At 65.4% G+C, this 112701-nt stretch carries 103 protein-coding genes, 5 tRNA genes, 1 pseudogene and 1 riboswitch (2 of these 110 cut by a window edge); of the genes and pseudogenes, 53 read left to right on the top strand and 56 right to left on the bottom strand.

Annotation, left to right across the window (positions count from 1 at the left end):
* Positions 1–72: the 5' end (the start) of a TetR/AcrR family transcriptional regulator gene (locus PHA8399_RS01700; RefSeq protein ID WP_058284463.1), read on the bottom strand. It extends 510 nt beyond the left edge of the window; only the first 72 of its 582 coding nucleotides appear in the window; the start codon lies at positions 70–72; the stop codon falls past the left edge of the window.
* Positions 73–166: 94 nt separating this feature from the next.
* On the opposite strand from PHA8399_RS01700, the gene PHA8399_RS01695 reads away from it, so the two are divergent.
* Both PHA8399_RS01695 and PHA8399_RS01690 read left to right on the top strand, forming a co-directional pair.
* Positions 167–631 (top strand): (2Fe-2S)-binding protein, encoded by a 465-nt coding sequence (locus tag PHA8399_RS01695; RefSeq protein WP_058284462.1) that lies wholly within the window; start codon positions 167–169, stop codon positions 629–631.
* A 3-nt stretch (positions 632–634) separates the two neighbouring features.
* Positions 635–2875, top strand: coding sequence for a xanthine dehydrogenase family protein molybdopterin-binding subunit (locus PHA8399_RS01690; protein WP_058284461.1), 2241 nt, complete (start codon positions 635–637; stop codon positions 2873–2875).
* 39 nt (positions 2876–2914) lie between these two features.
* On the opposite strand, the gene PHA8399_RS01685 is transcribed toward PHA8399_RS01690, so the two are convergent.
* The 3 genes from PHA8399_RS01685 to PHA8399_RS01675 all read right to left on the bottom strand — a co-directional run bounded on the left by PHA8399_RS01685 (position 2915) and on the right by PHA8399_RS01675 (position 4987).
* Positions 2915–3430: a GNAT family N-acetyltransferase gene (locus PHA8399_RS01685; RefSeq protein WP_058284460.1), complete on the bottom strand. Its 516-nt coding sequence runs from the start codon at positions 3428–3430 to the stop codon at positions 2915–2917.
* Between the two features lie 25 nt (positions 3431–3455).
* A complete protein-coding gene (locus PHA8399_RS01680) occupies positions 3456–4235 on the bottom strand; it encodes a gamma-glutamyl-gamma-aminobutyrate hydrolase family protein (protein WP_058284459.1) in 780 nt (259 codons plus the stop codon).
* 131 nt (positions 4236–4366) lie between these two features.
* Positions 4367–4987, bottom strand: a complete 621-nt coding sequence (locus PHA8399_RS01675; RefSeq protein WP_244270129.1) for a helix-turn-helix domain-containing protein — start codon at positions 4985–4987, stop codon at positions 4367–4369.
* Positions 4988–5150: 163 nt separating this feature from the next.
* Between PHA8399_RS01675 and PHA8399_RS01670 the strand changes: the two genes are divergently transcribed.
* The gene (locus PHA8399_RS01670; RefSeq protein WP_058284458.1) at positions 5151–5633 is read left to right on the top strand and encodes a fasciclin domain-containing protein; all 483 of its coding nucleotides are present in this window, start codon (positions 5151–5153) and stop codon (positions 5631–5633) included.
* A 110-nt stretch (positions 5634–5743) separates the two neighbouring features.
* Here PHA8399_RS01670 and PHA8399_RS01665 read toward each other — a convergent pair whose 3' ends face one another.
* The 3 genes from PHA8399_RS01665 to PHA8399_RS01655 all read right to left on the bottom strand — a co-directional run bounded on the left by PHA8399_RS01665 (position 5744) and on the right by PHA8399_RS01655 (position 8871).
* The gene (locus tag PHA8399_RS01665) at positions 5744–6172 is read right to left on the bottom strand and encodes a GlcG/HbpS family heme-binding protein (RefSeq protein ID WP_058284457.1); all 429 of its coding nucleotides are present in this window, start codon (positions 6170–6172) and stop codon (positions 5744–5746) included.
* Between the two features lie 114 nt (positions 6173–6286).
* On the bottom strand, positions 6287–8434 hold the full coding sequence (locus PHA8399_RS01660) for a malate synthase G (RefSeq protein WP_058284456.1): 2148 nt from the start codon (positions 8432–8434) through the stop codon (positions 6287–6289).
* A gap of 230 nt (positions 8435–8664) precedes the next feature.
* Positions 8665–8871 (bottom strand): hypothetical protein, encoded by a 207-nt coding sequence (locus PHA8399_RS01655; protein ID WP_058284455.1) that lies wholly within the window; start codon positions 8869–8871, stop codon positions 8665–8667.
* Positions 8872–8996: 125 nt separating this feature from the next.
* Between PHA8399_RS01655 and pepN the strand changes: the two genes are divergently transcribed.
* From pepN to PHA8399_RS01640, 3 genes are all read left to right on the top strand, one after another.
* Entirely contained in the window at positions 8997–11561 is a 2565-nt protein-coding gene (gene pepN, locus PHA8399_RS01650) for an aminopeptidase N (protein WP_058284454.1), read from the top strand.
* The gene (locus PHA8399_RS01645) at positions 11554–12012 is read left to right on the top strand and encodes a hypothetical protein (protein WP_058284453.1); all 459 of its coding nucleotides are present in this window, start codon (positions 11554–11556) and stop codon (positions 12010–12012) included. The genes pepN and PHA8399_RS01645 overlap by 8 nt, the downstream gene beginning before the upstream one ends.
* Positions 12013–12173: 161 nt before the next feature.
* Complete coding sequence (locus tag PHA8399_RS01640; RefSeq protein WP_058284452.1) at positions 12174–13460, top strand: hypothetical protein; 1287 nt, start codon at positions 12174–12176, stop codon at positions 13458–13460.
* Between the two features lie 205 nt (positions 13461–13665).
* Here the strand turns inward: PHA8399_RS01640 and PHA8399_RS01635 are convergent, their stop codons facing one another.
* Positions 13666–16032, bottom strand: coding sequence for a Tex family protein (locus PHA8399_RS01635; RefSeq protein ID WP_058284451.1), 2367 nt, complete (start codon positions 16030–16032; stop codon positions 13666–13668).
* A gap of 336 nt (positions 16033–16368) precedes the next feature.
* Between PHA8399_RS01635 and gatB the strand changes: the two genes are divergently transcribed.
* The 3 genes from gatB (at position 16369) to PHA8399_RS01620 (ending at position 19997) form a co-directional block, all read left to right on the top strand.
* On the top strand, positions 16369–17880 hold the full coding sequence (gatB, locus tag PHA8399_RS01630) for an Asp-tRNA(Asn)/Glu-tRNA(Gln) amidotransferase subunit GatB (RefSeq protein WP_058284450.1): 1512 nt from the start codon (positions 16369–16371) through the stop codon (positions 17878–17880).
* 229 nt (positions 17881–18109) lie between these two features.
* A complete protein-coding gene (gene pepT / locus PHA8399_RS01625; RefSeq protein WP_058284449.1) occupies positions 18110–19351 on the top strand; it encodes a peptidase T in 1242 nt (413 codons plus the stop codon).
* Between the two features lie 169 nt (positions 19352–19520).
* Positions 19521–19997, top strand: a complete 477-nt coding sequence (locus PHA8399_RS01620) for a DUF4177 domain-containing protein (protein WP_058284448.1) — start codon at positions 19521–19523, stop codon at positions 19995–19997.
* Positions 19998–20013: 16 nt separating this feature from the next.
* On the opposite strand, the gene PHA8399_RS01615 is transcribed toward PHA8399_RS01620, so the two are convergent.
* Positions 20014–20268 carry a BolA family protein gene (locus PHA8399_RS01615; RefSeq protein WP_008555905.1) on the bottom strand — a complete coding sequence of 85 codons (255 nt, stop codon included), beginning with the start codon at positions 20266–20268 and terminating at the stop codon, positions 20014–20016.
* Positions 20269–20375: 107 nt separating this feature from the next.
* Here PHA8399_RS01615 and PHA8399_RS01610 point away from each other — a divergent pair, with 107 nt between their 5' ends.
* The 7 genes from PHA8399_RS01610 to PHA8399_RS01580 all read left to right on the top strand — a co-directional run bounded on the left by PHA8399_RS01610 (position 20376) and on the right by PHA8399_RS01580 (position 28191).
* The gene (locus PHA8399_RS01610) at positions 20376–20999 is read left to right on the top strand and encodes a DnaJ domain-containing protein (RefSeq protein ID WP_058284447.1); all 624 of its coding nucleotides are present in this window, start codon (positions 20376–20378) and stop codon (positions 20997–20999) included.
* Between the two features lie 304 nt (positions 21000–21303).
* Positions 21304–21672: a hypothetical protein gene (locus PHA8399_RS01605; protein ID WP_058284446.1), complete on the top strand. Its 369-nt coding sequence runs from the start codon at positions 21304–21306 to the stop codon at positions 21670–21672.
* Between the two features lie 379 nt (positions 21673–22051).
* Positions 22052–23038, top strand: coding sequence for a cobaltochelatase subunit CobS (gene cobS / locus PHA8399_RS01600; RefSeq protein WP_058284445.1), 987 nt, complete (start codon positions 22052–22054; stop codon positions 23036–23038).
* An 18-nt stretch (positions 23039–23056) separates the two neighbouring features.
* Positions 23057–23758 (top strand): aspartate/glutamate racemase family protein, encoded by a 702-nt coding sequence (locus tag PHA8399_RS01595; protein ID WP_058284444.1) that lies wholly within the window; start codon positions 23057–23059, stop codon positions 23756–23758.
* Positions 23755–25632 (top strand): cobaltochelatase subunit CobT, encoded by a 1878-nt coding sequence (cobT, locus tag PHA8399_RS01590; protein ID WP_058284443.1) that lies wholly within the window; start codon positions 23755–23757, stop codon positions 25630–25632. Before PHA8399_RS01595 ends, cobT begins: the two co-directional genes overlap by 4 nt.
* 353 nt (positions 25633–25985) lie before the next feature.
* Positions 25986–27776 carry an aminopeptidase P family protein gene (locus PHA8399_RS01585; RefSeq protein WP_058284442.1) on the top strand — a complete coding sequence of 597 codons (1791 nt, stop codon included), beginning with the start codon at positions 25986–25988 and terminating at the stop codon, positions 27774–27776.
* Between the two features lie 73 nt (positions 27777–27849).
* On the top strand, positions 27850–28191 hold the full coding sequence (locus PHA8399_RS01580) for a DUF427 domain-containing protein (protein ID WP_058284441.1): 342 nt from the start codon (positions 27850–27852) through the stop codon (positions 28189–28191).
* A gap of 315 nt (positions 28192–28506) precedes the next feature.
* On the opposite strand, the gene PHA8399_RS01575 is transcribed toward PHA8399_RS01580, so the two are convergent.
* From PHA8399_RS01575 to ftsW, 15 genes are all read right to left on the bottom strand, one after another.
* On the bottom strand, positions 28507–28698 hold the full coding sequence (locus tag PHA8399_RS01575; RefSeq protein WP_008554548.1) for a hypothetical protein: 192 nt from the start codon (positions 28696–28698) through the stop codon (positions 28507–28509).
* A gap of 234 nt (positions 28699–28932) precedes the next feature.
* Positions 28933–30615, bottom strand: a complete 1683-nt coding sequence (locus PHA8399_RS01570) for a chloride channel protein (RefSeq protein ID WP_058284440.1) — start codon at positions 30613–30615, stop codon at positions 28933–28935.
* Positions 30616–30706: 91 nt separating this feature from the next.
* Positions 30707–32356: a DNA repair protein RecN gene (gene recN / locus PHA8399_RS01565; protein ID WP_058284439.1), complete on the bottom strand. Its 1650-nt coding sequence runs from the start codon at positions 32354–32356 to the stop codon at positions 30707–30709.
* Between the two features lie 27 nt (positions 32357–32383).
* Positions 32384–33232, bottom strand: a complete 849-nt coding sequence (locus PHA8399_RS01560; protein WP_058284438.1) for an outer membrane protein assembly factor BamD — start codon at positions 33230–33232, stop codon at positions 32384–32386.
* Positions 33233–33471: 239 nt separating this feature from the next.
* On the bottom strand, positions 33472–34407 hold the full coding sequence (gene lpxC / locus PHA8399_RS01555) for a UDP-3-O-acyl-N-acetylglucosamine deacetylase (RefSeq protein ID WP_058284437.1): 936 nt from the start codon (positions 34405–34407) through the stop codon (positions 33472–33474).
* Positions 34408–34618: 211 nt separating this feature from the next.
* A complete protein-coding gene (ftsZ, locus tag PHA8399_RS01550; RefSeq protein ID WP_058284436.1) occupies positions 34619–36322 on the bottom strand; it encodes a cell division protein FtsZ in 1704 nt (567 codons plus the stop codon).
* Positions 36323–36693: 371 nt separating this feature from the next.
* Positions 36694–38028: a cell division protein FtsA gene (gene ftsA, locus PHA8399_RS01545; RefSeq protein WP_058284496.1), complete on the bottom strand. Its 1335-nt coding sequence runs from the start codon at positions 38026–38028 to the stop codon at positions 36694–36696.
* Between the two features lies 1 nt (position 38029).
* The gene (locus PHA8399_RS01540; RefSeq protein ID WP_058284435.1) at positions 38030–38923 is read right to left on the bottom strand and encodes a cell division protein FtsQ/DivIB; all 894 of its coding nucleotides are present in this window, start codon (positions 38921–38923) and stop codon (positions 38030–38032) included.
* Positions 38911–39831 (bottom strand): D-alanine--D-alanine ligase, encoded by a 921-nt coding sequence (locus PHA8399_RS01535; RefSeq protein WP_082649416.1) that lies wholly within the window; start codon positions 39829–39831, stop codon positions 38911–38913. Before PHA8399_RS01535 ends, PHA8399_RS01540 begins: the two co-directional genes overlap by 13 nt.
* A gap of 317 nt (positions 39832–40148) precedes the next feature.
* The gene (gene murB, locus PHA8399_RS01530) at positions 40149–41090 is read right to left on the bottom strand and encodes a UDP-N-acetylmuramate dehydrogenase (protein WP_058284433.1); all 942 of its coding nucleotides are present in this window, start codon (positions 41088–41090) and stop codon (positions 40149–40151) included.
* Positions 41042–41353 carry a hypothetical protein gene (locus tag PHA8399_RS01525; protein WP_058284432.1) on the bottom strand — a complete coding sequence of 104 codons (312 nt, stop codon included), beginning with the start codon at positions 41351–41353 and terminating at the stop codon, positions 41042–41044. The genes murB and PHA8399_RS01525 overlap by 49 nt, the downstream gene beginning before the upstream one ends.
* A 137-nt stretch (positions 41354–41490) precedes the next feature.
* Complete coding sequence (locus tag PHA8399_RS01520) at positions 41491–41739, bottom strand: DUF2484 family protein (protein WP_058284431.1); 249 nt, start codon at positions 41737–41739, stop codon at positions 41491–41493.
* 100 nt (positions 41740–41839) lie between these two features.
* A complete protein-coding gene (gene murC, locus PHA8399_RS01515) occupies positions 41840–43237 on the bottom strand; it encodes a UDP-N-acetylmuramate--L-alanine ligase (protein ID WP_058284430.1) in 1398 nt (465 codons plus the stop codon).
* Positions 43238–43242: 5 nt separating this feature from the next.
* Positions 43243–44334 (bottom strand): UDP-N-acetylglucosamine--N-acetylmuramyl-(pentapeptide) pyrophosphoryl-undecaprenol N-acetylglucosamine transferase, encoded by a 1092-nt coding sequence (locus PHA8399_RS01510; protein WP_058284429.1) that lies wholly within the window; start codon positions 44332–44334, stop codon positions 43243–43245.
* Positions 44335–44360: 26 nt separating this feature from the next.
* The gene (gene ftsW, locus PHA8399_RS01505; RefSeq protein ID WP_058284428.1) at positions 44361–45527 is read right to left on the bottom strand and encodes a putative lipid II flippase FtsW; all 1167 of its coding nucleotides are present in this window, start codon (positions 45525–45527) and stop codon (positions 44361–44363) included.
* A gap of 236 nt (positions 45528–45763) precedes the next feature.
* Between ftsW and PHA8399_RS01500 the strand changes: the two genes are divergently transcribed.
* The 3 genes from PHA8399_RS01500 (at position 45764) to PHA8399_RS01490 (ending at position 47755) form a co-directional block, all read left to right on the top strand.
* Positions 45764–46945, top strand: coding sequence for a BaiN/RdsA family NAD(P)/FAD-dependent oxidoreductase (locus PHA8399_RS01500; RefSeq protein WP_058284495.1), 1182 nt, complete (start codon positions 45764–45766; stop codon positions 46943–46945).
* A 66-nt stretch (positions 46946–47011) separates the two neighbouring features.
* On the top strand, positions 47012–47305 hold the full coding sequence (locus PHA8399_RS01495; protein WP_058284494.1) for a putative quinol monooxygenase: 294 nt from the start codon (positions 47012–47014) through the stop codon (positions 47303–47305).
* A gap of 6 nt (positions 47306–47311) precedes the next feature.
* Complete coding sequence (locus tag PHA8399_RS01490; protein ID WP_058284427.1) at positions 47312–47755, top strand: MarR family winged helix-turn-helix transcriptional regulator; 444 nt, start codon at positions 47312–47314, stop codon at positions 47753–47755.
* Between the two features lie 254 nt (positions 47756–48009).
* Here the strand turns inward: PHA8399_RS01490 and murD are convergent, their stop codons facing one another.
* The gene (murD, locus tag PHA8399_RS01485; protein ID WP_058284426.1) at positions 48010–49407 is read right to left on the bottom strand and encodes a UDP-N-acetylmuramoyl-L-alanine--D-glutamate ligase; all 1398 of its coding nucleotides are present in this window, start codon (positions 49405–49407) and stop codon (positions 48010–48012) included.
* A gap of 154 nt (positions 49408–49561) precedes the next feature.
* Here murD and PHA8399_RS01480 point away from each other — a divergent pair, with 154 nt between their 5' ends.
* A complete protein-coding gene (locus tag PHA8399_RS01480) occupies positions 49562–50464 on the top strand; it encodes a glutaminase (protein WP_058284425.1) in 903 nt (300 codons plus the stop codon).
* A gap of 847 nt (positions 50465–51311) precedes the next feature.
* Here PHA8399_RS01480 and mraY read toward each other — a convergent pair.
* The 8 genes from mraY to PHA8399_RS01440 all read right to left on the bottom strand — a co-directional run bounded on the left by mraY (position 51312) and on the right by PHA8399_RS01440 (position 60867).
* Complete coding sequence (mraY, locus tag PHA8399_RS01475; RefSeq protein WP_058284424.1) at positions 51312–52394, bottom strand: phospho-N-acetylmuramoyl-pentapeptide-transferase; 1083 nt, start codon at positions 52392–52394, stop codon at positions 51312–51314.
* A 22-nt stretch (positions 52395–52416) separates the two neighbouring features.
* Entirely contained in the window at positions 52417–53817 is a 1401-nt protein-coding gene (locus tag PHA8399_RS01470; RefSeq protein ID WP_058284423.1) for a UDP-N-acetylmuramoyl-tripeptide--D-alanyl-D-alanine ligase, read from the bottom strand.
* Positions 53814–55301: a UDP-N-acetylmuramoyl-L-alanyl-D-glutamate--2,6-diaminopimelate ligase gene (locus PHA8399_RS01465; protein WP_058284422.1), complete on the bottom strand. Its 1488-nt coding sequence runs from the start codon at positions 55299–55301 to the stop codon at positions 53814–53816. Before PHA8399_RS01465 ends, PHA8399_RS01470 begins: the two co-directional genes overlap by 4 nt.
* A gap of 19 nt (positions 55302–55320) precedes the next feature.
* A complete protein-coding gene (locus tag PHA8399_RS01460; protein ID WP_058284421.1) occupies positions 55321–57105 on the bottom strand; it encodes a peptidoglycan D,D-transpeptidase FtsI family protein in 1785 nt (594 codons plus the stop codon).
* Positions 57102–57452 (bottom strand): cell division protein FtsL, encoded by a 351-nt coding sequence (gene ftsL, locus PHA8399_RS01455; RefSeq protein WP_058284420.1) that lies wholly within the window; start codon positions 57450–57452, stop codon positions 57102–57104. Before ftsL ends, PHA8399_RS01460 begins: the two co-directional genes overlap by 4 nt.
* Positions 57449–58441: a 16S rRNA (cytosine(1402)-N(4))-methyltransferase RsmH gene (rsmH, locus tag PHA8399_RS01450; RefSeq protein ID WP_058284419.1), complete on the bottom strand. Its 993-nt coding sequence runs from the start codon at positions 58439–58441 to the stop codon at positions 57449–57451. Before rsmH ends, ftsL begins: the two co-directional genes overlap by 4 nt.
* Before the next feature lie 3 nt (positions 58442–58444).
* Positions 58445–58948, bottom strand: a complete 504-nt coding sequence (gene mraZ, locus PHA8399_RS01445; RefSeq protein WP_082649414.1) for a division/cell wall cluster transcriptional repressor MraZ — start codon at positions 58946–58948, stop codon at positions 58445–58447.
* An 854-nt stretch (positions 58949–59802) separates the two neighbouring features.
* The gene (locus tag PHA8399_RS01440) at positions 59803–60867 is read right to left on the bottom strand and encodes an Mrp/NBP35 family ATP-binding protein (RefSeq protein ID WP_058284418.1); all 1065 of its coding nucleotides are present in this window, start codon (positions 60865–60867) and stop codon (positions 59803–59805) included.
* Positions 60868–61231: 364 nt separating this feature from the next.
* On the opposite strand from PHA8399_RS01440, the gene PHA8399_RS01435 reads away from it, so the two are divergent.
* The gene (locus tag PHA8399_RS01435) at positions 61232–61441 is read left to right on the top strand and encodes a DUF1127 domain-containing protein (protein WP_058284417.1); all 210 of its coding nucleotides are present in this window, start codon (positions 61232–61234) and stop codon (positions 61439–61441) included.
* Positions 61442–61873: 432 nt separating this feature from the next.
* On the opposite strand, the gene PHA8399_RS01430 is transcribed toward PHA8399_RS01435, so the two are convergent.
* Positions 61874–64243: an ATP-dependent helicase gene (locus tag PHA8399_RS01430; protein WP_058284416.1), complete on the bottom strand. Its 2370-nt coding sequence runs from the start codon at positions 64241–64243 to the stop codon at positions 61874–61876.
* Positions 64244–64468: 225 nt separating this feature from the next.
* Between PHA8399_RS01430 and PHA8399_RS01425 the strand changes: the two genes are divergently transcribed.
* Positions 64469–66259, top strand: coding sequence for a sensor domain-containing diguanylate cyclase (locus tag PHA8399_RS01425; RefSeq protein WP_058284415.1), 1791 nt, complete (start codon positions 64469–64471; stop codon positions 66257–66259).
* Between the two features lie 83 nt (positions 66260–66342).
* Positions 66343–67494 carry an alpha-hydroxy acid oxidase gene (locus PHA8399_RS01420; RefSeq protein WP_058284414.1) on the top strand — a complete coding sequence of 384 codons (1152 nt, stop codon included), beginning with the start codon at positions 66343–66345 and terminating at the stop codon, positions 67492–67494.
* 240 nt (positions 67495–67734) lie between these two features.
* Here PHA8399_RS01420 and PHA8399_RS22925 read toward each other — a convergent pair.
* Positions 67735–67911, bottom strand: a pseudogene (locus tag PHA8399_RS22925) (BLUF domain-containing protein); the annotation flags it as partial.
* 447 nt (positions 67912–68358) lie between these two features.
* On the opposite strand from PHA8399_RS22925, the gene PHA8399_RS01415 reads away from it, so the two are divergent.
* Positions 68359–71802, top strand: coding sequence for a pyruvate carboxylase (locus PHA8399_RS01415; RefSeq protein ID WP_058284413.1), 3444 nt, complete (start codon positions 68359–68361; stop codon positions 71800–71802).
* 208 nt (positions 71803–72010) lie between these two features.
* Here PHA8399_RS01415 and PHA8399_RS01410 read toward each other — a convergent pair whose 3' ends face one another.
* The gene (locus PHA8399_RS01410) at positions 72011–72202 is read right to left on the bottom strand and encodes a hypothetical protein (RefSeq protein WP_058284492.1); all 192 of its coding nucleotides are present in this window, start codon (positions 72200–72202) and stop codon (positions 72011–72013) included.
* Positions 72203–72360: 158 nt separating this feature from the next.
* Here PHA8399_RS01410 and PHA8399_RS01405 point away from each other — a divergent pair.
* The 7 genes from PHA8399_RS01405 (at position 72361) to PHA8399_RS01375 (ending at position 76821) form a co-directional block, all read left to right on the top strand.
* Positions 72361–72435, top strand: a tRNA-Gly gene (locus tag PHA8399_RS01405).
* Positions 72436–72579: 144 nt separating this feature from the next.
* A complete protein-coding gene (locus tag PHA8399_RS01400; protein WP_058284412.1) occupies positions 72580–73539 on the top strand; it encodes a DNA cytosine methyltransferase in 960 nt (319 codons plus the stop codon).
* Positions 73540–73631: 92 nt separating this feature from the next.
* Positions 73632–74534 carry a NaeI family type II restriction endonuclease gene (locus PHA8399_RS01395; protein WP_058284411.1) on the top strand — a complete coding sequence of 301 codons (903 nt, stop codon included), beginning with the start codon at positions 73632–73634 and terminating at the stop codon, positions 74532–74534.
* Positions 74519–74932, top strand: coding sequence for a very short patch repair endonuclease (locus tag PHA8399_RS01390; RefSeq protein ID WP_058284410.1), 414 nt, complete (start codon positions 74519–74521; stop codon positions 74930–74932). Before PHA8399_RS01395 ends, PHA8399_RS01390 begins: the two co-directional genes overlap by 16 nt.
* Before the next feature lie 90 nt (positions 74933–75022).
* Positions 75023–75097: transfer RNA gene (locus PHA8399_RS01385), tRNA-Gly, on the top strand.
* Between the two features lie 144 nt (positions 75098–75241).
* A tRNA-Gly gene (locus PHA8399_RS01380) sits at positions 75242–75316 on the top strand.
* Positions 75317–75462: 146 nt separating this feature from the next.
* Entirely contained in the window at positions 75463–76821 is a 1359-nt protein-coding gene (locus PHA8399_RS01375) for an aminotransferase (RefSeq protein ID WP_280137375.1), read from the top strand.
* 75 nt (positions 76822–76896) lie between these two features.
* Here the strand turns inward: PHA8399_RS01375 and PHA8399_RS01370 are convergent, their stop codons facing one another.
* On the bottom strand, positions 76897–77136 hold the full coding sequence (locus PHA8399_RS01370) for an Lrp/AsnC family transcriptional regulator (protein WP_058284408.1): 240 nt from the start codon (positions 77134–77136) through the stop codon (positions 76897–76899).
* A gap of 203 nt (positions 77137–77339) precedes the next feature.
* Here PHA8399_RS01370 and hisB point away from each other — a divergent pair, with 203 nt between their 5' ends.
* Both hisB and hisH read left to right on the top strand, forming a co-directional pair.
* Positions 77340–77927: an imidazoleglycerol-phosphate dehydratase HisB gene (gene hisB / locus PHA8399_RS01365; protein WP_058284491.1), complete on the top strand. Its 588-nt coding sequence runs from the start codon at positions 77340–77342 to the stop codon at positions 77925–77927.
* A gap of 1 nt (position 77928) precedes the next feature.
* On the top strand, positions 77929–78567 hold the full coding sequence (hisH, locus tag PHA8399_RS01360) for an imidazole glycerol phosphate synthase subunit HisH (protein WP_058284407.1): 639 nt from the start codon (positions 77929–77931) through the stop codon (positions 78565–78567).
* A gap of 65 nt (positions 78568–78632) precedes the next feature.
* Here hisH and PHA8399_RS01355 read toward each other — a convergent pair whose 3' ends face one another.
* Positions 78633–79364, bottom strand: coding sequence for an AraC family transcriptional regulator (locus PHA8399_RS01355; protein WP_058284406.1), 732 nt, complete (start codon positions 79362–79364; stop codon positions 78633–78635).
* Positions 79365–79470: 106 nt separating this feature from the next.
* Here PHA8399_RS01355 and PHA8399_RS01350 point away from each other — a divergent pair, with 106 nt between their 5' ends.
* Together PHA8399_RS01350 and PHA8399_RS01345 are read left to right on the top strand one after the other, a co-directional pair.
* Entirely contained in the window at positions 79471–80007 is a 537-nt protein-coding gene (locus tag PHA8399_RS01350) for a peroxiredoxin-like family protein (protein WP_058284405.1), read from the top strand.
* A 108-nt stretch (positions 80008–80115) separates the two neighbouring features.
* Positions 80116–80367 (top strand): WGR domain-containing protein, encoded by a 252-nt coding sequence (locus PHA8399_RS01345; RefSeq protein WP_058284404.1) that lies wholly within the window; start codon positions 80116–80118, stop codon positions 80365–80367.
* A gap of 18 nt (positions 80368–80385) precedes the next feature.
* Here PHA8399_RS01345 and PHA8399_RS01340 read toward each other — a convergent pair whose 3' ends face one another.
* On the bottom strand, positions 80386–80772 hold the full coding sequence (locus PHA8399_RS01340) for a DUF2147 domain-containing protein (RefSeq protein WP_058284403.1): 387 nt from the start codon (positions 80770–80772) through the stop codon (positions 80386–80388).
* A gap of 135 nt (positions 80773–80907) precedes the next feature.
* Between PHA8399_RS01340 and hisA the strand changes: the two genes are divergently transcribed.
* Both hisA and PHA8399_RS01330 read left to right on the top strand, forming a co-directional pair.
* Positions 80908–81630 carry a 1-(5-phosphoribosyl)-5-[(5-phosphoribosylamino)methylideneamino]imidazole-4-carboxamide isomerase gene (gene hisA / locus PHA8399_RS01335; protein ID WP_058284402.1) on the top strand — a complete coding sequence of 241 codons (723 nt, stop codon included), beginning with the start codon at positions 80908–80910 and terminating at the stop codon, positions 81628–81630.
* A gap of 35 nt (positions 81631–81665) precedes the next feature.
* Entirely contained in the window at positions 81666–81953 is a 288-nt protein-coding gene (locus PHA8399_RS01330; protein ID WP_244270127.1) for a hypothetical protein, read from the top strand.
* A 2-nt stretch (positions 81954–81955) separates the two neighbouring features.
* Here the strand turns inward: PHA8399_RS01330 and PHA8399_RS01325 are convergent, their stop codons facing one another.
* On the bottom strand, positions 81956–82402 hold the full coding sequence (locus tag PHA8399_RS01325) for a DUF302 domain-containing protein (RefSeq protein WP_058284401.1): 447 nt from the start codon (positions 82400–82402) through the stop codon (positions 81956–81958).
* A gap of 211 nt (positions 82403–82613) precedes the next feature.
* Between PHA8399_RS01325 and hisF the strand changes: the two genes are divergently transcribed.
* Both hisF and PHA8399_RS01315 read left to right on the top strand, forming a co-directional pair.
* Complete coding sequence (gene hisF / locus PHA8399_RS01320; protein WP_058284400.1) at positions 82614–83375, top strand: imidazole glycerol phosphate synthase subunit HisF; 762 nt, start codon at positions 82614–82616, stop codon at positions 83373–83375.
* Positions 83376–83386: 11 nt separating this feature from the next.
* Positions 83387–83704, top strand: a complete 318-nt coding sequence (locus PHA8399_RS01315; RefSeq protein ID WP_058284399.1) for a phosphoribosyl-ATP diphosphatase — start codon at positions 83387–83389, stop codon at positions 83702–83704.
* Positions 83705–83936: 232 nt separating this feature from the next.
* On the opposite strand, the gene PHA8399_RS01310 is transcribed toward PHA8399_RS01315, so the two are convergent.
* The 3 genes from PHA8399_RS01310 to rlmB form a co-directional block, all read right to left on the bottom strand.
* Positions 83937–84407, bottom strand: a complete 471-nt coding sequence (locus PHA8399_RS01310) for a CoA-binding protein (protein ID WP_058284398.1) — start codon at positions 84405–84407, stop codon at positions 83937–83939.
* A gap of 205 nt (positions 84408–84612) precedes the next feature.
* The gene (locus PHA8399_RS01305; RefSeq protein WP_058284397.1) at positions 84613–85083 is read right to left on the bottom strand and encodes a YHS domain-containing (seleno)protein; all 471 of its coding nucleotides are present in this window, start codon (positions 85081–85083) and stop codon (positions 84613–84615) included.
* 98 nt (positions 85084–85181) lie between these two features.
* The gene (rlmB, locus tag PHA8399_RS01300; protein ID WP_058284396.1) at positions 85182–85958 is read right to left on the bottom strand and encodes a 23S rRNA (guanosine(2251)-2'-O)-methyltransferase RlmB; all 777 of its coding nucleotides are present in this window, start codon (positions 85956–85958) and stop codon (positions 85182–85184) included.
* A gap of 120 nt (positions 85959–86078) precedes the next feature.
* Here rlmB and PHA8399_RS22515 point away from each other — a divergent pair.
* Positions 86079–86162: transfer RNA gene (locus tag PHA8399_RS22515), tRNA-Tyr, on the top strand.
* 133 nt (positions 86163–86295) lie between these two features.
* Here the strand turns inward: PHA8399_RS22515 and PHA8399_RS01295 are convergent.
* The 12 genes from PHA8399_RS01295 to bioB form a co-directional block, all read right to left on the bottom strand.
* Positions 86296–86814, bottom strand: coding sequence for a DUF2478 domain-containing protein (locus PHA8399_RS01295; RefSeq protein ID WP_058284395.1), 519 nt, complete (start codon positions 86812–86814; stop codon positions 86296–86298).
* Positions 86815–86876: 62 nt separating this feature from the next.
* Positions 86877–87539 (bottom strand): NnrU family protein, encoded by a 663-nt coding sequence (locus PHA8399_RS01290; protein WP_058284394.1) that lies wholly within the window; start codon positions 87537–87539, stop codon positions 86877–86879.
* Between the two features lie 123 nt (positions 87540–87662).
* Positions 87663–89699, bottom strand: a complete 2037-nt coding sequence (locus PHA8399_RS01285; protein ID WP_058284393.1) for an ABC transporter permease — start codon at positions 89697–89699, stop codon at positions 87663–87665.
* Entirely contained in the window at positions 89699–90751 is a 1053-nt protein-coding gene (locus PHA8399_RS01280; RefSeq protein ID WP_058284392.1) for a quaternary amine ABC transporter ATP-binding protein, read from the bottom strand. The genes PHA8399_RS01285 and PHA8399_RS01280 overlap by 1 nt, the downstream gene beginning before the upstream one ends.
* Before the next feature lie 10 nt (positions 90752–90761).
* Positions 90762–91727 (bottom strand): ABC transporter substrate-binding protein, encoded by a 966-nt coding sequence (locus PHA8399_RS01275; RefSeq protein ID WP_058284391.1) that lies wholly within the window; start codon positions 91725–91727, stop codon positions 90762–90764.
* Between the two features lie 400 nt (positions 91728–92127).
* Positions 92128–93096 (bottom strand): ABC transporter substrate-binding protein, encoded by a 969-nt coding sequence (locus PHA8399_RS01270; protein WP_058284390.1) that lies wholly within the window; start codon positions 93094–93096, stop codon positions 92128–92130.
* A gap of 182 nt (positions 93097–93278) precedes the next feature.
* The gene (locus tag PHA8399_RS01265; protein ID WP_244270126.1) at positions 93279–94061 is read right to left on the bottom strand and encodes a methyltransferase domain-containing protein; all 783 of its coding nucleotides are present in this window, start codon (positions 94059–94061) and stop codon (positions 93279–93281) included.
* A 5-nt stretch (positions 94062–94066) separates the two neighbouring features.
* Entirely contained in the window at positions 94067–94684 is a 618-nt protein-coding gene (locus PHA8399_RS01260) for a pimeloyl-ACP methyl esterase BioG family protein (protein ID WP_058284388.1), read from the bottom strand.
* A 3-nt stretch (positions 94685–94687) separates the two neighbouring features.
* Positions 94688–95986 (bottom strand): adenosylmethionine--8-amino-7-oxononanoate transaminase, encoded by a 1299-nt coding sequence (gene bioA / locus PHA8399_RS01255; RefSeq protein WP_058284387.1) that lies wholly within the window; start codon positions 95984–95986, stop codon positions 94688–94690.
* Positions 95983–96609, bottom strand: coding sequence for a dethiobiotin synthase (gene bioD / locus PHA8399_RS01250; RefSeq protein WP_058284386.1), 627 nt, complete (start codon positions 96607–96609; stop codon positions 95983–95985). The genes bioA and bioD overlap by 4 nt, the downstream gene beginning before the upstream one ends.
* Complete coding sequence (locus PHA8399_RS01245; RefSeq protein ID WP_058284385.1) at positions 96606–97745, bottom strand: 8-amino-7-oxononanoate synthase; 1140 nt, start codon at positions 97743–97745, stop codon at positions 96606–96608. Before PHA8399_RS01245 ends, bioD begins: the two co-directional genes overlap by 4 nt.
* On the bottom strand, positions 97745–98722 hold the full coding sequence (gene bioB / locus PHA8399_RS01240; protein ID WP_058284384.1) for a biotin synthase BioB: 978 nt from the start codon (positions 98720–98722) through the stop codon (positions 97745–97747). The genes PHA8399_RS01245 and bioB overlap by 1 nt, the downstream gene beginning before the upstream one ends.
* Before the next feature lie 213 nt (positions 98723–98935).
* Positions 98936–99064: riboswitch (TPP riboswitch) on the top strand.
* Between the two features lie 137 nt (positions 99065–99201).
* Between bioB and thiC the strand changes: the two genes are divergently transcribed.
* Genes thiC through thiD form a run of 7 tightly spaced genes read left to right on the top strand, consistent with a single transcriptional unit; the run spans position 99202 to position 105175 of the window.
* A complete protein-coding gene (gene thiC, locus PHA8399_RS01235) occupies positions 99202–101016 on the top strand; it encodes a phosphomethylpyrimidine synthase ThiC (protein ID WP_058284383.1) in 1815 nt (604 codons plus the stop codon).
* A complete protein-coding gene (locus tag PHA8399_RS01230; RefSeq protein ID WP_058284382.1) occupies positions 101013–101981 on the top strand; it encodes an FAD-dependent oxidoreductase in 969 nt (322 codons plus the stop codon). Before thiC ends, PHA8399_RS01230 begins: the two co-directional genes overlap by 4 nt.
* Positions 101950–102147 (top strand): sulfur carrier protein ThiS, encoded by a 198-nt coding sequence (gene thiS / locus PHA8399_RS01225; RefSeq protein ID WP_058284381.1) that lies wholly within the window; start codon positions 101950–101952, stop codon positions 102145–102147. The genes PHA8399_RS01230 and thiS overlap by 32 nt, the downstream gene beginning before the upstream one ends.
* 1 nt (position 102148) lies before the next feature.
* Positions 102149–102916: a thiazole synthase gene (locus PHA8399_RS01220; RefSeq protein WP_058284380.1), complete on the top strand. Its 768-nt coding sequence runs from the start codon at positions 102149–102151 to the stop codon at positions 102914–102916.
* Entirely contained in the window at positions 102916–103509 is a 594-nt protein-coding gene (locus PHA8399_RS01215; RefSeq protein WP_058284489.1) for a thiamine phosphate synthase, read from the top strand. Before PHA8399_RS01220 ends, PHA8399_RS01215 begins: the two co-directional genes overlap by 1 nt.
* Positions 103506–104474, top strand: a complete 969-nt coding sequence (locus PHA8399_RS01210; protein ID WP_058284379.1) for a HesA/MoeB/ThiF family protein — start codon at positions 103506–103508, stop codon at positions 104472–104474. Before PHA8399_RS01215 ends, PHA8399_RS01210 begins: the two co-directional genes overlap by 4 nt.
* Entirely contained in the window at positions 104471–105175 is a 705-nt protein-coding gene (gene thiD, locus PHA8399_RS01205) for a bifunctional hydroxymethylpyrimidine kinase/phosphomethylpyrimidine kinase (RefSeq protein WP_058284378.1), read from the top strand. Before PHA8399_RS01210 ends, thiD begins: the two co-directional genes overlap by 4 nt.
* Before the next feature lie 148 nt (positions 105176–105323).
* Here thiD and PHA8399_RS01200 read toward each other — a convergent pair whose 3' ends face one another.
* Positions 105324–106313: a GT-B fold glycosyltransferase domain-containing protein gene (locus tag PHA8399_RS01200; RefSeq protein ID WP_058284377.1), complete on the bottom strand. Its 990-nt coding sequence runs from the start codon at positions 106311–106313 to the stop codon at positions 105324–105326.
* 168 nt (positions 106314–106481) lie between these two features.
* Here PHA8399_RS01200 and PHA8399_RS01195 point away from each other — a divergent pair, with 168 nt between their 5' ends.
* The 6 genes from PHA8399_RS01195 to PHA8399_RS01170 all read left to right on the top strand — a co-directional run.
* Positions 106482–107000, top strand: a complete 519-nt coding sequence (locus tag PHA8399_RS01195) for a hypothetical protein (protein ID WP_058284376.1) — start codon at positions 106482–106484, stop codon at positions 106998–107000.
* A gap of 210 nt (positions 107001–107210) precedes the next feature.
* Positions 107211–107286: transfer RNA gene (locus PHA8399_RS01190), tRNA-Thr, on the top strand.
* 61 nt (positions 107287–107347) lie between these two features.
* Positions 107348–108526, top strand: a complete 1179-nt coding sequence (locus PHA8399_RS01185; RefSeq protein WP_058284375.1) for a DUF6538 domain-containing protein — start codon at positions 107348–107350, stop codon at positions 108524–108526.
* Between the two features lie 275 nt (positions 108527–108801).
* On the top strand, positions 108802–108951 hold the full coding sequence (locus PHA8399_RS21755; protein WP_280137376.1) for a M48 metallopeptidase family protein: 150 nt from the start codon (positions 108802–108804) through the stop codon (positions 108949–108951).
* Positions 108952–109104: 153 nt separating this feature from the next.
* On the top strand, positions 109105–111018 hold the full coding sequence (locus PHA8399_RS01175) for a hypothetical protein (RefSeq protein ID WP_058284373.1): 1914 nt from the start codon (positions 109105–109107) through the stop codon (positions 111016–111018).
* Positions 111019–111648: 630 nt separating this feature from the next.
* A protein-coding gene (locus tag PHA8399_RS01170) for an O-acetylhomoserine aminocarboxypropyltransferase/cysteine synthase family protein (RefSeq protein ID WP_058284372.1) crosses the window boundary here: on the top strand, positions 111649–112701 show its 5' portion. It continues 240 nt past the right edge of the window; only the first 1053 of its 1293 coding nucleotides appear in the window; it begins with the start codon at positions 111649–111651; its stop codon lies off the right edge, out of view.

The raw sequence follows: 112701 nt of genomic DNA, 5'->3' as shown, positions 1-112701 counted from the left end.
ATAGGTGGAGAACGCCGCCCAGGCGGCCTCAAGGATTGCCTGCTGTTTTGGATCAATGCCTGCCATGTTCATGGTTCAGCCTCTGACAGAAATTGCAAAAAATGTCAATTGACATACTGACACTTTCGATTACATTTGTCAGCACCCCAGCAGAGGAAGACAGGCCATGTCCACCACGCTTCGCATCAACGGAAAATCCCATCAGGTGGACCTGCCCGAGGATGTCCCCCTGCTGTGGGTGCTGCGCGATGAGATCGGCCTCACCGGCACCAAGTTCGGCTGCGGCGTGGCCGCCTGCGGCGCCTGCACCGTGCATATTGACGGCGCGGCGGCGCGCTCCTGCCAGGTGGCGCTGTCGGATGTCTGGGGCGAGGTGACCACGATCGAGGGCCTTGGCACCCCGGATGCGATGGCCGCGATCCAGCAGGCCTGGGTGGAGCATCAGGTGGCGCAATGCGGTTATTGCCAGTCCGGCCAGATCATGCAGGCGGCCAGCCTCTTGGCGGAAAACCCGGCCCCCTCGGATGCGGAAATTGACGAGGCGATGCAAGGCAACCTGTGCCGCTGCGGCACCTACCCGCGGATCCGCGCCGCCATTCACGCCGCCGCCCAAAAGATGCAGGAGGCGTAAATCATGGCCAGTTTCAAGAAAATCGCCCGCCGCAGCTTCCTGATCGGCTCTGCCGCCATCGTCGGCGGGGTGGCATTTGGCGCCTATTACGTGAGCCGCCCCGCCCCGAACCCGCTGAAGCCCGGCGACGGGGAAGTGGCGTTCAACCCCTTCGTGATGATCTCGGACCGGAAGATCACCCTGATCGCCCCGCGCGCCGAGATGGGCCAGGGTGTGCACACCACCTGGGCCGCGCTGATCGCCGAGGAACTGGACGTGACGCTGGAGCAGGTGGAGGTGCTGCACGGGCCCGCCGCCAAGGCCTATTACAACTCTGCCCTGATGAGCGAGGCGCTGCCGAGCACCGGCTATGACAAGTCCAGGTTCATGCACTCGCTGGGCGAACTGCTGGGCCAGGCGGGCAAGCTGCTGGATCTGCAGGTGACCGGCGGCTCGACCTCGATGAAAGACGGGTTTGAGCGGATGCGGCTGGCCGGTGCCTCTGCCCGGGAAACGCTGAAGGAGGCCGCAGCCCAGCGCCTGGGCGTCAGCCGCGGCCAGCTTAGCACCAAGGACGGCACCGTGGTCGCGCCGGATGGCGCGGAGATCGCCTATACCGAGCTGGCAGCAGATGCGGCCCGGCTGGAGCCGGTCGACGCCCCTCTGCGCCCGCGCAGCGAATGGCGGCTGCTGGGCAAGTCCCAGCCGCGGGTGGACATGGCGGACAAGGCCACGGGCACCGCGCAGTTCGGCATTGATGTGCGCCTGCCTGGCATGAAGTTCGCGGCGCTGAAGGCAAACCCTCATCTGGGCGGCGCGATGAAGGGCTTTGACGCCGCCGCTGCCCTGCAGATGCCGGGCATCGAACGGGTCGCGGATCTTGGCGATGCGGTTGCCGCTGTCGGCCGCAACACCTGGCTGGCGATCCAGGCGCTGGAAGCGATCGAATTCGACTGGGGCGCAGCCCCCATCCCGGCCAGCCAGGAAGACATCTCCGCCGCAATCCGCGCGGCGTTTGAGGCCAAGCCGAACTCCACCCTGCGCGATGACGGCGACGCCGAAACCCTGCCGGACGGCGCGCAGGAGGTAACGGCGGACTACGAGGTGCCCTATCTGGCGCATGCAACCATGGAGCCGCTCAACGCCACTGCGCTGTTCGATGGCTCCCGCCTGCAGATCTGGTGTGGCAGCCAGGGGCCGATGCTGGTGCGGGATCACTGCGCCAAGGCACTGGGGATCGCACCGGAGCAGGTGGAGGTGAACACCACCCTGATGGGCGGCGGCTTCGGGCGCCGGGGCGAGACCGACTTTGCCGTCTATGCCGCGCGCCTGGCCGGGCAGATGCCGGGCACCCCGGTGCAACTGACCTGGAGCCGGGAGGAGGACATGACCCATGATTTCTACCGCCCGGCCTCGGTGGCGCGGTTCCGCGGTGCGGTGAAGGACGGCAAGGCGCTGCTGCTGGACGGGCAAATTGCCGGCCAGTCGCCGACCGCGCAGGCGATGAAGCGCTGGATCGGCCTGCCGCCGAGCGGCCCGGACGCCGCCTTGACCGACGGCGCCTTCAACCAGCCCTACGCAATCCCGAATTACCGCATCCGCGGCTATGCAGCGGACCTGCAAATCCCGGTGGGCTTCTGGCGCTCTGTCGGCGCGTCGATCAACGGCTTTTTCATGGAATGCTTTGTGGACGAGCTGGCCCATGCTGCGGGCGCCGACCCGCTGGCGTTCCGCCTTGAGCTGGCGCGCCAGGAATGGGCCCCCGCCGCCAAGGTGCTGGAGGCGGTCCGGGAGATGTCCGGCTGGACCGGCACGACGCCGGAGGGCGTGGGCCGCGGTGTTGCCATGACCTACAGCTTCGGCACTCCGGTGGCGCAGGTTATCGAAGTCGCAGAGGAAGACGGGCTGATCCGGCTCCGCAAAGCCTGGATCGCCGCTGACCTGGGCGTTGGGCTGGACCCGCGGAACCTGGAGGCGCAGATGTTTGGCGGCATGGCCTATGGGCTGTCGGCAGCGATGTTCGGAGAAATCACCTTTGCCGATGGCGCTGCGGAGCAGGTGAATTTCCCCGATTACGACGCCATCCGCATGCATACGATGCCGCAGGTGGAGGTGCGCATTCTGGAGGAGCAGCCGCATATCGGCGGCGCAGGCGAGCCCGGAACCCCGCCCGCGGCCCCGGCCCTGGCAAACGCGCTGTTCGACCTCACCGGCAAGCGGGCGCGGCGGCTGCCGCTGGCGCGGGACTTCGATCTGCTGGCCTGAACGCAGCCGCAGCCAGCCCCCTCTGGCCGCGCGGCCAGCTCAGCCCAGAATCTTGACCATCCGGTAGTTGTGGAGTTTCACACCGCTGCGCTCAAACTCGCGGCGGCGGTCCACGGCAAAGCCCTGCCGCTCGAAAAAACCGCGCGCGGCTTCGCTGGCCTCGACATAAAGCAGCTTGAGCCCCTGGCGCAGCGCCGCCGTCTCCAGCCGCCCGTAAAGCGCCGCTGCGGCGCCCTGCCCGGCCGCGCGGGGGTGGCAGAACAGCATGTCGATATGGCCATCGGATTCCAGGTCGATGAAGGCCGCCGGCGCGCCCTTCTCATCCACCGCCACCCAGGCCGCCCGCCCGTCCGACAGCTTCTGCCCGATAGCCGCGGCCGGCGGTGCGCCGGGGCACCAGGCGTTGATCTGCTCCGGCGTATAGAAGCGGCTTGCGATGCCGTGCACCGCAGAGCGGAACACTTCCGCCAGGTCCTCCGCATCGTCTGCCCTGAACTGCCGGATTTTGTAACGGCCCCCGCTGCGGGGCGCGCCCTCTTCCGCATCACCTTTCATACTCAAACCTTTTAACCAAACGCATCTATGCAGATTTCTGAAAACCGGTCTGTGCCCCGCCGTCCGCCCAGGTCCGCACTGCGGCCCCGAACGCCTCAAACAGCGGGCGCGACACCGGATCGCTCGCTGCATCCCATTCCGGATGCCATTGCACCGACAGGGTAAAACCTGGCGCGTCCTTGATAAAGATCGCCTCGGGGGTGCCGTCGGGGGCCTGCCCGTCCACCACCACCCGCGCGCCCGGGCGCTTGATGCCCTGGCCGTGCAGGGTGTTGGTCATCACTTCCTCGGCGCCGAACAGACGGTGGAACACACCGCCCGCGCTGAACCGGACGCTGTGGCGCAGGGCAAATTTCTCTTCCAGCGTGCCGTCCGGCGGCATCCGGTGGTTCAGCCGGCCCGGTAGATCGCGGATCTCGGGGTGCAGCGAGCCGCCCATCGCCACGTTAACCTCCTGAAAGCCGCGGCAGATGCCCAGGAACGGCTGGCCGCGCTCCACGCAGGCGCGGACCAGCGGCAGGGTGATGGCATCGCGCGCCCGGTCAAAGGCGCCATGCGCCTCGGTCTCTGCTTCGCCGTATTCGTGCGGGTGCACATTCGGCCGCCCGCCCGTCAGCAGGAAGCCGTCGAACGTGTGCAGCAGCTCCTCAACGGTGACAAAGCGCGGGTCGGAGGGGATCATCAGCGGCATACAACCCGCGACCTCGGCAATTGCTTCGGAATTCATCGTGCCGCCCGCATGCACGGGGTACTGATCGTTAAGCAGATAGGAGTTGCCGATAATGCCAACCTTGGGTCGCGTCATGATCCACTCGTAATTTCATTTCCTGAAGAAAAACGTAGCCCTGACACTGCACGGGTTCAACAGGCGGCGCAGAGCAACACAGTGTTCACACCTGCACAACCCTGCGTCAGCAGGCGGCTTGCCGCCCCGGTTCAGCCCGCCGGGCTGTCCGGCGCGCCGTCCCGCGAGACCACCACCACGGCGCGGCACCGCTGCCCCGGCACCGCACGGTAGCTGTGGGCGAAGCCTGCGTCGAAATAGACCGCGTCGCCCTTGTCCAGAACCTCAGTGCGGCCGTGAATGCCCAGCTCCAGCCGTCCTTCGATCACATAGATCATTTCCGCGCCCGGATGCGCGTGGGGGGCGCTTTCGGCGCCGTTGCCGGAAAACTCCGCAAGATAGGACTGGAACCGGCTTTTGGTCACCGGGAAATCCAGGCTTTCGAACAGGTAGGACAGCGGCCCGCTGGTCTTGTCGCCCAGTTTCAGCCGGTCCTGCGCACGTACCACCTCCAGCACCGGCGCGTCCTCACCCGGGCCGAAGAAGTGATCCAGCCCGACCCCGAACACCATCGCGACGCGCAGCAAGGTCGCCAAAGTCGGAAACACCTGCCCGCGTTCGATCCGCGACAGCATCGCCGCCGACAGGCCGGTGTGTTCGCCCAGCTGCGCCAGCCCCATGTCCTTACCCTGGCGCAGACTGCGCAGCTTGGGGCCGATTCTGTAGGCTTCCAAACCTTCCTGCAGCGTCTCGGACAGCATGGGCTTGCTCATGGTTTTGACCTCCGGGGCAATACCTCTGCGGAACATTTTACCCAGGTGCAAAAATAATGCACCTCACACAAACGTGTATCTCATGCAAATTTTTTGCATGTCAAGCTATCCCTGCCAGCCCGCCCTGCCCTCTTCCTCTGGCACCTGACAGAAAGGAAACCCCATGTTCTTTGACCGCCTCCCCCTGACTGCGCTTGCCATCGCCGTCGGACTGTCGGTGCCCTCGGACGCTGCCGCCGGATCCAAGGATATCGTCGCGACCGCAACCGCCGCCGGCCAGTTCGAAACCCTGACCGCCGCACTGACCGCCGCCGATCTGGTAGGCACCCTGCAAGGCGAGGGACCTTTCACGGTGTTTGCACCAACCGATGAGGCCTTTGCGGCGTTGCCGGAGGGCACGGTCGAAACCCTGCTGAAGCCGGAAAACCGCGCGCAGCTGACAGAGATCCTCACCTACCACGTGGTGCCGGGCAAGGTGATGTCGTCGGACCTGAGCGACGGCATGACCGCGGAAACCGTGATGGGCAAAGAGATCACCGTGTCGATGGGCGGCGGGGTCAAGATCAATGACGCCACGGTCACATCTGCGGACATCGAAGCGTCCAATGGCGTCATTCATGTGATTGACGCCGTCATGCTGCCCTAAGCGCGCGCGCCGTCTGCCCTGAAGCCGGACCCCCCTCCCGCTTCAGGAGCAGGGCTCCCTCCCGCCTCCTGAGCGAGCTTCCCTCCAGCCCCGGCGGGAGGGAGCTGATTTCAGATTTCGCCGTGCAGCCCCGCGGCTCCGATCCCGGCAATTGCAGCGGCCGCGTCATTGTCAGAGGTGTCGCCGGTCACGCCAACCGCCCCGATCACGTTACCTGAGCCATCCCTGACCAGCACGCCGCCGGGCACTGGCACCACCTGACCGCCATAGACCCCATTCACCGCTGCCATGAAATAGGCCTGGCTTTCGGCCCGCGCCATCTGCGCCGTGCCCGCCATGCCCAGCATCACCGCGCCGTAGGCCTTGCCGTGGGCAATCGCAAACCGGCCCGGCGCGGCACCGTCCTCGCGCTCGAACGCCTGCATGTGGCCGCCGGCATCCAGCACCACCACCGACAGCGGTTTCAAGTTGCGCCCGTGCCCGCTGTCCAGCGCCGCCCGGATGATGGTGCGTGCCTGATCCAATGAAATCCCTGCCATGTGTGGCCTTCCTCCCGCTGACGTTACGTTACGAAAGGAAAAAGGAGGCCAAAAGTCCCCCTTTGACTACCCGTTGTTTCCGGGAAACTGTTTCCCGGGGTCAGTTTGACGCAATCAGGCCGAAGCTTCCTGGGCCTTCAGCTCCAGACGGCGGGCGTGCAGCACCGGCTCGGTATAGCCCGAGGGCTGCACCCGCCCTTTGAACACCAGATCGCAGGCCGCTTGGAAGGCGATGGTGTCAAAGCCCGGCGCCATCGGGCGGTAACTGTTGTCGCCGCGGTTCTGCTCGTCCACCACCTTGGCCATCTTGCGCAAGCTGCCCATCACCTCGTCCTCGCTGACCACGCCGTGATGCAGCCAGTTGGCGATATGCTGGGCGGAAATCCGGCAGGTGGCGCGGTCCTCCATCAGGCCGACGTTGTTGATATCCGGCACTTTGGAGCAGCCGACGCCCTGGTCGATCCAGCGCACCACATAGCCCAGGATCCCTTGCGCATTGTTGTCCACCTCGCGGGCGATCTGCTCAGGCGTCCACTTGCGGTAGGTGGCCAGCGGGATTTCCAGGATGCCGTCCACATGGGCGCGGCGGCCGCCGGCCTTCAGCTTTTCCTGCACGGCGAACACATCGACCTTGTGGTAATGCAGCGCGTGCAGGGTGGCGGCGGTCGGGCTCGGCACCCAGGCGCAGTTGGCGCCGGATTTCGGATGCTCGATCTTCTGCTCCAGCATCGCTGCCATCATGTCGGGCATCGCCCACATGCCCTTGCCGATCTGCGCCTTTCCGGACAGCCCGCATTCCAGGCCGATATCCACGTTCAGGTTCTCATAGGCCCCGATCCAGCCCTTGCGCTTGATGAAATCCTTGCGGGAGAACGGCCCCGCCTCCATCGAGGTGTGGATCTCATCGCCGGTGCGGTCTAGAAAACCGGTGTTGATGAAAGCCACCCGGTGCCTGGCGGCGCGGATACATTCCTTGAGGTTCACCGAGGTGCGGCGCTCCTCATCCATGATACCGATTTTCACGGTGTGGCGTGGCAGGCCGAGAATATCCTCGACCTTGTCAAAGATCCGGTTGGTGAAACCCGCTTCCTCCGGCCCGTGCATCTTCGGCTTCACCACATAGACCGAGCCCAGAGCGGAGTTGCCGCCCTCTCGTTTCAGGTCGTGCTTGGCGATCAGCACGGTGATCAGCGCATCCAGCAGCCCCTCGAAGGCCTCGTTGCCGTCCTTATCCAGAACTGCCGGGTTGGTCATCAGATGGCCGACGTTGCGCACCCACAGCAGAGCGCGGCCCTTCACGGTTTTGGCAGTGCCATCCGGCGCGGTGAAGCCGAAATCCGGGTTCAGGCGGCGGGTGATGATCTTGCCGCCCTTTTCCAGGTTGGTCTCCAGATCGCCCTTCATCAGGCCCAGCCAGTTTGAATAGGCCAGCACCTTGTCCTCGGCATCGACACAGGCAACCGAGTCCTCGCAGTCCATGATCGCCGACATCGCGCTTTCCAGCCGCACATCTGCAAGGCCCGCCTGATCGCGCGCGCCAATCGCATGGGCGCGGTCAAAGACCAGCTCCACATGAAGCCCATTATTGCGCAGCAGCACGGATTCCGGCGCCTTGGGGTTGCCGCGGTAGCCTGCGAATTTCTCCGGCTGCGACAACGGCAGATCATCAATCAGCAGCTGGCCGTCCTGCACATGATAGCGCCGCGCATCGGCATGGCTGGCGCCATCAACCGGGAAGGCTTCGTCCAGGAACACCCGCGCGCGTGCCACAACCCGGGCGCCGCGGCCCTTGTCGTAGCCGCCCGCGGGGGCGGGCGTGCCCATCGCATCGGTGCCATAGAACGCATCATACAGGCTGCCCCAGCGCGCGTTTGCCGCGTTCAGCGCATAGCGCGCGTTGGTGATCGGCACCACCAGCTGCGGACCGGGCACCGATGCGATCTCAGGGTCGACATTCTGCGTTTCGATCTCGAAATCGCCGCCCTCCGGCAGCAGGTAGCCGATCTCCGCCAGGAACGCCTTGTAGGCTTCGTGGTCATGCGGCTTGTCCCGGTTGGCGATGTGCCAGGCGTCGATCCTGGCCTGGATGTCCTCGCGCTTGGCCAGCAGCGCGCGGTTTTCCGGCCCGAAGCCGTTGACCAGCTCCGCCAGGCCTTTCCAGAACGCCTCGGCCTCGACACCGGTACCGGGCAGCGCCTGTTTCTCAATGAAATCCGCCAGTTCCGGCGCAACCTGAATTCCCTGTTTCTCGACCCGGCTCATGACTTGCTCCTTCCGGCGGTACACCACTGTATGCTGTTACCTAGTTAGGGCAGAAGTTTCCGATCAGCAACAAAACAGCCTCCCGGTGAAACCAAACGCAATTTCTTGATTTTCAAGAAAGTGCCAAAAAGATTTCCGGATACGCAGCCGCTGCCGCAGGCGCCCCAAACGGCACAAGGGCGCACAGGTTGCCCTGCACGCCCCGGAAACATGCTTTGCCGGTCCGCCGGTCAGTCGGCGGTCCCGTCGATCACGGCCTGAACCTCGGCGGCGGAAGCCGGCGCTTCCACCTTGTCCTGCTCGCCGCCGCGGTCAAAGACCATCAGCAGGAACAGCCCCAGCGCAACCAGCGCAAACACCACCACGGCGCCGATCCCCAGCAGCGACGGTTTGTGCTTTTCTGTCTGACGGTCGACGTTGGTATCCGGTGCGGACATGGCTGAACTCCTCTCCAATACAAATTGAGGCGCAGGACGGCTTGCCGCTCCGCCCGGTGTTGCCTACGACTATGGTAACTACGTGCCGGCCCCCGCTCCGGTTCCATAAAACACGAGGTTCCGCCGTGAAAGATGCAAGCCCCGCCACCGCCCCCAAGACCTTTTACCTGAAGGATTACACGCCCTTCGGGTATGACGCCGAAAGCGTTCACCTGACTTTCCGCCTGGCGCCGGAAACCACCCGCGTTATCAGCCGGATCCGCTTCACGCCCAAACCGGATGCGGCGGACAGGACGTTTTTCCTGCACGGTGAGGAGCTTAAGCTGATCTCAGCCAAGATCGACTGCCAGGCGGTGACGCCGGAGCTGGTTGAGGGCGGCCTCAAGTGCGAGGTGCCCGGCGCCCCCTTCACCTGGGAGGCCGAAGTGGAGATCAACCCGGCCGACAACACCGCGCTGGAGGGGCTCTACATGTCGAACCACATGTATTGCACCCAGTGCGAGGCCGAGGGCTTCCGCAAGATCACCTATTACCCGGACCGCCCCGACGTGATGTCCACCTTCACCGTCCGGATCGAAGGCGACGAGCCGGTGATGCTGTCGAACGGCAACCCCATGGGCCAGGGCGAGGGCTGGGCCGAATGGCATGACCCCTGGCCGAAACCGGCCTATCTGTTTGCGCTGGTGGCGGGCGATCTGGTGAACCACCCCGGCAGCTTCACCACAAAATCGGGCAAGGAGGTGGAGCTGAATATCTGGGTCCGCCCGGGCGACGAGCACAAATGCGCCTTCGGCATGGAGGCGCTGAAGAAGTCGATGAAATGGGACGAGGACGTCTATGGCCTCGAATATGACCTCGACCTGTTCAACATTGTCGCGGTTGACGATTTCAACATGGGCGCGATGGAGAACAAGGGGCTGAACATCTTCAACTCCTCCTGCGTTCTGGCCTCGCCCGAGACGTCCACGGATGCCAATTTCGAACGGATCGAGGCGATCATCGCCCATGAGTATTTCCACAATTGGACCGGCAACCGCATCACCTGCCGCGACTGGTTCCAGCTGTGCCTGAAGGAAGGTCTCACCGTTTTCCGCGATGCCCAGTTCACCGCCGACATGCGCTCGGAGCCGGTGAAGCGGATCGAGGATGTGATTGCCCTGCGCGCCCGCCAGTTTCCGGAGGACAACGGCCCCCTCGCCCATCCGCCGCGGCCCGAACAGTTCCAGGAAATCAACAACTTCTACACCGCCACCGTCTATGAAAAGGGCGCTGAGGTAATCGGTATGCTGAAGCGGCTGGTGGGCGATGAGAACTATTACAAGGCGCTGAAGCTCTATTTCGAGCGCCACGACGGCCAGGCCTGCACCATCGAGGACTGGCTGAAGGTGTTCGAGGATGCCACCGGGCGCGGCCTCAGCCAGTTCAAGCTGTGGTACAGCCAGGCGGGCACCCCGCGCCTGAAAGTCTCCGAGGATTACGCCGATGGCACCTACACCCTGACGTTCGAGCAATCGACCCCGCCCACCCCGGGCCAGCCGGACAAGGCGCCGCGGGTGATCCCGGTGGCGGTGGGCCTGTTGTCGCCCAACGGCGACGAAGTGCGCGGCACCGAAGTGCTGGAGCTGACGGAAGCCAGGCAAAGCTTCACCTATCAAGGCCTCGCCTCCAAACCTGTGCCGTCGATCCTGCGGGAATTCTCCGCCCCGGTGATCCTGGAGCGCGAAAGCACCAACGCCGAGCGCGCCTTTTTACTGGCCCATGATACCGATCCCTTCAACCGGTGGGAGGCCGGCAACGCGCTGGCCAAGGAGGTCCGCGTCGCGATGGTGCTGGACGGCGCCGCCCCCGATGCGGCCTATCTGGATGCGCTGGAGAAACTGGTGCGCGACGACGCACAGGACCCGGCCTTCCGCGCCCTGGTGCTGACGCCGCCCAGCCAGTCGGATATTGCGCAGACCCTCTTTGACCGCGGCCACACCCCGGACCCGCAGAAGATCTATGACGCGGCAGAAACCTTTACCCAGACCCTGGCGCAGCAGCTGGAAACCAGCTTGCCCCGGCTCTATGCTGCCACCACGGTCGACGGCCCCTATGCGCCGGACGCCGAGGGTGCGGGCAAGCGGGCCCTCAATGGCCGCATCCTGTCGCTGCTGACCCGGCTGGACGGCGGCGAACAGGCCGCGCGCCAGTATCAGGCCGCGGACAACATGACCCAGCAGTACGCCGCCCTGGGCGCGCTGCTGAAGGCCGAGAATGGCGAGGCGCAAAGCCAGGCCTTCTTCGGCCAGTGGCAGGACGACCGGCTGGTGATGGACAAATGGTTTGCCCTGCAAATCGCCTGCGCCGCGCCAGAGAAAACCGCCGCCACCGCCGCGGCCCTCACCAGGCATCCGCTGTTCAGCATGAAGAACCCCAACCGCTTCCGCGCTGTGTTCGGCGCGCTGGCGGGTCACCACGCGGGCTTCCACCACGCCAGCGGCGAGGGCTATCAGTTGCTGGCGGACAACCTGATCGCGCTGGACAAGCTGAACCCGCAGACCACCGCCCGCATGTGCGCCGCCTTCCAGACCTGGAAGCGCTATGACGCGGGCCGCCAGTCGCTGATCCGTGCCCAGCTGACCCGGATTGCCGGCACAGACGGCCTGAGCCGCGACACCACGGAGATGGTCACCCGGATCCTGGATGCCTGATACTCCCGAAACGCCAGCCCCGGCGGAGGACTACAGCTTCTCCCGCCGGGGCCGGTCAAAGACCGCCATGCTGGCAACAGGCGGCTGGCTGGCAGCGCTGCTGGCGCTGTGGCTCTTGCTGGACGCGGCGTTGTGGCTGGTGGCCCTGCTGGCCCTGCCCGCTCTGCCCGCCGTGGTGGACCTGATCCGCAACCCGCTGGCAGGTCTCAGGATTTCCCGGAAAAGGGTCGAATGGTTCAGCGGCGGCCTGACTGGCGAAGCGGATCTGAGCGAGATCGACCGGGTGCGTTTCGACACCCGCTGGGACTTCTCGGTGCGGGCCACGCTGATCCTGCGCAGCGGCAAGCGGATCCGGCTGCCGCAGGAGGCGACACCGCCCCACGCCGAGGCTGACCCGGCCTTCCAAATGCGCGGATTGCGCACCGAACGGCACCATTTTACGGCGTTCTGAAGGCCTTGTGTTAAACCTCCGGAAAAACAATCCCGAATTGCAGACAGCGATGCGCAATAAACCGCTGAAGTACGTCAAGTTCCTCAGTGCCGCCATCTTTGCGCCCCATTGCCTGACGACACTGTCAGCAACGATAAGCTGCCACTCGTCAGGAAGCACAAATGATCACACAGTCTCGGCAGGCACGGGAACTTCTGTCCCGGATTTCAGGTCTGCTGCCCCGCAAAACCCGGCCTGCCGCCCGCATCCGGCCCGTCCCCGTTCCTGCCCCCGCCGACACGCTTCTGAACCGGAGCCTGGCGGACAGCCTGTCTATCCCGATCCGCAGCGCCCAGGGCGATCCCGACTGCCTGCAAGCCCAGAACCGCGGCCAGTTTCTGGCACGCCAGGAACGCTGGGAGGACCTCTCGCGCGAAATCCGGGAGGCCGACCAGAGCCGCGCCACCGCCCGCTGCGGCCTGCCGCTGGCCGATCTCATCGCCTATGGCGCGCGCGCCGATGTGGTCAACGCGACCGAACATGCCCTCTCTGAACAGAAGGATACCGGCAACCGCAGCCTGATCCGCGGGCTGATGGCGTTTGAAGCACTGCGGGCCGAGCACCGCCACGACCCCTATCTGACGGCGCTGGTGGCGCTGGCCCATATCGATATCGGCTGGGCCTGGCGCGGCCCCGGCAACGCCCCCGCCGCCCCGGCCGCCAGCCAGCGCCGCTGTGCTGCGCATTTCGACCGCTCCGCGGCGTTGCTGGAACCTATTGAGGGGGCCAGCGGGGACAGCCCCTTCCTCCAGGCAGCGCAATGCGCCCTGTTTGCCCGCAGCAGCAACGGCACCCTGCCGGTGGCGGATGCCTTTGCCGCGCTGATCGACTTGGCCCCCGCCAACCACCGCCACATGCGCACGCTGGGTACCCAGATGCTGCCGCGCTGGTCCGGCTCTTATGCGGCGCTGGAGCTTGAGGCCCGCCGCACCGCCGCGCGCACCGCGCAGACCTGGGGCGCAGGCGGCTACACCTGGGTCTATTTCGACGCCATCGCCATTGACGATCAGGCCTGCGCCCGGGTCGACACCCGGTTTTTCCTCGACGGTCTCAGGGATATCGTGCAGGCCGACCCGTCGCAGGAGATGATCAACCTCCTGGCGGCCTATTGCACCGTTGCGCTGCGCAAAGACTTGGGCCGTAATACTCAGGCCGATGTGCCGCGCCTCAAGATCGCCGCCGCCGCCGGCTGGCTGATCCGCGACCACCTCAAGGAGCTGCACCCGCTGGTCTGGGCCCATGCCGCCGAAGGCTTCGACAACAGCGCCCGCATCACCTCGCTCAGCCGCTTTGCCGCCCGCGGCCATGCGGGCGCGCTGCAGGCCATCGCGACCCAGTTCCGCGAGGAGATCGAAGGCGGCCAGAAGGTTGCCTTTACCGAACAAGGGCTGGAGTTCAGCCCCGCTTGATCCAGCGGCCGCAGCTTTCACATCCCAAGGAAAAATTTGCCGTCAGCGGCAGCCACTGCCCGTCGCGCCAGCGGCGGGCACGCGTCCGCCCGCCCCATGGCGGGCGCGTTCCGCACCCGCCCGGGCGAACGCTCATCGCACCATTGCGGCGAACACGGCCAGCCCGGGCCTGTCCTCATCGAATTGGGGCCGAAGCCCCGTTTCGTCATTTCTTCTTGAAAGCGTCCATCAGGGCTGCGCCCAGCGCGCCGGTGCTTTGGCCCGTGCCCTGAGCCCTGCCCTGACCGCCCTTGGGACCAGCAGACATTTTACCCTTGCCGCCCTGCTGCCCGCCAGGCTTGCCGCCGCGGCCCGGGCCTGCGCCTTTGGCCGGGCTGCGGGCATTGCGGTCCTCCTTGGCAGAGGCGCCGCCGTCCTTCTTCATGGTCAGCCCGATCCGCTTGCGCGGCACGTCCACTTCGGTGACGGTGACCTTGACCACCTGACCGGTCTTCACCACCTCATGCGGGTCTTTAACAAACCGGTCGGCCAGCTGGCTCACATGGACCAGCCCGTCCTGATGCACCCCGATGTCCACGAATGCCCCAAAGGCCGCGACATTGGTGACCGTGCCCTCCAGGACCATGCCGGGTTTCAGGTCGGTGATCTCTTCCACCCCGTCCTTGAAAGAGGCCGTCACGAAGGACGGGCGCGGGTCGCGGCCCGGCTTTTCCAGCTCCTGGAAAATGTCGCGCACGGTGGGCAGACCGACGCCACCGCCCACGAAATCCTCGGCGCGCAAGGGCCTCAGCGCCGCGCCGTCCCCCATGATCTGGCGGATATCGCGCCCGCAGGCGGCCACGATCTTGCGCGCCACATCATAGCTTTCGGGGTGCACAGAGGACGCATCCAGCGGCTCTTTTCCGTCGCGGATGCGCAGGAAGCCCGCGCATTGCTCAAATGCCTTGGGACCCAGCCGCGCCACTTTCAGCAGCTCCTTGCGGGACAGGAAGGCACCGTTCATGTCCCGGTGCGCCACAATCGCCTCTGCCAGGCCGGGGCCAAGACCCGAAACATGGCTCAGCAGCGGCGCCGAGGCCATGTTGAGGTCCACGCCCACTGCATTCACCACATCCTCGATCACCGCCTCCAGCGATTTCGACAATTTGTGCTGATCCACATCATGCTGATACTGGCCGACGCCGATGCTCTTGGGTTCGATCTTCACCAGCTCCGCCAGCGGATCCTGCAGGCGGCGCGCAATCGACACGGCCCCGCGCAGGGATACGTCCAGATCCGGAAACTCCCGCGCCGCCAGCTCAGACGCGGAATAGACCGAGGCGCCGGCCTCGGACACCACCACCTTGGTCGGCGCCTTGATCTTGGCAGGCAGGTGTTGCAGCACCTCCGCCACCATCCGCTCGGTCTCGCGGCTGGCGGTGCCGTTGCCGATGGCGATCAGCTCGACGCCGTGTTCGGCGATCAGTTTCACGATCGACACCTGCGCCCCGCGCAGATCGTTCTTCGGCTGGAACGGGTACAACGTTTCTGTGGCCACCAATTTCCCGGTTGCATCAACCACCGCCGCCTTGACGCCGGTGCGGATGCCCGGGTCCAGCCCGAGGGTCGGCCGCGCACCGGCTGGAGCTGCAAACAGCAGGTCCTTGAGGTTGCGGGCAAAGACCTGAATGGCGTCCTCCTGCGCGCGGGCCCGCAGGTCGCCCATCAGCTCCAGCATCATCGAAAGCGACAGCTTCACCCGCCAGCACCAGCCAGCCACCTTGCGCAGCCACACGTCGCCCGGCCCGTTGCCGCCCGCGCCCAGCACGGCCGCCACCATCGCCTCTGCGCGCGCCACGCCCTCTTCCGGCTCCGGCCCCACGTCCAGCGTCAGCACGCCCTCGTTGGAGCCGCGCAGCATCGCCAGCGCCCGGTGCGAGGGCACATCCGCCCAGCGCTCGGAATGTTCGAAGTAATCAGAGAACTTGGCGCCCTCCTGCTCCTTGCCCTCGACCACCTTGGCGGTCAGCACCGCCTCCTTCTGCAGGAACTCCCGCAGCCGGCCCAAGAGGGCGGCGTTTTCCGTCAGCCGCTCGGTCAGGATATCCCGCGCGCCGTTCAGTGCGTCCTTCACCGTGGCCACCGCCTCGGTTATATATCCTTCGGCTAGTTTCTCCGGATTGGCGCTGCGATTGGCCAGAATGGCATCCGCCAGCGGCTCCAGCCCGTTCTCCTTGGCGATCATCGCCTTGGTGCGCCGCTTCGGCTTGTAGGGCAGATAGATATCCTCCAGCTGCGCCTTGGTGTCCGCCTTGGCGATGGAGGCGGCCAGATCATCGGTCAGCTTGTCCTGACCCTTGATCGACTCGAGGATGGCCGCCCGACGCTTTTCCAGCTCGCGCAGATAGTCCAGACGCTCCGCCAGGGTGCGCAGCTGGGTGTCATCCAGCCCGCCCGTCGCCTCCTTGCGGTAGCGCGCGACGAAGGGCACGGTGGCGCCTTCATCCAGCAGCGCCACCGCAGCGCTCACCTGCTTGGCAGCGGCGCCGATTTCCGTGGCAATGGTCTGGCTGATGCGGGCGGATGTGTCCAAGGCGGCCTCCTGAAAGTCTGTTCGGGCTGCCAGTTCTAGCCCTCCTGATGCACCCCGCCAAGAGGCTGAATCAGGCACAGGCGAACCATTGCGAAGGGCAGCGCCCGTCCGCGGGCGGAAGCAAAGCGCCCGCCCATGGGGGCGGACGGGCGCTGCCCGGGCTTTCAGCCCGTGCGATTCATGGGTCTTCCACCCGCCTCAAAGCTCTCTGCGCCACCTGCCCTCTTGCTCCTCCGCGCCGCCGGGCCTAGAACGCTGTGCAACTGAAAATGATATTGTGCCGATGAAACATCGCACCATGTCACTGCAACTGACATTCGGATACGGCGGAAAACCATGCTCGACCTGACATATGAACTCCCCAAGCCCAAGGTGATCGCGGGCGCCAAGCATGACTGGGAACTGGTCATCGGCATGGAGGTGCATGCCCAGGTCAGCTCAAATGCCAAGCTGTTCTCCGGCGCCTCCACCAAGTTCGGCGCCGAGCCTAACTCCAACGTGGCTTTCGTGGACGCGGCGATGCCCGGCATGCTGCCGGTGATCAACGAATACTGCGTGGAACAGGCAGTGCGCACCGGCCTGGGCCTGAAGGCCGACATCAACCTGTGGTCGGCCTTTGACCGCAAGAACTACTTCTATCCCGACTTGCCGCAAGGCTATCAGATTTCGCAGCTGTACCACCCCATCGTGGGCGAAGGCGAAGTGCTGGTGGAACTGGGCGACGGCACCGCGCGCACCGTGCGGATCGAACGCATCCACATGGAGCAGGACGCGGGCAAGTCGATCCACGACATGGATCCGAACATGTCCTTCGTCGACCTCAACCGCACCGGTGTCTGCCTGATGGAGATCGTCTCCCGCCCTGACATCCGCGGGCCGGAAGAAGCCGCCGCCTATATCGCCAAGCTGCGCCAGATCATGCAGTATCTGGGCACCTGCGATGGCAACATGCAGAACGGCAACCTGCGCGCCGACGTCAACGTCTCGGTTTGCCGCCCGGGCCAGTACGAAAAGTATCAGGAAACTCAGGATTTCTCGCATCTCGGCACCCGTTGCGAGATCAAGAACATGAACTCGATGCGCTTCATCCAGCAGGCGATCGACGTCGAAGCCCGCCGCCAGATTGCCATCATCGAAGCTGGCGGCACCATCGACCAGGAAACCCGGCTCTACGATCCCGACAAGGGCGAGACCCGCTCGATGCGCTCCAAGGAAGAGGCGCACGACTACCGCTACTTCCCCGATCCGGACCTGCTGCCGCTGGAGATCGAGCAGGAATGGGTGGATGAGATTGCCGCCAACCTGCCGGAACTGCCGGACGAGAAGAAAGCGCGTTTCATCAACGACTTCGGCCTCTCCGACTATGACGCTTCGGTGCTGACCGCGGATGTGGAATCGGCGGCCTTCTTCGAGGAAACCGCCAAGGGCCGCAGCGGCAAGCTGGCTGCCAACTGGGTCATCAACGAGCTGTTCGGCCGTCTGAAGAAAGAAGACCACACGATCACCGAATCCCCGGTGTCGCCTGCACAGCTGGGGGGCATCATCGACCTGATCGCCTCGGATGCCATCTCCGGCAAGATTGCCAAGGATCTGTTCGAAATCGTCTATACCGAGGGCGGCGACCCGGCGCAGATCGTCGAGGAACGCGGCATGAAGCAGGTGACGGATACCGGCGCTATCGAGACCGCCCTGGACGAGATCATCGCCGCCAACCCGGCGCAGGTGGAGAAGGCCAAGGTGAACCCGAAACTGGCAGGCTGGTTTGTCGGCCAGGTGATGAAAGCCACCGGCGGCAAGGCCAACCCCAAGGCGGTGAACGAGCTGGTCGCCAAGAAACTGGGCGGCTAATCCCAACGGGAAACGTAATTTTAAAGGGCGCCCCTCGCGGTGCCCTTTTTCTTGCCGTTAACGGGGCTGCCATGCGTGCACCCCCTGTGCACCGGGTGCTGTCATTTCCAATTTTTCGCCCGGCGGCACGCCGGGCAGCCCCCGACCGCCTCACTCCCCCGTCAAATTCGCCGCCGCTTGACCTTCCCCGCGCCAGCGGGTTTCCTCCTGCCAAAATCCCGGAGGCCCCATGACCCGCAATTTCGACCAGGAACTTGAGGACCGTCTGGTCCGCTACGCCGCCATCGACAGCCAGAGCGACGAGACCTCAGCCGCGACCCCCAGCACCGAAATCCAGTTCGATATGCTGAACCTGCTGGTGGCGGAGTTGCAGGAGATCGGTGCTGAGGACGTGACGCTCACCGATTACGGCGTGGTTCTGGCCACTGTTCCCGCCACCGCGCCGGGACCCGCAATTGGCTTCCTTGCCCATGTCGACACCGCACCGCAGTTCAATGCGAGTGGCGTGAGGCCGCGGGTGATCAAGGGCTACGATGGCTCTGAAATCACTTTCCCCGACAACCCCGCGCTGGTGCTGTCGCCGGAAAAATCCCCCTACCTTGCTTCGAAACAAGGCGACGACCTGATCACCGCCTCGGGCCTCACCCTCCTGGGCGCGGATGACAAGGCGGGCGTCGCCATCGTGATGACCCTGGCGCGGCATCTGCTGGCGAACCCGGAGATCAAACACCCGCAAATCCGCCTCGCCTTCACCCCGGACGAGGAGATCGGGCGCGGTGTGGGCGAGCAGCTGCCCAAGGATCTGGGCGTGGCCTTCGCCTACACGCTGGACGGCGGCGACGCGGGCGAGATCGTCTATGAGAGCTTCTCTGCCGACCGTGCGGTGGTGCGCATCAAGGGTGTCTCGATCCACCCCGGCTGGGCCAAGGAAAAGCTGGTGAACGCCGCGCATCTGGCGGCAAGGATCGTGCAGACGCTGCCGCAGGCCACGATGACGCCGGAAACCACGGACGGGCGCGAAGGGTTCATCCACATCACCGACATGAACGGCGGTTCCTCTGAGATGGAGATCAAGCTGATCCTGCGCGACTTTGAACGCGACGGGCTGGCTGCCAAGGGTGACCTGCTGCGCAAGGTCTGCGATGCGGTGCAGGCCACGGAACCGCGGGCGGAGATCACTTGCGAGATTTACCCGCAGTACCGCAACATGCGCTACTGGCTGGAAAACGATATGACCCCGGTGGAGCTGGCACTGGCCGCGTGCCGCGCGCATGGGATCCCCCCTATCACCACCCCGATCCGCGGCGGCACCGACGGCTCGCGGCTGACCGAACTGGGGGTGCCCACGCCCAACATCTTCACCGGCATGCAGAACGTGCACGGGCCGCTGGAATGGATCTCGGTGCAGGACATGGCCAAGGCCACCGAAGTCTGCCTGACGCTGGTGCAGATGGCCGCGGCGGAGGGCTGAACCGGCAGACGGACCCGGAATTTTGCGAAAACTCCGGCTCGGAAAGCATGTGATTTCCGGGCCGTTTTCCGCGCCGGAGAACGGCGGAGCGCCGGGCCTTCGCAGCCGCTCCGGCCCTTGACCGCCCCCGCCTTTCCGCTAAAGCTGCAGGCCGAAACAGGAGACGTTCATGCAAGCATTTGAGTACAAGGTGGTGCCCGCCCCCGCCAAGGGCACCAAGGCGAAGGGGGTGAAGACACCCGAGGCGCGCTTTGCCAATTCGATCGAGATCCTGCTGAACGAGATGGCGGCCGAGGGCTGGGAATTTCAGCGCGCGGAATTGCTGCCGAGCGAAGAGCGCTCCGGGCTGACCGGCTCCACCACGAACTGGCGCAACGTCCTGGTGTTCCGCCGCGTGCTTGCTGCGGAGCAGCCGGAAACCGCGCAGGCTCCGGCCCAGGCCGCCGCCGTGGAGTTCCGCCACAGCGAACCGCCGCTGACCGCCACCGCAGGCGACCCCGAAGCCCCCGGCGGCGCCACGCCGGTTCCGGGCGCCGGAGCCGCCAGGATGCAGGCCGATGACGGCGTCGAAGAGCTCAGCCCGGTGTCCGGCGTGACCGCCGCACTGAAGAACCGGGCCGCGCAGAAGGGCGACGGGGAGGACTGATCCTCCCCCTTCGGGATCAGACGCCGGTATCCAGCGCCAGTGCGTGGATGCGCGGCACGATCCCGCCCAGCGCCTTGTGAACGGCGCGGTGCTGGGCCACCCGGCTCATGCCGCCGAACGCCTCCGACCGGATCCGCACCGCAAAATGGCTCTCTCCGGAGCCGTCATCGCCCGCATGGCCCGCGTGCTTGTGGCTTTCGTTGACCACCTCCAGCGCGCTCGGTGCAAAGGCCGCCTGCAAGGCCGCTTCCATTTCCTGCTTCACGTTCATTTTCCGCTCATCCCCATAAATTTTTCGGCGCGCCCCCTTCAATCTGGCGCCCCTTAGACTAAACTGCTGCCTCCGAGTCGAACAGAAGCGTCTAGAAGGTGCGCCCCATGACCAAATCCGATCCCTTTGGCTTCGATATGTCCATCCGCTCTGCCAAGAAGAAGAACCCGCGCGGGCGGCGGGCCGCTACCGGTGCGTCGGAGACCTCCGTACGCGTCTGCGACAAGGATGGCTGCGAGGAAGCCGGCAAGTTCCGCGCGCCCAAGGCGCCCGACGTGCTGGATGACTACTTCTGGTTCTGCCAGGAGCACGTGCGCGAGTACAACAACAAGTGGAACTTCTTTGAGGGCACCACCGAAGCGGAGCTGAATGCGCAGCGCTCCAAGGACAAGGTCTGGGAGCGCCAGACCAAGCCGATGGGCGACCCTGAGGCCCGCGCGTGGGCGCGGCTGGGCATCGAGGACCCGCATCAGGTTCTGGGGGCCAATGCCACCCAGAACCCGGGCCGCGGCGCCAAGACGGGCCGCCGCCTGCCGCCCACCGAGCGCCGCGCCATCGAGATCCTGGAGGCCAAGGACGACTGGACCAAGGCCGATATCCGCAAGGCCTACAAGAAGCTGATCAAGGTGCTGCACCCGGACATCAACGGCGGCGACCGCAGCCAGGAGGAGCAGCTGCAGGAGGTCATGTGGGCCTGGGATCAGATCAAGGACAGCCGCAGCTTCAAGTAAGCCCGGCAAAGCATCGATGCGCAAAGGGCGGCCTGGGGCCGCTCTTTTATTTTGTCCCGGCAGAGATTCTCCCGGGGCCGATTGTCCTGGGGCCGGTGTCCAGCGCCCGGTGCAGCCCTCGTCCCCCCTACAAGGTCCAGGCGGGTATCCCAAAGGATAGGCGGGCGCGCTTCTGCCGCCTGCCGGGCGGCAATTCTACACCTTTGCTGGCGCGCAAATTCCGACGCTCTCGTTTAGATTGAATTTATCGAAACCTCAGCGCACCCGGCCCTCACAGCTGCCGCCAATTTACAGGAGACCGCCCATGCACCGCCTTGTCATCACCGCCAAGCTCGCCCCCGGCACCACCCATCAGCAGATCGCCCGGTTCATCAGCCAGAACCGCCCGGCGATGCAAAAGGGCGGGGCCACCGGCATGATGATCCGCTGCGGCGGCACCCTGCAGATTATTCTGGAAGGACCCGAAGCGGTGACCCAGGCCACCGCCAGCGCGGCCCGGTCGAGCGGTCTGTTTACGTCGGCGAAAGCCGCGGGGGCGGTGCCGATCCGTTTTCGCGCCTTTGACAAGATCTGCCTGGCCTATGCCAAGCCGGAGCATCTGGGCGGCAGCCTGCGCCGCGAGATCGGCCTTCTGACCGGTCTGGAGCTGCCGCAGCAGCCCCTGGCTGCCTGATCCCGCCCGGATCCTGTCCCGGGCCTGCCGCCGCCGGCAGCGCAGGCCGCCCGGCGCCGCAGGCGATGGGCGGTCTTTTGCCGAAACTTATTGATAGACTTTTTATTTCTTTGACCCGGCCCGCCGTCACCGGTTAGGCAAAGATGTGCCGGCCGCAGCCTATCCCCCCAAGCGTCGCGGTCGCCGGCAAAACGCGCCCCCTGCTGCCCGGCCGGGGGCGCTGTGCGTGAGGCCGCCTCAATCGTCCGTCCAGTTCCGCTGCAATCGCGGCGTCAGCTGGCTTCCTGCCATAGTTCCCCTTGCCCTCGCGCGCCAGATCGGGCACCAATCCCGCGGATTGGACCCTGATGGCAGGGAAGCGAGATAAGGATCGACTGGGATGACCGACGGCTTTGTGGACATGAATGCGAAACCGACCGAAGCAATTTCGGTGCGCGATGTGTTCGGGATCGACACGGATATGACGGTCAAGGGCTTTGCCGACGGCTCCGACCGGGTGCCGGCGCTGGACCCGACCTACAAGTTCGACCCGGAAACCACGCTGGCCATTCTGGCGGGCTTCAGCCACAACCGCCGGGTGATGATCCAGGGCTACCACGGCACAGGCAAATCGACCCACATCGAACAGGTCGCCGCCCGCCTCAACTGGCCCTCGGTGCGTGTGAACCTCGACAGCCACATCTCCCGGATTGACCTGATCGGCAAGGACGCGATCAAGCTGCGCGACGGCAAGCAGGTGACCGAGTTCCACGAGGGCATCCTGCCCTGGGCGCTGCGCAACCCGGTTGCCATCGTGTTCGACGAATACGACGCGGGCCGCGCCGACGTGATGTTCGTGATCCAGCGCGTTCTGGAGCATGACGGCAAGCTGACGCTCCTGGACCAGAACGAGATCATCACCCCGAACCCGTTCTTCCGCCTGTTTGCCACCGCCAACACCGTTGGCCTGGGCGACACCACCGGGCTGTACCACGGTACCCAGCAGATCAACCAGGCCCAGATGGACCGCTGGTCGCTGGTCTCGACGCTGAACTACCTGAGCCATGACGCCGAAAGCGCCATCGTTCTGTCCAAGGCGCCGCATTACAACACCGAGAAGGGCCGCAAGACGATCAGCCAGATGGTGACCGTTGCCGACCTGACCCGCACCGCCTTCATGAACGGCGACCTCAGCACCGTGATGTCGCCGCGGACGGTGATCAACTGGGCCCAGAACGCTGAGATCTTCCGCGATGTGGGCTATGCCTTCCGCCTGTCTTTCCTGAACAAATGCGACGAGCTGGAGCGCCAGACCGTGGCCGAGTTCTACCAGCGCTGCTTTGACGAAGAGCTGCCGGAAAGCGCCGCAAGCGTGAGCCTGGGGTAAGCAGACAGGACGAACCGTATGCACATTGGCTTGATTGGCGGGATCGGCGTTGCGGCCACCATCGTCTACTACCAGCGGCTGACCGCTGCGGTGGACCGGCTGGGCGGCAAGCTGGATCTCACCATCAGCCACGGTGACATACAGACCCTGATCCGCAACAACCTGGCCGATGACCGTGCCCCGCAGGCAGAGATATTTGCCCGCCAGATCGACAGCCTGAAAGGCGCCGGCTGCGATTGCGTGGCGCTGACCTCGCTGGGGGCGCATTACTGCGTTGAAGAGATGAATGCGCTCTCGTCCCTGCCGGTGATTTCAGGCGTTGCGCCGCTGGATGACTATTTCGCGGCGCAACGGATCCGCCGGGTTGGCCTGCTGGGCACCCGCGTGGTGATGCGGACCCGTCTTTACGGCCAGCTGCACCAGACCAGCGCCGTCGCGCTGGACGAAGAGATCGACACCCTGGGGCAGACCTACCAGGACATGGCGGTCTCCGGCAGCTGCACCGCCGGCCAGCGGAGCCAGATGCTCGATGCCGGGCGGCGGATGGTTGACGAATTGGGTGCGGAGGCAATTGTCCTTGCGGGCACCGACCTGAACCTGGCCTTTGACAATCAGGACCCAGGTTATACCGTAATTGACGCGCTGGATGTGCATGTGTCGGTCCTGGCCGATCTCGCGGCCGGACGCTGCAGCCTTGATGAAGTGGCGATGACGAAATGAAAAAGCCCAACGACAACCCAGCTGATCCGTTCAAGAAGGCGCTGACTGAGGCCACCAAGGTCATGGCCAACGACCCGGAGCTGACCGTCACCTACACGGTCGACCCCTCGGGGCTGTCGGGCGACTCGATGCGGCTGCCGCAGGTCTCCCGCCGGATGAGCCGCGAGGAGGTGCTGCTGGCCCGCGGCACCGCGGATGCACTGGCGCTGCGCCACAAGTTCCACGACGACGCCACCCACGCGAAATACGTGCCGCAGGGCGAAATGGCCCGCGATCTCTATGAGGCAATGGAAACCGCCCGCTGCGAGGCGATGGGCGCGCGGCATATGCCCGGCACCGCGTCGAACATCGACGTCAAGATCCGCAACGAATCGATCCGGCGCGGCTATGACCAGATGAAATCCTCCTCCGAGGCGCCGCTGGCCGCCTCTGCCGGCTATCTGATCCGGCATCTGGCCACCGGCCGCCCGCTGCCCGAAGGCGCTGCCAACATCATGGAGCTGTGGCGCGGGTTCATCGAATCCCAGGCCGGCGGCACACTGGAGAACCTGGACGAAACCATCGCGGATCAGGCTGCCTTTGCGAAACTGGCCCGGCAGGTGATCTCTGACCTCGGCTATGGCGACCAGCTCGGCGATGACCCGGACGATATGGACGACGACGCGGGCGACGAGGCCGAGGAGAACGCCGAGGAGCAGCAGGATCCGGACAGCACCGGCCAGGATGACTCCGACGAGGAACAGGCCGACGCGTCCCCCGAGCAAAGCCAGGAGCAGCAGCAGGACGAGAGCCAGGCCCAGGTCTCGATGGACGAGATGGCCGACGAGGAACTGGCCGAGGACACCGAGATGCCCGACGGCGAGGCGCCGCTGGAGCCGCCTGCCCCGCCGCCGGTCTCCGAGGCCGATCCGGACTACAAGGTGTTCCAGGACGCCCATGACGAGGAAATCAACGCTGAAGATCTGGCAGAACCGGCCGAGCTGGAGCGCCTGCGCGCCTATCTCGACCAGCAGCTGGAGCCCTTGAAGGGCGCGGTGAGCCGGCTGGCCAACAAGCTGCAGCGCCGCCTGCAGGCGCAGCAAAACCGGTCCTGGGAATTCGACCGCGAGGAAGGCATCCTGGATGCCGGCCGCCTGGCGCGGGTGGTTGCCAACCCGACCACGCCGCTGTCGTTCAAGGTCGAAAAGGACACCGAGTTCCGCGACACCGTTGTGACGCTGCTCCTCGACAACTCCGGCTCGATGCGCGGCCGCCCGATCTCGATTGCCGCAATCTGCGCCGACGTGCTGGCCCGCACCCTGGAGCGCTGCAACGTAAAGGTCGAGATCCTCGGCTTCACCACCCGCGCCTGGAAGGGCGGTCTGGCCCGTGAGGCCTGGCTGAACGACGGCCGCCCGCAGCAGCCGGGGCGCCTCAACGACCTGCGCCACATCATCTACAAGGGCGCAGATGCCCCGATGCGCCGCACCCGCACCAATCTCGGCCTGATGATGAAAGAGGGCCTCTTGAAGGAAAACATCGACGGCGAGGCGCTGGAATGGGCGCACCGGCGGATGATGCACCGGCCCGAAGCGCGCAAGATCCTGATGGTGATCTCCGACGGTGCCCCGGTTGACGATTCGACGCTGTCGGTGAACCCGGCGAACTACCTGGAGAAACACCTGCGCGACGTAATTGCCATGGTGGAGAAGAAAAAACAGGTGGAGCTGCTGGCGATCGGCATCGGCCACGACGTGACCCGCTATTACGAGCGCGCGGTGACGATCACCGATGTGGAGCAGCTGGCCGGTGCGATGACCGAGCAATTGGCCGCCCTGTTCGACAGCGACCCGCGCGCCCGCGCCCGGGTGATGGGCATCAAGCGCGCCAGCTAACCTCGCAGCGCAACCGGCGAGGGGGCACTCCCGCGCCGTCGGTCTGCATCAAAGATGCCGTCCTCAGCCTTGGGCACGGCCGCGCGCTGACGCGCGCGGCGGCGCCGGATGCCGCTGGCATCCGGCGCTTGGCCCAACGGGCCAAAGGGCATTCTGGATGCCCTCATGGCCGGGCGGGAGCCGCCGCCGGTCCTGTTCCGTCAGATCCGGTGGTTTCCCGCCGCCGCTGCCCTTGCCAGCACAGAGGTGATCTGGGACAACAAAGGCGCGCGCCCTGGCCGCGCTTTTTCCCTATCACGGCGGCCGGGATCCCCTGCCGCGTGCCGCCCTGCCCTTCAGCTGGAGAGACGCCGATGTATCAGACCTTCGATGTGACCGCCCGCCCGGAACAGGGCCCGCCCCGGCTGGCCGCCCTGCGCAAGGAACTGGCGGCGGAAGGCCTGGACGGCTTCCTGGTGCCCCGCGCCGATGCCCATCAGGGCGAATATGTGGCGCCCCATGATGAGCGCCTCAGCTGGCTCACCGGTTTCACCGGCTCGGCCGGGTTTTGCGCCGTGCTGCAGGACAGTGCCGGCGTCTTCATCGACGGGCGCTACCGCACCCAGGTGAAACGCCAGGTGGCGGCGGACTACACCCCAGTGCCCTGGCCCGAGGTGCAGCTGGCGGACTGGCTGAAGAAACAGCTCCCCAATGGCGGCAAGGTCGGTTTCGACCCCTGGCTGCATGCAGCGGGGCAGATCACATCCCTCAAGAAAGAGCTGAAGGGCAGCGGCATCACCCTGGCGCAAAGCGAAAACCTGGTGGACCGGATATGGCAGGACCAGCCCGCGCCGCCGATGAACCCGGTGGCCGCGCACCCGCTGGATTATGCAGGCGAAAGCAGCGCAGACAAATGCGCGCGCCTCGCCAAGGACCTGCGCGCGGCCGGCCAGGCAGCGGCGGTGATCACCCTGCCCGACAGCATCATGTGGCTGCTGAACATCCGCGGCAGCGATGTGGCGCGCAACCCGGTGGCGCATGGGTTTGCCATCCTGCACAGCGACGCGCGGGTGGACCTGTTCATGGCGGCAGAGAAGCTGGACGGCTTTCAGGGCCATTTCGACAGCTCCGTCACCGTGCATCCGCCCGAGGACTTCCTCACGGCCGCGTCCTCCCTCAACGGCTCTGCCGCCGCAGACACTGGCACCCTGCCGCAGATCGTGGCCGATGCGCTTGGCGAGCGGCTGGTGGCGGCGGGCGACCCCTGCGCCCTGCCCAAGGCGCGCAAGAACGCCGCCGAGATCGCAGGCAGCGCCGCAGCCCACCTGCGCGACGGCGCCGCGATTGTGGAGATGCTGGCCTGGCTCGACGCGCAGGCACCCGGCACCCTCACCGAGATTGACGTGGTGAAGAAGCTGGAAAGCTTGCGCCGCGAGGACCCCGCCCTGCGCGACATCAGCTTTGAAACCATCGCAGGCACCGGCGAAAACGGCGCCGTCATGCATTACCGCGTGACCGAAGAGACCAACGCCCGGCTGGAAGACGGCCACCTCTTGGTACTGGACAGCGGCGGCCAGTATCTGGACGGCACCACTGACATCACCCGAACCATCGCCATCGGCACCCCCGGCGGGGAAGAGCGCGCCGCCTATACCCGCGTGCTGCAAGGCATGATCGCGATGTCCCGGCTGCGCTGGCCCAAGGGGCTGGCGGGCCGCGATATCGAGTGCATCGGGCGGATGCCGCTGTGGCTGGCCGGGCAGGACTTCAACCACGGCCTCGGCCACGGCGTCGGCGCCTATCTGAGCGTCCACGAAGGGCCGCAGCGGCTGGCCCGCACCAGCCATGTGCCGCTGGAACCGGGCATGATCCTGTCCAACGAGCCGGGATACTACCGCGAAGGCGCCTTTGGCATCCGCATCGAGAACCTTCTGGTGGCTGAGCAGGCCCCGGCCCTTGACACCAGCGACCCGGAGCGCGACATGCTGTGCTGGCGCACGCTCACCTTTGCCCCGGTAGACCGGCGGCTGGTGGATGCCTCCCTGCTGACAGCGGACGAGAAAGACTGGCTCGACAGCTATCACCGGGAGGTTGCAGCAAAGATCGGACCGCAGCTCAGCCCCGCCGCGCAGGCGTGGCTTGATGCCGCAACCGCGCCTTTGTGACCCGGGTCTGACACCCGGCTGTTACATAGACTGAACAAAAGATGACACGAATGAAGAAAATGGGAAATCACGCATGACAAATATCCGTATCCGCAAGGCCGAAGGCACCTGGGTCGTCCGTTCCGGCGGCGCCGTATTGGGCGAAACTTCCAATGCGCTGGAGCTGTCGGAGGGCGGTCTGGATCCGGTCATCTATTTCCCGCGCGGCGACATTGCCATGGCGTTCCTGGACCGCACCAGCAAAACCACCCGGTGCGAGCACAAGGGCGAGGCCAGCTACTTCTCGATCGCCAACAAATCCTCGGTCACCGAAAACGCGGCCTGGAGCTATGAGAACCCCAAGGAGGATGCAGCAGAGATCAAGGGCCATCTGGCGTTTGTGCTGAGCGACTCCGTCAAGGTCGAACAGGTCTGACCCGCCTGCCCGGCTGCGGCGGCCCTGCGCCGCCGCCAGCGCGCGGGTCCGGTTTCAGGTTTCAGGATGCAGATTGCAATCCGGCTCGCACCGGCGCCCTGGCGCCGGTGTTTTGGTGCCGGCGCTCCGCCAGGGGCTTGATAGCGGTGCGGAGGCGGCAGAGCCTGGTGCCGCACGCCCTGCGGCAAGCCGGCCTGCGGCCGCCGCCGGCTTGCCGCACGCCCTGCGGCAAGCCGGCGGCGGCCGCAGCAGCACAGCAGCGCCTCTACCCCCTGGGGGCGGAGGCCAATACGGCGGGGTTGCGAAAGATAAGGGCTAGGTGAGAATGGCGCGGCTCAGATTCAGCCTGGCTTCCTCCAGCGCATCGCCTGCGCCAAGGATATCCGTTTCCCGGGCACACTGGATCGCATAGTTGATCACCGCCTCCAGGGCCGCCCGTTCATTTTCCCGCTCGCTCGCCTTATTTTTCGCACCAGCCTCTTGCGGGCCGATTTCGAAGTTGCGCATGAGTTTCCTACCGAAGTGAGTAAGTCTTGCTATGTTATGGTTGCAGTGTTGTAGAAGGCTCAGCCGCTGGGCAATGCAAATCTTAACTTTCTATTTACCTGTAGCGGATTTCTCACAGATGCGGGGAAGATCCGGGCCAATTTCCCCCTGGCGCATTCCGGACCAAAGGGTGCAGCACCCTGCCCTGCGGGTGAAGCCCCGGGGCCGCAGGCGCTGGCTGGTCTTTCTTGCGTCTTACCTGTGCTCCTCGGCAGCCGTGGCGGCAAGGGCGCGGTTATAGGCCTTCAGCGCATCCACGTGGTAAAGCGCGCCGATGATCTCCTCGGTGCCGTTTTCCGCCATCATCACAGGGAGATAGGGCACGTCGGCGCGGTCGAACACCGGCATCACGGCCTCCAGCGAGGCGGAGGCGCGGATGCAAAGCCCTTCCTCCGCCAGCTTCTGGCAGTCCTCCAGGCTGGCGCAGCGGCTGTCGCCCATCGGCCGCATCACGGCACCCGCGCGGATCAGCGCCAGCAGATAGGCCTGCGGGCCTGCCGCGCAGTGGATATCGCGCCGTTCAAGCTGGGTCAGGAAGAAGGACCGGTCCACCAGCCGCGACGCCAGCGCGGTGGACATGGAGACAGAGACCATCACAGCCAGGCCGATCTGCCAGTCGCCGGTCAGCTCGAACACGATCAGCGTGGTAGAAATCGGCGCGCCCAGCACCGCGGCGGCCACCGCCCCCATGCCGGCAAAGGCATAAAGCGTATGGGTGCCCGACACGTCCGGCAGCACCGAGGTCGCAATGAGGCCAAAGGCCAGCCCGGTGAGCGCGCCGATCATCAGCGACGGCGAAAACACACCGCCGCCCATGCGCCCGCCCATGGTGATCGCCACGGCGGCGGTCTTGACCACAGTGAAAATCACCGCCTCCCCCAGCAGCAGCCCGCCGGTCAGCGCCAGCACCGTGGTCTCATAGCCGACACCGATGATATGCGGATACCAGACCGCAATCCCCCCCAGCATGGCGCCCGAGACCGCCGGGCGCAGCCAGCGCGGCAGGCACAGGCGCGCCTGCACCTTGCTGCCCACCTTGTCGGCAAAGAAGATCGCCCGCATCTCAACCACCGCCACAAGGCCGCAGATCAGTCCCAGAATCAGGAAGGCCGGCAGCTCCACATAAAACTGCAGCGCGCCGGGTGTGACCAGGGTGAATTCGGTGACATCGCCGTATTCCAGCCGGTTGATCACGGTGCCCGCAACCGAGGCGATGACGATCGGCGCAAAGGCGTTGACCGCGAAGTGGCGCAGCACCACCTCCAGCGCGAACAGGGCGCCGGCAATCGGCGCGTTGAAGCTGGCAGACACCGCCGCCGCCACCGCACAGCCCAACAGGTCGCGCCCGGTGATGCCGTCGGCATTGATCCGGTTGCTGACCCAGCTGGAGATCACCCCCGCCATATGCACGACGGGCCCCTCGCGCCCCGAGGAGCCGCCGGTCGACAGGGTGATGAAGGAGGCCAGCGCCGAGGCCAGCCCCTCCTTGTGCTCGACGCGCCCGTCATGCAGCGCCGCGCCCTCGATCACATCCGCGACCGAGCGCACCCGCCCGTCCGGGGTGAAGCGGTCAAGGATCAGGCCGACCACCAGCCCGCCGCCCGCCGCAATCGTCACCAGCACATACCACGGCAGACCCTGCGCAAAACTGTGCAGATAATCCACATCGGGCGCGCCATAGACCCAGGCCTGCAGCGCCGCGATCCCCTTGCGGAAGAACAGCGCGGCAAAGCCCGCGGCAATGCCGATCAACAGCGCGATCAGCCAGAACTGAAACTGGCTGGGGCCGCGATGGCGCAGCACCCGCCAGATGTCTTTCAGGCCGGCCAGCCATTGCAGGGAGATTGCGGAAAGGGACGAACGTATTTCTTGCACCATAACCTGTCAGCGGGTCTTTTTTGTTTTCAATGGCCTACAACTGCCATGAAGCCGGTTAAAGAACCCTCACCCCGCCAGGTGTTCCGGCAGGTTATCCGGCCAGCAACGCGCGGGCCGCGGCGCGGGCCTCGTTGGTGATGGTATCACCGGATACCATGCGGGCAAGCTCATCCACCCGCTCGGTGCCATCCAGCGGCACCACCTGTGACACTGTCATGCCGTCGACAACCTGCTTGCGCACCTGCCAGTGATGGCCGCCAAGGGCTGCCACCTGCGGCGAGTGGGTGACCACCAGCACTTGGCCCGCGCTGGCCAGGCTGCGCAGGCGGCGCCCCACCGCATCCGCCGTGGCGCCGCCGACACCGCGGTCGATCTCGTCGAAGATCAGCGTCTTGCTGGCGTCCTCGCCGCGCAGGCAGACCTTGAGCGCCAGCAGGAAGCGGCTCAGCTCCCCGCCCGAGGCGATCTTGTTCAGCGGCCCCGCGGGCGCGCCGGGGTTGGTGGCAACGGTAAAGGCCACCGCGTCGGTGCCATCCGGCCCCGGCTCTGCCGTGGTGATGCGGGTCTCAAACACCGCCCGCTCCATCTTCAGCGGGGCCAGCTCCGCCATCACCGCCTTGTCCAGCGCCGCCGCCCCCTGCCGGCGCACGGCGCCCAGCTGCTTGGCGGCTTGCGCATAGGCGTCATCCGCTGCCTTCAGCGCGGCTTCCTGGTCGGCCAGGTTCTGATCGCCCGCATCCAGCGCCGCCAGTTTGGCCCGCAGGGTTTCGGCATAGTCTCCCAGCTCATCCGCCTGCACCCCGTGCTTGCGTGCCAGCGCGCGGATCGCGAACAGCCGCTCCTCGCAGTCTTCCAGCTCGCCCGGGTTGAAGTCCAGGTTGTCCAGCACCCGCTCGACCCCGTCCTGGGCATCGCCCAGCTCGATCATCGCGCGGCTCAGCGCCGCCAGCGGCTCGTCCAGGCCGGTATCGTCTTCCCGGCCAGAGACACCCTCCAGCCAGCGCTGCGCCTCACCCATGGCGGCCTCGGCGCCCTCGCTGAGAAGCGCATGGGCGCGGGCAATATCGCCGCGGATGCGCTCAGCCGCCTGCATCTGGCGGCGGCGGACATCCAGTGTTTCGTCCTCGCCCGGCTGCGGATCCAGCTTGTCCAGCTCCGCAACCGCATGGCGCAGGAACTCTTCCTCGGCCCGCACGGCGTCCAGTGCGGCACGGGTGGCCGCCACCGTCTTGCGCGCCTTGGCCGCCGCAGCCCAGGCCGCCCGCACCGAGGCCAGCAGTTGCTGGGTGCCCGCATACTGATCCAGCAGCGCCATATGGCCGCGCGGGTTCAGCAGGCCGCGGTCGTCATGCTGGCCGTGCAGCTCCACCAGGGTTTCCGACAGCGCCCGCAGCACCTCGCCCGAGCAGCGGCGGTCGTTGACCCAGGCGGTCTTGCGCCCGTCGGCGGTGTTCACCCGGCGCAGGATCAGGCTGTCGCCGCCCGGCAGCCCGGCTTCTTCCAGGATCGCATGGGCCGGATGATCCTCGCCCAGCTCAAACTCCGCCAGCACCTCGCCCTGCCTGGCCCCCTGGCGCACCAGCTCGGCGCGGCCGCGCCAGCCCAGCACAAAGCCCAGGCTGTCCAAAAGGATGGATTTGCCTGCCCCGGTCTCGCCGGTCAGCACATTGAGCCCGGGCTGAAAGTTCAGCTCCAGATGGTCAATGATCAGGATATCCCGGATATCAAGCGCGCGCAGCATTGCCCCGCCCCATTACCGCAGCAGCCGTTACAGCCACTGCCCTTTCACCGTCTGCCGGTAGATCTGGCTCAGCCAGTTATTGCCGCGGTCCTTGGGCTTGAGCCCTTGCGCGGTCAGCAACCTGAAGCTGTCCTCATACCATTCGGTTGACTGGAAGTTGTGCCCCAGGATCGCCGCGGCGGTCTGCGCCTCAGCGGTCAGGCCCAGCGACAGATAGGCCTCGACCAGCCGGTGCAGCGCCTCCGGCGTGTGGCTGGTGGTCTGGAACTCCTCCACCACCACCCGGAAGCGGTTGATCGCAGAGGTATAGTGGCCGCGGCGCAGGTAGTAGCGCCCGATCTCCATCTCCTTGCCCGCCAGATGGTCGAAGGCCAGGTCGAATTTCAGGATCGCAGAGGTGGCATACTGGCTGTCCGGATAAACCTCGATCACCGTGCGCAGCGCCTGCAGCGCCTGGAAGGTCAGGCCCTGGTCGCGGCCCACTTCGTCGATCTGGTCGTAATAGCTCAGCGCCAGCAGGTACTGGGCATAGGCCGCATCCTCGTCCGCCGGGTAAAAGTCGATGAACCGCTGCGCGGCGGCGCGGCTGTTCTCGTAATCCCGGGTGGAGTGATAGGCAAACGCCTGCATGATCACCGCCTGTTTCGCCCATTCGGAATAGGGGTACAGGCGCTCGATCTCGGCGAAATAATAAACCGCATCCTTGGGCCGCCGGTTGGCCAGCTCGAACTCGCCGCGCTCATAGATCTGATCGGGGGAATAGGCCTCGACCGAGTCGCCGCGCTTGACCGCGCCGCCGTCGCCGCCGCAGGCCGCTAGCGCCGCCATCAGAACGACCGCGCCGAGGGTTCTGGCTCCTGCCCTGATGCCGTTCATAGTGCCTAACCTCACCGTCATTGACTTACGGGTGTCCGCCCCGGTTATGCCGTCTCTAGCACATTCGAATGGCGCGCAAAACGCCTTTCGCCACTTCCGCGCTCACTTGGCAGAGAAAGCGGCCTGCGGTCAAGGCTGTACGGGAAGGCACGCCCCCGGCGCCGCCCTGCCGGCCGCAGGAAAAGACCCGGGACAAGGGGGTCCCGGGCCAGTTGTCCGCTCGTTCCTGGTTTTCTGCCTTATGCCACGCGGCGTTGTTCCGACGGGATTTCCGACCAGATCAGCCCCTGCCCGGGAAGCCGTGCGGTCATCGCCGCATCACAGGCGACGGCCCGGACCGCGCCGGGCTCCGCAAACAGGGCGCGCAGCAAGGTGTTGGTCAGCGCGTGCCCCGCGCGCTCGCCAACGTAGCGCCCCAAGATCGGCCCCCCGGCCAGTGCCAGATCGCCCAGGGCGTCCAGCATCTTGTGGCGTACAGGCTCATCCGAGTGGCGCAGGCCCGCGCCGCTCTCGACACGGTCCCCGTCAAACACAACCGCGTTCTCGCCCGGCACACCGCCCAGGGCCAGACCGTTGGCCTGCATGGATTCGACATCCGCCTGGCGGCAGAAGGTGCGGCTGTCGCACAGCTCGCGCGCAAAGCTGCCGTTGCGCATGTCCAGAACCTTGCTCTGGCGGCCGATGCCGGCCTCGGCAAAGTCGATGTGGAATTCGATGGTCAGCCGGTCCGACGGCAGCAGGGTGGCGCGGGCGCCGTCCTTTTCGACAGTCACCGGCTTCAGCACCTCAAAAGCAGTGGCCGGGACGCCCTGGCGCTGCACGCCATACTTCATGATGCCGCGCACAAACGGCGCTGAGGAGCCATCCACGATCGGCACTTCCGGGCCGTCGATCTCGATCAGCGCATTATGCACGCCGCAGCCGGCCAGGGCCGCCATGACATGCTCAACGGTGGAAACGCTGACGCCGGAGGTGTTGACCAGCCGGGTGCAGAGCGGGCTGCGCTCCACCAGGTCCCAGCGCGCCGGAACCACGGTGTTGCCCAATGCAATGTCGGTGCGTTTGAACACGATCCCATGCCCCGCCGGAGCCGGGTTCAGGACCATGCGGGCGGGCTTGCCGGAATGCAGGCCGACCCCTTCAAATGCCACCGATGCCTTGAGCGTATTCTGCACGTTGTGCCTCTTTTCACCATGTCCGGCCTCACGGGCCGTGTTGCGAAAGAGAGTTAAGGTTTTGGAAAAAATCCTACAACTCAATCTTTGTAACGGTTTGAAACATGGCTGTAACAGATAGGCAAAACACCGCTTAGATCTGCTCAAGACCTTGATAAAAACCAAAGAAAGCCGCCCCAAGGCGGCTTTCTTCAGCGTGATAAGTGATGCGTCAGTTTGCCTGGCGGCGCAGGAAAGCGGGGATTTCGATGCGTTCCTGGTCGGGATCGGGCTGCTGTGTCTGGGCCTGCTGCGGCTGTGCCGAGGGGGCCGGCGCCTGCATCGCGGGCTGCTGGCGCACGGCCTGCGGCTGATGCTTCGCGGCCGGAGCTTCGGCTGTTCCGGTCATCCGGTGGATCAGCGAATTGAGGCCAAAGCGGCGCTGGCCCTCGGGCTGCTGCTGCTGCTGGTGCTGGTGCTGCGGTGCCGGCGCAACCGGCGCCACCGGGCGCGGCTGCTGGGCGTGCGGCTGCTGAACCCGCTGGGCAGCCGCCTGCAGCCGCTCCAGCGCCTGCGGCGACGGGGTGCCCGGTGCGGGCGCCTTGGGCGCGACAAAGACGTCGGGCTGCTGGGTGGCGGTATCCGCCTGCGGGCGGAATTCCGGCACCTGCGGCCGATAGGCCGGCGGCGGCAGGCCGTCATCGCCCATCTGCTCCGGCTCTTCGAAAACATCGTCGGACTGCTCTTGCGCGGCGGCCTGCTGCACGTTCAGTTCTTCAAACAGCGACGGCTCTTCCAGGGTGGCGGCGGCCTCTGCGGCTTGCGGCGCCGGCGCGGGCTCGGCGGCCCGCGGCGCTTCAACCGGGGTTTGCAGTTCCAGCGGCGCGGCGCGGGTTTCCTCGACGGTAACGGTCTGGCGCAGCGGTGCCGACATCGGGCGGCGCGGCACCGGCATATCGGTGTTCACGTCGGTGGCGTCGATGCCGGTGGCCACGACGGAGACCCGCATCCGGCCTTCCATGCCGGTGTCCAGGGTAGAGCCGACGATGATGTTGGCATCCGGGTCCACTTCCTCGCGGATGCGGTTGGCGGCCTCGTCCAGTTCGAACAGGGTCAGGTCGTGGCTGCCGGTGATGTTGATCAGCACGCCCTTGGCGCCCTTGAGGCTGATCTCGTCCAGCAGCGGGTTGGCGATCGCCTTCTCGGCGGCCTGCACGGCGCGGTCTTCACCTTCGCCCTCGCCGGTGCCCATCATTGCCTTGCCCATCTCGTCCATCACCGCGCGGACGTCGGCAAAGTCGAGGTTGATCAGGCCCGGACGGACCATCAGGTCGGTCACGCCCTTGACGCCCTGGTACAGCACGTCATCCGCCATCGAGAACGCCTCGGTGAAGGTGGTCTTCTCGTTGGCGAGGCGGAACAGGTTCTGGTTCGGGATGATGATCAGCGTGTCGACCACCTTCTGCAGGCTCTCGACGCCGGCCTCAGCCTGGCGCATCCGCTTCAGGCCCTCGAACTGGAACGGCTTGGTCACGACGCCAACGGTCAGCACACCCAGTTCCCGCGCGGCCTGCGCGATGATCGGCGCCGCACCGGTGCCGGTGCCGCCGCCCATACCCGCGGTGATGAAGCACATATGCGCGCCGGCCAGGTGGTCGACGATCTGCTCGATGCTTTCCTCAGCCGCGGCAGAGCCGACCTGCGGGCGGGCGCCTGCACCCAGACCTTCGGTCACTTTCACACCCAGCTGGATGCGGGCCTTGGCCGCGCTCTGCTGCAGCGCCTGCGCGTCGGTATTGGCCACGACGAATTCAACGCCGTCCAATTCTTTCTCGATCATGTTGTTGACGGCGTTGCCGCCGGCCCCGCCGACACCAAATACCGTGATCTTCGGCTTCAACTCTTCCTGCCCGGGCATCGAAAGATTCAACGTCATGCTCTTACCGCCTGTGTTACCCGCCCTCCCGCAAAGGGCTTATTCCTGTCCTATTCACCATAATCTTACCGCGGAGGGGATGTTTCGTCATCCCAAAAAGCACTTTGTGCCACAAAATAAGGTCTCATTCTAAGACCAAATCGCGGTATTTCGCCGTCCCTAGCAGATATTGCGGTTCAAGCACAAGCCACACACAACACAACAGCAGCACCCGCACATCGCCGAGTGCGGGAGAAGGTCTGACTGGTATCTGGCTGGCCACTGCCCGGCCTGCTGACTCGCCGCTTTTCGCGGACGTTAAGCACAACTTAACGGGTCCCTCCGGCGCTGTCACGCCCTCTTTGACCATGACTGTGGAATTGAGTCCCGGATTACCAGTTTTCGCGGAACCAGCGCACGGCGCGGCCCAGGGTGCCGGCCGGATGGCGGCTGGCGGGCATGTCGAAGTCCCACCATTCGTCCTGCGGATGGGCCGCAAACAGGCACAAGCCCACAGCAGAGGCAAAGCCCGGCCCGGTTGCCGATTGCGGCAGGCCGTGCACCCGCAAGGGCCGGCCCAGGCGCACTTGCTGGCCCAGGATCCGGCTCGCCAGCCCGTCCAACCCCATGATCTGGCTGGAGCCGCCGGTCAGCACGATCTGCTGGCTGGACAGGTATTCGAACCCGGCCGCATCCAGCCGCGCCCGCACTTCCTCCAGGATCTCCTCGACGCGGGGGCGCATGATGCCGATCAGCTCCGCCCGGCTGACGGTGCGGCGGTCATGCTCCCAGTCGCCGGTATCGCCACCGATGTCGATCATGTCGCGGTCGTCGGCACCGGTGGCATGGACGCCGCCGCAAAAGGTCTTGATCCGCTCCGCATTGGACAGCGGCACCCCCAGCCCCATCGAGATGTCGCTGGTGATGTGATCGCCGCCCAGACGCACTGCGTCGGCATAGATCATGTGTTTCTTCATGAAGATCGAGATCGAGGTAGAGCCGCCGCCCATGTCGATGCAGGCCGCGCCCAGCTCCTGCTCATCCTCGACCAGTGCCGAAAAGCCGGACACATAGGCCGACGAGGCAATCCCCGCCAGTTCCAGATCGCAGCGCTGAATGCAGCGCACCAGGTTCTGCACCGCGATGGCATCGACCGTCAGCATGTGCATGTCGACCGCCAGGGTCTGCCCCATCTGGCCGCGCGGATCGGCCAGGCCGGAGCGGTTGTCGAGCGCGAAATTCACCGGCTGCGCATGCAGCACTTCGCGGCCCGCGCCGTATTCCGGCACCTCGCAGGCGGCCAGCACCTGGGCGACCTCATGCTCCGACACCACCTGGCCCTCAAGATCCAGCGCCGCGTCCAGCCCGTAAGAGCGCGGATTTGCGCCGGAGAAACAGGCGATCACGTGGTCGACCCGCACTTCGGCCATCTTCTGCGCTGCCTGCACGGCGGTGCGGATGGCGCGCTCGGTCTCCTGCATGGCGGTGATCTCGCCGAACTGCACCCCGCGCGACCGCGTGGTGGCAGCGCCGATCACCCGGAAGCCCGACTGCCCGGCCAGCGCCCCGATCGAGCCGTCCTCGCTGAGGCGGCCGGTGCCGTCGAACCGCAGCACCAGGCAGGCGATCTTGGAGCTGCCCACGTCCAGAATCGCAACCACGCCGCGCTGCATCGCCTGACGGCGCATCTGCCGCATTGCCCGCTGCGACTGATAGAGATCTGTCATGTTACTGCCCGCCCCCATTCAACTGCCGGATGCGCCACCAGTTTTCCACTGCGTTTTCGGACATGCGGATGGTCGGACGCCCAGCCAGACGCATATCCACCGCTGCCACATCGCGCTCCAGCAAATCCTGAACTTCACTCACCGCCAGCACCCGCTCCAAAGCGCGCACCGGATTTTCCGCCGGCAGCATAATGCGCTGCTTGCGGTCCAGCACCAAGTCCCAGCGCCGTTCGCCGATACGCACCAGGCCGCGCAGCCGCGGCCCCAGGGGTTTTGCCGCCGCAAACAGCCGCAGCGCCTGCGCCGCGTGCCCGGCCGCCCCCTTACCCGCGATCAGCGGCAAGTCGGGATGCAGGCTGCGGCGGCCCAGCTCGGCGACATGGGTGCCGGTCTCATCCAGCAGCGCCAGCCCCTCGCGGCTGCGCCAGATCAGCGCCGGCTGGCGCTCCTCGACATCCACCTGCAGGATGCCGCCCGGGCGGATCCTGACACTTGCGGATTTCACCGGATCCAGCCCGGTGATCACGTCGCGGATCTGCTCCAGATCCAGATCGAAGGAGCTGACCGGGAAATCCAGCGGCACCACCTCGCGGATATCCTGTGCCACGCTGGTGCCTGCCCCGTCCACCGCCATCACCTTGACCATGAACTCGGGCCGCTCCTGAATGGCGGCGCGGGCATCGTTGACCAGCCCCTGCAGCGTGTCGCGGCGCCCCTCATCCGCCAGATAGGCGCTGCCGGCCGCCAGGACCAGGCACAGCGGCACCCCGAACCGCAGCCCGAAGCGGATGCCCGGCGTCAGCATCCAGCGCTGCAGCCGGTACTTCAGCCGCGACGGCGCCGGGTCCGCCCGCCCCTCTGCGCTGCGGCGGAACCGCCCCTTCAGCGATTGCATGAGGCATCCTCCACCATCCAGGCGCAAAGCTGGCCGAAGCTCATGCCGCAGAAAGCCGCCTGCTCCGGCACCAGCGAGGTCGGCGTCATGCCGGGCTGGGTGTTGGTCTCCAAGAGCACCAGGCCGCTGGCGCCGCGGGTCTCATCCCAGCGAAAATCGGTGCGGCTGACACCTCGGCAGCCCAAAGCCTCATGCGCCTTCAGCGCATATTCCAGGCACAGGTCGTGGATTTCCCGCGGCAGGTCCGCAGGCAGGACATGGCGCGAGCCCCCCGGCTTGTACTTGGCGTCATAGTCATACCAGCCGTCGGTCAGGATGTCGGTCACCGTCAGCGCCCGGTCCCCGATCACGGTGGTGGTCAGCTCGCGCCCCGGCGCGTAGGTTTCCACCATCACCTGCTGCGGCATCTCCTCCGACAGCTGCGGCGGGCCGTTGGCGGCCTCATGCACGATGTAGATGCCGACGCTGGAACCCTCGTTGTTGGGCTTCACCACATAGGGCGGCGCCATCACGTGGCCGGCCGTAACCTCATCCTTGGCATAAAGCCCGCTGTCCACCACCGGCAGCCCGGCAGAACGGTAGACTTCCTTGGAGCGCTGCTTATCCATCGCCAGCGCCGAGGCCAGCACCCCGGAATGGGTATAGGGCAGGCCCAGCCACTCCAGCAGGCCCTGGACGCAGCCGTCCTCGCCCCAGCGCCCGTGCAGCGCGTTGAACACCACATCCGGCTTTGCCTCTGCCAGGCGCGCATGCAGGTCCCGGCCTGCGTCCACCTCAACAACCTCGAACCCCTCACCGCGCAAAGCGGCCGCGCATTCACGGCCGCTGGACAGCGATACCTCGCGTTCGGCTGACGGTCCGCCCATCAGCACCGCGACTTTCGGGAGTGCCCTGCTCGACTTACTCACCACGAAGCGCCTCAATATGCGGGGCTTTTCTGCCCCTGGTTCTTGGAGCCCTGAACGGGCCCGCCTTATGCCTTGGTGCCGGGGTTCCCCCGGCCGGTTCTTGCGGGGCCGCGCGCCCCAGTGTCTGGCGGGGCTGCAGCCCCTTCAACCGGCATGCCATTGCCGCCTCTTCGGCACCCTAACGCCCAAATCCTTACCGGCGCGTTAACACTGCCTTTACCACGTTTAACAATTGCCGCTGCCCGGGTCCCGCCGGGACCACATGGTGACCTCAAGCTGCGGCAACAGAAGCCTTTGTCAGCATTCAGGTTTTCAAGCTATTCGGGAAGCGGATCACCTATCCGCATGATTTCCCACTCTAGCCTGATGCCGGAATTCTCGTAAACCTTTTTCCGCACGTCTTCGCCCAGGCCTTCCAGATCTGCGGCAGTGGCGCCACCGGTGTTGATCAGGAAGTTGGAATGCTTTTCGCTCATCTGCGCAGCCCCGCGCCGGGCGCCGCGCATACCGGCGTCGTCGATCACTTTCCAGGCCTTCAGGTCATGCACATCATCCGCCTGCCCGGTCGAAGAGAATCCTGCCGGGTTGCGGAAGGTGGACCCGGCCGAACGGTCCTTGACCGGCTGGGTCTCATCCCGCTTGTGCAGCTGCGCTTCCATCCGCGCGTGCAGCTCCGCCGGGTCGCCCTTGGGGCCGCGCAGCTTGGCCGAAACCAGAACCGCACCTTCGGGAAAGTCGGTCTGGCGGTACTGGAAGCCGAGCTCATCAGCGGTGATCTCCCGGATCTCCCCCTGGCGGGTCACGATAGTGGCAGAGACAAAAACATCCGCGGTATAGCTGCCATAGCAGCCCGCGTTCATCCGCACTGCACCGCCGATCGAGCCGGGAATGGTGCGCAGGAAGGTGAGGTCGATGCCCGCATCCGCCGCTTTTTTCGCCACATGCGAATCCAGCGCCGCGGCCCCGGCGGTCACGGTATCGCCGTCTGTTTCAATGGCGTTAAAGCCGCGGCCCAGCCGGATCACCACGGCGCGCAATCCGCCGTCGCGCACGATCAGGTTGGAGCCGACCCCCATCGGGAACACCTGCACGCCCGGGTCCAGCTGGCGCAGGAAGTCCGCCAGATCCTCAGTATCCGCAGGCTGAAACAGGTGGTCGGCCGGGCCGCCCACCCGCAGCCAGGTCAGCTCCGCCAGCAGCTTTTGCCGGGTCAGCCGCCCGCGAGCCGCCGGAAGTATGATTTCAGAACGCGCCGCCATCGTCTTTTCTGCCCCAGTTTCCAGCCTATGAACGCGCACAGTCCGTAAACAAGATGGCCGTTGAAATAAAGGGACAACACGACCTGGCGGACGTCGTGTTCATGATTCTGCTCAAACCGGCTGACCGCCAGCCAGATCAGAATGGCCACCCAAACCAGCACCAGACCCTTGGCCAGCCGGTGCCACCGGTGGCGGGCGAGAATATAAAATCCGATCAGCCAAGCGGCGCCGAACGCCAGCCAGATTGCAATCACAGCGGCCATACAAGCCTCCCCCGCCGGCAGACACATGCCGGCACTCAAAAACAGAACCGAATATTCCTAGGGCAGTCGTATTTCTCAGGCAGTAATACTGGCGGACTGGAAAAATTTCGTTAAGCGCACCGCCCGGGGTGCGCCTGTCAGCGCCGCAGCGAGCGCCGGATATAGCGGCCCAGGTAAATGACCGGCCAGCGCAGCACCGACATCCCTGCCAGCAGCACCGCTAGCCCCCACCAGGGGCCGTTCTCCCAGGTCACATAGCCCAGCAGCGGAATCCACAGCCCAATCAGCACATAGGCCCGGGTCCAATGGCCGTCGCGGCTGGGAATCATCGCCAGGATATTGGCGGCCAGCGCCCAGACGGCAGCAAGGGTCAGCGACAGCGTCACACCGCGCTCCTCACCCTGCCAGCTTCTTCTGGCCGGAAATATCCCGGGGGGAGCCGCCACCGGCGGCGGGGGGCAGAGCCCGCTTCGGCTGCCGCACCCCTCAGCGTTCCAGCCTTTCAGGCAGGCCGTTGGCCCAAGTGCTGATGGTGCCCGCGCCCAGGCAGACAACCATGTCGCCGGGACGGGCCTGCTCGCGCACCAGGCGCTCCAGGTCTTCCTCGTTCAGCAGGGCACGGGCGTGGCGGTGGCCGTGGCGGATCAGGCCCGCCACCAGGTCATCGCGGCTGGCGCCCTCGATCGGGTCTTCGCCCGCGGCAAAGACCTCGGCGATTGCCACCACATCGGCCTCGTTGAAACAGGCGCAGAAATCTTCGAACAGATTCGACAGCCGCGAATAGCGGTGCGGCTGATGCACCGCGATCACCCGGCCGTCGCAGGCCTGGCGCGCCGCCTTCAGCACCGCGGCGATTTCCACCGGGTGGTGGCCGTAATCGTCGATGATGGTGACGCCGTTCACTTCACCCACCTTGGTGAAGCGCCGGTTGACGCCGCCGAAGGCGGCCAGCGCCTCGCGGATCTCGGTGCTGTTCATACCCAGATGCCGCGCCACCGCAACCGCCGACAGCGCGTTGGAGACATTGTGGTCCCCCGGCATCGGCAGGGTGCAGCCTTCGATCACCCGCTCCTCGGCCTGCAGCACCACGTCGAAATGCGCAACGCCCGCCTTGTAGGTCAGATTGACAGCGCGTACATCGGCCTGCGCGTTGAAGCCATAGGTCACCACCCGGCGGTCGGAAATCCGGCCCACCAGCGCCTGCACCTCCGCATGGTCGGTGCAGCAGACCGCGATGCCGTAGAACGGGATGTTGGAGACAAACTCCAGAAACCCGTCGCGCAAGCGATCGAAATCGCCCCAGTGCTCCATATGCTCCGGGTCGATATTGGTCACCACGGCGATGGTCGCGGGCAGCCGGTTGAAGGAGCCGTCGCTTTCATCCGCCTCGACCACCATCCATTCACCCTGCCCCATCCGCGCGTTCGAGCCATAGGCGTGAATAATGCCGCCGTTGACGATCGTGGGGTCGAAACCGCCCGCCACCATCAGCTCTGCCATCATGGTGGTAGTTGTGGTCTTGCCATGGGTGCCGCCAATGGCGACGTTCGATTTCAGCCGCATCAGCTCGGCCAGCATGTCGGCGCGGCGCACCACCGGCAGGCCGCGCAGCCGGGCCTCGTCCAGCTCCGGATTGCCCGGCTTGATCGCCGAGGAGATCACCACAACCGCGGCCTCCTCCAGGTTCTCCGCCTTCTGGCCCACGAAGATGCGCGCGCCCAGCTCTTGCAGCCGGCTGGTGATCTTGGAGGATTTCAGGTCCGACCCCTGCACCATATAGCCGAGGTTCAACAGCACCTCGGCGATGCCCGACATGCCGATGCCCCCGATGCCGACAAAGTGGATGGGGCCGACGTCACCGGGCAGTTTGGTTGCAGGGTTCATAACGTTTATCCTTCTTCGGCCAGCTGTTCCACCAAGGCCGCCAGGCGTTCGGTGGCATCGGGAACCCCGGCGCCTAGTGCAGCCGCCGCCATCTGCGTGGCGGCCCGCGGGTTACTCAGAATTGCGCCCATATGCTCCGCCAGCACCGGGATATCAAGGGCGCTTTCCGGGATCATCACGGCGGCATTGGCATTCACCAGCCCGCGGGCGTTCGCGGTCTGATGATCGCCTGCCGCGGCGGCAAAGGGGATCAGGATCGAGGGCCGCCCGATGATCGAGATATCCGCGACCGAAGACGCCCCCGAACGCGAGATCACCAACTGCGCCTCCGACATGCGGGCGGGCACGTCGGTGAAAAAGGTCTGCACGTCAGCGTTGATGCCATGTTCGGCATAATACGCATTGACCCGCTCCAGGTCTTCTTCCCGCGCCTGATGCGAGACGCGCAGATGCCGGCGGAGCTCCTCCGGCAGCGCGGCCACCGCAGCGGGCACCACATCGCTCAGGATCCGCGCGCCCTGGCTGCCGCCCATCACCAGGAGCGACATCGGATAGTCCCCCGGCGGGATATAGGCGGCACCGGCCCGCTCCCTCACCGCGGCCCGCACCGGGTTGCCCGCGTGTTCATGCGGCACCCCATCGGGCAAAGCTGTCGGCCAGGTGCCGCAGGCCACACCCGCCACCCGCTTGGCAAACAGCTGGTTCACCCGGCCCAGCACGCCGTTCTGCTCATGGATCATCCGCGGCAGCTTCAGCAGCGTGGCCGCTCCCAGCGCCGGGATCGACGGGTAGCCGCCGAACCCGATCACCGCATCAGGCCGCTCCCGCCGCATCTGCGCGGCCATCGACAGAACGCCGGCCGCGATCTTCGGTCCCGCCAGCGCCTTGGCCAGCAGCCCGCCCTGGGCAAAGGTGGCAGAGGACACCTCGGAAATCTCCACCGCGCTTGGAAAGGCGGCGGTGTAGCGCGCGCCGCGCGCATCCGTCGACAGCTTCACCCGCCAGCCGCGCGCCAGCATCGCCTCGGCCAGCGCCTGTGCAGGAAACATATGGCCGCCGGTTCCGCCGGCAGCCATCAAAAGCAGTTTCTGTGCCATCCCAGGTGGTCTCTTTCCAAATCTCGTCAGCGGCCGCGGCCGTTCAGGTAATCGGCAATCCCGCCCTGCGGGCGCGTCCGGGTAAAGGCCAGCAGCATACCCACTGCGATCCCGGTGGCAATCAGCGAGGATCCGCCGTAGCTGACAAACGGCAAGGTCATGCCTTTGGCGGGCAAAAGCCGCACCGCCACCCCCATGTTGATCATCGCCTGAACGCCAAACATGCACACGAGGCCGGTGCCGGCGAGACGGATGAAAGTATCGCGCTCGCGCATCAGCCGGAACAGCGAGCGCACCACGATCAGCGCGTAAAGCGCGATCAGCACCGCCACCAGCACCAGCCCGTATTCCTCTGCCGCGACGGCGACGATGAAATCGGTGTGGGCATCGGGCAGCGACCATTTCACCTGCCCCTCGCCGACGCCGACGCCGAACAAACCGCCCTCGCGGATCGCGTTGGTGGCATAGCCCAGCTGGGTGGTCGGATCGACATCCGGGTTCAGGAAGCCGTCGATGCGGCGGGCAAAGTGTTCCGAGCTGTTATAGGCAAAGATACCGCCCATCACGACCACGGCAGCCATGCACACCAGCAGCAGCATCGGCGCGCCCGCCACGAAATACATCACGCCCCAGCCGAACAGGATCAGGCTTGCCTGGCCGAAATCAGGCTGCAGAACCAGCATCATCACCACCATCATGCACAGCGCGAAGGACATCAGCGTGCCCGGCGGGCCGTTGATCTGCTGGCTGGCGGCAATCATCCAGGCGGCGACCACGATGAAGCCGGGCTTCAGGAACTCCGACGGCTGCAGCGAGGCAAAGCCCAGCGAATACCAGCGCACCGCACCCTTGCCGAAGTCGGTGCCGAAAATGGGCAGGAACGCCAGTGCCACAAAGGCCACGGCAAAGCCGACCACCGCCAGCCGCCGCACCAGCACCGGCGACATCACCGAAGTCACCAGCATCGCCGCGAGCGCCGTCAGGCCGAACACCGCCTGCCGCTGCACGTAGTGGAAATTGCCGAAGCCGTTGCGCTCCGCCAGCGGCACCGAAGCCGCAAGCCCCAGCAGCAGGCCGATCACGAACAGCATCAGGATGCAGGACATCGTCCATTTATCCAGCGTCCGCCACCATTTCGGAAGGATCGGCTCGCCTGCCCGCACAGGAACCGCGCCATAGACCATCTCAGTCATGGGAATACCGCCACTAATTGCCTCGCTCCGCCCCATTTTTCGGGGTCTCACTTAAACTGTAACGATTCGTGAGCGCTGGCGCCAGAAAAAGAACACCCCTCGGCGGAATCCCACCGCCCCGCCGCAGGCCTGCCTTGACAGGCAAGAAGCCGCCCGCTTGCCGCCGGCGATGCGCAAACAGCCGCCGCCGGGACCTCCCTCTTGCGCCGGCGCCGATTCCGTGGTCGATGCGCGCCATGCGGATAAACACCATGATTCTCGGCGCCGGCGCGGCCGGCATGATGTGCGCGCGCCATTGCGGCGGCAGCACCCTGGTGATCGACCACGCCAAGGCGCCGGGCGAGAAGATCCGCATCTCCGGCGGCGGCCGCTGCAACTTCACCAACATGTATGCGGAGGCGAAGAACTACCTCTCCGCCAACCCGCATTTCTGCAAGTCGGCGCTGGCCCGTTACACCCAGTGGGACTTCATCGGTCTGGTCGACCGCCATGGCATCGCCTGGCATGAGAAGACCCTGGGCCAGCTGTTCTGCGACGGCTCCGCCAAGCAGATCATCGCCATGCTGACGCAGGAGATGGCGCAGGCCGGCGCGGACCTGTGGCTGCAGACCTCGGTCGAGGCCGTGGAGCAGACCGCGGAGGGCTACGCGGTCAAACTCCTGCGCGAGGGCAAGGCGCAGACCGTCACCTGCCGCAACCTGGTGCTGGCCACCGGCGGCAAGTCGATCCCCAAGATGGGCGCCACCGGCCTCGCCTATGACCTCGCCCGCCAGTTCGGGCTGGAGATCACGGACACCCGTCCGGCGCTGGTGCCCTTCACCTTCCCCGACGGGCGCTTCCAGCCGCTGGCCGGCGTCTCCCTGCCTGCACGCCTCAGCAACCACCGCACCTCCTTTGACGAAGCGCTGCTGTTCACCCACCGCGGCCTCTCCGGCCCGTCGGTGCTGCAGCTCTCCTCCTATTGGCGCGAGGGGGAGGAGATCACGGCCAACCTGATCCCCGGGACGCCGCTTTACGACCTGCTGCGCGACCAGCGCCAGGCCGGGGGCCGCCGCGACCTGACCACCGAGCTGTCCCGCCACCTGCCCGGAAAACTGGTGGAGTTCCTCGCGCCCCAGCTTGCCCTCAAGGGCCGTCTGGCCGACCAGTCCGACGCCGCGCTCGCCGCGCTGTGCGAGGCCTTGCAGAACTGGCGCCTGCTGCCCGCGGGCACCGAAGGCTACCGCACGGCGGAGGTCACCCTGGGCGGCATCAGCACCGATGGCCTCTCCTCCAAGACGATGGAGGCCAAAGCCGCCCCCGGCCTCTACGCCATCGGCGAGGCGGTGGACGTGACCGGCTGGCTCGGCGGCTACAACTTCCAATGGGCCTGGTCGTCAGGCCATGCCGCGGGCGCCGCCATCGCCGCCAAGGGCTAAGCGCGGCTTTACTCCAAGCCGCCCGCCGGCTATTTAGTTATCGTGATAACTTAAATGGAGTTTCCCATGACCGCCCCTTTTCAATTGTTTGCCAAAATCACGCCCAAGCCGGAACACCAGGACGCCGTCCGGGACAGCCTGCTCAGCATTCTCGCCCAGACACGCGCCGAGCCGGGCTGCCTCAAGTTCAACCTGCTCGAAGGCCGTGACGGCACCTGTTTTTATCTGGACGAGGAATGGGCCAGCGACGGCGCGCTGGCACAGCATTACGCCGCCCCCTACATCGCCCCGATCTTTGCCAAATACGAGGATTGGCTGGCGGCACCGGTCGAAATCCACAAGATGACGCCGCTGGCCTGAACGCCGGTGTTCTTCCTCAAGGATCTCCCGTCGCAGCAGATGGTCGAAGCTTACGCCGCCCCCTGCGGCGCGGACCCTGTGCGCATCACCGGCGCCCTGGTGATGATGCGGCGCGCCAGCCTTCTCATCCGCAGGCTCGACAGCTATTTCGCCGCCCATGGGCTGTCGCAGCTGCGGTTCCTGGTGCTGATCGTGATCGACCGGGAGCCGGAGCGCCGGTCGCTGACCCCGAATGACATCGCGCAGCGGATAGATATCTCCAAGCCAGTGCTCAGCAGAACCTTGCAGGGGCTGGAGCAGGACTGCCTGATAACGCTCGCTGCAAGCCGGACGGACGGGCGCTCCAAAGAAGTCTTCCTGACGGCAGAAGGCCGCCAGCGCCTGAATGATCTCCTGCCCGGCTATTTCGGCATCCTGTCAGAGGAGACGGCAGGGCCCGCCCCTGACTGACGCTCAGCCGCCGCCACGGGCCGTCCGGCACCGGACCGTTTGGAGCTTTCCGCTTCGGAGCCGCCTTCGCTTGGGCACGGGCGGCCAGGGATGACGGGCGGGGTCAAGGGAAATCGCGGAGGCTCCGCCGCAGGCGGATACCGCTATTTCCCTTGGGCGCGCGCGGCAGCTCTGGCAGGCACAGGACAAGTGAAGGCGGGTGCGAAGCGGGTATTCCGCTTGGGTGAGCCTGAAGCCCCCTCCCCGCTGACAGCCTACCCCAGCCGCTTCTTCACCTCAGCGATGAAATCCTCGCCGCGCTGCTCGAAGTTGTCGTACTGGTCGAAACTCGCCGCCGCCGGTGCCAGCAGCACGGTGTCGCCCGCCTGCGCCTCCGCCATCGCACGTTCCACCGCAGCATCCATCGTGGTGCAGACCTCCGCCTCCACATCCAGCTGCAGGGCAAAACCGGCCGCCTCGCGGCCGATCACATAGGCCTTTTGCACATTGCCGGTCTGCCCCTTCAGCGCTTCCAGCCCGCCGTCCTTCTCCAAGCCGCCGCAGATCCAGCGGATGTTCTTGAACGCACTCAAGGCCTTCACTGCACTGTCCAGATTGGTGGCCTTGCTGTCATTCACATAGCGCACGCCCGCCGCCTCAGCGATGGTCTGGCTGCGATGCGGCAGACCCGGGAAAGTCGCCATCGCGTCGCCGATCACCCGCGGTGCCAGACCCAGCGTGCGTGCCGCCGCATAGGCCGCGCAGGCGTTCTGGTGGTTGTGCGCGCCCGGCAGGCCGGTCATCTCCCGCAGGCCGATCGAGGCCGCCTGCCGCCCCTTGCGGTACTCAGACAGGAACCCCTTGCGGGCAAAGACCTGCCAGCCCGGCCCCGTCAGCTTGCGCGCGGCGGAAATGCGGATCACCCGGTCGTCGCTGGCGCCCTCGGACAGCTGGCCTGCCAGAAACAGCCCCTCGTCCTCGTCGATGCCGATGACGGCGCGGTCCGGCCCGCCTTCGGCGAACAGCCGCCGCTTAGCGGCGAAATAGCCGCCCATGCCGCCATGCCGGTCCAGGTGGTCCGGCGACAGGTTGGTGAAGACCGCCACATCCGGGGTCAGCGCGCGGGCCAGTTCGGTCTGATAGCTCGACAGCTCCAGAACCACCACGCCGCCCTCGCCCGGCGGGTCGATGTCCAAGACGCCGCGGCCGATGTTGCCCGCCAGCTGGCTCTCGCGGCCCGCCTCCTGCAGGATGTGGTGCAGCAGCGCCACCGTGGTGGATTTGCCGTTGGAGCCGGTGACCGCCACCACCCGCGGCGGCTGGTCGTGCATCTGCCAGTCGGCATCCGCGAAGGAGCGGAAGAACAGCCCGATGTCATTGTCCACCGGCACCCCCGCCTCCATCGCGGCGCGGATCACCGGATTGGGTTTCGGGTAAAGATGCGGAATGCCGGGCGAGGTGATCAGCGCCGCCACATCGTCAAAGGCGCCCGGTTTATGCAGATCGCGGCAGGTGAAGCCTTCCGCCTCCGCCGCCTCCCGCGCTGCGGGGTTGTCATCCCAGCACAGCGCCTCGGCGCCGCCTGCCCGCACCGCGCGGGCGGTGGCCAGGCCGGACCGTCCCAGCCCCAGAACCGCCAGTTTCGCGCCCTCATATCCTTTGACCGGGATCATCGCCTGCACTCCCTCGAAATCCGTGCAGAAACCGCTACCCGATCCCTTCAGGCTTTGCCAGTGCCCTCAGCCAGGGCCGTCAGATTGACAAGCCCCGGCCCATGCCCGAAATTCGCCCTGAAGAAACAGGAGGACGCGGCGCGTGGCACCGGATATGCAAACCTTGCTCGACCGGATCAGCGCGGGCATGCAACGCCGCACCGACCGCGGCGCGGTCGCCAGCTATATTCCCGAACTCGGGCAGGTCGACCCGGACCAGTTCGCCATTGCGGTCGCCACCGCCGATGGCAAGCTGTTTCACGCAGGCGATGCGCTGACCCGGTTTTCGGCGCAAAGCATCACCAAGGTGTTCACCCTCGCCATCGCGCTGGGGCGTGCAGGCGACCAGCTGTGGAACCGTGTCGGGCGCGAGCCCTCGGGCACCGCCTTCAATTCCATCGTCCAGCTGGAGCATGAGCGCGGCCGCCCCCGCAACCCTTTTGTCAACGCAGGCGCCATCGTCACCACGGATGAGCTGCTGGCGGGCCGCGAGCCAAAGGAGGCGCTGGCGGAAATCCTCGGCTTCATCCGCGCCGCGGCGGGTGACGACGACATCCACATCAACAAGGCCGTGGCCAGTTCGGAAACCCGCCACGGCCACCGGAACTTTGCCCTTGCCAACTTCCTGGCGTCCTTCGGCAACCTCAAGAACACGCCGGAAAAGACGCTCGGCACCTATTTCCACCAATGCGCCACCGAAATGACGACGGTGCAGCTGGCCAAGGCGGGGCGTTTCCTGATCGGGGCCGACAAGGGGCCAAGCCTGGTGTCGCAGGGCCGGGTCCGGCGCCTGAGCGCCTTGATGCTGACCTGCGGCCATTACGACGGGTCGGGCGAGTTTGCCTACCGCGTCGGCCTGCCCGCCAAAAGCGGTGTCGGCGGCGGCATCCTGGCCATCGTGCCCGGCAAGGCCAGCGTTGCGGTGTGGTCCCCGGGCCTGGACCACAACGGCAATTCCAAGCTGGGCACCGAAGCGATGGAGCGGCTGGCCCGCGAGATGGATTGGTCGGTGTTCTGAACCGGTTGCACCGAGCGCCCCGGTACTACCACCTTTGCACGCTCATAATCCTTGAAGTGGATCATCGCCTGCCCTCCGCACATCCTTGGTTTTCGCCGCACCCAGCACAGAGAGACAACGGAAACGCAAGCAGAGTTAGGCAAGGTCTTGATGACGTCGTCTCCGAAGCCTGACCTTGGCCCGCACGGTTAACTTCCGTCCCTTCCTCGGGTCAGCAGGAACCAAGCCACGCAGCCAGCTATAGCGGACGATAAAGCCCAAAATTGGGTTTGGTACTCCGATGCCACAAAGAAATCCAACATATCAACTCCCAAGCCACCCGCCCACCTTACAGCAGGGCATCAACCTCAGCTGAATCCACACCTATCAAATCGCATTTAAGTTGAAATCCCGAATTCGCCACCATGGGCAGCGCCCGGACCGAGGGGTGGGCGTAAAGCGCCCTCCCCGTGGGGTCGGTCCGGGCGCTGCCCGGCGTGCCGCCGGGCGGGTGTCTTGCAGCAGGTGTTGCGCAACCAGCGACCGGTGCTCTCACCGGACCTTCACTCGCCTGCGCTACGTTCGAACCGTTGCAACGAGAAGACCAGGAGACCGGCCCCCTCAGACCACCTCCTCATTGGGTGCAGGGCGGGTCCGCACAGGCCGATAGACGGACATGGCCCCGTGGCAGGGGCCATCCGATGCTCCGCCCCTCCGGCGGCGCCGCCTTCTTCTTGAAAGACAAACCGCCCGAAGCGTCAGCCCCGAGCGGTTCCAGAGATCAGAGAGTTCAAACCGCCCCGCCAAAGAAACAGCGCGGCGGCCAAGAGCCGTAGGGTGGGCGATTCCGCCCACCGCTGCGCTGCCGTCAGCGCACCTTCAGCGTTGCCAGGCCGATCATCGCCAGGATCAGCGAGATGATCCAGAAGCGGATCACGATGGTCGGTTCCGCCCAGCCCTTTTTCTCATAGTGGTGATGGATCGGCGCCATCAGGAACACCCGCCGTCCGGTGCGCTTGAAGTAGAGCACCTGGATGATCACCGACAGCGCTTCGACCACGAACAGGCCGCCGACGATGGCCAGAACCAGCTCATGCTTGGTGGCGACCGCGATGGCGCCCAGGGCACCGCCCAGCGCCAGCGAGCCGGTGTCGCCCATGAACACCGCCGCCGGCGGCGCGTTGTACCACAGGAAGCCGAGGCCCGCGCCGAACAGTGCCGCGGTGAAGATCAGGATCTCGCCGGTGCCGGGCACGTAGTGCACGTCCAGATATTCGGTAAAGTCGACCCGCCCCACCGCATAGGCGATGACGCCCAGCGTGCCGGCCGCAATCATCGACGGCATGATCGCCAGCCCGTCCAGGCCATCGGTCAGGTTTACCGCATTGGCAGCGCCGACGATGACGCAGATCGAAAACGGCACGTAGAAGATCCCGAGATTGATCAGCGTGTCCTTGAACACCGGCAGCGCCAGCTGGTTCTGCAGCGGCTCCGGGTGATAGGCCGCGGCCCACAGCGAGGCGGTCACCGCGATCAGTACCCCCAGCAGCAGCCGCACCTTACCCGGCACGCCCTTGGTGTTCTGCTTGGAGACCTTGGCATAGTCATCGGCAAAGCCGATGAGGCCATAGGCCATGGTCACAAACAGAACCAGCCAGACAAAGGGGTTATCCCAGCGCGCCCACATCAGCGTCGCGGTCAGCAGCGCGCCGACGATCAGCAAGCCCCCCATGGTCGGGGTGCCCGCCTTGGAGAAATGCCCCTCCGGCCCGTCGTTGCGGATCGGCTGGCCCTTGCCCTGCCGCTTGCGCAGCACGTTGATCAGCGGCTTGCCGAACAGGAAGCCGAAGACCAGCGCGGTCAAAAAGGCGCCGCCTGCGCGGAATGTGATATAGCGGAACAGGTTGTAAAAATCCCCCCCGTCCGACAAAGCGGTCAGCCAATAGAGCATCCTGGCCCTTCCCTCGTTTTTCTTAAGCGTTTTCTGAGTTGGGGCCGGATTGACCCATTTCGCGGATGCCGTCAACGATCTTGGCCAGCGCCATGCTCAAAGAGCCCTTGGCCAGCACGATATCGCCGCCTTGGATTTCGCCTGCCAGCCCGGGCACCGCCTCGTCGCTGGTCTGATACCAGCCGCCGCGTTTGCCTTCCGGCAGGGCCTTGTGCAGCGCCCGCATCAGCGGGCCGATGCAGTGGATCTTGTCGATACCTTTGACCGCGTCCAGATCCGCCAGCCCGGCGTGCTGTTCCACTTCCTGCGGGCCAAGCTCCTTCATGTCGCCGACATAGGCGACCCTGCGGCCCTGCCCCGGCGTGGCCGCCAGCACCGCCAGCGCCGCCGCCATCGAGGTCGGATTGGCGTTGTAGCTGTCGTCCAGCAGGGTGATCTCGCCGCCCGCCAGCCGGACCGCCTCGCGCACGCCGCGGCCCTTGACCGGCGACCACAGGGCGAGGCTTCCGGCTGCTTTGACCGGATCAGCCCCCAGCGCCTCGACACAGGCCAGCGCGCCCAAGGCGTTCATCGCAAAATGCGCGCCAAGCGATTGAATATGCAGCTCTACTTCCCGTCCGTTTGCGGTGGCGCGGGCGACGGTCTCCTCGCCTTCGATCCCGGCAGAGTGCAGGGTGTAGTCAGAAGCGCTCTCGCCGAACCAGCGGGCAGAGACGCCCAGATCTGAGGCCACATCGCGCAGCACATGCGCTTCGGCGACATCAGCGTTCAGCACCGCCACGCCGCCGGGCTCCAGCCCTTCCATGATCGCGGCTTTCTCGCGGGCGATGCCCTCGACGTTTTCAAACGCCTCCAGATGCACCGCGGCGACAGTGGTCACCATCGCCACATGCGGGCGCGCCTGTATTGCGAGCGGCGCGATCTCGCCCGGGTGGTTCATGCCGATCTCGATCACCGCATATTCGGCATCGCGCGGCATCCGCGCCAAAGTCAGCGGCACGCCCCAGTGGTTGTTGTAGCTGGCGACCGCGGCATGGGTGCGGCCCTGATCCGACAGCATCCGCGCCAGCATTTCCTTGGTCGAGGTCTTGCCGACCGAGCCGGTGACGGCCACGACCTTGGCGTCCGTGCGGGCGCGCGAGGCCTTGCCCAAGGCCTCCAGCCCCGCCTGCACATCGTCCACGATCAGAAGCGGCGCATCCGCTGGAACACCCTCAGGCACACGGGAAACCAGCGCCGCGCCTGCGCCCTTCTCCAGCGCCTGCGCCACGAAGTCATGGCCGTCGCGCGCGGCTTTCAGGGCCACGAACAGATCGCCGGGCGCGATGGTCCGGGTGTCGATCGACAGGCCGGAGACAGCCCAGTCCCCCTGCGCCCGCCCGCCGGTGGCAGCGGCGGCCTCATTTGCGGTCCAGAGCGTCATGCCATCCTCCCGTCCAGCGCGGCCACGGCAATGCTGGCCTGCTCCACATCGTTAAAGGGCAGCACCGTGTCGCCCACGGTCTGGCCGGTCTCATGCCCCTTGCCGCAGATGATCAGCGCATCGCCCGGCCCCAGCATGTCGGCGCCGCGCAGGATCGCCTCGGCGCGGTCGCCAATCTCGATACAGTCCGGCGCGCCGCCCTTCACTGCGGCACGGATCACTGCCGGATCCTCGCTGCGGGGGTTGTCGTCGGTGACGATCACCACATCGGCGTTCTCATGCGCCGCCTGCCCCATCAGGGGCCGCTTGGTGGTGTCCCGGTCGCCGCCGGCGCCGACGATGGCGATCAGCCGGCCCAGCACATGCGGGCGCAGCGCCTTGATGGCGCTGGCGACCGCGTCGGGTGTGTGGGCATAGTCGACAAACACGGCAGAGCCATTGTCGCGCTCCGCCGCCAGCTGCATCCGGCCGCGCACGGTGGTCAGATGCTGCAGGGTCTCAAACACCCGCTCCGGGTCCTCGCCGCCGGCGATCACCAGCCCGCAAGCGAGCAGCACGTTTTCCGCCTGGAAGCCGCCGATGAGGTTGAGGCGCACCTGAAACGGCTTGTCATGCCAGGCAAAGCGCATGTCCTGGCCGGTGCCGTCATAGCGCAGGCCCAGCAGGCTGAGGTCGCCCAGCCCCCGGCCCACGCTGATCACCTCCTGCCCGCGGGCGGCGGCCACAGCGCGCATTTCCGCCCCGCGGGGGTCGTTCATGTTGATGACTGCGACACCCTCGTCCGGCAGCACCCGGCGGAACAGGCCCGCCTTGGCGGCAAAATAGGCCTCAAACGTCTCGTGATAGTCCAGATGGTCCTGGGTGAAATTGGTGAAGCCCGCAGCGGCCAGCTGCACCCCGTCCAGGCGGCGCTGATCCAGCCCGTGCGAGGACGCCTCCATCGCCGCATGGGTGACACCCGCATCTGCCGCAGCGGCCAATGCGCGGTGAAGCGTGATGGGTTCCGGCGTGGTGTGGGCCAGCGGATAGCTCCAGGCGCCTTCGATGCCGGTGGTGCCCATGTTGACGGCCTCATGGCCCAGCTCGGTCCAGATCTGGCGCACGAAGGTCGCGACCGAGGTCTTGCCGTTGGTGCCGGTCACCGCCACCACGGTCTGCGGCTGGCCGCCGAACCACAGCGCGGCGGCATAGGCCAGCGTCTGGCGCGGGTCTTCGACCACCACCAAAGCGGCGTGGCTTTCGTCCAGCACCTTGGCGGCGATGCCTGCGCCCGCGGCGTCGGTCAGGATCGCAGAGGCGCCCTTTTCCAGCGCGGCAGGGATGAATTTGGCGCCATGCACCTGGCTGCCCGGAAGGGCCGCAAAAAGGTACCCGTCGCGCACCTCGCGGCTGTCCACCGCCAGCCCGCGGATCTGCGGGTCGGCGCCGCCGCGGGCGGTCAGCCCCAATTGGCTGAGAGGCTGGTCTGGTCTGCTGCTGCTCATGGCGGCCCTCTACCCTGGATTAGTTCGAGGTGAGGGTTATACCAGTCACCTCTGCGGGTTCAACTTGCGGACGCAGGCCCAAGAGCGGCGCGACGCGGCCGATCATCTCCGCCGCCACCGGGGTGGCAGTCCAGCCGGCTGTGCGGCGCTCCTCGCCGTGGGCGATGATGGAGGGTTCGTCCAGCGTCACGATCAGCACGTATTTGGGGTCATGTGCCGGGAAAATAGAGGCAAAAGTGGCGATCACCTTGTCCTCGTAATAGCCGCCGCGGGGCTTGGGCTTGTCGGCGGTGCCGGTTTTGCCGCCCACCTGATAGCCCTCGACCTCGGCAAAAGATGCGGTGCCTTCGCTGACCACCTTGCGCAACATCTTGCGCGCGGCGGCGGCGGAGGCCTCGCTCATCACCCGCTGGCCCAGCTGCGCGCCGTTCCGCTTCAGAATCGTCGGCGCCACGTAGCGGCCGCCGTTGGCCACCGCGGCATAGCCCGCCGCCAGATGCATCGGCGTGGTGGAGATGCCGTGGCCGTAGGAAATGGTCATCGCCGACAGCTCCGACCAGTTGGCCGGCAGGAGGGGTTTTCCGCCTGCTGCTTCGGAGATTTCAAACGGGGTCGGGTCCAGCATACCCATCGTCTGGAGGAAACTCTTCTGCCGCTCCACCCCGATTTGCTGCGCCAGCCGCGCGGTGCCGATGTTGGAGGATTTGACGATGATCTTGGTCACCGACATCTCGTTGCCGTAGTTGCGGAAATCGCGGATCGCAAAGCGGCCCCAGCGCAGCGGCCCGCGGGTGTCGATCACGGTGTCGGCACCCACCAGCCCCAGATCCATCGCCTGCGCGGCGGTGAAGATCTTGAAGGTGGAGCCAAGCTCATACACGCCCTGCACCGCGCGGTTGAACAGCGGGCTGTCGGAGGGGTCGAACCCGGAGGTCGGCGGGCGCGGCCGGTCGTTGGGATCGAAGTCCGGGAAGGAGACCACCGAGATCACCTCGCCCGTATGAGTGTCCATCAGGATCGAGGTGGCGCCCTTGGCGTTCATCAGCTTCATGCCGCCGTAAAGCACCTGCTCGGCTGCCGCCTGCACGGTGAGGTCCAGCGACAGTTGCAGCGGCTTGCCCGCGTTGGCCGGGTCGCGCAGGTAGTCGTCGAACTGGCGCTCCACGCCGGCAACGCCGATCACCTCGGCGGCGTTCACACCCTCCTTGCCGAAACCGGCGCCGCCCAGCACATGCGCGGCGAGGCTGCCGTTCGGGTAAAGCCGCATTTCGCGCGGGCCGAACATCAGGCCGGGATCGCCGATGTCATGCACCGCCTGAAGCTGTTCGGGGCTGATTTTCTTCTTTACCCACAAAAACTTGCGCTTGCCGGTGAAATCCTTGATCAGCCGCTCGCGGTCGAGGTCGGGGAAGATCTCCACCAGCTTTTCCGCCGCCCCAATGGGGTCGATCATCTGCGGCGGCTGAGCATAAAGGGAATGGGTTTCGAAATTGGTGGCCAGCAGGCGCCCTTCGCGGTCGACGATATCGGCGCGCTGCATGGCGATGGCGCTGCCCGGCACGCTTGCCACAGGCTCGGCCGGTTCGGACACCGCGGTCATCGCCATGCGGGCAATGATCGCCCCGAAGGCGCAGACAAAGAACAGGCCCAGCACCAGGAGCCGCCCCTCGGCGCGCTGGCGGGCCTGCACCTGCATCTCCTGGTGGCGCAGGCTGAGGTTTTCGCGTTCGATCGCGTCCGGGTTCGCGCCGGTTGCGCGGGCGTGCAGGACACGGGCCAGCGGGCGGAGCGGTGTGCGGATCATGGCTGCGTCCTCACATTCAGGCCGGAAACTTCGACCTCGTTGGTGATCTCCAGATCCGGCAGCACCGGGTAGGAGACCTCATCCACCCGCCCGAACTGATCCGGGCGCAGCGGCAGGAGGCCAAGGCGGTCGAAGTTGATATCCGCCAGATCGCGCAGCCGCTGCGGGCGGTTCAAGTAGGCCCATTCGGCGCGCAGCACGCTGAGCCGGACCTGCGCCGCGCCGATCTGCTGCTGCAGGGCGCGGGTTTCCTTCAGCACTTGCTGGGTGGCGTAATTTTCGCGGTAGGCCCAAAAGGCAAGGCCAAACACAGCCAGACAAGTTGCGGCATACAGCAGGGTCTTCATTTACGCGTCTCTTTCAGCTGCGGCATTCCAAGCTCCTTGGCCGAGATCGGCCCCGGTGCGGCATCGGTGCGGCGCCCGACCCGCAGGCGGGCGGAACGGGAGCGCGGGTTCTCGGCCAGCTCCTGATCGTCCGGCCCCACCGCCTTGCGGGTGACCAGCTCGAACTGGGCGGGGGTTTCTTCCTGCTCCGGCGCATAGCGGTTGGCGCGGCCGGTCTTGCCTGCGCGGTGCTGGAAGAAGCGTTTGACCATGCGGTCCTCGACCGAGTGGAAGGTCACGACCGCCAGCAGACCACCGGGTTTCAGCGCCCGTTCGGCGGCCAGGAGGCCCTCGAACAGCTCCTCATATTCGGCGTTCACCGCGATGCGCAGGCCCTGGAAGCTGCGGGTCGCGGGGTGCGACTGGCCGGGCTTGGGGCGCGGCAGGCAGCTCTCGATGATGCCCGCAAGGCGCAGGGTGGTGGTGATCGGCTCGATCTCGCGCTCGCGGACGATGGCTTTGGCGATGCGGCGGCTGGCGCGCTCCTCGCCGTAGTGGAACAGGATATCGGCGATCTGAGCTTCGGTCAGCTCCGCGATCAGGTCGGCGGCGGAGGGGCCGGACTGCGACATCCGCATGTCCAGGGGGCCGTCCTTCATGAAGGAGAAGCCGCGTTCGGCCAGGTCCAGCTGCATTGAGGAGACGCCAAGGTCCAGCACCACGCCGTCGAGGTCCTGGGCGTATTCATCCATGCGGGAGAACACGCCGGGCTGCAGGATCAGGCGGTCGCCGTACTCTCCTGCCCAGGGTTTTGCGAGTTCAAAGGCCAGCGGGTCGCGGTCGACGCCGATCACCTGCTCCGCCCCGGCCTCCAGCAGGCCCCGGGTGTAGCCGCCGGCGCCGAAGGTGCCATCCAGCCAGCGGCCGGTGACAGGGGCAACCGCCTGCAGGAGCGGCCGCAGAAGAACGGGGATGTGGGGACCATTGGCAGCGTTCTGGTCCTGGGTCATGTCTCAAGCGCTCCCGGCGCCATCTAGGAATTCCATCGGATCGAAGCCCTCGGGCAGCTCGTCCATCCATTCTTCAGCCTGGGCCAGTTCCTCTTCCTCGTAGGTCTCCGGCTTCCAGATCTGGAAGGTGTCGCCCGCGGCGATGAAAAAGGCCTCGGCCTCCAGATCAATCTTCTGGCGCAGCTTGGCGGGCAGCACCAGGCGGCCGGTCTCATCCACATTGGTCGGGAAGGACTGGCCGTGGAACATGCGCTGCAGCATCTTGCGCTGCATTGAGCCGCGCGGCAGCTGGTCGATCTTGGCGTCAACCTCTTCGATCGCCTCGATAGTATAGCATTCCAGGAAATTGCGGCGATGGTCGCCGTAAACGATCACCAGTTCGGGGTTCTGGCCCGGCTGCCAGCTCGGATCGGCGGCCTCCAGCACACGGCGAAAGGAGGCGGGGATTGACACCCGCCCCTTGCTGTCCACCTTGTGGTGGCTTTCGCCTCTGAACCTGCGGCCCAATTTCCCGTCCTTTTCGCGCGTCCCTCGCGTTAATCCGTCCCCCAGAATGAAAAGGGGCGGGTTGATCTGCTGCCACTGATCAACCCGCCGCCCTGGCCCGCTTTGCGGGATGTCCGACTGCGCGCGCCACCTGGGGGGATGTCTGCTCGCTCGCGCGCCGGATCTCTTGGTTCGATGAAAGCGAAGGCCTGTATGAAACCTGCTTGTTTTGTTTTTTTGGCTTGGGGTCGTTTGGCGCCCCGTCCCTCGTCTCATCTGATAAAACAGGGATACTATGGGAATTGATGGCCCTGCAACTGTTTTCTGCCCAAAACCGCCAAGCTCTTGACAGTGAATCCGAAGATTCGGCCCAGATTCGCGGCCCATTTGGGGCCAAATTCGGAATTTGTTGTAAGAAAAGCCAGCGCAAACACAACATATAGAGGGGAGTTGCAGCTACAATTTTTTTCCCATAGTTTCCCGCGATTCCGGCGGGAGACTCGCAGATTCCACCGATGTTCGCTTAACGTTCGCAAATCAGCCTGCGCCTTTGCACCAGAAAATCGCTTTGCCAGCGTTTCAGCACGGGATGATTCGTGCTGGCAAGAGGGAATGGACGGTGAAAAGGGCCATGATTTCCCATGGCGCCCATGATTTCCCGCAGATCCCGTGAATTCCCAGCGATCCCATGGGATCCCGCCCGCCCAACGCGCCTTAGTCCCGGGCGGCCTGTCCCATGCGGTCCCAGAACCGGCAGCCTGTCCCATCAGCGCCCATAAGGGCCGCAAACAGCAGAAGGCCCGCCACAGGGGGCGGGCCATCCGGCGCAAGGCGCCATCATATACTAGAGAGAATTTGTGCGTGCCCGCGGGGCCTCAGGCCATGCCGCCCCGGACCAGACCTTCCGCGATCCGGGCATAGGCCTGGGCCATTGCCCCCCCCCCCGCCGCGACGGGCGTGCCGCTGTCGCCCGCCAGCCGGGTTTCCAGATCTATCGGCAGCGCGCCCAGGAGCGGCAGGCCCAGAGTCTCGGCCTCAGCCGCGACGCCGCCGTGGCCGAAGATGTGATGCTCGCCGCCGCAGTCCGGGCAGGTGAAGAAAGACATGTTCTCGATCAGCCCCAGCACCGGGGTCTTCAGCGTGTTGAACATGTCCAGCGCCTTGCGCGCGTCCAGCAGCGCCACGTCCTGCGGGGTGGAAACAACGATGGCGCCGGACAGCTCCGCCTTGGTGCAGAGCGTCAGCTGCACATCGCCGGTGCCGGGCGGCAGGTCGACGATCAGCACGTCCAGCTCGCCCCAGTTCACCTGGCCCAGCATCTGCTGCAGCGCGCCCATCAGCATCGGGCCGCGCCAGACCACCGCCTTGCCCTCCTCCAGCATGAAGCCGATCGACATCAGCGTGACCCCATGCGCGTGCAGCGGCTCGATGGTCTTGCCGTCGGGGCTGGCGGGACGGCCCGCGGCGCCCATCATCCGGGGCTGGGAGGGGCCGTAGATATCGGCATCCAGGAGGCCCACCTTGCGGCCCTGCCGGGCCAGCGCTACGGCCAGGTTCGACGAAATGGTGGACTTCCCCACCCCGCCCTTGCCGGAGGCAATGGCCAGGATGCGCTTGACACCTGCGGGCTTCAGCGGCTCCGCCTGCGGTTTCGGGTGGCCGCCGACCTTGAGGCTGGGCGCGGGCTGCTGCGGGGCGTGGGCGGTCAGCGCGGCGGAGACGGCTTCGACACCGTCAAGCGAGAGCACCGCCGCCTCGGCCGCCTTGCGCAGCGGCTCCATCAGCTTGGCGATCTCAAGGCTCGGGGCCTCGATCACGAAGCTGACCCTGCTGCCTTCGATGCGCAGCGCCCGCAGCATGTCGCGCGACACCAGCGTGCCGCCGTCCGGCAGGGCCAGCCGCTCCAGCACTGCGTGAATCTGATCCTGGGTGACCGGCATGACTGCTCTCCTGCGTGTTCTTCGCGCCTTATATATGCGGCGGCGGCGGCGCGTGAAACCCGCCGGGCCCGATTGCCGCACGCGGGCCGCGGGGACCGGCGGCGGCGCTTGTCAACAGACGGGACTGCGCGCCATGCAAAAACCGCCGCACGGTGCCGCATAATTATACAGATGCGTAAGCCGTTGCCGAAATTATTGTCATATTCCAGTTACATACCCATACATCACCCATGCAGATGCTGCATAGCAGCATTGACGAAGCACGGGATTGCGACTTCCGGGGAGATCCCTAAATTATGGCTCAAGCGGCGCCACTGAGGCGCAAGACGCAAATGACGAAACGGCTGGATGAAGGAACGGAACCATGGCTGCAGCACATCAAATCTCCGCAGTGAGCGTGGCATCCCCGGCAGGCTTCCTGAATGCGATGCTGGTGAAGGTCACCCGCTACCGCCTGTACCGCCAGACCGTCAATGAGCTGTCGGCGCTGTCGGGCCGCGAGCTGGCGGACCTGGGCCTGAGCCGCTGCGAAATCAAGCGCGTCGCCTACCAGGCCGCATACGAGAACAACTGATAGAGATCAGGCTCTTCCTCCTCCTCCCTTTGAAGAGCCTGTGCTACGCGGCGGCATCCTCCTCCTCCCTGATGCCGCCGCACCCTATACCGGTCACAAGCCGGGCTTGAATCACCGGGGTCTCCTCCTCCCTTTTCCCCGGTGTTTGACAGAACGGCGGTACCCCTCCTCCTCCCTGGGCGCCGCCGTTTCTTGTTTTTCAGGACCTCATTTTTCAGAACATCACATGAAAGCCTGCGCCTTGCAGGCCTCCTGTGGTCATGGTGCAGGCAAGCGGCTGCAGCCAGGCAAAAGGCCTGCCGCTGTCACGTCTTTGTCAGAGGATGGGGGTGGCGCGGGGGCGGCGGGCAGCTGTGCTGCCCGCCGCCCCCGCGCCCGGATCGGATCGCTGCGCGATCCGATCCGCCGGCACAGCCGGCGCCAGAGCGCTGATCAGAACGGAACGTCGTCCGGGGTGGAGACGAAGCGGGCAACCACTTTCTTGGTACCGGCCTTTTCGAAATCCACTTCCAGCTTGTCGCCCTCGATCCCGGTGATGGCGCCGTAGCCGAATTTCTGGTGGAACACGCGCTCTCCCAGGGTGAAGCTGGAGGTGGCGGTCAGGTCGATCACCTGGTGCTTGCTTTCCTTGGGCTGCGACAGGCCGCGCTGGCCGGCGCGGGCCTGCATCCGTTTCCAGCCGGGCGAGTTGTAGCCATCCGCCTGCGCCATCTTTTCCTCGATCGTCGAGCGCACCTGCCCTGCCCCCATCGAGGCCCCGGGCGCCGCCGCGCCGTAGCCGCCGCCATAAAGGCCCGGCGGGGTCAGCACCTCGACATGCTCCTCCGGCAGTTCGTCAATGAACCGCGAGGGCAGCTGCGATTGCCACTGGCCGAACACCCGGCGGTTGCCGGCGAAGGAGATGGTGCAGATCTGTTCGGCGCGGGTGATGCCGACATAGGCAAGGCGGCGCTCTTCCTCCAAGCCTTTCAGGCCGCTTTCATCCATTGAGCGCTGCGAGGGAAACAACCCGTCTTCCCAGCCCGGCAGGAAGACGGCGGGGAATTCCAGGCCCTTGGCAGCATGCAGGGTCATGATCGAGACCTTTTCGTCCGCGTCCTGCTTGTCGTTGTCCATCACCAGGCTGACGTGTTCGAGGAAGCCCTGCAGGTTCTCGAAAGACTCCAGCGCCTTCACCAATTCCTTGAGGTTTTCCAGGCGGCCCGGCGCCTCCGGCGTCTTGTCGTTCTGCCACATGCCGGTGTAGCCCGACTCATCCAGGATGATCTCTGCCAGCTCCATATGTGTCGTGTCGGCGTCGCCGGCCATGCGGCCCCAGCGGGCGATGCCCTCGACCAGCTGGCGCAGGGCGCCGCCGCCCTTGCCCTTGATCTGGCCGCTCTCCACCGCCAGACGGGCGCCCTCCACCAGCGAAACACCGTTTTCGCGGGCGAGGCCCTGGATGGTCTGCTGCGCCTTGTCGCCAAGGCCGCGCTTGGGGGTGTTGACGATGCGCTCGAACGCCAGGTCGTCATCCGGAGACACCACGACGCGGAAATAGGCCATCGCATCGCGGATCTCCATCCGCTCATAGAAGCGCGGGCCGCCGATCACCCGGTACGGCAGGCCGATGGTCAGGAACCGGTCCTCGAACGCGCGCATCTGGTGGGAGGCGCGCACCAGAATCGCCATCTGGTCCAGCCCCAGCGGCGCCTGGCCGCGGGTGCCGCGCTGCATCGATTCAATCTCTTCGCCGATCCAGCGGGCCTCTTCCTCGCCGTCCCAATGGCCGATCAGGCGGACCTTTTCGCCGTCGCCGGCATCGGTCCAAAGCTCCTTGCCCAGGCGGCCCTGATTGCCGCGGATGACGCCCGCGGCGGCGGCAAGGATATGGCCGGTGGAGCGGTAGTTCTGCTCCAGCCGGACTACCATGGCACCGGGAAAATCCTTCTCAAACCGCAGGATGTTGCCGACCTCGGCACCGCGCCAGCCATAGATCGACTGGTCGTCGTCGCCGACGCAGCAGACGTTCTTGTGCTTGCCCGCCAAGAGCCGCAGCCACAGGTACTGGGCGACGTTGGTATCCTGGTATTCGTCCACCATGATGTAGCGGAACCAGCGCTGGTACTGCTCCAGCACGTCGGGGTGGTTCTGGAAGATCGTGACCATGTGCAAGAGCAGGTCGCCGAAATCGACCGCGTTCAGCTCGCGCAGGCGGGTTTGGTACTGGGCATAGAATTCGGTGCCGCGGCTGTTATAGGCGCTGGCGTCGCCTGCGGGCACCTTCTCCGGTGTCAGGGCGCGGTTTTTCCAGTCGTCGATGATGCCGGCCAGCATCCGCGCGGGCCAGCGCTTGTCGTCGATGCCCGCGGCCTGGATCAGCTGTTTCAGCAGGCGGATCTGGTCATCGGTGTCGAGAATGGTGAAATTGGATTTCAGCCCCGCCAGTTCAGCGTGGCGGCGCAGCAGCTTGACGCAGATCGAGTGGAAGGTGCCGAGCCACGGCATGCCCTCGACCGCCTGGCCCAGCATCGCCCCGACCCGCTCCTTCATCTCGCGGGCGGCCTTGTTGGTGAAAGTCACCGACAGAATCTCATTCGGGCGCGCCCGGCCGGTGCTGAGAAGGTGCACGATGCGGGTGGTCAGCGCCTTGGTCTTGCCGGTACCCGCGCCCGCCAGCATCAGGACCGGACCGTCGAGGCATTCAACCGCTTCCCGCTGGGCGGGGTTGAGGCTGTCCAGATACGGCATCGGCCGCGCCTGCATGGCGCGTGCCGACAGCGATGCGCCCTCAAAGGCGTCCATTTCGTCAAAACTGCTCATGGCGCGATCCTAACCTGATTCAAGCTTGGCGGAAAGAGGACGTTCACACTCTGTTCACCTGCCTTCCGCCACCTCTCGGGGACCCGTTGCAGGCGGCTGTAAACTGCTCATCGGAAAGAATGATTTCAGGAATCTTACGGGAGATTAACGGGACTGAAAGCAATCCCGGCTAGCGTCGCGGCTGCACACCGCCAATTAATTTTACAGCACTTCAGGCGCAGAAAAATGAATAAAAACTTGAGATCCAGCCTTGCTGAAAAGATCCGCAGCTTGTCGCTGATCCTAGTCCTTGTCGCAGCCGCGGGCGCTTCGGCCTGGGCTGTGTTTGCGGTCCCCACGCCCATCGTGGACCGGATGATCGAAAACGACCTGCGCAAACAGTCGCAGCATTGGCAGCGCAGGGTGGTGCTGCACATGACAGATGTCGGGGACTCCTTTGAAGAGGGGCGGATCCGGCCCGAGGACGCGCAGGATCTGCTGCTGCTGCCAGAGGAGACGGATGTATTCCGGTTCCGCCTGCTAACCAGCGACGGGGAGATTTTCTGGTCCACCCGCAGCGATGAAATCGGCGAGTATGAGACCAACGCCTTCTTCAGCACACAGGTGGCGCGCGGCGAGGTCTATTACATGCACGAGCCGCTGCCCGCCTATGAGGTGGATGGGTTCCCGCTGCAGTCCAACGGTTTTGACAGCAGCATCACGCGGGAGGTTGCGCAGGTCTATGTGCCGCTGATTCACAATGGTCAATTCGACGGTGCGATTGATTTCTACACCGATATCACCGACCTGAGGACGACGTTTGTCCGCCGCGCCCAGTTGTCGCTGATGGTGCTGACCTCCATTGCGCTCTTGGCCATGACCATCGCAGTCTATGTGGTGTTCAGGACCAACCGGTTCAGCATGAACCAGATGCAGCAGCAGAACAAGAAAGAGCGCGGCATCCTGGATGAGCAGCTGCGGCTGGCGCGCGAGGTGCAGCTGCTGGGGGAGCTGAACGAATGGCTTCAGTCGAGCCGCTCCCTGGATGAGCTGTTCGACATGGTTGCCCGTTTCATGACCCACATCCTGCCGACCGCCGAGGGCAGCATCTATGTCTACTCCAACTCCCGCGATGTGCTGGACGGCTGTGCCAGCTGGAACGGCGGCAGCCACAAGGATCACATCCACCCTGAGGAATGCTGGGGCCTGCGCCGGGGCCGCACCTATGAGTTCGGCACATCTGAGATTGATTTCGTCTGCGAGCACGCGGAGCCGCATGACGGCCGGAGCTATTACTGCTTTCCGATCCTGGCGCATGGTGAAACCGTTGGCCTGATGCATCTGCGGGCGATCAAGGACGAATGCCCGGAGTTTGTCGGCACCAAGAAACTGGCGCAGATGTGCGCGGAGCAGATTTCAATGGCAATCGCAAACGTGCGGATGCGCGACCAGCTGCACGACCAGTCGGTGCGCGATCCGCTGACCGGACTGTTCAACCGCCGTCACATGACGGAAAGCCTGCGCAAGCTCATCGGCGCCAGCCAGAACAGCGGACGGCGGCTCAGCGTGGTGTCGATCGACGTCGACCACTTCAAGAAATTCAACGACAACCATGGCCATGATGCGGGCGATATGGTGCTGCGTGCGGTCGGCTCGGTGCTGGAACAGGCCTGCGACGGCGACGAGATCGCCTGCCGTCCCGGCGGCGAGGAGTTCACCCTGATTCTGCCTGGCCTGAGCCAGGAGGATGTGATGACCAAGGCTGAACTGCTGCGCCAAGGGGTTGAGGATGTGGTCGTCCGCTATGGTGAAAAGGCGCTGCCGCGGATCACCATTTCGCTGGGCGTGGCGCATTACCCGGCGCATGGCACCATGCCGCAGGATCTGCTGCGCGCCTCTGACGATGCGCTGTATGATGCCAAGGCCAAGGGCCGCAATCAGGTCTGCGTTGCGGATGGCGCAATCCCCGCCCCGCGCAATCCGGCGGTGCAGGCCGCTGGCGCCCTGGAACCGCAGGACAAGGATGCCGCGGCCTAGGCCGCTGGCGGGCGCCCGGAAGCCGTGACAGGCACCGGGCGCTTTTTCTTGCACTCTACCGCCCGCCGCGTACCAATGCGTGCATGGATTTGCATCAAAGATACCCGGGCCTTAGCGATCTGAGAGACCGCGCCCGGGCCCGGCTGCCGCGTTTCGTCTGGGACTATCTGGACAGCGGCACCGGCGACGAGGCCGCCAAGGCGCGCAACCGCACCGGGCTGGACCGGGTGCGGTTTCTTCCGTCCATCCTGCACGGACCGATGGAGCCGGACCTGAGGACTGAGTTCCTGGGCAAGCCGCAGGCCCTGCCGATTGGCATCGCGCCCGTCGGCATGTCGGGTCTGATCTGGCCGGATGCCGAGGCCATCCTGGCCCGCAGCGCCGCCGCGGCGGGCATTCCCTTTTGCCTGTCCACCGTGGCCAGCCGCTCGCCCGAGGACCTGGCGCCGCATCTGGGGCAGGACGCCTGGTTCCAGCTTTATCCGCCCAAGGACGAGGGCATCCGCGCCGACCTGCTGGCGCGGGCCCGGGATGCGGGGTTCAGGACGCTGGTGCTGACGGTGGACGTGCCCGCCGCCTCGCGCCGGGAGCGGCAGACCCGGTCCGGCCTGACCCAGCCGCCGCGGCTGACCCCGCGGCTGCTGGCGCAGATCGCCATGCGCCCCGCCTGGGCGCTGGGGATGGCACGGCACGGGATGCCGCATATGCGGACGCTGGACAGATATATCTCCGGTGCGCAGAAAAACCTGCCGCCGACCGCCCATGTCGGCTATTTGCTGCGGACCTCGCCCGACTGGGACTATGTGGATTGGCTGCGGCGCAACTGGGACGGCCCGTTCGTCGTCAAAGGGGTGCTGCGGGCGCAGGATGCCAAGCGGCTGGAAGAGGCCGGCGCCGATGCGGTCTGGATCTCCAACCACGGCGGCCGCCAGTTCGACGGCTGCCCCGCCGCAATAGAGGTGCTGCCGGAGATCCGGGAAGCGGTGCGCATTCCGCTGGTTTTCGACAGCGGCATCGAAGGCGGGCTGGACATCATCCGGGCGCTGGCCCTGGGTGCGGATTTCGTCATGCTGGGCCGCGCCTGCCACTATGCGCTGGCCGCACTTGGCGCGGACGGCCCGGCGCATCTGACGGACATTCTGGCCAAGGACATGCAGGCGAACATGAGCCAGCTGGGAACACCGGACCTGGCGGCCCTGAAGACGCTGAAGCCCTGGCCGCCAGCGGCGGGATGACCCGCTCGGCGGGGCCGCTCCGGCGGGTTTTTCAAGCCGCTCGAAGGCGGCCAGAAAGTCGCGCACAACCTGCCGCACCGCGGTTTCGCTGCCGCGGTCAGGGCTGTTGATCGGGATCAGGTTCTGCAGCGCAAACACGTGCTTTTGCACGGACGGAGGCAGCGCGTGCGGTTCCGAAAACGCCATCCGCCACTCCGGGAACGCCCGGGCCGGGGCCGCCTCGCTGACCAGCACCCGGATGTTGCCGTGGCGCGGGTCGGCACTGATGCGGTGAAACAGCGCAGCCAGCGCCTCCGCCGGGCCTTCGATCACCTGCAGGAACCACCCCATGTGGCCGACCAGCATACCGGTCACACCGGCAGCGGCGTTGGATTTCTGCGCCTTGCCGACGATCACGGCCAGCTCCTTGCTGGACATGCCGCGCACGGCCTGGCTGACGTAAATGATACGGTGCATGATCACTCTCCTTGGCAGCAGCCAGCGCCGGAGCGCGGCTGGTATCTTGAGGGCAAGCATTTGAACCCAAGTCTGTTTTCAGTCTACCGCAACACCCCTGGCAGCGGCTGTTGCGGAAGGTCAGGACCGGGCCTCTTTGGTTGCGCGGACCGGCGCATTCCTGACCCGAAGTTGAGCGTGCTGACCGAAAGCGGCCGGTGCCGGCCTCCGGGGTCCGGCGCCCTGCCAAACCCCTTCGGGGGCCAGGCCGGTTACAAGGCGCAACAAACCGCCATCCGGAATGTAACAAAAATCCAAAAACAGGCCGCTTGAGAGCGCAATCATGCCGGAAATACCCAGAACTACGGTTGTGCGGATCGCTAATATCCGCCTAACACTGCACCAACTTGCACGGACCCCGAGGGTGAAATGACCGACTTCAAAAAGATCCTGATTGCCAACCGTGGCGAGATCGCGATCCGCGTGATGCGCGCCGCCAACGAGATGGGCAAGCGCACCGTCGCCGTCTATGCCGAGGAGGACAAACTCGGCCTGCACCGGTTCAAGGCGGACGAAGCCTACCGGATCGGCGAAGGCATGGGGCCGGTTGCGGCCTATCTGTCGATCGACGAGATCATCCGCGTCGCCAAGGAATGCGGTGCCGATGCGATTCACCCCGGCTACGGCCTCTTGTCCGAGAACCCGGATTTCGTGGACGCCTGCGCCCGCAACGGCATCACCTTCATCGGCCCCAAGGCGGAAACCATGCGCGCCCTGGGCGACAAGGCCTCGGCCCGCAAGGTGGCGATCGAGGCCGGCGTGCCGGTCATCCCGGCGACCGAAGTGCTGGGCGACGACATGGACGCGATCCGCAAGGAAGCGGCCGAGATCGGCTATCCGCTGATGCTGAAGGCCTCCTGGGGCGGCGGCGGCCGCGGCATGCGCCCGATCCACGCCGAGAAGGAACTGGAAGAAAAGGTGCTGGAAGGCCGCCGCGAGGCGGAAGCCGCCTTTGGCAACGGTGAAGGGTATCTGGAAAAGATGATCACCCGCGCCCGCCACGTCGAGGTGCAGATCCTGGGCGACAAGGACGGCAACATCTATCACCTTTACGAGCGCGACTGCTCGGTCCAGCGCCGCAACCAGAAAGTGGTCGAGCGCGCGCCTGCCCCCTATTTGACCGAAGAGCAGCGCGCCGAGATCTGCGACCTGGGCCGCAGGATCTGCCAACATGTGAACTATGAATGCGCGGGCACCGTCGAATTCCTGATGGATATGAACGACGGCAAGTTCTACTTCATCGAAGTGAACCCGCGGGTGCAGGTGGAGCATACCGTGACCGAAGAGGTCACCGGCATCGACATCGTGCAAGCGCAGATCCTGATCGCTGAGGGCAAGAGCATTGCGGAAGCCACCGGCAAGGCGTCGCAGGACGATATCCGCCTCAATGGCCACGCGCTGCAGACCCGGGTGACCACCGAGGATCCGCTGAACAACTTCATCCCGGACTACGGCCGCATCACCGCCTACCGCTCCGCCACCGGCATGGGCATCCGCCTGGACGGCGGCACCGCATACGCGGGCGGCGTGATCACCCGCTATTACGACTCGCTCTTGACCAAGGTGACTGCCTGGGCGCCGACGCCCGAGAAGGCGATTGCCCGCATGGACCGCGCCCTGCGCGAGTTCCGGGTGCGCGGCGTCAGCACCAACATCGCCTTTGTCGAGAACCTGCTGAAACACCCGACCTTCCTGTCGAATCAATACACCACTAAATTCATCGACGAGACGCCGGAGCTGTTCCAGTTCAAGAAACGCCGCGACCGCGGCACCAAGGTGCTGACCTATATCGCGGACATCACCGTGAATGGCCATCCGGAGACCGAAGGCCGTCCGGCCCCCGCCGCCGACCTGAAAGAGCCGCGCGCGCCGCGGGTCGAGCCGGGCGGCCTGCCCAAGGGCACCCGCAACCTGCTGGAGGAAAAGGGCGCGCAGGCGGTGGCCGACTGGATGAAGGCGCAGCCGCAGCTGCTCCTGACCGACACCACCATGCGCGACGGCCACCAGTCGCTGCTGGCGACCCGGATGCGCTCGATCGACATGATCAAGGTGGCACCGGCCTATGCCCAGAACCTGAGCCAGCTGTTCTCTGTCGAGTGCTGGGGCGGTGCGACCTTTGACGTGGCCTACCGCTTCCTGCAGGAATGCCCCTGGCAGCGCCTGCGCGACCTGCGCGAACGGATGCCGAACCTGATGACCCAGATGCTGCTGCGCGCCTCCAACGGCGTCGGCTACACCAACTATCCGGACAACGTGGTGCAGGAGTTCGTGCGCCAGGCGGCGAAGACCGGCGTCGACGTGTTCCGTGTCTTCGACTCGCTGAACTGGGTCGAGAACATGCGCGTCGCCATGGATGCGGTGGTCGAGAGCGGCAAGGTCTGCGAAGGCACCATCTGCTATACCGGCGATATCCTGGACCCGAACCGCGCCAAGTACGACCTCAAGTATTACGTCGGCATGGCGAAGGAGCTGGAAGCGGCCGGCGCCCACATCCTGGGCCTGAAGGACATGGCAGGCCTGTTGAAGCCCGCCGCCGCCCGCCAGCTGGTCAAGGCGCTGAAGGAAGAGGTCGGCCTGCCGGTCCACTTCCACACCCATGACACCTCCGGCGTGGCCGGGGCCACCATCCTGGCGGCGGCGGATGCCGGTGTGGATGCGGTGGATGCGGCCATGGACGCCTTCTCCGGCGGCACCTCGCAGCCCTGCCTGGGCTCCATCGTCGAGGCGCTGCGCAACACCGACCGCGACACCGGCATCGACATCGCCAAGGTGCGCGAGATCTCCGGCTACTGGGAGCAGGTGCGGGCGCAGTATGCGGCGTTTGAGAGCGGCCTGCAGGCCCCCGCCTCGGAAGTCTACCTGCACGAGATGCCGGGCGGCCAGTTCACCAACCTGAAGGCGCAGGCGCGCTCCCTGGGGCTGGAAGAGAAATGGGCCGATGTGGCGCAGACCTATGCGGACGTGAACCAGATGTTCGGCGATATCGTGAAGGTGACGCCGTCGTCCAAGGTGGTTGGCGATATGGCGCTGATGATGGTGAGCCAGGGCCTGACCCGCACACAGGTCGAGGACCCGAAAACCGACGTGGCCTTCCCCGACTCGGTTATCGACATGATGCGCGGCAACCTGGGCCAGCCTCCGGGCGGCTTCCCGGAAGGCATCGTCAGCAAGGTGCTGAAAGGCGAAGCGCCGAACACCGAACGCCCGGGCGCGCATCTGGAGCCGGTGGATCTGGAAGCGGTTCGTGCCGAACTGTCGAAGGAGCTGGAAGGTTTCAGTGTCGATGACGAGGACCTGAACGGCTACCTGATGTATCCCAAGGTGTTCCTGGACTACATGGGCCGCCACCGCCAGTACGGCCCGGTGCGCACCCTGCCGACCCGCACCTTCTTCTATGGCATGGAGCCGGGTGAAGAGATCACTGCCGAGATCGACCCGGGCAAGACGCTGGAGATCCGCCTGCAGGCAATCTCCGAGACCGACGAGAAGGGCGAGGTGAAGGTCTTCTTTGAACTCAACGGCCAGCCCCGCGTGATCCGGGTGCCGAACCGCCTGGTCAAGGCCTCGACCGAAGCGCGTCCGAAGGCACAGGCCGGCAACCCGAACCACGTCGGCGCGCCGATGCCGGGTGTTGTCGCCTCTGTCGCGGTGCAGGTGGGCCAGCAGGTGCACGAGGGCGATATGCTGCTGACCATCGAAGCGATGAAGATGGAGACCGGCATTCACGCCGAGCGCGACGCGGTGGTGAAGGCGGTGCATGTTCAGGCCGGCGGCCAGATCGACGCCAAGGATCTGCTGATCGAGCTGGAATAAGCCTCAGGGCTGATTTCAAGGAAAGGGGCGTCCTGCCGGGTGGCGGGGCGCCCTTTTCAGTTTCGCAAGGTCGGGGCGCGGGGAAGGCGGAATTCTACGAGAATTCCGGCCCGTTTTCCGGCGCGGAAAACGGGGGCTGCGCTGATGCTTGGCACCAAAAATCCTCGCAGGATTTTTGGCCGTTTCCCGCGCCGGGAAACGGTTTGCCTTAAGACCGGGCGCTCTGATCCGGCGGGTGCGCCAGGGTCACAGTCTCGACCGGCACCGGCGTCAGCCCTTTGATCTGCCCGGACCAGCTGTCTGTCTGCGGCGCAGCGGTATGCTGCGCGCCATGCACCAGCAGCCCCATCGCAATCGCCGCGCTCAGGCAGGCGATCCGCAGGCAGTCTTTCCAATTCATGGCCTCAACCTCCCCTGAAAAAGCCGGATGTTTGAAAAGTGGCACGCGCATCGCCCGCCCTTCCGTCGCTTCCGGGGCGGATTTTTTTCGCCTTGCACCGATTTTCCTCTTGCAGCCGGCAGGGAGAGCCCCTATTTCACCGCTCACCGGATGGCAGCGCGGGCGTAGCTCAGGGGTAGAGCATTACCTTGCCAAGGTAAGGGTCGTGAGTTCGAATCTCATCGCCCGCTCCATCGGGAAACGGACAGGCCGCCCTCCGGGGCGGCCTTTCGCTTTTGAGGATTTCCGCATAGTCTGCCCGGGTGCAGAAAACCTTGTGCGGAATCACGATTCCGCATAGGAACAGAGCAAGAACAGAAACGGGCGGGCAGAGCAGAATGCTAACATCGGTAGAACTATGCGCAGGTGCGGGCGGCCAGGCCCTCGGTCTCGAGGCGGCGGGCTTTGATCACACCGCGCTGGTTGAGATCGACAAGCATTGCTGCGCCACCCTGCGCCACAACCGCCCGGCGTGGAACGTGCTGGAAGAGGACGTGCGCAAGTTCAAGGAGGTTGCGGGCGACTACAAGGGCATCGACCTCTTGGCAGGCGGCCTGCCCTGCCCGCCGTTTTCGGTGGCGGGCAAACAGCTGGGCGAGAAGGACGAGCGCAACCTGTTCGACGATGCGATCGAGATCGTCGACGCGACCCGCCCCCGCGCCGTGATGATCGAGAACGTGCGCGGCTTTCTGGATGCGGTGTTCCATGACTACCGCGAGAAGCTGAAGAAGCAGCTGTCGAAGCTGGGGTATGAGACCGACTGGCGGCTGCTGAATGCCTCCGATTTCGGGGTGCCGCAGCTGCGGCCGCGGGTGGCGATTGTTGCGCTGCGCAAGGAGTTTTCCGGCCAGTTCAACTGGCCCGAGCCGCTGCCGCACAATCCGCCGACCGTGGGCGCGACCCTGATCGACCTGATGAAGGAACGCGGCTGGCGCGGGGCAGAAGACTGGGCCGCCAAGGCCGATGAGATTGCGCCAACGATTGTGGGCGGCTCCAAGAAACACGGCGGTCCCGATTTGGGTCCGACCCGCGCGCGGCGCGCCTGGGCGGCGCTGGGGGTTGAGGGGCGTACCATCGCCAATGAGGCGCCGGACCCGTTCCACAACGACATGCCGCGCCTGACGGTGCGGATGGTGGCGCGCATTCAGGGGTTCCCGGATGCCTGGCATTTCACCGGCGCCAAGACCAACGCCTACCGCCAGGTCGGCAATGCCTTCCCGCCGCCGGTGGCCGAGGCGGTGGCGCGGGAGCTGAGGGCGGCAATTGCCAAGCCGAAGCTTCATGCCGTGCGGGCGTGAAGGCACCAAAGCGATTATAGACCTGAGGGCAGCGCCCGCCCCGTGGGGGGCGGGCCGGGCGCTGCCCGGCGTACCGCCGGGTGGAACACGATATGAAACTGAAACTTCCCGACAGCCTTGTGTGTCCCGGCCATCCGGATTTCGGCACCCTCTCCCCGCTGGCAGAGGAGATCACGACCCGTGCCGGCGGCGCGCTGGCGCTGGAACATGACGTGCCGCAGAGGCTGCGCCAGTGCATTGACGATGTGATCATGACGCCCAAGACCGGACGGCGCGCGTATGAAGAGCTGGAGAAAACCGAGAAGACCTATATCGGCACCCGGGTGGAGATCGAACTGAGGGCGCTCTTGCGCTTGCGCAAGGGGCGGCTGGATACCGAGATCCTGGGCCAGGATGTCGACATCAAGCACACGATGGGCGGCAACTGGATGATCCCGACCGAGGCAATTGATTGCACCTGCCTGCTGGTCGCCGCCGATGAGGTGCGGGCGCGCTGTTACCTGGGCCTGATCGTCGCCCGGCCCGCATACCTGACTCACGGCCAGAATAAGGACGCCAAGCGCAGCATCTCTGCCGAGGGCTTCCGCCATATCCTGTGGCTGTTCAAGGATCAACCCTACCCCGCCAACTTCTGGCGCACCGCGGATGAGGCGGCAGTCCAGCAGATCTTTGCGGGCGACACCGGAAATGAGCGCATGGCGCAGCTGTTCCGGCTGATCCAGCGCCGCCCGGTTCCGCGCGATGTGGTGGAGGCGGTGGCGCAGCAGAAGGACTTCATGCGCCGGATCCGCTCGGACAAGGGGCGCGGCACGCGGGACCTGCTGGCCCGGGACGGCATCCTGCTGCTGTCGGGCCAGTACGACAGCCAGCTGATCAAGGCGCTGGATCTGCCGCCCTGTGCCGGCGGCGAGTTCATTTCCTGCCGGATCGAAAACGAGTATCATTCCCGCATGGCCGCACAATCCGGACATGCCGTGAAATGGCCGACAAGCTGACACCCGAACGGCGCAGCGCCAATATGGCGAAGATCCGCACCAAGCATACCAAGCCGGAACTGCTGGTGCGGCGGATGGTGCACGGGATGGGGATCCGCTACCGGCTGCACCGCAAGGACCTGCCCGGCAAGCCCGACCTGGTGTTCGGGCCGCGCCGCAAGGTGATCTTTGTGCATGGCTGCTTCTGGCATCTGCATGACTGCCGCGACGGGCGCATTCCCGCCTCCCGCCGCGATTACTGGGAGCCGAAACTGTTGCGCAATGCCGAACGCGACGCGGAGCACGCGGCGGCTTTGCAGGCGGCAGGCTGGCAGGTGCTGACAGTCTGGGAATGCGAAACCAAGGACCTTGAAGCCCTGAAAAATCGCCTCGCGGATTTCCTCAGAACCGGAGAATAACGCTTATCCACAGATACTTGCGCGGTTTTTCAAATTTCCTCTTGCGGCCCGTTTTGGAAATCCCTAAACACCGCCTCACCGAATGGCAGCGCGGGCGTAGCTCAGGGGTAGAGCATTACCTTGCCAAGGTAAGGGTCGTGAGTTCGAATCTCATCGCCCGCTCCATTCGAAGCCGAAAAGGCCGCCCTTCGGGGCGGCCCTTCGCGTTTCCGGGCTGCGGCACGGGCCGGATTTTCTTTCCCCGCCCTGTCATTTTCCGCTTGCAGCCGTCCGCCGGATTTCCTATTCACCGCTTCACCAGATGGCAGCGCGGGCGTAGCTCAGGGGTAGAGCATTACCTTGCCAAGGTAAGGGTCGTGAGTTCGAATCTCATCGCCCGCTCCATCCGGAACCGAAAAAGCCGCCCTCCGGGGCGGCTTTTCGCTTTTTCCACGCCGCTTTGTAAATTTGATCAAATTCCTTTTGACGTGCGTTGCAAAACGCGCCAAAGCTACTGCCAAACAGCCCGTGCGGCAGCTCATTACAGGAGTTTGGACATGGCCCCAGTCATCTATCCCACTACCAATTTCACCGCGACCGAACAGCTTTGCCTGGACCGCGGCGAAGGCATTTATGTCTATGATACGGACGGCAACAAATACATCGAAGGCCTGGCCGGCCTGTGGTGCACCTCGCTGGGCTACAGCAATACCGAGGTGATGGACGCGATCACCGAGCAGCTGCACAAGCTGCCGTTCACCCACACCTTTGGCGGCAAGACGCACAAGCCGATCATGGAACTGGCCGAAAAACTGAAGGCGATGGTGCCGGTGGAGGATGCCTATATCTTCTTCGGCAACTCCGGCTCGGACGCCAATGACACCCACTACAAAATGCTGCGCTACTACTTCAACGCCATCGGCAAGCCGGAGAAGCGCAAGATCATCACCCGCGAGCGCGGTTATCACGGGGTGACCGTTGCTGCCGGCTCGTTGACCTCCCTGCCCGCGAATCTGGCGCATTTCGATGCGCCGCTGGAGGCGCTGCACATCCTGCGCTCGGACGCGCCGCATTATTACACCGGCCGCCGGGGCAATGAGACCGAGGAGCAGTTTGTCGACCGGATCATCAATAACCTGGAAGAGCAGATCCTGGCGGAAGACCCCGACACCATCGCCGCGATGATCGTGGAGCCGATCACCGGAGCCTCCGGCGTGATCGTGCCGCCGGAGGGCTATTACGAGAAGCTGCAGGCAGTGCTGCGCAAGCATGGCATCCTGGTCTGGGCCGATGAGGTGATCTGCGGCTTCGGGCGCACCGGTGCGGACTTTGGCTGCACCACCATGGGCATCAAGCCGGACCTGATGACTTTTGCCAAGCAGCTGAGCTCGGCCTATTTCCCGATCTCGGCCTCGGTCATTCCCGGCTGGATGTATGAGGCGATGATCGCGCAGACCAATGAGGTTGGCGTGTTCGGCCACGGCTACACCTACTCCGGCCACCCGGCGGCCTGTGCGGCGGCGCTGAAGACGCTGGAAATCTACGAGCGCGACAACCTGTTCGAGCATGCCGCCGAGGTGGGCGCCTATATGCAGGCGCAGCTGCGCGAGATCTTCACCGGTCACCCGCTGGTGGGCGAGGTGCGCGGCAAGGGGCTGATTGCGGCGCTGGAGCTGGTGTCGAACAAGACCACCGGCGCGAGCTTTGACAAGGGTGCCGCGGGTGCGGCTGCGCAGAAAGCCTGCCAGGACAACGGGCTGATCCTGCGGGCGGTGGCCGGCAATGCGCTGGCGCTGTGCCCGCCGCTGATCATCACCAAGGCGGAAGTGGACGACATGCTGGCCCGGATGAAAGCCGCCGTCGATACCGCCTATGCAGAACTGCAGGACAAGGGGCTGATTGCCGCCTGATCTTTCTCCACCCGAAACACCAAACGCCCCGCGCTGCGGGGCGTTTTGCTGTTTGCCGGTTCTGCCTTGGGCCTTTCAGAACACCTTGTAGGTCATCGTGGTCAGCGACCGCTCGATCCCTTCGATCTGCAACAACTGGTCGTTGATGTACTTGCCGACATCCTCACCGGTCGGGATGTAAAGCTTCATCAGCAGGTCGAAATTGCCGCTGGTGGAGTAAAGCTCAGAGTGGATTTCCCGCAGCGCAATCTCCTCGGCCACCTTGTAGGTGGTGCCGGGTTTGCAGCGGATCTGGACAAAAACGCAGATGGACATGGGCGGCCCTTTTGGATGGTCAGGATTTTGCGCCCAAGCTCGCACGCGGCGCATCCGGGCGCAAGAGACCGGGATGGGACCGGGATTGCTGCAACAGATTGCCCCGCCAACACATTGCCGCACTTGAGCCAGCCCCCCTGCCCGCCCTATAAGCGCCCAGGCAGAATTAAATTTCTTGCAGCATGACGAAGGACAAGCCGCTGATGCGTACCGCCAAAGTGACCCGCAAGACCGCGGAAACCGAGATTTCGGTTGAGATCAACCTCGACGGCACCGGGGTTTATGACAACCAGACCGGCGTCGGCTTTTTCGACCACATGCTGGACCAGTTGGCGCGCCATTCGCTGATCGACATGACCATCCGCGCCAAGGGCGATTACCACATCGACGACCACCACACGGTGGAGGACACCGGCATCGCGCTGGGTCAGGCGCTGGTGCAGGCGCTGGGGGACAAGAAGGGCATCCGCCGCTACGGCGAGTGCCACCTGCCGATGGATGACGCCCAGGTGCGCTGCGCGCTGGACCTGTCGGCACGCCCCTTCCTGATCTGGAACCTGGAACTGCCAACCCAGAAGATCGGCACATTCGACACCGAACTGGTGCGGGAGTTCTTTCAAGCCTTGAGCACCCATGGCGGCATCACCCTGCACATCGACCAGCTGCACGGGTTCAACAGCCACCATATCGCCGAGGCGGCGTTCAAGGCGGCCGCCCGCGCGTTGCGGCTGGCGGTGGAGACCGACCCGCGCAAGGCGGATGCGATTCCCTCGACCAAGGGCGCGCTTTGACATGCTGACCGCAATCATCGACTACGAATCCGGCAACCTGCACTCCGCCGAGAAGGCGTTCCAGCGCATGGCGCGGGAAATGGATGCGGGTGAAGTTGTGGTAACTTCTGACGCCGATGTGGTGGCCCGCGCTGACCGGCTGGTGCTGCCCGGCGACGGCGCCTTTCCCGCCTGCGCGGCAGAGCTGCGCGGCCACAAGGGCATTTATGACGCCATGGTCGAAGCGGTTGAGCAAAAGGGCCGCCCCTTCCTGGGCATCTGTGTCGGCATGCAGCTGATGGCAACCACAGGGCATGAATACACCGAGACGCCGGGCCTCGGCTGGGTTGGCGGCGATGTGGTGAAGATCACGCCGGCGGACCCCGCCCTGAAAGTGCCGCATATGGGCTGGAACGATCTAGTGATCGACCAGGCACACCCGGTGTTTGACGGGATCGAGAGCGGCGACCACGTGTATTTCGTGCATTCCTACCATTTCCGCGTCGCCAACCCGGCGGAACGGCTGGCGCATGTGGATTATGCCGGCGACGTGACCGCTGTTATCGGGCGTGACACGATGGTGGGCATGCAGTTCCACCCTGAGAAAAGCCAGGCGACGGGCCTGCGGATGATCGGCAATTTCCTGACCTGGAAACCGTAAGGGGACGGCGCTGGCGCGCCGTTGCCTCCGGCGGGAGTATTTCAGGAAAGATGAAAGTGCGGTGTTCAGGCCGCCGCGGTGCGCACTGAAACCGGCGCCAAGCCGTACGCCTTGCGGAAGGCGCGGGTGAAGCCTTCGGGGCTGGCGTAGGCGTAGCGGCGCGCCACCGCCTCCACCCGGTCGCCGCGCATAAGGTCTTGATGCGCCAGGATCAGCCGCCAGCGGCGCAGGTAGCCGATCGGGGTTTCCCCGACTTCGGCAGCGAACAGCTCAGCAAAGCGCGACAGCGACAGTCCTGCCTGCTGTGCCAGATCGGCATTGGTCCACAGCCTGCCCGGATGGTCATGCATCGCCACGATGGCGCGGCTGAGGCGCGGATCGGCAAGGCCCGCCAAGAGACCCGGTTCGGTCGCGCCCTTTTGGATCTGGTTGCGCAGGAGGCGCACCATCAGCACCTCGCCCAGCCGGTTGATCACCGACTGCGCGCCGCAGTGCTGGCCCTCGGCCTCCTCCTGCATCAGCCGCACCAGCCCCTGCGCCTCGGCGTTGCTGGTGATGTCATAGTCCACCACCGGCGGCAGCGCGGCCAGAAACGGGTTGCTCTGGCCCGACCATTCCACTTGTGCCGCCCACATAACCGCGCCCGGGTCCAGCCGCTCCACCGCGCCCTTGGTGCAGTAGCGGATACGCACCGGCACGCCGCCGCTGTCCGCAAGCGCGATCAGATTGGCCTGCCCCGGCTGTGCGGCCTGCACCGCCAGCTGGAAACGGTCCATCAAGGTGGTGAGGCGGTCCACGATTTCGGGGTTCCCGTCAGGTTTTTCGGATTTATGCGACAGTAAACTGCGCGATACCTTTGGGCAAGCACCACCACCACTCACATCACACAAATGGAGCGTCACTATGCTGATCCCCCGCCAGAAGACCCCGAACCTGACCCTGCCGACGCTGGACCACGGCCAGTTTGACCTGTCGGTGGAAAACGCCGAGCGCGGCACCGTGATATGCTTTTACCGCGGCCTGCACTGCCCGATCTGCGCGACCTATCTGAAGGAATTCGAGAAAAAGGTTGCGGCCTTTGCCGAGCGCGGCGTCGACTGCATCGCGATCAGCTCCGACGGCGAGGAGCGCACCCGCGCGATGGCGGACAAGATCGAGGCGAAGGAACTGCGGTTCGGCTATGACCTGCCGCTGTCCGTGGCCAAGGAGTGGGGGCTTTATATCTCCACCTCGCGCGGCAAGACCTCGATCGGGATCGAGGAGCCGGAGCTGTTTTCGGAACCCGGCCTGTTCATGGTGACGCCGGAGCAGACGCTGTACTATGGCTCGGTCCAGACCATGCCGTTTGTGCGCCCGCATTTCGCGGAGCTGGTGGCGGCGCTGGATTATGCGATCCCCAATAACTACCCGGCGCGCGGTGAGTATACCGGTGAGGTGTAAGCGTCACAGCTGCCGCAGGGGCCGGTGCAATTCGCCGGATTGAGCAATAGACAAGGGGTCCGCTTCGAGGCATACGGGGCGGACCTTTTTTCGCGCCCCGGGTCCCCCTTGCACATCCGTTTCGAGAAATACGACCACGCCGACGGCAAGCACCGCTATTGCTTGCTGAGCCTGACGCCGACGCTGTTCGGCGACTGGTGTGTCGAGCGTGTGTCCGGGCCGCTGAACGCGCCCGGCGGGGCGCAGAAGCGGACCTATTTCGCCGGTCATGCGGAGGCGCTGGCGATTTTCGAAGGGTTCCGGGACCGGCAGCTGAAACGCGGTTATGCGCCGATCCCGGTGCAGCTGGGGCTGCTGTAGGCGCAGCCCCTCAGGGGCTTACTGAACCCGCGTCCAGGTTTGTTTCGAGCAGATCAGACCGCCCGCAACGCAGCCGCGCAGGGCCAGCGAGCTGCCCGCCAGATCCATCTTGCCGATGTAGATCTTGTTGTTGGACGGCCGCCAGACCTTCCCCTCGTAGGAGCCGTCGCCGTTGGGCACCATGTCGATCACCAGCGTCTTGCCGAGGTTCGGGGACTTGTACTCCCCCTCGCTGTTGAAGGTGCGGGCGATCTTGCCGCAGACCGCGGCGCCGCATTTGGCCATCTGGACATGGGCATAGGAGCCGTCGTCGGGCTGCGTCTTCCAGACGCCCAGAACCGGGTCCGCCGATGCGGCGCCCGCCAGCCCCAAGGCCACAGCCATTCCTGCCAGAAGATGTTTCATTCCATTTCCTCCCTGTTTTTCAGGCAGCCTGTCCCTGATGCGGCCCTTCTGGCAAGGTTGACTTCGGGTCGCGTTGCAATTCAGGGCGCGCTTGTGCAAAACACCGCCAGCTTGATTTCACGAAGGACCGACCGGATGATCCTCTACCCCGCGATTGACCTCAAAGACGGCCAGGCCGTGCGCCTGCTGCATGGCGAGATGGACAAGACCACCGTGTTCAACGACAACCCCGCCGCCCAGGCGCTGGAGTTTGTCGAAGCGGGCTGCGAGTGGCTGCATCTGGTGGACCTCAACGGCGCCTTTGCCGGCGAGCCGGTAAATGCCGCCCCGGTCGAGGAGATCCTGAAGCAGACCAAGGTGCCCGCGCAGCTGGGCGGCGGCATTCGTGATATGGCCACCATTGAGCGCTGGATTGATAAAGGCCTGGCGCGGGTCATCCTGGGCACCGTAGCGGTGGAAAACCCCGGCCTGGTGCGCGAGGCGGCGCGGGAATTCCCCGGCAAGGTCGCGGTCGGCATCGACGCCCGCAACGGCAAGGTCGCGACCAAAGGCTGGGCCGAGGAAACCGACGTGATGGTCACCGACCTCGCCAAGAGCTTTGAGGACGCGGGCGTTGCCGCGATCATCTACACCGACATCCTGCGCGACGGCGCGATGAAGGGTCCGAATGTGGAGGCCACCGCCGATCTGGCCAACGCCGTCAGCATCCCGGTGATTGCCTCGGGCGGTGTGTCCTCGCTGGACGATCTGCGGGCGCTGAAAACCTGCGGCGCGCCTTTGAACGGTGCGATTTCGGGCCGGGCGCTTTATGATGGCGCGATCGACCTGAAAGAGGCGCTGGCGGTTCTGAAAGCCTGACGCCGCCCCGGTCTGATCCGGCGAAGGAACCCTTTATGCGCCTAGTCCGCCGAATCCTTGCGACCTTCACCTTGGGGCCCATCATCCTGTGGCTGATGTGCATTGCCTTTGTGCTGCTGCTTGGGTTCGGCTTCGGCTGCGAAATCCACGAGGGGTTTGCCAATCCCTGCGTGGTGCTGGGCCAGGACGTGGGTGAAACCGCCTATACAGCGGGTGTCCTGGCCGCCTGGGGGCCGCTGATCTTTGGCCCGGTCTCCCTCGGGGCCGGGCTGCTGTGGGGCATCGCCAATGCCCTGTCGCGCTATCTGGCCTCGCGGCGCTGAGCCTATTCGGCCGCCTTGGACGTCAGCTTGCCCAAGGCCCCCTGCATCTTGCCAAGGAAGCCCGCATCAGCGGGGATATCGAGGCCTGACAGCATCTCTGCCGGGTCCTGATAGGTCAGCCAGACCTGGCCGTCCGCATCCTCATAGGCCAGCACCTTGAGCGGCAGGTAAAGCCCTGCCCGCATGTCGGCCTGCATCGCCGGGGTGCCGAGCTTGGGGTTGCCGAAGATCAGCAACTGGGACGGCCTGAGTTCCAGCGCCGCGGTCTGCGCGCCTGCGGCATGGTCCACCCGGGCAAAGACGGTGGCGCCCGCGTCCTCAACCGCGGCTTGCAGCGCGTCCATGGTTTCGGCCACGGATTTCTGGCTCTGCACGGTCACCAGATCGGCGGCGGCGGGCAGTGCGGCGGCGAGGGCGATGGCACCGGCGAGGAAAAGGCTCTTTGTCATAACAGCTGCTCCAAATTCAGGGACGTCCAATCATGATCGGGGCAACTGCTCCGGCCAGGCAATTCACAACTGCGAGACTGCACGGTTCCGGCGGTTTCGCGCGGACTGCAACCGCCCGCCCGGACCAAAACGCGCAGCCACTGCCATATCTGTTGCGCTTGCTGCAGGCATTGCGTACCCACGGGGCCAAGCAGCTTGAAAGGCACGATCGATGCTGAAGACCCGTATCATTCCCTGTCTCGACGTCGCCGACGGGCGCGTGGTCAAGGGCGTCAACTTCGTCGGCCTGCGCGATGCGGGCGATCCGGTGGAATCGGCCAAGGCCTATGATGCGGCTGGCGCGGATGAGATCTGCTTTCTCGACATCCACGCGACACACGAAAACCGCGGCACCATGTTCGACGTGGTGCAGCGCACAGCCGAGCAGTGTTTTGTGCCGCTGACCGTGGGCGGCGGGGTCAGAACCAAGGAAGATGTGCGCGCGCTCTTGCTGGCCGGGGCCGACAAGGTCTCCTTCAATTCGGCTGCGGTGGCCAATCCCGATGTGATCGCCGAGGCCGCGGATCAGTTCGGCAGCCAGTGCATCGTCTGCGCCATCGACGCCAAGACGGTGTCGCCGGGCCGCTGGGAGATCTTCACCCATGGCGGGCGCAAGCCGACCGGCATCGACGCGGTGGAATTTGCCAAGCTGGTGACCGCCAAGGGTGCGGGGGAGATCCTGCTCACTTCGATGGACCGGGACGGCACCAAGTCGGGCTTCAACCTGCCGCTGACCAAGGCGATTTCCGATGCAGTGGACGTGCCGGTGATCGCCTCGGGCGGCGTCGGCACCCTGGATCACCTCGTGGAAGGTGTCACCAAGGGCGGCGCCAGCGCGGTGCTGGCGGCCTCGATTTTCCACTTCGGGGAATACACCATCCAGGAAGCCAAGGAACACATGGCTGCTGCCGGCATCCCGATGCGGCTGAACTGAAGGGGCATGTGATGAGCCTGCTGCACGATCTCGAAGCCACCATCCTGGCCCGCAAGGGGGCCGATCCGGACACCAGCTGGACCGCCAAGCTGCTGGCCAAGGGGCCGGAGAAATGCGCCGAGAAATTCGGCGAGGAGGCGATTGAGGCCATCATCGAGGCGGTGAAGGATGACAAGGCGGGCCTCGCCTCCGAAGGGGCCGACGTGCTCTATCATTTCCTGGTGATGCTGGCCGCCCGAGATGTTGCTTTGGACGATGTGCTGCAAGTGCTGGCCGAACGCCAGGGCCTCAGCGGCATTGCGGAGAAGGCCGGCCGCCCCAAGGGCTGAATTCCAGGCCGGGCGGCGGGTCAAGGGAGGCGCAGCCTCCGCGCGGCACGCGCGGCTTGCCCTTGACGCGCAAAGAACCATTACAATCGGCAAGGCCCTTGAAGGGCACGCCTGCCCTTCAAGGGCGTCTCAGCAATAAAGATTGCGCCGCGCAGCGGCGCCGGGCCCAACCGTGCAGGCCGTCCGGCAGGACGGCTGGAGCAGGCGGGAGCGCCCTGCCCGGCCGCATGCGTCAAAGTTTCGAGGAAATGATCCCGGTGGCAAAACCGCCCATGCGCAGCTCTCCGAACAGGCGCTGGTATTCGATCTTGGGGCAGCGGTTCTGGATCACGGTGACGCCGCGCGCCTCGGCCTTGGCGGCGGCTTCTGCGTGCTCAACCCCGATCTGCATCCAGATGGTCTGCAGCTTCGGGAACGTCTCCAGCGCCTCATCCACGATCGGCGGCACCGCTTCGGACCGGCGGAAAATGTCGACCATGTCCACCGGCGCATCAACCTCCGACAGGCTGGCCCGCACCGTCTCGCCAAACAGCATCTTGCCCGCATGGCCCGGGTTCACCGGGATTACCCGGTAGCCCTTGAGGCCCAGGTAGCGCGCCACGTAATAGCTGGGCCGCACCGGGTTCATTGAAACGCCGACCACAGCCACCACCTTGGTGCGCTGCAGGACCTTTTTCAGATGCTCATCGCTGTACTCTGTCATGCCGCGCACCCTAGCCGTGCTGCGTGCGGGCGCAAAGCGCGATTTGCTGCCTGCAGACAAAAATGCGCCCGGACGAACCGGGCGCGAGGTATGGAACGAGGGACAGTGAAAAAGATCTGCGGTGGTTCCATTCCGCAGTCTGTATTGAATATGGGTCACAGTCGGAAAAATAAAAGGCCACCTCACGAAAACGTGAGGTGACGGGCTATTTTTGTAGAATCACCGGCCAGTGCAGCTGCGCCCGGGCGATCAGCTCGCCGCGGCGGGCCGCCCAGAAATCCCGGGCGTCCGGATTGTTGAGCAAGTACAGCTCACCATCGACAATCGCCCAAAGCAGCGGATCGCCGTGCATCAGCCTGCCCTGCGACATCGCAAAGGCGCAATAGCCGCCGAAAGCCGGCGCGTAGGCGCGGGGGTTGGCCTCGAACCGGGCCTGGTTGCGGGCGGTGGCAAAGCGCCAGACGACCCCCTTCCACATCACCGCATGACCGCGCCGCCCGGGCTGTGCCGCGCCTTGTTCGAAAAAAACCACCGGATCATAGCCGCCAATGGCGACCCCTGCCCGGGCGGAGTAGACAGCCGCGCCCGCCGTCTCTGCCCGGGCGGCACCGGACAGCGGCAGAAGCATAAGCGCAAAGGCCATAAACAGCAGGCGCAGAGCCAAGTTGTTCTCCATTCACATTCTCTCAGCAGCCTGCCGACTCTGCCGCAGCGCCGTGCTGTTGCAAAGGGAGGATACGCAGATGTGATCACCCCGTGACGGATCGGGCCCGCCTAGCGCGCAACCGAGGCGTAAAGCGCAATCGCCGCGGCGTTGGAAACATTGAGCGAGCCAAAGCCGCCCGCGGCACCGATCTTGACCAGGGCGTCAACGGTTTCCTTGGTCTTCTGCCGCAGCCCCGGTCCCTCGGCGCCCAGCACCAGCGCCACCGGCAGGTGCTGCTTGCCCTCCAGCGCCGCCTCGATGGTCTGCTCTGCCTCGCCATCCAGGCCCAGCACGATAAAGCCCATGTTCTGCAGTTCGGTGATGGTGTCGGCCAGATTGCGCATCCGCAGGTAGGGCTGGCGTTCCAGCGCGCCGCTGGCGGTCTTGGCCAGCGCGCCGGTTTCCGGAGCTGAATGATGCCGGGTGCCGATCACCGCACTGGCGCCCAGCACCTCCGCCGAACGCAGGATAGCGCCGACGTTGTGCGGGTCGGTGACCCGGTCCAGCAGCAGCACGCGGGGCGCTTCGCGGCCGATGCAGTTTTCGGCCAGCCCGCCCCAGTTCAAGGGCTTCACTTCCAGCGCGGCGCCCTGATGCACCGATTGCGGGTCGATCGGCGGGTTGAACTTGCGCGGGTCGATGACCTCCGCCTCGATGCCGGAGTCCGCGATGGCGTCCGCCAGTTTCGCCTGCGCGTTCTGGGTCACCATCAGGCGCAGCTTTTCGCGCTTGGGATTAAGCAGCGCATCACGCACCGCATGCAGCCCGAACAGCCACACGGTTTCCGCGGCAGCAGCCCGTTTGGACTGCTCTTTTTCGACGACCCATTTGGGTTTCTTGGACATTTTGCTCTCCGGCAGAAAGAATTTGCGGGGCGCGCGAAAAACTTGCGATTTTCCTGTTGACGCCCGTTTGGCCTGCTAGTAATCACGCCTCCACATCAGGTGCAACATGCAACTGACAGTGGGCGACAGGCCGCAAGGTGTGGCAGGGGACTGTAACTCCCTCGCGGAGACGCACGCCTGGTTCGATTCCAGGGTCGCCCACCATCTTCTCTCTTTTTCAGACCAGACGATGGTGGTTCAGCAACAGCTGGACAGGCCGTCAGCCCGTTCTTTGCAGTAAAAAAGCCCGCGTGAGCTGCGCGGGCCTTCCAATTGTTTTCACAAGGCAATCACCGGGTCAGGCTGTTTCGCCCACGGCCCGTTCCGCCCATTCGGCCAGCGCGTCCAGATCAGGGCCTGCCGCCACGGCCAGGCCATCGGCGAAGGCCTGGAACGGCTCCACGTTCATCTTGTTGACGCCGGAAATCACCGGGATGCCCAGCGCCAGCGCCTCGCCGATGATGGGCCGCATGCCGCGGCCGTCAGCCTCGTGCTTGCCGAATTTGTTGACGATCAGCAGCTGCGGCGCCGGGTCCGATTGCAGGGTGGCAGAGACCTGCCCGACCGCCTGTTCCAGCGCCTCGGGGTTCAGGCGGCAGCCGCGGGCGCCCGCGCCCAGGGATTGCGAGATGCGGATGGTCTCGCCGTCGGGCAGAACCCGCACATCCATGTCGCACAGCTCCTTATCATAGCATTCCACATTGGTCTGCACGATGCCGGCCAGGCGGAGGCCTTTGGCCTGCAGCCGTTCGGCCAGTTCGCTCAGCAGGCGGTCGGTGGCGCCGCGCTCTTCGGTCATCACATAGGCCAGGTGCATGTGTCGGTCTCTCCCGTGTCGTCTGATTTCATAGGTGGTCATGCGGCGGCTGCGGTCAACCCCTACCAGGGCAGCGGACTGTAGCCGATAACGGGGGCGTGCAGGATCAAGAGGGCCAGGAACACCGCCGCCGCCCATCCCGCCTCGCTGGCAGTGGGACGCAGGCGCAGCAGGTTCAGCCGTGCCGTATTGCGGCTGAGGCGGCGCCATTCGCCCTGCCCCATCTGGCGCTGCTTGCGCGTGTCGATCAGCGCCATGCCCATCCAGGCAAAACCCGCAAAGAGGCCGAACAGGATCACATGCGCCAGGTCGCCATTAGCCAGCAGATGCGCCCCGGCCCATAGCGCCATCGCCGCCAAAAGCGGATGGCGGCTGACGGCAAGGATGCCGGGGTCTGCCGGGTCAAAGGCGCGCACGCCCAGCCCGCCAAAGCTGAGGGGATTCTGCCGGATCATGCCGGCCACCGCCAGCAGGCAGGCCAGCGGCATCATCAGAAGCGGCACCCAGCGGAACCCCTCCCAGTGGGGCAGCACGCCGACGTAAGGCGCGCGGGCGGCGGCCACGACGAGCCAGGCGAGGATCGCCAGCGACAGCACACTGTAGGCGAGGATATAGCCGCGCAGTCCCAGGCGGCTGACCAGCCAGGGCCGCACCGGCGGGCGCACGGGAATGGCGTGGCTGGCCAGGAACAGCATCAGCGCGGCGGTGAATTCAAGCCAGCCCATCGGTGTCTCTCCGGGTATAGATCAGTCTTCTGTGCAGCTATAGGCGGGCTGGCAGTCTATAACGTTGCCCCAGATCAAAAAAGGGCGCCACGGGGACGCCCTTCTTCTTTGATTGGCGGACATTTACAGTCCCAATGCCTTGCGCCGTTCCTCGGCAAACCCCTGCACCATGCGGTCGGCGATCAGGGCGAGGATCGCCATCGCCGCGCCGGCCGAGATGCCCAGCCCCACATCCGCCTGCCCCAGCGCCAGATAGATCGACTGGCCCAGCCCGGTGGTACCGATCAGCGCCGCGATGACCAGCATCGCAAAGGCGTAGAGAATGGTCTGGTTGAGGCCCAGCAGGATCGAGGGCGCAGCATAAGGCGCGCGGATGTCCTTGAGCATCTGCCACCTGGTGGCACCAGAGGCAGTCGCGGCCTCGATCATCTCGTCGGGCGTCGAGACCAGCCCGTGCCTTGTGTAGCGGATCATCGGCACGATGGCATAGGCGATGATCGCCAGGAAGGCGGAGAACTCGCCGATCTGGAAGACCATCAGCACCGGGATCAGAAACACGAACAGCGGGATCGTCTGCAGCATGTCGCAGACCGGGCGCACCACCCGCCAGACACCGGGCGATACCGCCGAGACGAGGCCAATGGCGCCGCCCATCACAGCGCAGGCAAAGACCGCCGCGCCGGAAAGGTAGAGCGACAGCAATGCCCGCTCCCACAGGCCGGAGAGCAGGATGGTGCCCAAGAGCACAACCGTCAGGATCGCCAGACCGCGCCCGCCTGCAACCCAAGCCAGCGCGCCTGCGCCCACCAGCACAAAGGGCCAGGGCAGCTGAGAAATGCCGGTTTCCAGCATTCCCGCCGCGATCAGCAGCATCACGCCCAGCGCCAGCTGTCCGCGTACCGCAAAGACCACCGCCGCCGCAGCACCGGCTGCAAACAGCACAAGGCTCATCGCCGGGGTCCAGGCAAAGCCCCAGGTGAAGGGCAGCACCGCCTGATCCAGGCCGATGCGGATGGGCAGCAGCACGTAGAACATCACGTTGTTCTTGAGCGCGGTCAGGACCTCCGCATTGGCACTGGTGAAGGCCGACAGCCCCCGGTCGACGCTGTCCGCCACCGGGTTGAACAGGGCATAGGTGCCGGGCTGCTGAACGCTGCCCCAGAAGACCGCGCTGACCAGAACGCCCAGCGCCAGGATGCCCCAGGCGACGCGCGGGTCGTGCTTCTGGCGCCGGTCCTGGGTCAGGGTGCCGCTCATCCGGTCGATCAGGATCGCGAAGATCACGATCACCAGACCGGCCAGCAGGCTCTGGCCGAACTGCGCTTTGCGCATCGTCAGAAGAACCTCCCAGCCGATATCGTCAAAGCCGCCGATCACGGCGGCGATGATCACCATCGAGAGCGCCGCCATCAGGCATTGGTTGACGCCCACCATGATCTGCTGCCCGGCGGAGGGGATCTCGCACTGGAACAGCTGCTGCAGGCGGGTGCCGCCGGACATGACGGCAGCTTCCTTGATCTCCGGCTCCACCCGCTCCAGCCCCAGCAGCACGTTGCGGGCCATCGGCGGGGCTGCGTAGATGGCAGAGGCGATGAGGCCCACCACCGGCCCAAAGCCGAACAGCACCAGCAACGGCGTGAGATAGGCAAAGGTCGGCACTGTCTGCATGACGTCCAGCAATGCCTGCACCGGCTGGCGGATGCGGGGGTACTCATTTGCCAAAATGCCGATACCGCCGCCGATGATCAGCGCCAAGGGGACCGAGACGGCCACCAGCGCCAGAGTGTTCATGCTTTCGGGCCAATAGCCCGAGGCCAGCACAAAGCCCAATCCCACCACCGCCATCAGCGCCATCCGCACGCCGCCCAGAATCCAGGCCAGCGCCGTGGTAGCGAAGATGACCAGCGGCCAGGGCGTGTTGCTTAGCACATAGTTCGCCGCTTCCATCGGGTAATACATCAGCGCCGAGAAACTGCGCGCGGCGGGCTTGATCAGCGCCAGGAACCACTCCATGACGGCGCCCACCCAGTCGGTTGCGGGCAGCACCCAGGCAGCGGGGAATTTCACCAGCCACGGCAGGCTGCTTTCCAGCAGCAGGCACAGCGCGCCGGCCGCCGCCGCGAACAATGCGGCCGCGGCCCCTTTCGACAGACCCGCCATCACCCCTGCTCCACCTGCAAGGCCGCGGCCAGATCGGCCGGGTTCACAACGCCGACCAGCTTGCCCTCGGGCGTTCGGACCGGCACGGGTTCGTACAGTTCCATGCAGCGTGCCAGCGCCGCGTCCAGCGTCATATCCTGGCGCAAGCCGGGATCGTCGGCGCCATAAACATGGTGCTCGCCCGGCAGCATCACAGAAGACACATGCGCGTGCCGCCCCTTTGCCACGTCCTTGGAAAACTCGCGCACATAATCATCGGCCGGGCGCAGCACGATGTCGGCGGGGGTGCCGATCTGCACCACCTTGCCGTCGCGCATGATGGCGATGCGGTCGGCAAGCTTCAGCGCCTCGTTGATGTCATGGGTGATGAAAACAATAGTGGTCTTCAGCTTGGCCTGAATTTCCAGGAATTCGTCCTGCAACTGCCGCCGGATCAGCGGGTCAAGCGCCGAGAACGGCTCATCCAGGAACCAGACCGAGCAATCGGCCACCAGCGAACGGGCGATGCCAACGCGCTGGCGCTGGCCGCCGGAGAGTTCGCGCGGGTAATTGGTTTCGCGCCCGCCGAGGCCAACCAGATCGATCACCTCCTGCGCCTTGGCCAGCCGCTGTTTCTTCTTCACCCCCTGCACCCGCAGCGGGTAGGCGACATTTTCGGCGACGGTCATATGCGGGAACAGGCCGAAGTGCTGGAACACCATGCCCAGCTTCTTGCGGCGCAACTCGATCAGCCGCTTGGGGCTGGCCTCGACGATGTTCTCGCCGTCGATGCGGATCTCGCCGCCGGTGGCGTGCAGCAGGTGCGAGATGCAGCGGATCAGGGTGGACTTGCCGGAACCCGACAGCCCCATGATCACAAACAGCTCCCCCTCCTTCACGTCAAATGAGGCGTCCTGCACCGCAGGGATCAACCCCTTGCCGCGCAGTTCCAGCGCTGCCGTTTCGGGGGTTTCGTGCCGCGACAGCGCCTCCTTCAAGGCGCTGTCTGCGTTGTTGCCAAACACCTGCCAGACATTCCGGCAGGTGATGGCAGGCGTGTCAGAGCCAGTCACAGGGCTGCGCTCAGTTGATGGCGGCGTCGACAACCGGGCGCCACTTGTCCTCGTTGGCGGTCATCCATTCGGCAACCACCTCTTCGACCTTGCCGCCGTCCACGTCGACCGCGCCCATCATCGGCTGCTGATCCTCAACGGCCAGGGTGTAGTTCGACAGGATTTCATACGCCGCGGGCCAGGTTTCCTCCATCCCGGACCAGGCGGCCTTGAAGATGCGCGAGGGGGAGAAGTCGCAGTCGTTCACCGCGTCCGGGTTCGGGCCCCAGGCCGGGTCGCTGAAGCAGGCCTCTTCGCCCGGCGGCAGGTCGACGAACTTGACGTCATAGGCCGACATCGCCCAATGCGGCTGCCAGAAGGTGATCAGCAGCGGTGTCTTGCGCTCTGTCGCGGCGCGCAGCTCGACGATCAGCGCTGCCTCAGATCCTGCGGGCACCGCCTTGAAGGGCAGCCCCAGGCCGGTCATGCGGTCCGCGCCCGGTGTGCCCCAGTCCGCGGGGTAGTCCACCAGGCGGCCTTCGGGCAGGGTTTCGGCGGTGGCGAATTGCATCGCGCAGTCCTTCAGCGCCTCCCGCGCGGGCAGGCCGGGGCAGATCTCGGCCACATGCGCGGGATAGGCGATGCCTTCGCGGGCGTTCAGTTCAAGGTCGCCCAGCTCCACCACGGTGCCTTCTTCGATCTTCTTGCCGTATTCGTCGGACACGTTGGAAGACCAGATTTCCAGCGTCGCGTGGATATCGCCATCAGCAATCGCCTGGAACTGGTTCATCATGCCGGCAGAGACATATTCCACGTCATAGCCCGCGGCCTTGAGCATTTCGCCCGCGATGTGGGTGGTCACATGCTGGCCGGTCCATTCATTCACCGCCAGCTTGATCGGCTTGCTGGTGTCGCCCAGTTCCGCGGCCGAGGCGATGCCCGCAGCCACCGTCATTGCGGCGGCGCTCAGTGCCAGCGCATATCCTTTAAAAGTCATCTCAATACTCCCTGTCATTATCCTTTTGCGCCGCCTGTTTCCGGCTGTGGCGCGTCATTTGGAACCCGGCGGTTCATGGCGCCTGCCAGGCCTGTCAGCCGGCCCTGTTGCTGTCAGCAGGCACCCATGAGCCAAGTGTGGCCGGGGATAATGCAAGTATTGGAACATATTACGACGCTTTGTCGAGCAATTGCGCCGCAAACCGCAAAATATTCTGATTGACGGTTCAAGTTTTTGTGCAAACGCACAACTTCCGGAATCACTTTTCCCGCCCGCGCCGGGCTTACGCGGCTGCGGCTGCCGCCGCAAGCCGCAGGGCCAAACGCGCAAAACAGCGCCCCGCATCGCGAAGGGCGCTGTTGCTCTAATTGGTCCGCAGTTAGCCCCAGGTGAGCCCGGATCAGGAGCGGCCCTTGCCGGTGGCCTCCTCGACCGCCGGCACCCATTTGGCGCGGTTCACCGCCAGCCAGCCCCGGGCGGCGCCCTGAACCGTCTCGCCCCGCACATCCACCAGCCCGATCAGCGGCTGCTGGTCCCAGATGCTCAGCTCGTAGTTCTTGAGGATTTCATGGGCTGCGGGCCAGCGTTCCTTAAACCCGGACCAGCTGGCCTTGACCACGCCGCCGCGGGCAAAGTCACAGTCGCCGGCGGCCTTGGGGTTGGGGCCCCAAGACGGGTCGCTATAGCAGGCCGGCTCCGGCTTGGGCAGGCGCACGAATTGCAGCGCATAAGAGGACATCGCCCAATGCGGCGCCCAGAAGGTGGCGATCACCGGGCGCTTGTCCTTGTAGGCCTGCTGGAATTCCTCGATCATCGCCGCCTCGGACTCAGCCGCGACCACGTCAAACGGCAGATCCAGCGCCCGGATCCGGTCTGCCCCGGGAGAGCCCCAGGATTCCGGATAGGCCAGATAGCGCCCGCGCTTGCCATTGCCGTCTTCGGAGAAGATACCGGCGCAGTCGCGCAGCGCTTCCCAGTTGGGCAGCCCCGGGCACATCTGTGCGACATAGGGCGGGTAAACCACGCCGTTGCGCGCATCCAGTCCCAAGTCGCCCAGCTCTTCCACCCGGCCCGCATCGCGCACGGAGATATAGTCCTCAGGGTCGCTGGTGGTCCAGATTTCCATCATGGCATGAACCTCGCCAGTGGCGATCTGCTCATAGAGGGCGTTCAGATCCGCTTCGACGTATTCGACCTTATAGCCCGCCTCTGCCAGCATGCCGCCCGCGATATAGGTCGACAGGCGCTGGCCGGTCCAGTTGTTCAGCGACAGGCGGATGGGCGTTTCCACATCCCCCATATCCGCGGCCTCAACGGCCCCGGAAACCGCCAGCGCCGCCAGCGCTGCCGCAAAGGCTTTCACTTTCATTGGCGTCACTCCCGTACTGCCAGTCTTGCGAAATGCCGCGCGCAGGCGCAGCTCCGGATCCGGCATAACAGGACGGCATTGACAAAGATTAACGCCGTGGCAGAGCGGCGGCGTGAAAGGATAGAAAAAAGCCTAAAACTTGCTTCAAGCGCGGATGGCGCCGAAGGAAGAGCGGCAGCGGATCAGGCCCTGCGGCGGGCCACCAGCAGCACCGGATCATAGGTCAGCGGCAGCTTTCCATCGCAGCCGAACCGCGCCCGGTAAGCGTCCTCGAAGTCCCGCAGATGCCGCCGCGACCAGCTTTGCTGGGCATGGCCGTTGACACCGGTCTGGCGCAGATGTTTCAGCAGCGCCAGTGCGGTGTCGAATTCCAGCACCACCGGCGCCTGGGTGACCGCCAGTAGGTCCAGGCATTGCGGCAGCACCGCCCGCCACTCCCCGGCATCCAGATAGCTGGGCGCCGCCGCGGCGGAGCCCAGCGCCGCCAGCTCGCGGAACTGGCTGCGCCCGAACCCCGACAGCACCAGCCAGCCGCCGGGGTTGAGCCGCGCCGCCAGCCGCGCCGTCAGCGCAGGCAGGTCCGGGATCCATTGCACGGTGGAGGCCGAGGCGATCAGGTCCAGCCCGTGCGGCAGCGGCAGGCTTTCGACCGGCCCGGCCTGAAACCGGGCCTGCACAGGCGCAGCGCCGCCTGTCTCCTGCAATGCCGATGCCGCTTCCGGCACCAGATCGTTCAGCAGCAGGCTGCCAATCCCGAACCGCTGCACCAGCTGACGGGTCAGATGGCCGGTGCCGCAGCCGAATTCCAGGGCGGCCTCAAACTGCCCCGGCGCGCCCTGGGCCTGCAGCAGCTCTGCCAGCCGGGCGGCAATGTCTGCCTGCACCGAAGCGGTGCGGTGATAGCTTTGCAGCCCGCGCCGGAAGCTTTGCCGCACCCGCGACTGATCCAGCTGAGGAGGCGTCATGTCTTTCATTGCAGCAGCGCCTCCCACGTCGCGAACTGGCCGAACGGCGCATGCGGCGCGTCGATCAGGCGGACCGCCTGCCCTGCCCAGGCCCGCTGCAGGTTGGCCGGCGGAAAGATCTTGTCACCGGAACTGATCCAGATCCGGTCAAACCGCGTCTGCGGCGCGTCACCACGCCGCTCGACGGCCATAAGCTCGGACCGGCGCGCCTCCACATCCAGCGGTTCGGGGGGTTGCGGCTGCCCGAAGACGCGGGTCAGGAAACTTTGAAAGCTTTCCAGGCTCAGCGTCTCGGCTGTCTTGCGGAAGACCGCAGGCGGGATGCCCGCGCTGCGGTTCACCGGCTTCAGACTGCCGTTCACCGCCACCTTGCGGCGGAACGGGTCTGGCCGCCCCTGCTGCCAGTGCGCATAGGCCGCAACCCCAAACGACCACGCCAGCAGGCTGACCTGCTCATAACCGGACAGATCCGGCAGATCCGCGCCCAGGTCGCCATATCCGCTGGCAAACAGGATGTCCTGCGGGCCATCCAGATGCCAGAACACCTCCGGCCCCACAGCCCAGCCGCCGAAGACCATAATGGCCTCGGCCGCGCTGTTCTGTTTGAGCCAGCGGAACTCCATGGCCTACAGCTCCCGCGCCAGCCGCAGCATGCCCGCGGTGATTTCGCTAAGCTGATCCGGCGAGGTGATGAAGGGCGGCATGGTGTAGATATTGGTGCCGAAGGGGCGCAGGAACACGCCCATCTCGTGCGCGCGGGCGTGGGCCTCATCCGCCGAGACGCGGTGTTTCATCTCGATCACTCCGATGGCGCCCAGCACCCGCACGTCGGCCACATTGGGCAGATCGCGGGCCGGGGCCAGTTCGGCCTGCATCTGCTCACCGATGGCCGCCACGGTGCCGCGCCAGTCCTGCCCGGTCAGCAGGTCCAGCGAGGCCTTGGCCGCGGCGCAGGCCAGCGGGTTGCCCATGTAGGTCGGCCCGTGCATGAACAGCCCGGGATTGCCGCCGCCGATGCCTTGGGCCACGCGGTCGTTGGTCATGGCGCAGGCAAATGAGATATGGCCGCCGGTCAGCCCCTTGCCGAGGCAGATGATGTCCGGCTCGACAGTGCAGAAATTGGTGGCAAACAGCTCTCCGGTGCGGCCGAACCCGGTGGCGATCTCGTCGAAGATCAGCAGGATGCCCAGTTCATCGCACAGCGCACGCGCTTGGTTCAGATACTCCGGGTGATAGAAATACATGCCGCCGGTGCCCTGCACCACGGGTTCCAGGATGAAGGCAGCGATCTTCTGCGCGTTGGCCTCCAAGGCCGCGCGCAGCTCACCCAGGCCGTTCTGCGCCGGATTGTCGTTCCAGTCCTCATGAATGCGGATCGGCGGGCGGGAGACGAAATGCTGCACGCTCAGCGCGCCCTGAAACAGGTGGTGCATGCCGGTGTCCGGGTCGCAGACGCTCATCGCCTTCCAGGTATCGCCGTGATAGCCGGAGCGGATGGTGGCAAACTCCTTGCGCTCTGGCTGGCCGATGGCGTGCTGATACTGCACCGCCATCTTCATCGCCACCTCGACCGAGACCGAGCCGCTGTCGCAATAGAAGATGCGGGTGAGGCTTTCGGGAGTGATCTCCAAAAGCTTGCGGCCCAGGTCGATGGCCGGATCGTGGGTCAGCCCGCCGAACATCACGTGCGGCAGGGTGTCGAGTTGGTCGTGGATTGCCTTGGTGATTGCCGGGTTTTTATGGCCGTGCATCATGCACCACCAGGACGACATGGCGTCGATCAGCCTTGTGCCGTCGTCCAGCGTGATATGCACGCCTTCGCTTTCCTTCACCACAAAGGTCGGGCCAGGCTTGGCCACGTTGGTGTAAGGGTGCCAGAGGTGCTTCTGGTCGAATTCCAACTGGGTGAGGTCCGCGGCGCTCATGCCAGCGCCTCCTTGATCAGATCCACGCGGATGCTGGCCCGGAAGGCCACGGCCAACGCGTCAGAGGTCAGCTCGTCCAGCACCGGCAGCCTTCCCAGATGCGCCACCTGGCCGAACTGGCAGATGGTTTCCTCGACCTCTGGTTCCGCGTCGCCGATGAAGGCCACGCCGACCACCGCACAGCCTGCGTCACGCAGCGCCTTCAGCGACAGCAGCGTGTGATTGATGGTTCCCAGCTGGGTCCGCGCGCAAAGGATCACCGGCGCGCCCCAGCGAGCAAACAGGTCGAGATACAGAACCTCGCGGTTCAGGGGCACCATCAGCCCGCCTGCTCCCTCGGCGACCAGCACGCCGTCCACCTCGGGCAAAGGCAGCGCGTCCGGGTCGATCTCCACCCCTTCGGCCTCCGCCGACAGATGCGGCGAGGCGGGCAGTTGCAGCAGGAATCCCTCCGGCAGCGCCGGGCGGCCGGACAGGCGGGCGACGATCTGGCTGTCGGTCTCCTCCTCCAGCCCGGATTGCACCGGCTTCCAATAGGTCGCGCCCAGCGCCTGCACCAGACCGGCGGAGAAGATGGTCTTGCCGATGCCGGTATCGGTTCCGGTGACGATCAGCGCGCTCATGCTGTACTCTCCATTTCCCGGGCGAGGTCTTCGAACATCTGGGTGATGACCTCTGCCCCCGTATTCAACGTGATCGACAGCCGCAGCCGCGAGGTGCCGCGCGGCACCGTCGGCGGGCGGATGCCGCGGATGTCATAGCCATGGACTTGCATGGCTGAGGCCAGCGCCATGGTGCGCTTGTCGTCGCCGATCACCACCGGCAGAATTTGGCTCTGGAAACCCTCCAGCCCGCACAGGCGTTTGGCTTCGTCTTGGGCATGGGTGATCCCCTGCCACGCCCGCTCGCGGCGGCCCGGGTTCTGCTGCAGCTCCTGCAAGGCGGCCCGCACCAGTGCCGCGTTCAAGGGCGACGGCGCCGTGGCAAAGATGAACCCGCGCGCCTTGTTGATCAGCGTCTCGATCAGAACCCGCTGGCCGCAGATCAATGCGCCGGAAGCGCCCAGCGCCTTGCCGCAGGTATGTAAGGAAAGGACGTTGGGGCGGTGCGCGATTTCATGTGCCAGCCCGCGGCCCAGATCGCCGAACACGCCGGTCGAATGCGCCTCATCCACCACCAGCACCGCGCCTTCGGCATCCGCCAGCGCCATCAGCGCACCGAGCGGCGCCAGGTCGCCGTCCATGGAATAAACCGCCTCAACCGCGATCCAGGCCTGCCCTGTGCCGCCCTCAGCACGCCATGTCTTCAGCACCCGTGCGGCATCCTCCGCATCGCCATGGGCAAAGCTGCGGGTTTCGGCCCGGCCCAACCGCATCCCGTCATGGGTGCTGGCGTGGATCAGCGCGTCATAGAGCACCAGATCCCCCTGCTGCGGCAGGGTCGAAAAGATCGCCTGATTGGCGTTGAAGCCGCCGCCCATGAACAGCGCGGCCTCGGTTCCGAAGAATGCGGCCGCCTCCGCCTCCAGCAGCTGGTGTTCCGCGTCATTGCCGCGCAAGAGGCGCGCACCGCCGGCCCCGACCGGCACACCGCGCGCCAGCGCAGCGGCGGCGGCGGCGCGCAGCACGTCGCTGCCCGCCAGACCAAGGTAGTCGTTGGAGGCAAAGTCATGCCCGTCCCGCGGCATCAGCTGCCGGTAGCGACCGCGCGTGCGCAGCGCTTCCAGCGATTTCTCATGCCGGGGGAAGGCGCCCGCCATCAGCGGCTGCCGTCGCAGCCTGCCGCCATCGCGGTGATGCCCAGACGGTCAAACAGCTGCTGGTCCTTGTCTTCTTCAGGGTTGTCCGCCGTCAGCAGCGTGTCGCCCACGAAGATCGAGTTTGCGCCGGCAAAGAAGCACATCGCCTGCATCTCGTCCGACATATCGGTGCGGCCTGCCGACAGGCGCACGTGGCTCTTCGGCATCAGGATACGGGCCAGCGCCACGGAACGGACGAATTCGATCGGATCCAGTTTTTCGACATTGGCGAGCGGCGTGTCGGCGATCGGGATCAGCATGTTGACCGGCACCGAATCTGGATGCACCTCGAGCGTGGCCAGCGCCAGCATCATGTCGATGCGATCAAGCTGCTTCTCCCCCATGCCGACGATGCCGCCGGAGCAGACCTTGATACCCGCCTCGCGCACCCGGTTCAGGGTGTCGATACGGTCGGCAAAGGTGCGGGTGGTGATGATCTCGGAGTAGTAGCGCTCCGAGGTGTCGATGTTGTGGTTGTAATAGTCGAGGCCTGCGTCCTTGAGGCGGAACACCTGCTCCTCGTCCAGCATGCCCAGGGTCATGCAGGTTTCCATGCCCAGGTCCTTGACGCCCTGCACCATCGCCTCAAGCGCGGCCATGTCGCGGTCCTTGGGTGAGCGCCAGGCGGCCCCCATGCAGTAGCGGGTCGCGCCGCCTTCCTTGGCTTTCTTGGCTTCGGCGATCACCCGCTGCACCTCGATCAGCTTGGAGGCCGAGAGCTGCGCGCCATTGCGCGCCGACTGCGAGCAATAGGCGCAATCCTCGGCGCAACCGCCGGTCTTGATGCTGAGCAGCTTGGATTTCTGCACCTGGTTGGGGTCGAAATACTGCCGGTGCACGGTGTGCGCCTGAAACAGCAAGTCCATGAAAGGCTTGTTGTAAATCGCTTCCGCTTCCTCGCGGGTCCAGTCGGTGCGGATGGGTGCAGCGTCCAGCATGCTGTCTCCTGTTCTCTATACCTGTTGGCCATGCGCGGATGGCGTTGCGGATTTTTATAGATAATTTTGCAGCCCCCGATCAAGCACCAAAGCTGCGCTGCAGCGTTTTGCCCCGCATCCGGCGGCAATCACCCAGCAAGAAGCTGAATTTGATCAATAAAAAAAATCTACAAAGATTCCGGTTGACGCGCAGCCCGTCCCTCCCCTAGCCCTATAGGCACGCAGGGGAGTCCCGCCCAAGGGACTGAGAGGCGTCATGGTGCGGGGCAACCCGGACCGGCGGCGCGACCCTTTGAACCTGACCCAGTTGATACTGGCGTAGGAAGCTAGGAGCATGGTGCGCGCCCCGGCGGCAACCCCGTGTTTCGAACAGGCAGCATGCGTGCACAGGCCGTACACCGGCTGTACACCCCCCTGCCCGTTTTCCTCCGTCCCGGCTCAATTGGTGTTTTTGAACCGAAGGCCCGGAGGAACACCAGATGAACGTCCCTAACCCCAAGATCACCACGGGCGCATTGCCCGCATCGCGAAAGATTTACGTCAGCGGCGAGGTCCATCAGGACATCCGCGTGCCGATGCGGGAAATCTCCACCCACCCCACCGCGGGCGAGGCGCCGCTGCCGGTCTATGACAGCTCCGGCCCCTATACCGACCCGGACGTGCTGACCGACATCCGCCAGGGCCTGCCCGCGCTGCGCCGCCAGTGGATCCTCGCCCGCGGCGACGTTGAGAGCTATCAGGGCCGCGACGTGAAGCCGGAGGACAACGGCTTTGTCGAGGGCGAGCGTCTGACGCCGGAGTTCCCGGTGAAAACCGCCCCCCTGCGCGGCAAGGACGGCAAGGCGCCGACCCAGCTGGCCTATGCGCGTGCAGGGCTAATCACCCCGGAGATGGAGTTCGTGGCGATCCGCGAAAATCAGCTGCGGGAGCTGTCGCCGTGCCATGCAAACCGCGACGGCAATGATTTCGGCGCCAATATCCCCGACTATGTGACACCGGAATTCGTGCGGTCCGAAATCGCCGCGGGCCGCGCCATCATCCCGGCCAACATCAACCACCCTGAAATCGAGCCGATGATCATCGGCCGCAATTTCAAGGTGAAGATCAACGCCAATATGGGCACCTCTGCCGTCACCTCCTCAATGGAGGAAGAGGTGGACAAGCTGGTCTGGGCGATCCGCTGGGGCGCCGACACGGTGATGGACCTGTCCACGGGCCGCAACATCCACAACACCCGCGAATGGATCGTGCGCAACTCGCCGGTGCCGATCGGCACGGTGCCGATCTACCAGGCGCTGGAGAAGGTGAACGGCATCGCCGAGGATCTGACCTGGGAGGTGTTCCGCGACACGCTGATCGAACAGGCGGAACAGGGCGTCGACTATTTCACCATCCATGCGGGCGTGCGCCTGCATATGGTGCCGATGACGGTGAACCGGGTAACGGGGATCGTCTCGCGCGGCGGCTCGATCATGGCGAAGTGGTGCCTGCATCACCACAAGGAGAGCTTCCTCTATGAACATTTCGAGGAAATCTGCGACATCTGCCGCCAGTATGACGTCTCCTTCTCGCTGGGCGATGGCTTGCGACCCGGCTCCATCGCCGATGCCAACGACGAGGCGCAGTTTGCCGAGCTGGAAACCCTTGGGGAACTCACCAAGATCGCCTGGGCCAAGGACTGCCAGGTGATGATCGAGGGGCCGGGCCATGTCGCCATGCACAAGATCAAGGAGAACATGGACAAGCAGCTGGAGTGCTGCCACGAGGCGCCGTTCTACACGCTGGGGCCGCTGACCACCGACATCGCGCCGGGCTATGACCACATCACCAGCGGCATCGGGGCGGCGATGATCGGCTGGTTCGGCTGTGCCATGCTGTGCTACGTGACGCCGAAGGAGCACCTGGGCCTGCCGGACCGCGACGACGTGAAGACGGGGGTGATCACCTACAAGATCGCGGCCCATGCTGCCGACCTTGCCAAGGGGCTGCCGGGCGCCCAGCGCCGCGATGATGCGCTGAGCCGTGCCCGGTTCGAGTTCCGCTGGGAGGATCAGTTCAACCTATCGCTGGACCCGGACACGGCGCGGGAGTTCCACGACCAGACCCTGCCGAAACAGGCGCACAAGGTGGCGCATTTCTGCTCCATGTGCGGGCCGAAGTTCTGCTCAATGCGGATCAGCCACGACATCCGCGCCGAGGCGCAGAAGGAAGGCATGGAGGCGATGGCCGCCAAGTTCCGCGAGGGCGGCGAACTCTATGTGCCTGCCGCCGAGGCTGCGGAGCCGGCCGAATGATCACCATCGCAGGCGCGGGTCTGGCCGGTCTCGCCTGCGCCTATGAACTGGCGCAGCGCGGGGCGCAGGTCACCGTCTATGAGAGGGGTGAAACGCCGGGAGACAGCAGCGTCGCGCGCTTTGCGGGCGGCATGCTGGCGCCCTGGTGCGAACGCGAAAGCGCCGAGGAGGACGTCATCACCCTCGGCAGCCGCGCCGCCGGCTGGTGGGCCAGGATCACCCCGGTCCACAGGCGCGGCACGCTGGTGGTGGCGCCTGCCCGCGACCGGGCAGAGCTGACCCGTTTTGCCCGCCGCACCACTGGCCACCGGGGCGTGGACGGGGCGGAGATTGCGGGGCTGGAACCGGCGCTGGCGGGGCGGTTTGCGCAAGGGCTGTTCTTTGAGCAGGAAGCGCATCTGGACCCGCGGCGGGCGCTGCGCGATCTGAGCGCCACGGTGCAGGCGATGGGGGGGGAGATCCGCTATGGCTCCCCCGCCCCGGCCCGTGTCACGCTGGACTGCACCGGCATGGCCGCGCCCCTGCCCGGCTTGCGCCCGGTGCGCGGCGAGATGGCCGTCCTCCATTGCCCGGAGGTGGAGATCAGCCGCACCCTGCGGCTGCTGCATCCGCGGATGCCGCTTTACCTGGTGCCCCGCGGAGACGGGTTTTTCATGATCGGCGGAACCATGATCGAGAGCAGCTCTGGCCGGGGCATCACCCTGCGCTCGCTCAGCGAACTGCTGAGCGCTGCCTTCGCCCTGCACCCGGGCTTTGCGGAGGCCAGCGTGGCGGAGACCGGCGCAGGGCTGCGCCCGGCTTTCCCCGACAACCTGCCGCGGCTGACCGAACAGGACGGCACGCTTTACCTCAACGGGCTTTACCGCCACGGCTTTTTGCTTGCCCCCGCGATGGCAGAAGCCGCGGCCCGCCGCCTGCTCCAGGAGACGACAGATGAAGATTATCGTGAACGCCGAACCGCGTGACGTGTCGGCAACCGATCTGCAGGCGGTCCTGCACGAGCTGGGCTTTGCCTGCTCGGCGGTTGCGACCGCGCTGAACGGCAGCTTTGTGGCCCGCGAACAGCGGGAAGAGGTGCAGCTGTGTGAAGGCGACCGGCTGGAAGTCCTGGCGCCGATGCAGGGAGGCTGAGATGCGCGTTTACGGAACAGAGATCACCTCGCGTCTGCTGCTGGGGACGGCGCAATACCCCTCGCCTGCGGTTCTGGCGGCGGCGGTGAAATCCAGCGGCACGGAAATCATCACCGTCAGCTTGCGCCGCGAAACCGCCGATGGCTCCGGCGCCGGGTTCTGGGACAGCCTGCGGGAGACCGGCTGCCGGATCCTGCCCAATACCGCCGGCTGCCATTCGGTGCAGGAGGCGGTGACGACGGCCCGTATGGCGCGGGAGCTGTTTGATACGCCCTGGATCAAGCTGGAGGTGATCGGCCATTCCGACACGCTGCAGCCGGATGTGTTTGGTCTGGTGGAGGCGTCGCGGATCCTCAGCGCCGAGGGGTTCCAGGTCTTTCCTTATACCACCGACGATCTGGTGGCGGGGGAGAAGCTGCTGGAGGCGGGTTGCGAGGTGCTGATGCCCTGGGGGGCGCCGATCGGCTCCGGCCAGGGGCTGCGCACCCCGGATGGCTTGCGGGCGATGCGGGCGCATTTCCCGGACGTGCCGCTGATCGTGGATGCCGGGATCGGGCGGCCTTCGGACGCGGCGCAAGCGATGGAGCTGGGCATGGATGCGGTGCTGCTGAACACCGCAGTGGCCAAGGCGGGCGACCCTGCCGGGATGGCCCGCGCAATGGCCCTGGCGGTTGAGGCCGGACGCCTTGGGTATGAGGCCGATCCGATGGAACGGCGCGATATGGCGGTGCCCTCCACCCCGGTTCTGGGCCTGGCGGAGTTTGCATGATGGAACGGTTCTATCTGATCACCGGCCATGTCGGCCGGCTGGAGCTGCTGGTGCCGCAGGGGGCTAGGCTGGTACAGCTGCGCATCAAGGACCAGCCCGAGGCAGAAGTCCGTCGCCAGATCGCGCGCGCGCGCGACTTTTGCGCGGTGCATGGCGCGCAGCTGGTGGTCAATGACTACTGGCAGGCGGCGTTGGAACTGAACTGCAATTTCGTGCATCTGGGGCAGGAGGACATGGACACCGCAGACTTTGCCGCGCTGCGCCGCCGCGGTGTGCGGTTCGGGCTGTCGACCCATGATGAGGCAGAGCTGGAGCGCGCGCTGTCCTTCGGGCCGGCCTATGTCGCGCTGGGGCCGGTCTATCCGACGCTGCTGAAGAAGATGAAATGGGGGCCGCAGGGGCTGGAGCAGGTGGCGCGCTGGAAGCGGATGGCGGGAGACACCCCCCTGGTTGCGATCGGCGGGCTGACGCCGGAGCGGCTGCCGGGGGTCTTTGCCGCGGGGGCCGACAGTGCGGCGGTGGTGACCGATATCCAGCTGGCAGAGGACCCCGAGGCGCGCACCCGCGAATGGGTGGAGGCCTGCCGCACATGAGCCGCTATGCGCGCCAGATGATCCTGCCCGAAGTCGGTGCCGGGGGTCAGGAACGCCTTGCCAAGGCGCATGTGCTGGTGGTGGGCGCCGGAGGCCTCGGCTGCCCGGTGCTGCAGTATCTGGGCGGCGCGGGCGTTGGGCGTATCACGGTGATGGATGGCGACGTGGTGGAGGAGAGCAACCTGCACCGGCAGGTGCTCTATTCCATGGCCGATCTCGGCCGCCCCAAGGCCGAGGCCGCGCGGCGGCATCTGCTGGCGGCCAACCCGGATCTGCAAGTGACGGCCCTTGTGCAGCCGCTGGACGCCGCCAATGCCGCTGCGATGGTTGCGGAGGCCGATCTGGTGGTGGATGCCGCGGACAGTTTTGCGGTGTCCTACATCCTCTCGGACACGTGCCGGCAGCAGGGCAAGACGCTGATCTCCGCCTCGGCGCTGGGACAGTCCGGGTATGCCGGGGGCTTCTGCGGCGGCGGGCCGTCCTTGCGCGCGGTGTTCCCGGATCTGCCCGCGCAGTCCGCGACCTGCGCAAGCGCGGGCGTGATGGGGCCTGCCGTGGGCATAATCGGCGCGCTGCAGGCGCAGCTTGCCCTGAAAGCGCTGCTCAATCACCAGCCGCCCCCGCGGGGACAGTTGTTTATTTTCCGGCTGCAGGACCTGCAGGTCAGCGCGTTCCGCTTTGATGATGCCACGGAGCCGGAGGATGCCCTGCCGTTCATTGCGGCGTCTCATATCCGCCCTGACGATACGGTGATCGAGCTGCGCGAGGCCGCCGAAGCCCCGCGCCTGCCTGCGCCGCAGGCCCGCCGGATGGCCCGCGCCGGCCTGCTTGCGGCAGAGCTGCCGCGCGCGGGCCGGATCGTGCTGTGCTGCCGCACGGGTTTGCGGGCCTGGGGCGCGGCGCAGGACTTGCGGCAGGCGGGATACGGGAACCTGGCGCTGCTGGCCGCAGGGGACGGCGGATGACCTGGATCCTGGCGATTGGCGGCACCGACAGCAGCGGCGGCGCGGGCCTGAGCCGCGATACGGCGATGGCGGCAGCGCTGGGGGTGTCCGTGCGCCCGGTGGTGACAGCCGTGACGGTGCAGACCAATGAGGCCGTGCTGGCCGTTCACCCCTGCCCCGCTCAGAGTGCTGCAGACCAGGCGCGCGCCGCCCTGGCAACGCCGCCGCGGCCCGGTGCGGCGAAGATCGGGATGCTGGGGTCCGCCGCAGTGGCAGAGGCGTTGGGCGCGGTTTTGCCCGCGGGGCTGCCCATCGTGGTGGACCCGGTACTGAAGGCAAGTTCCGGCGGCACGCTGATGGCGGCGGACGGTTTTGGCGCGCTGCTGCGCCGGGCGGCGCTGGTGACGCCGAACCTGGCGGAGCTGGAGGTTTTGTCCGGCGTGCCGGGCAGCCCTGAGGCGCAGGCCGCTGCGCTGCTGGCGCTGGGGGTGCGCGCGGTGCTGGTCAAAGGCGGCCATGGCACCGGGGCGGAAAGCACCGACCTGCTGTTCACCCCAGATGGCCCGCCCCTCGCCTTTGCCGCGCCGCGGCTGGCGGTGTCCAAACGCGGCACGGGCTGCAGCTTGGCCACGGCCATCGCCTGCCATCTGGCCAAGGGCAGCAGCCTGCAAGCAGCCTGCCGCCACGGCAAAGAAGACGTGCACCGCTGGCTGCGCCGCTGAAGCGCAAAGGGCCGCTGGCAGATGGTTTTGAGGCCGGTTTCGGGACGGAACTTCCCGGCGCGTCTCCCCAATGCCTCGGCGGCCCGGCTGCCGCCATATGCCCGCGGCATGTGGCGCGCATTTCAGTGAGCAGAAAGACACGCCGGCCTCAGCGCATCCAGAAGCCTTCCTTTTTGATCCGGTTGCGGATTACCTGCTCGCGCCGCGGCAGGTTTTCGCGGTCAAACAGCGCCCGCACCTTCGCACCGCGGCCCTGATAGACCATGCGCTTGATCGGCTCATAGGCTTTCAGCACTTTCTTGATCCGGTTCGGCGCGGTGATTTCGTGCAGCAGCTCCACCACCCGGTCGCTCTCGCGCGCGTAAAGCAGCGGAAACAGCCGGTAGTGGCAGCTGGTCCCGCCATCCAGATACCCGGGCGGCAGCGCGTCGCGGCCGCCGCCGAAGGCGTGGATCACCAGCGGCAGCACGATCTGGTCGAGCCAGGGGTCGAGGCTCTGGCCGGTCAGTTCGGCTGGCGGATCGTCCCGGACCGACTGCGCATAGGCCAGGAACCGCGCGCCAAAGGCCCGCGGACAGGCACCGTAGAAAAAGCCCGCGTTGAAATAGAGGTAGCGCTTCCAGTATTCATCCGGCTGGCTGAGGTCGAGGCTGGACGGGAAATCCAGGCCGAAACGGCTGTAAAGCGACTGCCAGATGCCGGTATAGCCGGGCCCGTACAGCGTCGGCTCGGGCCAGGTCCCCTCGACCCGCAGGGACGCCGAGGGCCGGGAGAAATCAAACGGCACCTCCGCCAGCTCGCCGGTGATCAGTGTGTCGGTGTCGAAAAAGACAAACGGCTCCCCCTCAGGCAGGGCCTGCAGCGCCTCGATCTTGTTGCCATAGGGGTAAGCGGCGCCGAACACCTGGTTCTCAAACGGCAGGATTTCCGCATCCAGTTCCGCCAGCGCCTGCAGCACCTCCGGATTGCGGATGCTGGGGTCCTTGTCCCACCGGGGCCCCGGCTGCGGCACCGCCACAAACAGGCGGCCTGTAAACCCGGGCGAACAGCGGCGCAGCGAGGCGGCAAACAGCACGGCCTCATACTGCAGCCGGCCCGCCTGGCCGGTGATCATCACGTTGAAGGGGGCATTTGCCATTGTTTTCCCCGTTTTCCGTCTCTGCCGGGCGGTTAGGACTGCCTGTTAAGGCCGCAGGCAGACCTGCCTGCTAAGGTAGCTACAAGGCGGCAGGATGCCGTGCAACAGGCCGTTGGGAATTTCGGGCGCCCCTGTGTCAGCGCGCGGGCCCTCAAATGGAGCGAGAACATGATTGATGTGATCCTGACGATCATCGCGGCATCGGCACAGCCGGGCCCGGACGGCGCAGCGCCGGAGGCTGCGGCGCTGTCTGCGCCTGCGCCGGAGGCTGCGGCGCTGTCTGCGCCTGCGCCGGCCGCCCCCGCGCTGGCGGCGGAGCCGCAGGAGGCCACCGGCCGGTTCACCACCGCAGCCGAGGTGAAGCCGATACTGGCCGCAACCCGGGCCAGCTGGATCCACGTGCGCCAGTTCGGCGGCCAGGACCTGCTGTATGTCACCCACCTGTGGTCCTGGCGCTGCGGCCTGGCGCAGGTCAGGCTGGGGGTAAACGGCGCCGCGCCGGAACTCTGGCCGCTGCCGGAGTGCCACCTGGACGAAGGCTTGCCGAACATGATCAAGGCAGAGGACGGGATGCCGTACCGCAGCTATCCACCGGGCTCGATCCAGCAGGTTGCTGTTGAGGTGACATACGACGACCTGAGCCGCGAAACCCTGACCTTCGGGCGCAACGGCCAGCCCTTGCAGTAAGTCTGAACCGGCCTTTTGACCTGTCCGCCGGGTGCTGCGCAGCCGCTGTCCGGCCATGCCGGCACGGCTGTAAAAAGCCACTTGGACCGGGGCCCTTCAGCACTTGCCAAGCGCGCTGAGGCCCTGCTTGCCCGCAAGCCTGTTCTTTTGCTGAAAAGACCTCTTGCGAGGGACCCGCGAAGGATGTTAAGCGCGGTTTCACAGCTAAGTGCCCCTATAGCTCAGCTGGTAGAGCAACTGATTTGTAATCAGTAGGTCCGCGGTTCGAGTCCGTGTGGGGGCACCATCACTTCAGCTAACACATTGGTTTTGCTCCAGCTTTTTGCACGTGCAAGGAGCCGTAGACCATGTCGGAGACCATTTCGCCTGCGTTCACCTTCGTGAAAGATGGCGTCTTCTACTTCAGCCGCCGCATCCCCAAAGACCTGAAGAAGCATTATTCCTCCCCTCGGATTGCATATTCTCTGCGAACAAGGGCCGCTCGCGTGGCGGAAGCTCGGGCCAGGAGGGCTGCGGATCAGCTCGACGAGTACTGGTTTCACCTCCGCTCTAAAGACGCGGACCTGCCCGGCAAACACATGCTCAGGCTGCAAGGAGACGGCCGTGTCGTAGCAAGCTCATCGCCGCCGGAGGTTTCTTCGGCCTCTGTGAAGCTGTCCGAAGCGGTGGGCATCTATCTGCGTCTCAAGGGACAAGGTCGCCCTGATACCTTTCACCGGGCAGTTGAGAGGTCCTGCGGCTATGTCATCGACGCTTGTGGTGACAAGCATCTCGACGCCTACACCAAGGCCGATGCCAACAAGTTCAGGGATGCGCTGATCAAACGAGGTCTGGCGGGCAGCAGCATCACCCGTATTTTCGGAACCGTGCGGGCTATCACCAACTTTGCCGCAAGCGAGCTTGGACTGACCCTGACCAACCCGTTCAACGGGGTGTACTACGACCGAGAGGCCGGGGTTAGTGATCGCAACCCGATCCCTGCCGATGCCCTGAGTGAGGTTCAACGCCAGTGTCGCCAGATGGACGACGACATCCGGTGGCTCGTTGCCCTCGTCTCCGACACGGGGATGCGTCTCGCTGAGGCGGCGGGCATTGTAAGGGAAGACATTGAGCGCAGGCCAGATGGGTCGCTTGTTGCCCAGGTGCGCCCCCATCAATGGCGTCGCCTGAAGACCAAGGGCAGCGAACGCATTGTGCCGCTTGAGGGTGAAGCCCGATGGGCAGCCGAACGCCTGATGGCACAGGCAGCCGACACCAAGTTCCTGTTCCCGCGCTACAACAAGAAGGACCAGACAAACGCGAACGCGGCCAGCGCTGCCTTGAACAAGTGGATCAAGCAGATGGCACCCGATGGCTGTACCATGCACAGCTTCCGCCATTCGATGCGGGACAGGCTCCGTGCTGTTGAGTGCCCTGCCGACATCGTCGATCAAATCGGCGGTTGGCAGACCGATGGCGTGGGTCACGGATACGGCGCTGGCTACCCTGTCGAGGTGCTGCAGAAGTGGATGAAAGCTGTCACATGAGCCGACATGGTCTACGGCTCCTTGCGCGTGCAAAAAAGCTGGAGCAAAACCAATGTGTTAGCTGAAGTGATGGTGCCCCCACACGGTAGTTCTGCTCCCGTTACAGGCACTGCTTCAGCCGGTAGCCCCAGCAAACTAAGGGCTATCCGAGGTTGCGGGTGCAGGTCAACAGGCGCGGCGTGGTCTACGCTGTGGTCTACGGTTCTGTCTCCCTCTTATCTGTGATCCTTCGACCAGTCTCGCTGGCCCTGCGGTGAGCGCGGTCAAGGGCCTGCATTGACTACGTCCTCATCCACGAGCTGGCGCATTTGAAGCACCATGACCATGGCCCCGAGTTCTGGAAGCTGCTGGACGATCACGCTCCAGACTGGCGCGGGGACAAGACCCAGCTTGATAACCTCGTCGAGATCTTGACTGCGGACTGACCTCGGGCCACCTGCACTGGCGACTGCCTGATTGGTTACTGCGTCCAGCGAGGCCGGGGAATTAAGGCCCACCATCAGAATAGCCGAAACGCCACCACGGTGCCCGCAAACGCGGAGCGCTGCGCTCGGCTTGCACATGAGACGAGGCCCCCCATGACATTCATTTCACAAGCCGAACCGGCGACACTCCAGGCGCAAAGCCTTTCCCCCCGCCAGCTTGAACTTTCGCTGATACCTGTGGCTGATGCTTCAGCTGAGGTGGTACATTCTTCCATAGAAGCTGATGATAGTTGTACCAGTTCGACCACGTCGTCGTTGTCCGACCAGGTCCTCGCCGATCTCGAAGCCACGCTCGAAGCCAGAGGCATGACCGCAACCGAGCCGCAGCTTGAAGCCCTGGCTGATGTCGTCGCGACCTTGTGCGATATGGCTGACGGGTCGTGCGCCCCCACCATCCACCTCAGCAGTCTCGACCCCGGAATGGGCAAGACCACAGCGCTGATCCATTTCCTGCGGCGGGTCGTGGCAAGCCCTGATCATCTTGATGTCGGTGTCTTGGTCTGCCTGTCCCGGTTGGACGAGATCCGGCGGCTGGTCGATGAAGCTGGACTGAACGAGGCGGACTTCGCGGTCCTGTGTTCGGACGAGGAGGTCGGCGAACTCTCGGCCACAGAGCATGACGGGGCGCAGATCCTGTTCACCACACAGCAGATGCTGACAAGGCGTTGCGCTGGCCGCGTGTTCTCGCAGGTCAGTGAGTTCCACTATCTTGGTCAGCCCCGCACCGTGCGGATCTGGGACGAGACCATTGAGCCGGGTGAGGTCATCACTATGTCAGCCGACGAACTGGCCGCCATGCTGTCCCCACTGCGCAGGACCAATCCCGCCCTGGCGGATCAGGTCCAGGATCTTCAGTTCGATCTGACCACGTCGTCACCTGGGCAGCTCCTGCGGATACCGGCGTTGGAGGCGTTATCCTCGGTCGCCACAGATGATGTGTCCGCTAGGGAAGGCTTCCGGCGGCTGCTGTACAAGCTCAAGGCTTTGGTTGGCCGGACGGCACGGATCACCCGTATGCACAGCAACCTGGTCATCGCGCTCAACATCCGAGACGCACTGCCTGCAGACTTCACACCGCTCCTTGTCCTCGACGCATCAGGACGGGTCCGCCACACGTATAGCGCCTGGGAGGCCCGCAGCGGCGGTCTGGTTCGCTTGCGTTCGACACCCAAGGACTATGCCCCGCTGCAGATCCACCTGATGGACCAAGGGGGCGGTAAGGATGGCTGGAGGCGCAACGCTGACCAGCTTGCCCGCGAGGTTGCCACCGTCATCGACACCAAGCCCAATGAACCCTGGCTGGTCGTTCACCACAAGGCGCAGGCTGGCATTGACCCGGTTGGGCTGATCCGGCGTTACGTGAAGAAAGCTGACTTCTCCCGCGTGAGCTTCCTGCACTGGGGAGCGCATCAGGCGACCAACGCCTTCAAGGATGTGCCGAATGTGGTACTGGCTGGGCTGCTGCATCTTCCCGACAGCCAGCTTCTTGGCTTGGCTTATGCCAGCGCAGGCCGGTCCGTGACTGACCACCCGCCCGCCGATCTCGTCAAACAGATTGAGCTGGGAGAGCTGGGGCACGGGGTCATCCAGGCTGTAGGGCGAGGAACGGTGCGGGGTTTTGATGCGGGCAAATGCCTGCCGTGCAGCGCCTACATCATCGCGGGGCGGCGGTATGGGCTGGCCAAGGCTTTGCCGCAATGGTTCCCAGGGTGTCGGCTGACCAGTTGGCGACCTCGTCACAAGCCGCTATCGGGCCGGGTCAAGCAAGCTGTCGAGTTCGTCGAGCGCCAACGAAGGGTGCGATGTGGCGAACCAATCCTGTTCTCTGCGATCATGGACTACATCGGTGAGAAGGACCGCTCCAACTTCAACCGCTGCATCCGCAAACACCGTAACTTCGAGGCAGCCATCGAGCGCCTTGGACTGATGGAGGTCAACGTCGGAGGTGGACGCGGCAATGACGCGCTGCAAGTCGTCTTCGGACCAGTGGAGTGCATGGCGGCATGACAGGGAAGGTTTTGGGGTCAGAAATCTGAGCGGCCTACACATATATACGCAACTGCGGTTCCCCCCCAGTGGGGTGACCGCGCTCACCGCAGGGCCAGCGAGACTGGTCGAAGGATCACAGATAAGAGGGAGACAGAACCGTAGACCACAGCGTAGACCACGCCGCGCCTGTTGACCTGCACCCGCAACCTCGGATAGCCCTTAGTTTGCTGGGGCTACCGGCTGAAGCAGTGCCTGTAACGGGAGCAGAACTACCGTGTGGGGGCACCATCACTTCAGATACCCACTTGTTTCTGCTTCGGATTTTGCAGCGCGTATAACGCCGCAGCCGCCGCTGGAACTCTTTCTGACTGCAGCATCTGCACCGAAAGCCAGGCCGGCTGAACCGGCAGCCGGATCCCAGGTATGCCGGTGAACGGTGGATCTGGCCTTCCCGCCCGCAATCGCAGGCTGCAACTCAGGCGCTGGAGCCTGCTTGCCGCGCTGCCCCCCCAGTCTTAAGAGGTCCGTGAACTGCAGGGCAAACCGCAGCCCGGCCCCATTTCCGCTGCGGCATTGGCGCGATTGCCTTCTGCCCGCAGCCATGCTGTTGTGCGCGCGACGCAGGAGAGTTTTCAGGGAGACCCACTCATGACCGATGCCCCGTCTTATGGCTTTGACACCTTGCAGATTCATGCTGGCGCCAAGCCGGACCCGGCCACTGGCGCGCGGCAGACGCCGATTTACCAAACCACCGCTTATGTCTTCCGCGATGCCGAACACGCTGCGGCCCTGTTCAACCTGCAGGAGGTCGGGTTTATCTATTCCCGCCTGACCAACCCTACCGTCGCCGTGCTGCAGGAGCGGCTGGCGACGCTGGAGGGCGGCGTTGGCGCGGTCTGCTGCTCCTCCGGCCATGCGGCGCAGATCATGGCGCTGTTCCCGCTGATGGGACCGGGCTGCAATGTGGTGGCCTCGACCCGGCTGTATGGCGGCACCGTCACCCAGTTCAGCCAGACCATCAAGCGCTTCGGCTGGTCGGCGAAATTCGTCGACACCGACGATCTGGACGCAGTGAAGGCGGCGATCGACGAAAACACCCGCGCGGTGTTCTGCGAATCCATCGCCAACCCGGGCGGCTATGTGACCGATATCCGGGCGCTGGCGGACATCACCGATGGCGCCGGCATCCCGCTGATCGTCGACAACACCTCTGCCACGCCGTATCTGTGCAACCCGATTGCCCAGGGGGCCACGCTGGTGGTGCATTCGACCACAAAATACCTGACCGGCAACGGCACCGTGACCGGCGGCTGCGTGATCGACAGCGGCAAGTTCGACTGGTCCGCAAATGACAAGTTCCCCTCGCTGTCCGCGCAGGAGCCGGCCTATCACGGCCTCAAGTTCCACGAGACCTTTGGCCCGCTGGCCTATACCTTCCACGGCATCGCCATCGGCCTGCGCGATCTTGGCATGACGATGAACCCGCAGGCGGCGCATTACACGCTGATGGGTGTCGAGACGCTGTCCCTGCGGATGCAGCGCCATTGCGAGAACGCGCGCAAGGTGGCCGACTGGCTGGAGAAAGACGACCGGATCGATTATGTGACCTATGCCGGGCTGCCGTCCTCGCCCTATTACGAGCGCGCCCAGGCCTGCTATCCCAAGGGCACCGGCGGGCTGTTTACCTTTGCCGTCAAGGGC

This window comes from Leisingera aquaemixtae (assembly GCF_001458395.1).
Classification (GTDB): domain Bacteria; phylum Pseudomonadota; class Alphaproteobacteria; order Rhodobacterales; family Rhodobacteraceae; genus Leisingera; species Leisingera aquaemixtae.
This window is presented reverse-complemented; position numbering and strand designations above follow the sequence as displayed.

Coding starts and splice junctions, on each gene's coding strand:
- cobT (WP_058284443.1), top strand. CDS start 23,755: ATGAAAAAGCCCAACGACAACCCAGCTGATCCGTTCAAGAAGGCGCTG.
- PHA8399_RS01595 (WP_058284444.1), top strand. CDS start 23,057: ATGCACATTGGCTTGATTGGCGGGATCGGCGTTGCGGCCACCATCGTC.
- PHA8399_RS01660 (WP_058284456.1), bottom strand. CDS start 8,434: ATGAGCCGGGTCGAGAAACAGGGAATTCAGGTTGCGCCGGAACTGGCG.
- PHA8399_RS01525 (WP_058284432.1), bottom strand. CDS start 41,353: ATGGCCGCTGTGATTGCAATCTGGCTGGCGTTCGGCGCCGCTTGGCTG.
- PHA8399_RS01210 (WP_058284379.1), top strand. CDS start 103,506: ATGAGCCGCTATGCGCGCCAGATGATCCTGCCCGAAGTCGGTGCCGGG.
- PHA8399_RS01270 (WP_058284390.1), bottom strand. CDS start 93,096: ATGAAAGTGAAAGCCTTTGCGGCAGCGCTGGCGGCGCTGGCGGTTTCC.
- PHA8399_RS01430 (WP_058284416.1), bottom strand. CDS start 64,243: ATGAGCAGTTTTGACGAAATGGACGCCTTTGAGGGCGCATCGCTGTCG.
- PHA8399_RS01195 (WP_058284376.1), top strand. CDS start 106,482: ATGATTGATGTGATCCTGACGATCATCGCGGCATCGGCACAGCCGGGC.
- PHA8399_RS01400 (WP_058284412.1), top strand. CDS start 72,580: ATGCTAACATCGGTAGAACTATGCGCAGGTGCGGGCGGCCAGGCCCTC.
- PHA8399_RS01425 (WP_058284415.1), top strand. CDS start 64,469: ATGAATAAAAACTTGAGATCCAGCCTTGCTGAAAAGATCCGCAGCTTG.
- PHA8399_RS01640 (WP_058284452.1), top strand. CDS start 12,174: ATGATCACACAGTCTCGGCAGGCACGGGAACTTCTGTCCCGGATTTCA.
- ftsA (WP_058284496.1), bottom strand. CDS start 38,028: ATGACAGATCTCTATCAGTCGCAGCGGGCAATGCGGCAGATGCGCCGT.
- bioA (WP_058284387.1), bottom strand. CDS start 95,986: ATGAGCGCCGCGGACCTCACCCAGTTGGAATTCGACCAGAAGCACCTC.
- PHA8399_RS01310 (WP_058284398.1), bottom strand. CDS start 84,407: ATGACAGAGTACAGCGATGAGCATCTGAAAAAGGTCCTGCAGCGCACC.
- PHA8399_RS01655 (WP_058284455.1), bottom strand. CDS start 8,871: ATGTCCGCACCGGATACCAACGTCGACCGTCAGACAGAAAAGCACAAA.
- ftsW (WP_058284428.1), bottom strand. CDS start 45,527: ATGACTGAGATGGTCTATGGCGCGGTTCCTGTGCGGGCAGGCGAGCCG.
- bioB (WP_058284384.1), bottom strand. CDS start 98,722: ATGCTGGACGCTGCACCCATCCGCACCGACTGGACCCGCGAGGAAGCG.
- PHA8399_RS01215 (WP_058284489.1), top strand. CDS start 102,916: ATGGAACGGTTCTATCTGATCACCGGCCATGTCGGCCGGCTGGAGCTG.
- PHA8399_RS01510 (WP_058284429.1), bottom strand. CDS start 44,334: ATGGCACAGAAACTGCTTTTGATGGCTGCCGGCGGAACCGGCGGCCAT.
- pepT (WP_058284449.1), top strand. CDS start 18,110: ATGACCCGCAATTTCGACCAGGAACTTGAGGACCGTCTGGTCCGCTAC.
- PHA8399_RS01620 (WP_058284448.1), top strand. CDS start 19,521: ATGCAAGCATTTGAGTACAAGGTGGTGCCCGCCCCCGCCAAGGGCACC.
- PHA8399_RS01440 (WP_058284418.1), bottom strand. CDS start 60,867: ATGCCGGTCACCCAGGATCAGATTCACGCAGTGCTGGAGCGGCTGGCC.
- PHA8399_RS01370 (WP_058284408.1), bottom strand. CDS start 77,136: ATGTCCATCTGCGTTTTTGTCCAGATCCGCTGCAAACCCGGCACCACC.
- PHA8399_RS01585 (WP_058284442.1), top strand. CDS start 25,986: ATGTATCAGACCTTCGATGTGACCGCCCGCCCGGAACAGGGCCCGCCC.
- PHA8399_RS01305 (WP_058284397.1), bottom strand. CDS start 85,083: ATGGAGAACAACTTGGCTCTGCGCCTGCTGTTTATGGCCTTTGCGCTT.
- PHA8399_RS01315 (WP_058284399.1), top strand. CDS start 83,387: ATGAGCCTGCTGCACGATCTCGAAGCCACCATCCTGGCCCGCAAGGGG.
- PHA8399_RS01495 (WP_058284494.1), top strand. CDS start 47,012: ATGACCGCCCCTTTTCAATTGTTTGCCAAAATCACGCCCAAGCCGGAA.
- ftsL (WP_058284420.1), bottom strand. CDS start 57,452: ATGAAGACCCTGCTGTATGCCGCAACTTGTCTGGCTGTGTTTGGCCTT.
- PHA8399_RS01500 (WP_058284495.1), top strand. CDS start 45,764: ATGCGGATAAACACCATGATTCTCGGCGCCGGCGCGGCCGGCATGATG.
- PHA8399_RS01330 (WP_244270127.1), top strand. CDS start 81,666: ATGCGCCTAGTCCGCCGAATCCTTGCGACCTTCACCTTGGGGCCCATC.
- PHA8399_RS01480 (WP_058284425.1), top strand. CDS start 49,562: ATGCAAACCTTGCTCGACCGGATCAGCGCGGGCATGCAACGCCGCACC.
- hisA (WP_058284402.1), top strand. CDS start 80,908: ATGATCCTCTACCCCGCGATTGACCTCAAAGACGGCCAGGCCGTGCGC.
- PHA8399_RS01470 (WP_058284423.1), bottom strand. CDS start 53,817: ATGACGCTCTGGACCGCAAATGAGGCCGCCGCTGCCACCGGCGGGCGG.
- murB (WP_058284433.1), bottom strand. CDS start 41,090: ATGGCGGCGCGTTCTGAAATCATACTTCCGGCGGCTCGCGGGCGGCTG.
- PHA8399_RS01265 (WP_244270126.1), bottom strand. CDS start 94,061: ATGACGCCTCCTCAGCTGGATCAGTCGCGGGTGCGGCAAAGCTTCCGG.
- PHA8399_RS01675 (WP_244270129.1), bottom strand. CDS start 4,987: ATGAGCAAGCCCATGCTGTCCGAGACGCTGCAGGAAGGTTTGGAAGCC.
- PHA8399_RS01435 (WP_058284417.1), top strand. CDS start 61,232: ATGGCTGCAGCACATCAAATCTCCGCAGTGAGCGTGGCATCCCCGGCA.
- cobS (WP_058284445.1), top strand. CDS start 22,052: ATGACCGACGGCTTTGTGGACATGAATGCGAAACCGACCGAAGCAATT.
- thiS (WP_058284381.1), top strand. CDS start 101,950: ATGAAGATTATCGTGAACGCCGAACCGCGTGACGTGTCGGCAACCGAT.
- PHA8399_RS01285 (WP_058284393.1), bottom strand. CDS start 89,699: ATGGCGGGTCTGTCGAAAGGGGCCGCGGCCGCATTGTTCGCGGCGGCG.
- hisH (WP_058284407.1), top strand. CDS start 77,929: ATGCTGACCGCAATCATCGACTACGAATCCGGCAACCTGCACTCCGCC.
- PHA8399_RS01390 (WP_058284410.1), top strand. CDS start 74,519: ATGGCCGACAAGCTGACACCCGAACGGCGCAGCGCCAATATGGCGAAG.
- PHA8399_RS01465 (WP_058284422.1), bottom strand. CDS start 55,301: ATGAGCAGCAGCAGACCAGACCAGCCTCTCAGCCAATTGGGGCTGACC.
- rlmB (WP_058284396.1), bottom strand. CDS start 85,958: ATGTCCAAGAAACCCAAATGGGTCGTCGAAAAAGAGCAGTCCAAACGG.
- PHA8399_RS01350 (WP_058284405.1), top strand. CDS start 79,471: ATGCTGATCCCCCGCCAGAAGACCCCGAACCTGACCCTGCCGACGCTG.
- bioD (WP_058284386.1), bottom strand. CDS start 96,609: ATGAGCGCGCTGATCGTCACCGGAACCGATACCGGCATCGGCAAGACC.
- PHA8399_RS01605 (WP_058284446.1), top strand. CDS start 21,304: ATGCACCGCCTTGTCATCACCGCCAAGCTCGCCCCCGGCACCACCCAT.
- hisB (WP_058284491.1), top strand. CDS start 77,340: ATGCGTACCGCCAAAGTGACCCGCAAGACCGCGGAAACCGAGATTTCG.
- PHA8399_RS01290 (WP_058284394.1), bottom strand. CDS start 87,539: ATGGGCTGGCTTGAATTCACCGCCGCGCTGATGCTGTTCCTGGCCAGC.
- PHA8399_RS01685 (WP_058284460.1), bottom strand. CDS start 3,430: ATGAAAGGTGATGCGGAAGAGGGCGCGCCCCGCAGCGGGGGCCGTTAC.
- thiC (WP_058284383.1), top strand. CDS start 99,202: ATGAACGTCCCTAACCCCAAGATCACCACGGGCGCATTGCCCGCATCG.
- PHA8399_RS01670 (WP_058284458.1), top strand. CDS start 5,151: ATGTTCTTTGACCGCCTCCCCCTGACTGCGCTTGCCATCGCCGTCGGA.
- thiD (WP_058284378.1), top strand. CDS start 104,471: ATGACCTGGATCCTGGCGATTGGCGGCACCGACAGCAGCGGCGGCGCG.
- PHA8399_RS01575 (WP_008554548.1), bottom strand. CDS start 28,698: ATGCGCAACTTCGAAATCGGCCCGCAAGAGGCTGGTGCGAAAAATAAG.
- PHA8399_RS01460 (WP_058284421.1), bottom strand. CDS start 57,105: ATGATCCGCACACCGCTCCGCCCGCTGGCCCGTGTCCTGCACGCCCGC.
- murD (WP_058284426.1), bottom strand. CDS start 49,407: ATGATCCCGGTCAAAGGATATGAGGGCGCGAAACTGGCGGTTCTGGGG.
- PHA8399_RS01275 (WP_058284391.1), bottom strand. CDS start 91,727: ATGACTTTTAAAGGATATGCGCTGGCACTGAGCGCCGCCGCAATGACG.
- PHA8399_RS01665 (WP_058284457.1), bottom strand. CDS start 6,172: ATGGCAGGGATTTCATTGGATCAGGCACGCACCATCATCCGGGCGGCG.
- murC (WP_058284430.1), bottom strand. CDS start 43,237: ATGAACCCTGCAACCAAACTGCCCGGTGACGTCGGCCCCATCCACTTT.
- PHA8399_RS01295 (WP_058284395.1), bottom strand. CDS start 86,814: ATGCACCTGGCCTATGTGATGACCGAAGAGCGCGGCGCCACCGACCGC.
- PHA8399_RS01695 (WP_058284462.1), top strand. CDS start 167: ATGTCCACCACGCTTCGCATCAACGGAAAATCCCATCAGGTGGACCTG.
- PHA8399_RS01230 (WP_058284382.1), top strand. CDS start 101,013: ATGATCACCATCGCAGGCGCGGGTCTGGCCGGTCTCGCCTGCGCCTAT.
- PHA8399_RS01680 (WP_058284459.1), bottom strand. CDS start 4,235: ATGACGCGACCCAAGGTTGGCATTATCGGCAACTCCTATCTGCTTAAC.
- PHA8399_RS01185 (WP_058284375.1), top strand. CDS start 107,348: ATGTCGGAGACCATTTCGCCTGCGTTCACCTTCGTGAAAGATGGCGTC.
- mraY (WP_058284424.1), bottom strand. CDS start 52,394: ATGCTCTATTGGCTGACCGCTTTGTCGGACGGGGGGGATTTTTACAAC.
- PHA8399_RS01560 (WP_058284438.1), bottom strand. CDS start 33,232: ATGAACGGCATCAGGGCAGGAGCCAGAACCCTCGGCGCGGTCGTTCTG.
- PHA8399_RS01340 (WP_058284403.1), bottom strand. CDS start 80,772: ATGAAACATCTTCTGGCAGGAATGGCTGTGGCCTTGGGGCTGGCGGGC.
- PHA8399_RS01200 (WP_058284377.1), bottom strand. CDS start 106,313: ATGGCAAATGCCCCCTTCAACGTGATGATCACCGGCCAGGCGGGCCGG.
- PHA8399_RS01220 (WP_058284380.1), top strand. CDS start 102,149: ATGCGCGTTTACGGAACAGAGATCACCTCGCGTCTGCTGCTGGGGACG.
- ftsZ (WP_058284436.1), bottom strand. CDS start 36,322: ATGACGTTGAATCTTTCGATGCCCGGGCAGGAAGAGTTGAAGCCGAAG.
- PHA8399_RS01570 (WP_058284440.1), bottom strand. CDS start 30,615: ATGGTGCAAGAAATACGTTCGTCCCTTTCCGCAATCTCCCTGCAATGG.
- PHA8399_RS01580 (WP_058284441.1), top strand. CDS start 27,850: ATGACAAATATCCGTATCCGCAAGGCCGAAGGCACCTGGGTCGTCCGT.
- PHA8399_RS01325 (WP_058284401.1), bottom strand. CDS start 82,402: ATGACAAAGAGCCTTTTCCTCGCCGGTGCCATCGCCCTCGCCGCCGCA.
- PHA8399_RS01260 (WP_058284388.1), bottom strand. CDS start 94,684: ATGGAGTTCCGCTGGCTCAAACAGAACAGCGCGGCCGAGGCCATTATG.
- rsmH (WP_058284419.1), bottom strand. CDS start 58,441: ATGACCCAGGACCAGAACGCTGCCAATGGTCCCCACATCCCCGTTCTT.
- PHA8399_RS01645 (WP_058284453.1), top strand. CDS start 11,554: ATGCCTGATACTCCCGAAACGCCAGCCCCGGCGGAGGACTACAGCTTC.
- PHA8399_RS01610 (WP_058284447.1), top strand. CDS start 20,376: ATGACCAAATCCGATCCCTTTGGCTTCGATATGTCCATCCGCTCTGCC.
- PHA8399_RS01245 (WP_058284385.1), bottom strand. CDS start 97,745: ATGGCGGGCGCCTTCCCCCGGCATGAGAAATCGCTGGAAGCGCTGCGC.
- PHA8399_RS01175 (WP_058284373.1), top strand. CDS start 109,105: ATGACATTCATTTCACAAGCCGAACCGGCGACACTCCAGGCGCAAAGC.
- gatB (WP_058284450.1), top strand. CDS start 16,369: ATGCTCGACCTGACATATGAACTCCCCAAGCCCAAGGTGATCGCGGGC.
- PHA8399_RS01420 (WP_058284414.1), top strand. CDS start 66,343: ATGGATTTGCATCAAAGATACCCGGGCCTTAGCGATCTGAGAGACCGC.
- PHA8399_RS01690 (WP_058284461.1), top strand. CDS start 635: ATGGCCAGTTTCAAGAAAATCGCCCGCCGCAGCTTCCTGATCGGCTCT.
- PHA8399_RS01615 (WP_008555905.1), bottom strand. CDS start 20,268: ATGAACGTGAAGCAGGAAATGGAAGCGGCCTTGCAGGCGGCCTTTGCA.
- PHA8399_RS01540 (WP_058284435.1), bottom strand. CDS start 38,923: ATGCAATCGCTGAAGGGGCGGTTCCGCCGCAGCGCAGAGGGGCGGGCG.
- PHA8399_RS01415 (WP_058284413.1), top strand. CDS start 68,359: ATGACCGACTTCAAAAAGATCCTGATTGCCAACCGTGGCGAGATCGCG.
- PHA8399_RS01410 (WP_058284492.1), bottom strand. CDS start 72,202: ATGAATTGGAAAGACTGCCTGCGGATCGCCTGCCTGAGCGCGGCGATT.
- PHA8399_RS01395 (WP_058284411.1), top strand. CDS start 73,632: ATGAAACTGAAACTTCCCGACAGCCTTGTGTGTCCCGGCCATCCGGAT.
- recN (WP_058284439.1), bottom strand. CDS start 32,356: ATGCTGCGCGCGCTTGATATCCGGGATATCCTGATCATTGACCATCTG.
- hisF (WP_058284400.1), top strand. CDS start 82,614: ATGCTGAAGACCCGTATCATTCCCTGTCTCGACGTCGCCGACGGGCGC.